The organism is Rossellomorea orangium (assembly GCF_019334305.1).
Lineage (GTDB): Bacteria > Bacillota > Bacilli > Bacillales > Bacillaceae_B > Rossellomorea.
On the sequence record NZ_JAHWGH010000005.1, the window covers coordinates 14,882 to 107,586 of the forward strand.

At 43.1% G+C, this 92,705-nt stretch carries 93 protein-coding genes and 1 riboswitch; of the genes, 27 read left to right on the forward strand and 66 right to left on the reverse strand.

All coding sequences use genetic code 11. The features are described from left to right. Positions 1–196: 196 nt before the first annotated feature. The 3 genes from KYJ26_RS01950 to KYJ26_RS01960 form a co-directional block, all read right to left on the reverse strand. Positions 197–292 (reverse strand): YjcZ family sporulation protein, encoded by a 96-nt coding sequence (locus KYJ26_RS01950; protein WP_079534381.1) that lies wholly within the window; start codon positions 290–292, stop codon positions 197–199. 128 nt (positions 293–420) lie between these two features. Then, positions 421–504, reverse strand: a complete 84-nt coding sequence (locus KYJ26_RS01955; protein WP_032089274.1) for a YjcZ family sporulation protein — start codon at positions 502–504, stop codon at positions 421–423. A gap of 86 nt (positions 505–590) precedes the next feature. Beyond that, positions 591–677 carry a YjcZ family sporulation protein gene (locus KYJ26_RS01960; protein ID WP_034763301.1) on the reverse strand — a complete coding sequence of 29 codons (87 nt, stop codon included), beginning with the start codon at positions 675–677 and terminating at the stop codon, positions 591–593. Positions 678–864: 187 nt separating this feature from the next. Between KYJ26_RS01960 and KYJ26_RS01965 the strand changes: the two genes are divergently transcribed. Then, a complete protein-coding gene (locus KYJ26_RS01965) occupies positions 865–1,818 on the forward strand; it encodes a peptidylprolyl isomerase (RefSeq protein WP_219165676.1) in 954 nt (317 codons plus the stop codon). 51 nt (positions 1,819–1,869) lie between these two features. On the opposite strand, the gene KYJ26_RS01970 is transcribed toward KYJ26_RS01965, so the two are convergent. The 7 genes from KYJ26_RS01970 to KYJ26_RS02000 form a co-directional block, all read right to left on the reverse strand. Beyond that, entirely contained in the window at positions 1,870–2,049 is a 180-nt protein-coding gene (locus KYJ26_RS01970) for a sporulation YhaL family protein (RefSeq protein ID WP_219165677.1), read from the reverse strand. 118 nt (positions 2,050–2,167) lie between these two features. After that, entirely contained in the window at positions 2,168–3,109 is a 942-nt protein-coding gene (yhaM, locus tag KYJ26_RS01975; protein WP_219165678.1) for a 3'-5' exoribonuclease YhaM, read from the reverse strand. A 200-nt stretch (positions 3,110–3,309) separates the two neighbouring features. Further along, positions 3,310–4,539 carry an MFS transporter gene (locus KYJ26_RS01980; RefSeq protein WP_374939746.1) on the reverse strand — a complete coding sequence of 410 codons (1,230 nt, stop codon included), beginning with the start codon at positions 4,537–4,539 and terminating at the stop codon, positions 3,310–3,312. Between the two features lie 112 nt (positions 4,540–4,651). Continuing rightward, positions 4,652–7,621 carry an ATP-binding protein gene (locus tag KYJ26_RS01985; protein ID WP_219165680.1) on the reverse strand — a complete coding sequence of 990 codons (2,970 nt, stop codon included), beginning with the start codon at positions 7,619–7,621 and terminating at the stop codon, positions 4,652–4,654. Next, positions 7,618–8,826 carry a metallophosphoesterase family protein gene (locus tag KYJ26_RS01990; protein WP_219165681.1) on the reverse strand — a complete coding sequence of 403 codons (1,209 nt, stop codon included), beginning with the start codon at positions 8,824–8,826 and terminating at the stop codon, positions 7,618–7,620. The genes KYJ26_RS01985 and KYJ26_RS01990 overlap by 4 nt, the downstream gene beginning before the upstream one ends. Before the next feature lie 141 nt (positions 8,827–8,967). Further along, entirely contained in the window at positions 8,968–10,218 is a 1,251-nt protein-coding gene (locus KYJ26_RS01995) for an ABC transporter permease (protein WP_219165682.1), read from the reverse strand. Further along, positions 10,211–11,110, reverse strand: a complete 900-nt coding sequence (locus KYJ26_RS02000; protein WP_219165683.1) for an ABC transporter ATP-binding protein — start codon at positions 11,108–11,110, stop codon at positions 10,211–10,213. The genes KYJ26_RS01995 and KYJ26_RS02000 overlap by 8 nt, the downstream gene beginning before the upstream one ends. A gap of 173 nt (positions 11,111–11,283) precedes the next feature. Here KYJ26_RS02000 and KYJ26_RS02005 point away from each other — a divergent pair, with 173 nt between their 5' ends. Further along, on the forward strand, positions 11,284–11,469 hold the full coding sequence (locus KYJ26_RS02005) for a YhzD family protein (protein WP_219165684.1): 186 nt from the start codon (positions 11,284–11,286) through the stop codon (positions 11,467–11,469). 98 nt (positions 11,470–11,567) lie between these two features. Here KYJ26_RS02005 and KYJ26_RS02010 read toward each other — a convergent pair whose 3' ends face one another. From KYJ26_RS02010 to KYJ26_RS02035, 6 genes are all read right to left on the reverse strand, one after another. Next, the gene (locus KYJ26_RS02010; protein ID WP_219165685.1) at positions 11,568–12,362 is read right to left on the reverse strand and encodes an enoyl-CoA hydratase; all 795 of its coding nucleotides are present in this window, start codon (positions 12,360–12,362) and stop codon (positions 11,568–11,570) included. A gap of 118 nt (positions 12,363–12,480) precedes the next feature. Next, positions 12,481–14,094 carry a long-chain fatty acid--CoA ligase gene (locus tag KYJ26_RS02015; RefSeq protein WP_219165686.1) on the reverse strand — a complete coding sequence of 538 codons (1,614 nt, stop codon included), beginning with the start codon at positions 14,092–14,094 and terminating at the stop codon, positions 12,481–12,483. A gap of 188 nt (positions 14,095–14,282) precedes the next feature. Further along, a complete protein-coding gene (locus tag KYJ26_RS02020) occupies positions 14,283–15,779 on the reverse strand; it encodes a coproporphyrinogen III oxidase (protein WP_219165687.1) in 1,497 nt (498 codons plus the stop codon). Positions 15,780–15,904: 125 nt separating this feature from the next. Next, positions 15,905–16,774 carry a Cof-type HAD-IIB family hydrolase gene (locus tag KYJ26_RS02025; RefSeq protein WP_219165688.1) on the reverse strand — a complete coding sequence of 290 codons (870 nt, stop codon included), beginning with the start codon at positions 16,772–16,774 and terminating at the stop codon, positions 15,905–15,907. Positions 16,775–17,191: 417 nt separating this feature from the next. Next, a complete protein-coding gene (locus tag KYJ26_RS02030) occupies positions 17,192–17,545 on the reverse strand; it encodes a YlbF/YmcA family competence regulator (RefSeq protein WP_034763247.1) in 354 nt (117 codons plus the stop codon). 86 nt (positions 17,546–17,631) lie between these two features. Continuing rightward, a complete protein-coding gene (locus tag KYJ26_RS02035) occupies positions 17,632–18,771 on the reverse strand; it encodes a DUF445 domain-containing protein (protein ID WP_219165689.1) in 1,140 nt (379 codons plus the stop codon). Between the two features lie 132 nt (positions 18,772–18,903). Here KYJ26_RS02035 and KYJ26_RS02040 point away from each other — a divergent pair, with 132 nt between their 5' ends. Genes KYJ26_RS02040 through KYJ26_RS02055 form a run of 4 tightly spaced genes read left to right on the forward strand, consistent with a single transcriptional unit; the run spans position 18,904 to position 23,883 of the window. Beyond that, entirely contained in the window at positions 18,904–20,217 is a 1,314-nt protein-coding gene (locus KYJ26_RS02040; protein ID WP_219165690.1) for a YheC/YheD family endospore coat-associated protein, read from the forward strand. Between the two features lie 14 nt (positions 20,218–20,231). Continuing rightward, the gene (locus tag KYJ26_RS02045) at positions 20,232–21,323 is read left to right on the forward strand and encodes a YheC/YheD family endospore coat-associated protein (protein WP_219165691.1); all 1,092 of its coding nucleotides are present in this window, start codon (positions 20,232–20,234) and stop codon (positions 21,321–21,323) included. Further along, on the forward strand, positions 21,323–22,696 hold the full coding sequence (locus tag KYJ26_RS02050) for a YheC/YheD family endospore coat-associated protein (RefSeq protein ID WP_219165692.1): 1,374 nt from the start codon (positions 21,323–21,325) through the stop codon (positions 22,694–22,696). Before KYJ26_RS02045 ends, KYJ26_RS02050 begins: the two co-directional genes overlap by 1 nt. Beyond that, positions 22,693–23,883 (forward strand): YheC/YheD family endospore coat-associated protein, encoded by a 1,191-nt coding sequence (locus tag KYJ26_RS02055; RefSeq protein WP_219165693.1) that lies wholly within the window; start codon positions 22,693–22,695, stop codon positions 23,881–23,883. Before KYJ26_RS02050 ends, KYJ26_RS02055 begins: the two co-directional genes overlap by 4 nt. Before the next feature lie 37 nt (positions 23,884–23,920). Here KYJ26_RS02055 and KYJ26_RS02060 read toward each other — a convergent pair whose 3' ends face one another. Beyond that, a complete protein-coding gene (locus tag KYJ26_RS02060; protein ID WP_060670520.1) occupies positions 23,921–24,319 on the reverse strand; it encodes a ferritin-like domain-containing protein in 399 nt (132 codons plus the stop codon). Between the two features lie 126 nt (positions 24,320–24,445). On the opposite strand from KYJ26_RS02060, the gene KYJ26_RS02065 reads away from it, so the two are divergent. Next, entirely contained in the window at positions 24,446–24,655 is a 210-nt protein-coding gene (locus tag KYJ26_RS02065) for a YheE family protein (protein ID WP_206852824.1), read from the forward strand. Between the two features lie 80 nt (positions 24,656–24,735). Beyond that, positions 24,736–24,915 carry a hypothetical protein gene (locus KYJ26_RS02070; protein WP_219165694.1) on the forward strand — a complete coding sequence of 60 codons (180 nt, stop codon included), beginning with the start codon at positions 24,736–24,738 and terminating at the stop codon, positions 24,913–24,915. Positions 24,916–25,208: 293 nt separating this feature from the next. On the opposite strand, the gene KYJ26_RS02075 is transcribed toward KYJ26_RS02070, so the two are convergent. After that, positions 25,209–25,469 (reverse strand): metal-sensitive transcriptional regulator, encoded by a 261-nt coding sequence (locus KYJ26_RS02075; RefSeq protein WP_206852827.1) that lies wholly within the window; start codon positions 25,467–25,469, stop codon positions 25,209–25,211. Positions 25,470–25,617: 148 nt separating this feature from the next. On the opposite strand from KYJ26_RS02075, the gene KYJ26_RS02080 reads away from it, so the two are divergent. Then, a complete protein-coding gene (locus KYJ26_RS02080) occupies positions 25,618–26,535 on the forward strand; it encodes a PucR family transcriptional regulator (RefSeq protein WP_219165695.1) in 918 nt (305 codons plus the stop codon). A gap of 97 nt (positions 26,536–26,632) precedes the next feature. Then, on the forward strand, positions 26,633–27,730 hold the full coding sequence (locus KYJ26_RS02085; protein WP_219165696.1) for an ABC transporter ATP-binding protein: 1,098 nt from the start codon (positions 26,633–26,635) through the stop codon (positions 27,728–27,730). 48 nt (positions 27,731–27,778) lie between these two features. On the opposite strand, the gene KYJ26_RS02090 is transcribed toward KYJ26_RS02085, so the two are convergent. Continuing rightward, positions 27,779–28,030 (reverse strand): hypothetical protein, encoded by a 252-nt coding sequence (locus tag KYJ26_RS02090; protein ID WP_219165697.1) that lies wholly within the window; start codon positions 28,028–28,030, stop codon positions 27,779–27,781. Between the two features lie 292 nt (positions 28,031–28,322). Here KYJ26_RS02090 and KYJ26_RS02095 point away from each other — a divergent pair, with 292 nt between their 5' ends. Further along, complete coding sequence (locus KYJ26_RS02095; RefSeq protein ID WP_034763234.1) at positions 28,323–28,541, forward strand: alpha/beta-type small acid-soluble spore protein; 219 nt, start codon at positions 28,323–28,325, stop codon at positions 28,539–28,541. 99 nt (positions 28,542–28,640) lie between these two features. Here KYJ26_RS02095 and fumC read toward each other — a convergent pair whose 3' ends face one another. The 4 genes from fumC to KYJ26_RS02115 all read right to left on the reverse strand — a co-directional run bounded on the left by fumC (position 28,641) and on the right by KYJ26_RS02115 (position 32,803). Continuing rightward, positions 28,641–30,026 (reverse strand): class II fumarate hydratase, encoded by a 1,386-nt coding sequence (gene fumC / locus KYJ26_RS02100; protein ID WP_219165698.1) that lies wholly within the window; start codon positions 30,024–30,026, stop codon positions 28,641–28,643. Between the two features lie 523 nt (positions 30,027–30,549). After that, entirely contained in the window at positions 30,550–31,284 is a 735-nt protein-coding gene (locus tag KYJ26_RS02105) for an amino acid ABC transporter ATP-binding protein (RefSeq protein ID WP_219165699.1), read from the reverse strand. Positions 31,285–31,302: 18 nt separating this feature from the next. Then, a complete protein-coding gene (locus tag KYJ26_RS02110; RefSeq protein ID WP_219165700.1) occupies positions 31,303–31,998 on the reverse strand; it encodes an amino acid ABC transporter permease in 696 nt (231 codons plus the stop codon). Continuing rightward, entirely contained in the window at positions 31,982–32,803 is an 822-nt protein-coding gene (locus KYJ26_RS02115) for an amino acid ABC transporter substrate-binding protein (RefSeq protein WP_219165701.1), read from the reverse strand. The genes KYJ26_RS02110 and KYJ26_RS02115 overlap by 17 nt, the downstream gene beginning before the upstream one ends. A 202-nt stretch (positions 32,804–33,005) precedes the next feature. Here KYJ26_RS02115 and KYJ26_RS02120 point away from each other — a divergent pair, with 202 nt between their 5' ends. Continuing rightward, entirely contained in the window at positions 33,006–33,614 is a 609-nt protein-coding gene (locus KYJ26_RS02120) for an NAD(P)-dependent oxidoreductase (protein WP_219165702.1), read from the forward strand. A 40-nt stretch (positions 33,615–33,654) separates the two neighbouring features. Here KYJ26_RS02120 and KYJ26_RS02125 read toward each other — a convergent pair whose 3' ends face one another. From KYJ26_RS02125 to yfcC, 11 genes are all read right to left on the reverse strand, one after another. After that, complete coding sequence (locus KYJ26_RS02125) at positions 33,655–34,149, reverse strand: endolytic transglycosylase MltG (RefSeq protein WP_257474849.1); 495 nt, start codon at positions 34,147–34,149, stop codon at positions 33,655–33,657. Then, positions 34,146–34,526, reverse strand: a complete 381-nt coding sequence (locus KYJ26_RS02130) for a hypothetical protein (RefSeq protein WP_257474850.1) — start codon at positions 34,524–34,526, stop codon at positions 34,146–34,148. Before KYJ26_RS02130 ends, KYJ26_RS02125 begins: the two co-directional genes overlap by 4 nt. Positions 34,527–34,743: 217 nt before the next feature. Next, positions 34,744–36,762 (reverse strand): ABC transporter ATP-binding protein, encoded by a 2,019-nt coding sequence (locus tag KYJ26_RS02135; protein WP_219165703.1) that lies wholly within the window; start codon positions 36,760–36,762, stop codon positions 34,744–34,746. Then, complete coding sequence (locus KYJ26_RS02140; RefSeq protein WP_219165704.1) at positions 36,759–38,516, reverse strand: ABC transporter ATP-binding protein; 1,758 nt, start codon at positions 38,514–38,516, stop codon at positions 36,759–36,761. Before KYJ26_RS02140 ends, KYJ26_RS02135 begins: the two co-directional genes overlap by 4 nt. Before the next feature lie 555 nt (positions 38,517–39,071). After that, positions 39,072–39,386 carry a YbjQ family protein gene (locus tag KYJ26_RS02145; RefSeq protein WP_219165705.1) on the reverse strand — a complete coding sequence of 105 codons (315 nt, stop codon included), beginning with the start codon at positions 39,384–39,386 and terminating at the stop codon, positions 39,072–39,074. Continuing rightward, positions 39,383–39,589, reverse strand: a complete 207-nt coding sequence (locus KYJ26_RS02150; RefSeq protein WP_219165706.1) for a sigmaY antisigma factor component — start codon at positions 39,587–39,589, stop codon at positions 39,383–39,385. Before KYJ26_RS02150 ends, KYJ26_RS02145 begins: the two co-directional genes overlap by 4 nt. Further along, a complete protein-coding gene (locus tag KYJ26_RS02155) occupies positions 39,586–39,903 on the reverse strand; it encodes a DUF5345 family protein (protein ID WP_219165707.1) in 318 nt (105 codons plus the stop codon). The genes KYJ26_RS02150 and KYJ26_RS02155 overlap by 4 nt, the downstream gene beginning before the upstream one ends. Next, the gene (gene sigY, locus KYJ26_RS02160) at positions 39,887–40,420 is read right to left on the reverse strand and encodes an RNA polymerase sigma factor SigY (protein WP_219165708.1); all 534 of its coding nucleotides are present in this window, start codon (positions 40,418–40,420) and stop codon (positions 39,887–39,889) included. Before sigY ends, KYJ26_RS02155 begins: the two co-directional genes overlap by 17 nt. Positions 40,421–40,953: 533 nt before the next feature. Continuing rightward, complete coding sequence (locus KYJ26_RS02165) at positions 40,954–42,222, reverse strand: MFS transporter (RefSeq protein WP_219165709.1); 1,269 nt, start codon at positions 42,220–42,222, stop codon at positions 40,954–40,956. A gap of 265 nt (positions 42,223–42,487) precedes the next feature. Then, the gene (iadA, locus tag KYJ26_RS02170) at positions 42,488–43,663 is read right to left on the reverse strand and encodes a beta-aspartyl-peptidase (RefSeq protein WP_219165710.1); all 1,176 of its coding nucleotides are present in this window, start codon (positions 43,661–43,663) and stop codon (positions 42,488–42,490) included. Between the two features lie 61 nt (positions 43,664–43,724). After that, positions 43,725–45,227, reverse strand: coding sequence for a putative basic amino acid antiporter YfcC (gene yfcC / locus KYJ26_RS02175; RefSeq protein WP_219165711.1), 1,503 nt, complete (start codon positions 45,225–45,227; stop codon positions 43,725–43,727). A gap of 165 nt (positions 45,228–45,392) precedes the next feature. On the opposite strand from yfcC, the gene KYJ26_RS02180 reads away from it, so the two are divergent. Both KYJ26_RS02180 and KYJ26_RS02185 read left to right on the forward strand, forming a co-directional pair. Continuing rightward, on the forward strand, positions 45,393–47,450 hold the full coding sequence (locus tag KYJ26_RS02180) for a sigma-54 interaction domain-containing protein (protein WP_219165712.1): 2,058 nt from the start codon (positions 45,393–45,395) through the stop codon (positions 47,448–47,450). Between the two features lie 348 nt (positions 47,451–47,798). After that, complete coding sequence (locus tag KYJ26_RS02185) at positions 47,799–48,323, forward strand: universal stress protein (protein ID WP_219165713.1); 525 nt, start codon at positions 47,799–47,801, stop codon at positions 48,321–48,323. A gap of 47 nt (positions 48,324–48,370) precedes the next feature. Here KYJ26_RS02185 and KYJ26_RS02190 read toward each other — a convergent pair whose 3' ends face one another. Further along, a complete protein-coding gene (locus tag KYJ26_RS02190) occupies positions 48,371–48,823 on the reverse strand; it encodes a helix-turn-helix transcriptional regulator (protein WP_219165714.1) in 453 nt (150 codons plus the stop codon). Between the two features lie 233 nt (positions 48,824–49,056). Between KYJ26_RS02190 and KYJ26_RS02195 the strand changes: the two genes are divergently transcribed. Further along, positions 49,057–50,463 carry a cryptochrome/photolyase family protein gene (locus tag KYJ26_RS02195; protein WP_219165715.1) on the forward strand — a complete coding sequence of 469 codons (1,407 nt, stop codon included), beginning with the start codon at positions 49,057–49,059 and terminating at the stop codon, positions 50,461–50,463. Positions 50,464–50,522: 59 nt separating this feature from the next. Here KYJ26_RS02195 and putP read toward each other — a convergent pair whose 3' ends face one another. The 3 genes from putP to KYJ26_RS02210 form a co-directional block, all read right to left on the reverse strand. Beyond that, entirely contained in the window at positions 50,523–51,992 is a 1,470-nt protein-coding gene (gene putP / locus KYJ26_RS02200) for a sodium/proline symporter PutP (RefSeq protein ID WP_257474851.1), read from the reverse strand. 376 nt (positions 51,993–52,368) lie between these two features. Further along, the gene (locus KYJ26_RS02205) at positions 52,369–52,932 is read right to left on the reverse strand and encodes an NAD(P)H oxidoreductase (RefSeq protein ID WP_219165716.1); all 564 of its coding nucleotides are present in this window, start codon (positions 52,930–52,932) and stop codon (positions 52,369–52,371) included. A 213-nt stretch (positions 52,933–53,145) separates the two neighbouring features. Beyond that, positions 53,146–54,390: a dicarboxylate/amino acid:cation symporter gene (locus KYJ26_RS02210; RefSeq protein ID WP_219165717.1), complete on the reverse strand. Its 1,245-nt coding sequence runs from the start codon at positions 54,388–54,390 to the stop codon at positions 53,146–53,148. A gap of 360 nt (positions 54,391–54,750) precedes the next feature. Here KYJ26_RS02210 and KYJ26_RS02215 point away from each other — a divergent pair, with 360 nt between their 5' ends. Continuing rightward, the gene (locus tag KYJ26_RS02215; protein WP_219165718.1) at positions 54,751–55,179 is read left to right on the forward strand and encodes a low molecular weight phosphatase family protein; all 429 of its coding nucleotides are present in this window, start codon (positions 54,751–54,753) and stop codon (positions 55,177–55,179) included. Positions 55,180–55,224: 45 nt separating this feature from the next. Here KYJ26_RS02215 and splB read toward each other — a convergent pair whose 3' ends face one another. The 8 genes from splB to KYJ26_RS02255 all read right to left on the reverse strand — a co-directional run bounded on the left by splB (position 55,225) and on the right by KYJ26_RS02255 (position 61,425). Beyond that, entirely contained in the window at positions 55,225–56,253 is a 1,029-nt protein-coding gene (splB, locus tag KYJ26_RS02220; RefSeq protein WP_219165719.1) for a spore photoproduct lyase, read from the reverse strand. A gap of 12 nt (positions 56,254–56,265) precedes the next feature. Further along, positions 56,266–56,511, reverse strand: a complete 246-nt coding sequence (locus tag KYJ26_RS02225; protein WP_219165720.1) for a transcriptional regulator SplA domain-containing protein — start codon at positions 56,509–56,511, stop codon at positions 56,266–56,268. Between the two features lie 138 nt (positions 56,512–56,649). Then, positions 56,650–57,429 carry a TatD family hydrolase gene (locus KYJ26_RS02230; protein WP_219165721.1) on the reverse strand — a complete coding sequence of 260 codons (780 nt, stop codon included), beginning with the start codon at positions 57,427–57,429 and terminating at the stop codon, positions 56,650–56,652. Beyond that, positions 57,422–58,159 carry an ABC transporter ATP-binding protein gene (locus KYJ26_RS02235; RefSeq protein ID WP_219165722.1) on the reverse strand — a complete coding sequence of 246 codons (738 nt, stop codon included), beginning with the start codon at positions 58,157–58,159 and terminating at the stop codon, positions 57,422–57,424. Before KYJ26_RS02235 ends, KYJ26_RS02230 begins: the two co-directional genes overlap by 8 nt. Position 58,160: 1 nt before the next feature. Further along, complete coding sequence (locus tag KYJ26_RS02240; protein WP_219165759.1) at positions 58,161–58,922, reverse strand: ABC transporter permease; 762 nt, start codon at positions 58,920–58,922, stop codon at positions 58,161–58,163. Then, the gene (locus tag KYJ26_RS02245) at positions 58,922–59,212 is read right to left on the reverse strand and encodes a thiamine-binding protein (RefSeq protein WP_219165723.1); all 291 of its coding nucleotides are present in this window, start codon (positions 59,210–59,212) and stop codon (positions 58,922–58,924) included. Before KYJ26_RS02245 ends, KYJ26_RS02240 begins: the two co-directional genes overlap by 1 nt. A gap of 12 nt (positions 59,213–59,224) precedes the next feature. Then, positions 59,225–60,211 (reverse strand): ABC transporter substrate-binding protein, encoded by a 987-nt coding sequence (locus KYJ26_RS02250; protein WP_219165760.1) that lies wholly within the window; start codon positions 60,209–60,211, stop codon positions 59,225–59,227. A 131-nt stretch (positions 60,212–60,342) separates the two neighbouring features. Beyond that, positions 60,343–60,452, reverse strand: a riboswitch (TPP riboswitch). A gap of 91 nt (positions 60,453–60,543) precedes the next feature. Continuing rightward, a complete protein-coding gene (locus KYJ26_RS02255; RefSeq protein ID WP_219165724.1) occupies positions 60,544–61,425 on the reverse strand; it encodes a phosphotransferase enzyme family protein in 882 nt (293 codons plus the stop codon). 87 nt (positions 61,426–61,512) lie between these two features. Here KYJ26_RS02255 and KYJ26_RS02260 point away from each other — a divergent pair, with 87 nt between their 5' ends. After that, on the forward strand, positions 61,513–62,415 hold the full coding sequence (locus tag KYJ26_RS02260) for an aldo/keto reductase (RefSeq protein WP_219165725.1): 903 nt from the start codon (positions 61,513–61,515) through the stop codon (positions 62,413–62,415). 50 nt (positions 62,416–62,465) lie between these two features. Here the strand turns inward: KYJ26_RS02260 and KYJ26_RS02265 are convergent, their stop codons facing one another. The 5 genes from KYJ26_RS02265 to KYJ26_RS02285 form a co-directional block, all read right to left on the reverse strand. Continuing rightward, positions 62,466–62,651: a Fur-regulated basic protein FbpA gene (locus KYJ26_RS02265; protein ID WP_219165726.1), complete on the reverse strand. Its 186-nt coding sequence runs from the start codon at positions 62,649–62,651 to the stop codon at positions 62,466–62,468. A gap of 172 nt (positions 62,652–62,823) precedes the next feature. Further along, positions 62,824–63,738: a cation diffusion facilitator family transporter gene (locus KYJ26_RS02270; protein ID WP_257474852.1), complete on the reverse strand. Its 915-nt coding sequence runs from the start codon at positions 63,736–63,738 to the stop codon at positions 62,824–62,826. Further along, positions 63,728–65,839, reverse strand: a complete 2,112-nt coding sequence (locus KYJ26_RS02275) for a heavy metal translocating P-type ATPase (RefSeq protein WP_219165761.1) — start codon at positions 65,837–65,839, stop codon at positions 63,728–63,730. Before KYJ26_RS02275 ends, KYJ26_RS02270 begins: the two co-directional genes overlap by 11 nt. Then, on the reverse strand, positions 65,829–66,197 hold the full coding sequence (locus KYJ26_RS02280) for an ArsR/SmtB family transcription factor (protein ID WP_219165728.1): 369 nt from the start codon (positions 66,195–66,197) through the stop codon (positions 65,829–65,831). Before KYJ26_RS02280 ends, KYJ26_RS02275 begins: the two co-directional genes overlap by 11 nt. A gap of 187 nt (positions 66,198–66,384) precedes the next feature. Beyond that, positions 66,385–66,714 carry a hypothetical protein gene (locus KYJ26_RS02285; RefSeq protein WP_219165729.1) on the reverse strand — a complete coding sequence of 110 codons (330 nt, stop codon included), beginning with the start codon at positions 66,712–66,714 and terminating at the stop codon, positions 66,385–66,387. Between the two features lie 284 nt (positions 66,715–66,998). On the opposite strand from KYJ26_RS02285, the gene KYJ26_RS02290 reads away from it, so the two are divergent. From KYJ26_RS02290 to KYJ26_RS02310, 5 genes are all read left to right on the forward strand, one after another. Then, positions 66,999–68,354 carry a hemolysin family protein gene (locus tag KYJ26_RS02290; RefSeq protein WP_219165730.1) on the forward strand — a complete coding sequence of 452 codons (1,356 nt, stop codon included), beginning with the start codon at positions 66,999–67,001 and terminating at the stop codon, positions 68,352–68,354. A gap of 261 nt (positions 68,355–68,615) precedes the next feature. Further along, positions 68,616–70,025 (forward strand): ABC transporter permease, encoded by a 1,410-nt coding sequence (locus KYJ26_RS02295; RefSeq protein WP_219165731.1) that lies wholly within the window; start codon positions 68,616–68,618, stop codon positions 70,023–70,025. 11 nt (positions 70,026–70,036) lie between these two features. Further along, positions 70,037–70,735: an ABC transporter ATP-binding protein gene (locus tag KYJ26_RS02300; RefSeq protein ID WP_219165732.1), complete on the forward strand. Its 699-nt coding sequence runs from the start codon at positions 70,037–70,039 to the stop codon at positions 70,733–70,735. 158 nt (positions 70,736–70,893) lie between these two features. Beyond that, positions 70,894–72,180, forward strand: a complete 1,287-nt coding sequence (locus KYJ26_RS02305) for a GntP family permease (RefSeq protein WP_219165733.1) — start codon at positions 70,894–70,896, stop codon at positions 72,178–72,180. A gap of 19 nt (positions 72,181–72,199) precedes the next feature. Then, complete coding sequence (locus tag KYJ26_RS02310; protein ID WP_219165734.1) at positions 72,200–72,976, forward strand: 3-hydroxybutyrate dehydrogenase; 777 nt, start codon at positions 72,200–72,202, stop codon at positions 72,974–72,976. A 42-nt stretch (positions 72,977–73,018) separates the two neighbouring features. Here KYJ26_RS02310 and KYJ26_RS02315 read toward each other — a convergent pair whose 3' ends face one another. Next, entirely contained in the window at positions 73,019–74,614 is a 1,596-nt protein-coding gene (locus tag KYJ26_RS02315) for a DASS family sodium-coupled anion symporter (protein ID WP_219165762.1), read from the reverse strand. Between the two features lie 204 nt (positions 74,615–74,818). On the opposite strand from KYJ26_RS02315, the gene KYJ26_RS02320 reads away from it, so the two are divergent. Further along, entirely contained in the window at positions 74,819–75,448 is a 630-nt protein-coding gene (locus tag KYJ26_RS02320) for a YczE/YyaS/YitT family protein (protein ID WP_219165735.1), read from the forward strand. Between the two features lie 68 nt (positions 75,449–75,516). On the opposite strand, the gene KYJ26_RS02325 is transcribed toward KYJ26_RS02320, so the two are convergent. The 5 genes from KYJ26_RS02325 to KYJ26_RS02340 all read right to left on the reverse strand — a co-directional run bounded on the left by KYJ26_RS02325 (position 75,517) and on the right by KYJ26_RS02340 (position 79,687). Further along, positions 75,517–75,861, reverse strand: a complete 345-nt coding sequence (locus KYJ26_RS02325) for a hypothetical protein (RefSeq protein ID WP_219165736.1) — start codon at positions 75,859–75,861, stop codon at positions 75,517–75,519. Positions 75,862–75,970: 109 nt separating this feature from the next. Continuing rightward, the gene (locus KYJ26_RS02330; RefSeq protein WP_219165737.1) at positions 75,971–77,383 is read right to left on the reverse strand and encodes a SpoVR family protein; all 1,413 of its coding nucleotides are present in this window, start codon (positions 77,381–77,383) and stop codon (positions 75,971–75,973) included. 404 nt (positions 77,384–77,787) lie between these two features. Next, positions 77,788–78,978: an MFS transporter gene (locus KYJ26_RS02335; protein WP_219165738.1), complete on the reverse strand. Its 1,191-nt coding sequence runs from the start codon at positions 78,976–78,978 to the stop codon at positions 77,788–77,790. A 215-nt stretch (positions 78,979–79,193) separates the two neighbouring features. Beyond that, the gene (locus KYJ26_RS23850) at positions 79,194–79,322 is read right to left on the reverse strand and encodes a hypothetical protein (RefSeq protein WP_257474853.1); all 129 of its coding nucleotides are present in this window, start codon (positions 79,320–79,322) and stop codon (positions 79,194–79,196) included. Positions 79,323–79,384: 62 nt separating this feature from the next. Continuing rightward, positions 79,385–79,687 (reverse strand): DUF3889 domain-containing protein, encoded by a 303-nt coding sequence (locus KYJ26_RS02340; RefSeq protein WP_219165739.1) that lies wholly within the window; start codon positions 79,685–79,687, stop codon positions 79,385–79,387. A gap of 169 nt (positions 79,688–79,856) precedes the next feature. Here KYJ26_RS02340 and KYJ26_RS02345 point away from each other — a divergent pair, with 169 nt between their 5' ends. Further along, positions 79,857–80,111, forward strand: a complete 255-nt coding sequence (locus KYJ26_RS02345) for a YhdB family protein (protein ID WP_034763164.1) — start codon at positions 79,857–79,859, stop codon at positions 80,109–80,111. Between the two features lie 114 nt (positions 80,112–80,225). On the opposite strand, the gene KYJ26_RS02350 is transcribed toward KYJ26_RS02345, so the two are convergent. The 6 genes from KYJ26_RS02350 to KYJ26_RS02375 all read right to left on the reverse strand — a co-directional run bounded on the left by KYJ26_RS02350 (position 80,226) and on the right by KYJ26_RS02375 (position 88,202). After that, positions 80,226–80,768, reverse strand: a complete 543-nt coding sequence (locus tag KYJ26_RS02350) for an NADPH-dependent FMN reductase (protein WP_219165740.1) — start codon at positions 80,766–80,768, stop codon at positions 80,226–80,228. A 21-nt stretch (positions 80,769–80,789) separates the two neighbouring features. Further along, a complete protein-coding gene (locus KYJ26_RS02355) occupies positions 80,790–81,425 on the reverse strand; it encodes a response regulator (protein ID WP_219165741.1) in 636 nt (211 codons plus the stop codon). Between the two features lie 13 nt (positions 81,426–81,438). Further along, positions 81,439–82,554 (reverse strand): GAF domain-containing sensor histidine kinase, encoded by a 1,116-nt coding sequence (locus tag KYJ26_RS02360; protein WP_219165742.1) that lies wholly within the window; start codon positions 82,552–82,554, stop codon positions 81,439–81,441. 173 nt (positions 82,555–82,727) lie between these two features. Continuing rightward, a complete protein-coding gene (locus KYJ26_RS02365; RefSeq protein WP_219165743.1) occupies positions 82,728–84,479 on the reverse strand; it encodes a phospho-sugar mutase in 1,752 nt (583 codons plus the stop codon). 323 nt (positions 84,480–84,802) lie between these two features. Further along, positions 84,803–86,344, reverse strand: a complete 1,542-nt coding sequence (locus KYJ26_RS02370) for a bifunctional GNAT family N-acetyltransferase/carbon-nitrogen hydrolase family protein (RefSeq protein WP_219165744.1) — start codon at positions 86,342–86,344, stop codon at positions 84,803–84,805. A 184-nt stretch (positions 86,345–86,528) separates the two neighbouring features. After that, complete coding sequence (locus KYJ26_RS02375) at positions 86,529–88,202, reverse strand: glycoside hydrolase family 13 protein (RefSeq protein WP_219165745.1); 1,674 nt, start codon at positions 88,200–88,202, stop codon at positions 86,529–86,531. Positions 88,203–88,369: 167 nt separating this feature from the next. Here KYJ26_RS02375 and KYJ26_RS02380 point away from each other — a divergent pair, with 167 nt between their 5' ends. After that, complete coding sequence (locus KYJ26_RS02380; protein WP_219165746.1) at positions 88,370–88,795, forward strand: disulfide oxidoreductase; 426 nt, start codon at positions 88,370–88,372, stop codon at positions 88,793–88,795. A gap of 1 nt (position 88,796) precedes the next feature. Further along, a complete protein-coding gene (locus KYJ26_RS02385) occupies positions 88,797–89,270 on the forward strand; it encodes a thioredoxin family protein (protein ID WP_219165747.1) in 474 nt (157 codons plus the stop codon). Between the two features lie 179 nt (positions 89,271–89,449). Here the strand turns inward: KYJ26_RS02385 and KYJ26_RS02390 are convergent, their stop codons facing one another. Further along, positions 89,450–89,845 (reverse strand): YhcU family protein, encoded by a 396-nt coding sequence (locus tag KYJ26_RS02390; protein ID WP_219165748.1) that lies wholly within the window; start codon positions 89,843–89,845, stop codon positions 89,450–89,452. Positions 89,846–90,022: 177 nt separating this feature from the next. Between KYJ26_RS02390 and KYJ26_RS02395 the strand changes: the two genes are divergently transcribed. Then, positions 90,023–90,907 carry an RluA family pseudouridine synthase gene (locus KYJ26_RS02395; protein WP_219165749.1) on the forward strand — a complete coding sequence of 295 codons (885 nt, stop codon included), beginning with the start codon at positions 90,023–90,025 and terminating at the stop codon, positions 90,905–90,907. A 54-nt stretch (positions 90,908–90,961) separates the two neighbouring features. On the opposite strand, the gene wrbA is transcribed toward KYJ26_RS02395, so the two are convergent. Together wrbA and KYJ26_RS02405 are read right to left on the reverse strand one after the other, a co-directional pair. Then, positions 90,962–91,576 carry an NAD(P)H:quinone oxidoreductase gene (gene wrbA / locus KYJ26_RS02400; protein WP_219165750.1) on the reverse strand — a complete coding sequence of 205 codons (615 nt, stop codon included), beginning with the start codon at positions 91,574–91,576 and terminating at the stop codon, positions 90,962–90,964. Positions 91,577–91,652: 76 nt separating this feature from the next. Next, on the reverse strand, positions 91,653–92,063 hold the full coding sequence (locus tag KYJ26_RS02405; protein ID WP_219165751.1) for a DoxX family protein: 411 nt from the start codon (positions 92,061–92,063) through the stop codon (positions 91,653–91,655). Between the last annotated feature and the right edge of the window lie 642 nt (positions 92,064–92,705).

Below are 92,705 nucleotides of genomic sequence, written 5' to 3' on the forward strand. Positions count from 1 at the left end.
GGAGGCGGCTCGTTTAGAGGCGACAAGCATAAGGTGACCCTACCGGAAAGGCGCTCTTTGCCTTTTTGGTAGGGTTAACTTATGACCTCGAGCCTCTAGCCGCCGGAGCTGGACAATCAAAAGCAGAGGCGGCTAGCCCCGAAAATGTAAAAGCAGATCCGAAAAAATTCGGATCTGCTTTTTTTATCTATTCAAATTAGCAAACGTATGCTGCACCAATGATGATTAACAAAATGAATAAAACTACGATTAACGCGAAACCTCCGCCGTACCCGCCGCAAGCACCTGACATATGCGCTTCCTCCTTTCATGTATGAAAAGCATCTACAGATGAATATGAAGCAAAAGGGGCCAGCCTTTCGTTAGGTATTGCCCCCTCTTACAGTCTGTATCCGGTAAAGTTAAACTCTGAGGCTAAAATTATAGCCATGCTGCACCCACAATGATTAATAGGATGAACAATACTACGATTAACGCGAAACCTCCGCCGTATGCATTACCCATAACTTTCCACCTCCTTTGAAGCGCTACTTTATCTTATTCAAGTTAGCTGCCATTTGTTTTAGGCTAATGTCATAAATTTAAATTTTTTAGTAAATATATGCGGCACCAACGATGATTAATAAGATGAACAGCACTACGATTAACGCGAATCCGGAATTGTATCCACAGCTCATATTTATTACCTCCTTTTCTCTCTTCGCTCTTATCATATGAAGGAACCTAGGAAATGGGTGTGTAAAATGCCCATTTTTCTGAAGATTAGTTTGGAAAATATTTTTTTTCATGGAAAAAGTGTGTTATAGTATGTTTTGTAGAAATTTGACAAGCCACCAAACGAATATAGTGTAGGAGTTGGTCACCATGAAAAAATGGATCATTTCAGTATCACTGGCTGCCGGAGTGGTAGGACTCGCAGGATGCAGCGGTGACGGTGCTGATGGAAACAGTGACGTTGTTGCAACAACCAAAGCCGGAGACGTAACAAAAGATGAACTTTACAAATCAATGAAGCAAAAATTCACTCCACAAATGGAACAGGCCCTTCAGGAACTGGTTTATACAAAAGTCCTTGAAGAGAAGTATGATGTGTCAAAAGAGGAAGTTGATGAAAAGCTGAACGAAGCGAAAGATCAATTGGGGCCTCAATTCGATATGTTCTTACAACAATATAACCTGGACGAGAAGTCGTTCAAGCAATACTTAAAACTTCAACTTCTTCAAGAAAAAGCCGCTATTTCCGATGTGAAAGTAACGGATAAAGAAGTAAAGGAATACTACGAGAAATGGAAGCCGGATATTAAAGTTCGCCATATCCTTGTAGAAGATGAAAAAACAGCCAAAGAGGTTAAACAGAAGCTGGCTGATGGTGCAAAATTCGAAGATCTTGCCAAAGAATACTCAACAGATCCGGGTTCTGCTGAAAATGGCGGAAGTTTAGGATGGGTAGACTATGCTGGCCGTCAAAACTTTGTTCCTGAATTCTCAAAAGCTCTGGACACTCTTGAAAAAGGCAAAGTGAGCGAGCAGATCAAGACAGAATATGGCTACCATATCATTGAAGTGACAGATAAAAAAGAAAAGAAATCCTTTGACGAAATGAAAAAGGAAATCGAAAAAGAACTGAAGCTTTCCAAAGTGGATCCTCAAAAAATCCAGGAAGCCATGAAAGCAGAGATTGAAAAAGCTGATCTGAACATCAAGGATAAAGATCTGAAAAAGTCATTCGACCAGGTATTGAATCCTCCAGCAGCACCTGAAGGCGGCGAAACACCTGCACCTGAAGGCGAAGCTCCTGCAACAGACAAAGCTGAATAATCAAAAAGGACGGAAGGCTACGCAAGCCTTCCGTCCTTTTTAATGATGACATTATGATGTCAGTTGACGTCTCTTTTCTTTTTCCTCTTCCATCCGGTGTATATAAACTTCTCCCTCTTTTTCAATCCACTCATCTTCCAGCGTCTTCTCTTCCTTGGCCGATTTTATCGTCATAAAGGCACTACCGAAAATCCCTGCTACAACCAGATACATCCAAATAGGCAATGTCATTTGCTTCATCTCCTTATAGGTTTGTCCTCTTTAATGAACATTATATGAGGACAAGGGAGAAAACATGACCGCAAGATGGAAAAAAGAACCCGATCATAGGACCGGATTCTTGAAATCTTTATTTATGAAACGTGGGTTTATAGAATGAACGATTATCAAGTGCGAATACTCTTTCCGTGTACTCTCCAGGCTTCACCCGTTGGAGTGCACGATCGAGCATATTCATCTTCGCATCTACATTATCGATATAGTGAAGAACCTCCGCTTCACGGATAAGCGGCGGCTTCGGACTTCCCCACTCGGCCTTTCCATGATGGCTAAGGACGAGATGTTGAAGGATCATGACCTCTTCTCCTTCAATGCCCAGTTCATCTGCCGCTTTACCTATTTCATTCACCATGATGGAGATGTGTCCGATCAAATTCCCTTCAATCGTGTACGTTGTGGAAGTTGGTCCTGACAGTTCAATGACTTTCCCAAGATCATGCAGGATCACCCCTGCATACAGAAGATCCGAATCAAGGGAAGGATATAGTCCTGCAATGGCCTTGGATAAATCAAGCATGGATACAACGTGATACGCAAGACCCGAAACGAACTCATGATGGTTCTTTGTAGCTGCCGGATATTCGAGGAAAGGCTTCTGATATTTTTTAATCAGGTGTCTCGTGATGCGTTGAATATTCGGGTTTCTCATTTCAAAGATATACTGTGTGATCTTACTCGTCATTTCATCTATGCTCACAGGAGCGGTTTCAAGGAAGTCTGAAATGGCATATCCATCCGCTGGTGAAGCCGGTCGGATCTGCTTGATTTTAAGCTGATTCTTTCCACGGTAACTATGAATATCACCAACGACCCTTACGATCGTTTCAGGCTGATAAGCCTTCTCATCCTGCTCGGAAGCGTCCCAAAGCTTTGCTTCCATGTCTCCGCTTTTATCTTGCAGGATCAACGTTAAAAACGGCTTTCCTGTATTTGTCGTGCCTTTTGTCATTTGCTTGATTAAAAGTGGTAAATCGATGGTCTCACCGACACTGAATTGTGTGATTCCTGTCATATCTTCTCCTCCGTCCAACTATAATAGTAGTTCCAGTATATCATATTTTAATGTGTAAGAAGCGTGGAAAGGGCTAGTGGTCATGTCAAAATTGGTTGTCCCAGGTTTCGGCGCCGAGTCATAGAATGACGCCAACCATTAAAGGTCCGTCCCTCGCATGATTACAAAAAAGCCGCCTCAACTGATGAGGCGGCTTTATGTTAGTTCACTAATTCTCTTTTTTGTTTTTTACTGATCCAGACTTTGGTGGCTAGAAGGCCAACCAGCATGATGAATGCACCAAAGTAGTAAGGGATATGGATATCCCATTCAAATAATGTGCCTGCAAGCAATGGGCCAGCTACGTTCCCTAAACTGAGAAACGAGTTATTCAGCCCCATCACGGTACCCTGCCTTTTTCCGGCCAACTTAGAAATCAGGGAATTCAGAGAAGGCCGGAGCATGGAGTTTCCGATAAAGAAGACCGCCGTCGTTAAGAGGACACCGGTAAAATCAGTGGCAAAGTTCATGATGATAAACCCTACTGCACTCAAAAGTAATGACCAGGTCACTACTTTTTCTTCTCCGAACCGTTTTGTCGCCCTCCCCACGCCGACTCCCTGGACGAGGGTACCTATGATACCGATTATTAGTATGATGATCCCGACCTGCTGTGGCCCATACCCGTACCGCTCCAATGCATAGTAGCTGAAGATCGATTGAAAGTTGGCAAGTCCGAAGCTCATGATGAACACGAGGATCAATAGGAAGCCAACCGGACTCATCACGGCATTCTTCATGACAACGAATCGATTTTCCCGTTTCTCATCCGGATCATATGTCCTTTTTTCCTTCGGATAGGATTCCGGTAAAATGATGACCGAAACGATGGCTGCTATCGATGCCGCCACACCAGCAAAGATGAATGGATAAGAGAGATTGATCTCTGCCAGCCATCCTCCGATTCCTGGTCCTATAACGATACCGAGCCCCATGGCGGCTCCAAGTATACCCATTCCCCGGCCACGATTATCTTCATCCGTGACATCGGACACATAGGCCATGGCAGTCGGCATTAATGCTGAACCAAAGACCCCGGCCAGGATCCTTGATAGAAAGAGCATCCATAATCCCACGGCAAAAGCGAAAATGAATTCAGCGATGGCAAAGCCGATCAGGCCGATGGTAATTAAAGGTTTCCGTCCGATCCGGTCGGATAAACGACCCCAAACTGGTGCAAATAGGAACTGCATAAAAGCAAATACAGCCACCAAAGCTCCGAGGGTCTGGGCATCGGCATTGAATTTTTCTACGTAGAATGGCAGGATCGGAATGACGAGGCCGATTCCAACCATAACGATGAAAAGGTTAAAACTAAGTAACGCAAGTGGACCTCGATTCCGTTTCCACCCTTTTGATTTTGTCATTGATGTATTCCTTCTTTCTGGCACTCATTTCTCTCAACACTCAGATGTATGGTTATAACGGATTGGATGCCCAAAACAAACTCCTTGTATATTGTAACCAATAAAGGATACTAATGCTAATGGAAATCCATTTGATTCATGTAGTCCTGATGGATTCGGTACGCTCTAATTTGATCACCTCATCCTCAAGGAACGACTGTTTAATATGAGGGTGGCAGGTGAAAAATAACACCTGGTGGTCCGTTGCCACTTTTCTCAGGAGTCTAAGAAATGCCTGTGTTCTGTTCAGATCAAAGTTGACTACTCCATCATCAATCAGAACAGGCAAAGAATATTTGTCACCCATTGTTTGAATAAGAGCGAAGCGGATCGATATGAATAGCTGCTCTTTCGTTCCCTGACTGAGCTCGACTGCATGAAAGACGATCCCATCCGTCCTCTCAACTTTGACCATTTCATCTTCCAATAAGAAAACACGGTGATAGTGCCCTTCCGTCATTTCTTTGAAGTTTTCTTCTGCAAGCTGCATGACTTTTGGCATTTTGGTTTTCTGATACAGGTCCATGGTTTTCTTTAAGGAGGCCCCAGCCAATGTATATTTGGACCATTCAAGGGCAAGTTCCTGAAGCTCGGCTTTTTTGCTTTGGAATTCTTGAAGGATAGCAGAAAAGCTCTTTCCTTCCTCTAATGTTTTGATTTCATATGAAAGGGAGGCAAGCTCTTTTTGACTTGCAGACAGGTTGCTCGAGAGACTTTCAATGGATTGTACGACTCTGGTCAATTCCTTCCTGCTTTCTTCCATTGATTCAAACTCCATGAACGAGTCGAGGGTCCTCTGGGGCAATCTTGTTTTCAGCCCCTTATATTGAGAACAGAGCTCGGTGAGTTCCTCTACCCGGAGGGCCATCTCCCGGAATTCCACTTCACCGGTACAGCCTGCTTCCTTGATAAGGACCAGAATGTCATCTTGAATCTTTCTGACTTCATTAGTAAGCTTGTCGATTTCCAAGGACAAAGGTTCTAATTCCGCGGCAATATTTTCAGTTACGAGCTGACGTTTCTCTAAATCCTGTATGATTCTTTCCATTTGAATCAAGGCTTCGTCCATTGTTGTGAACGGGAGTGAGCGGCGGTGGAACCATTTCCGGCACTCTTCTTTGTATTCATCCAACTTCCTTGCAGTATAAGCCTCTTCTTCAGATAAATGGATAAACGTTTCATAGTTGGAGACTAATTCTTTCATTTTCGCAAAAGCATCACGGAGCCACTTCCAATGGAAATCCGCAGGCAGGCATAACTCCCTTTTCAGGTGAGTCAGCCTTTCTTCTCCCAGGGCGATTGCCTTCTCATTCTCTTCCTTCCTCTCATGCACTTTCTGCATTTTCCTTTCCTGCTCTTCTAATGAAAGGATGCGCTGTTTCCATTCGTTTCGGTATTCCATTTGTTCTTTGAAGCTTTGTTCCGCCAACTCATGAGATACATACTCCGTCTCTCCTTCCGGTTGGAGCTCTTTTGCCTTAGTCTTAAGTTTATTGATGGTGAGGGATTCATTGTGGAGGTTCCTCCGTGACTGTAAGCCTGTTACTCCTACTGCAATCAGAAACAGTAAGCTCATCCCTGTCACAATCCAACTCCCCGACAAGATCCCCCACGCACCCAGTCCTAATAAAATCAGAAGTAATCCACCGCTTATTAGCATCTGATAAGAGAAAGAAGCTTTTTTTCTACGATAATTTTCTTCTGACTCTTTGACTTGCATGTTCATCCACTTCATCTGTTCCCATGTGGATTGCTTTCCAGAGTCTGCTTTGACCTTCCGTTGTAACTCTTGAAATTCGTCTTCTTCCATCAACTGGTTTTCCAGAAGTTCGCATTTTTTTTCGATAGCTTGAAGCTCTTCTGCTTCATCGTCTTGAAGTTTATACAAACTCTCACGCTCATGAAGGAGTTTCGATTGGCGCTCCAATGCTTGATGGATGTTCTCAGACATCATAAGGCTTGTATTCAGTGCAGGGATTTCTTCCATCTCGATATGCAGTCCCAATTCCCTGATCGTGTCCTTGATTTGGCTTTGCACCATTTTCAGTTCTCTGCCTCGCTCACTGATTTCTTCTCTCCATTTTAGGTAAAAAGTTTGCTCTGATAATACTTTTTCTATAAATGGAATATCCTCTCTCAAGCTCAGATCGAGATCTTCCTCTTCTAATTTCTGTTTGAGTTTTGCTTGTTTTTTTATAAGGGTTTCAAGGTAAGCGGACGTTTGTCTTTCCTCCACTTTCATCTTGTTCAGTCTCTCTAAACCTTTAGCAGGGAATTCAATGCCTTCTAACTGTGAAATGCGTTCTTCCACTTCTTTGAACTGAATAAGGGTATCCCAATTTTCACTAACGGAAACCAGATTCCCCCTTTTTTCAGAGAGGATCTCCTTTTCCTTTTCCATGGAGGAAATGTCCGACTCCAATGATCGGCGTCTGGCTATGAGGGGCATGTACTGATCATTTTTCTCCTTTTCTTCCCTTACCTGCTTTTCAAGCGCCTTTAATTCGGATAATGCCTGATTGATCTTTGGTTTTCTGCCTGATTTCTTAAACAGCTGCTCTCTTTCTTTCTGCCAATCCTGAGCAAGCTTCAATAGGAGATCCGTCCCTGATGAGCCTGCTGTGAAGAGATACCGGTTCAGTTCTTCCTTTTTGAGGCGCTGGATGTTTTGAAGGCCATCCAAGTTGAAGGAAAATATGTTTTGATAGGTGGTCCGGTCCATTTTACCGAGCAAATGTTGGAGGGATTCTTCTCCTTCCATTCTCCCGTCTTCAAATTGGACGGTAACGTCACCAGAAGCCTTCCCTTTGATACGCTCGATGCTTACCATTCCCTGACCCTCGATTTGACATAGGATTTTCCCGCCATACTCTGTCGATGATTTCGGAACGTATCTCAATAAGGTTTGCTGTTTCGTTGGAAAACCGAATAGAATGCTGTGAATGAATGACATGATTGTCGATTTTCCTGCTTCGTTTTCTCCGTAGAATAATTGAAGATCGCTTAGCGAATAATGCTTGTTTACTATTTTTCCATATCCGTAAATATGAAGTTCTATCAATTTCAATTTCGATCACCACCGCTCAGTAAGTGCTTCGCTTCCCGTTTTAAGGAACTCTTTTCATCTTCTTCCAAGGGGGACAGAAAGCGATAGATGGACGGATGCTCATACAGTTCTGCCATGGCTTCCTTCCATTCTTCTCCTTCCATGCTTTCAAGGGTTAAGATCACTTCCTGTATAAATGGATCCTGTTCCCTGAGACCCGATGTACGAGAAGACAGGCGAATGGAGTGAACCCATCTCAATACCCCATGGCTTTCAAAATCGGACTGAATCGCCTCAAGAAGCTCGCCATTCTCGATCCTGTTCCTCATCTCCCAGGGCAGTGAATCTTCATCTGTAACAACGATTTCAATTAAACTTTCACCACTAAGAGATTCCATTGCCTGTTGAATCCGCTGAAACACCTCACCAAACCGCTTGATACCTTGTAGGGAGACAGTACATGTTTCCCATAACAAGTCGTGGGTAGCTATAAACGACAGCTCTGTATGATGCCCATCCAATACGACTTCATAACAGCCTTTATCACCCTTTTCCTTGCGGTGCCTTCCCTGAATGTTTCCGGGATAGACGATAAAAGGTTCTTCATGTAAGATACGCCGTTCATGAATATGCCCAAGTGCCCAGTAATGGTAGTTCTTCTCCACCAGTTCACCTATCGTAAAAGGGGCGTACGTCTCATGAGACGAATCGATGCTCCCTTCACTTCCATGAAGGACTCCTATCGTGTAACGCCCGGCAACCGCTTTGGGGTATTCCCCGATTCTTCTTTCTCTAATATGCCTTGACCCATAGCTGAAGCCTACTATATCCACTGTTTCACCATTCTTGGTGATGAACTGTTTCACTTCTGTATTTTCGTGAAATATATGTATATTATCCGGCATATCAAGCTCTAAGCGATGGCTTCCCAGGTGATCATGGTTCCCGTGCACGACATAAACAGGAATATCATTTGAATCCAGCAGATGAAATTGTTTCAATAATTTTGCCTGAGCCCTTATGCTCCTGTCTTCTTCATCAAACAAATCCCCGCTGATGATCATAAAGTCGATTTGCCTTTCAATTGCTTCTTTCACTACTTTTTCAAAAGAAGCAAAGGTGCTATTATGTATTCGTTCAAACACTTCTTTGGGTAAATGTTTCAGTCCCATAAACGGACTGTCTAAATGTAAATCTGCTACATGAAAAAATCGGATACTCCCCATGAAGCTCCCTCCCTGCACTACGAATATACGTTCTTATATTCCTCCATTATATCCTAAAACCGGTGAACATTTCAGTATGTATTCACAATTTAGCGTTTAAAGGAAAAAAGGCTGCTCCTTATGAAGGAGTCAGCCTTTATCTTATTTCTTCGATGTAAGATCGATCGCTTTCTTAATATCTTTATACGAATTGGATTTACCGTACAGAAGGACCCCACCTCGATAAACGCGTGCACCGAAAACACCCAACAGGACGATGGTCAAAAGAAGGAGCACAATCCCGATGATTGGTTCATACAACGGCAGATTCAACATACCGACCCGGAGGAACATGACCATCGGTGTGAAGAAGGGGATATAAGACGTTACCGTGACAAAGCCTGATTCCGGATTCCCGAGGCCAAACATCGAAATGAAGAATCCGATCATGATCAGGAAAGTCATCGGCATGATCATCTGCTGGACATCTTCGATTCGGCTCACAAGTGATCCCAATAAGGCTGCAAGGGTTGCATACAGGAAGTACCCCAGCAAAAAGAAGACAACGGCATAAATGATGACACTTACTGATAAGGATTCAAATCCAAATCCATCAAAGAATCCTCCTACCAGTTCATCCTTCTTGCGGATCAGGGTAAAGTAGCCTACACCAAGGATAACTCCCAATTGAGTCAAACCTGCCAGACCGATCCCGATGATCTTCGCAAACATTTGTTTCACTGGTGACACACTTGAAATGAGGATTTCCATGACCCTTGAACTTTTCTCCGTCGCGACTTCCATAGCCGTCATATTGGCATAAGCTATGACAGAGAAATAAATGAAGAATAATAGCACATAAACAATGCCTCTTGCCTGACTCAATTCTTCCTCCGATTTGGCACCTTCAACGAGGGCTTCTTTCTCGAATTCAACCGGGCCGCTTAACAGCGAGAGCTCTTCACCTGAAAGTTCCAGCTTACTTGCGGCTTGGGCGGATTTAATATTCTGCAAGGCGATCTGCAATTCTCCCGTTACTGCAGACTCCGATAATGAATTGGATTTGTACAGCGCTTTCGGCAGTCCGTCCCCATTTTCGCTTAATAACAGTAAACCTTTCAGCTCTTCTGACTCAATCTTCTTCTCCAATTCTTCCGTTGACCCAGAGGAAGGTACTAACTGAATCTCACTATCCATTGTCTCCAACTGCTGAACGAGTGGGTCATATAGCTTACCCGTTTCGTCCTGAACCGCTATCTTGCTTCCTTCATCATCGGTGAAGCTTGAGATCACACTGTCGAAATTGGCCAGCAGTACAAGGGCTGCGGCAATGATGACCGTTGAAATGATAAAGGATTTAGCCTTAAGTTTTGACATATACGAGTGACCCAGGATCAAGAAGAAATTATTCATAAGAGGTTCCCACCTTTTCTATAAAAATATCATTCAAGGACGGTTCCTCTAATTCGAATTTACGCAGGAAACCTTTTTGTACGACATCGTGGAAAACTCCTTGTGCTGCTGTCTCCGATTCCACCTGCAGAAGGACTCCTTCGGTTGTTTCTTTAAGCTTCGTCACGCCATGGAGGTCTTTTAGATACGTCAGGTCAAAATCTGCATGGATCACTACATTCTTCTTTCCAAAGGAACGTTTAATTTCCTTCAGACCACCATGCACAACCGGACGTCCTTTATGCATGATACACAGACTCTCACAAAGTTCCTCCACATGCTCCATCCGATGACTTGAAAATACGATCGTTGTCCCGCTTTTCTTGATCTCCCTGACGGCGTCCTTCAATAACTCAACATTCACCGGATCAAGACCGCTGAATGGTTCGTCCAGTATTAAGAGTTTCGGCTTGTGGATGACCGAGGCGATGAATTGTATTTTCTGCTGATTTCCTTTGGACAGCTCCTCGACTTTCTTGTTAAGGTACTGAGGAACATTGAACCGCTCCAGCCAAATGGTTAACTCCTTCAGGATCTCTCTTTTCTCCATTCCCCGAAGACGTGCCAGATAGACGATTTGATCGCTCACCTTCATCTTAGGGTAGAGTCCTCTTTCTTCCGGTAGATATCCGATTTCAGGACTGGTGGAATAATCAATCCCTTTCCCGTTCCACGTAATCCTGCCTTCTGTTGCATCCAACAATCCCAACACCATTCGAAAGGTCGTCGTTTTCCCGGCGCCATTCGCTCCGAGGAATCCAAACATCTCACTCGGGGGGATCTCAAGTGACAGCTCATCTACCGCTGTAAAATTCCCAAACCTTTTGGTTACCTGTTGTATTTTTAAACTCATGTTTCGCTTCTCCCTCCTGTTGCGTCATCCTTTTCTCTAGTACTCTACGATTTCATCTAGAAAAGGTTTCATTTTCCACCCTTTTTCATTATCAAACAATTTAGACTTCCCAAAAAAAAGATAGTATGAAAAAATATAGTAGTACATTATTTTAATACAAAGGGGTATTAACAATGAAAGTATACAAATTGACAGTATTTGAGAGTGACGGAAAAAAAATACTGGATGAATCATTCGAAGCTTCATCTGACAGCGACGCAAAGAAAATGGGCGAATCGATGCTCGAGGAAAAAGGATACAGCGAGCACACACATCGCTGCACATCCCCCCTCGGGAAACTGTTATTGTTTCACGTATAAGATCTTTTTTGCATTACAGGCGTTTTTGTCTGTGATGCATTTTTTTATTGTGTATTACGAAAAAAGGAACCTACCATTCAGGCAGGTTCACATGTATTTCATTCACCCTTGAATTGGGGTCTTCTTTTTTCCACGAAAGCTTGAATGCCTTCTTTATGGTCGGATGTTTGGCGCATGAGCCACTGACCTTCCTTCTCCAGATCCAGTGCATGCTGCAACCTTTCTTTGTTCAGGGCTACATACACTTCTTTCGTTTTCAACATGGCTTTCGTCGGCGCACTTAATACCTGTTTGGTATATCGCGCTATCCCTTCCTCCAATTTACCTGAAGGAATGGCTTCATCGACAAGGCCTTTCATCAAGGCTTCCTGCCCTTCAAATACTTTGCCGTTCCATATCAACCGTTTTGCTTTATGTGCTCCCAGGCGCTCTTCCAGAAGGAAATGACTGCCCCCATCAGGGATCAAGGCAATTCCGATAAAGTTCATGGCAAGCTTGCTGTCTTCTTCACACAGAATATAATCCGAAGCCAGTGCGAGACTCAGTCCAAGCCCCGCAGCCGCTCCGTGGATGCCTGTCAGGACCACTTTCGGCATTGAGTATAAAGTCATCACCAGTTCACTAATTGTATCCATAATTCCTGAGAACTGCTCCTCGCCACTTAATTGGAGCATGGACTTAATATCTCCCCCGGAAGAAAACCCCTTTCCTTCCCCCGTCAGGATCAACAAAGAAATCGATGGATCACTTTTCACCTCTTTAAGGGCTGCCAGCAGCTCTTCCATAAGACGAGCGTCCAATGCATTCAGGGACTGAGGCCGATTCAACAATAGCCTCGCCACTTTCCCCTCTTTATGTAATTTTACTGTTTCATATTGATTTGACACTGTCAAAATAATCCCTCCCCTTTCTATTATCATAGCGCATGTCTCTCATTACAGGAATGTTTTTTTAGAAAAGTGCAATAATTCAAAAGAGAGACCGGCATTCAGCCGACCTCCCCCCGAATACTCAAATTTGCTTTATTTGATCTTGAACCTGATCCCGGAGAGCTCTCTTTAAAAATTTCCCCACTGACGTCTTTGGAATTTCTTCAAGGAACAGAATCTCATCCGGCAGCCACCATTTCGCAAACTGCGGTTTCAGGAAATCCATGACGTCTTCCTTTGTCACCATTCCTTTTCCGGATTCCTTTAGGACAACACAGGCAACCGGCCGTTCCTGCCATTCTTCGTGCGGCACCGCAACGACAGCAGCTTCAAAAATATGCTCATGGGCCATGAGGGCATTCTCTAGATCCACAGAAGAGATCCATTCCCCACCAGATTTGATGAGGTCCTTTGTCCGATCCACAATCTTGATGTATCCCTCTTCATCTATGGTAACGACATCTCCCGTGTACAGCCAGCCATCCCGGAATGCATCCTTTGTTCTTTCATCCTCATAATATTCCGAGGCAATCCACGGTCCTCTTAATGCCAGTTCCCCCATTTCGACACCATCCCAGGCTACCTCACCGTCTTTGCCGACGATTTTCATATCCAACCCCGGTACAAGGATTCCCTGCTTTGCTTTCAGTTCGAGCTTATCTTCAGCTGAAAGATCATCATGATAGCTTTTGGAAGAAGCAATGACAGCAAGCGGGCTTGTCTCGGTCATTCCATATGCATGCATGAACGGAATGCCGAACTTCTCTTCAAATGTTCGAATCATGCCTTTAGGCGCAGCTGATCCCCCACATAAAATCGAGCGGAGACTGGAAAGATCGTATTCATTCTTTTCCAATTCATTAAGAAGCCCAAGCCAAATCGTTGGAACGCCTGCTGAAATGGTCACTTTTTCATCCTGCATGAGCTCTGCAAGAAGTCCCGGGGTGAAATATGGTCCGGGAAGAACCTGCTTCGTGCCGAACCACACCGATGCGAAAGGCATTCCCCATGCATTCACATGGAACATCGGTACCACAGGCAGGGCAACATCTCTTTCACTGACTCCCGTCGTATCAGCGAGGCCAAGAGCCATTGCGTGCAACACAATCCCTCTATGAGAATAAATGACTCCTTTAGGATTACCGGTCGTAGCTGAGGTGTAACACATCCCTGCAGGAGAATTCTCATCAATGTCTGTACGGAATGGGAAAGTCGGGTCCTCCTCTTCCAATAATCGTTCATAATGATATACGGGCTCCAGAGTCGTCTCGGGCAAATCCCCATCGGTCATGACAATGAATGCTTTGACTGTCGGGATCTGGTCTTTGATTTTTTCAATGAGTGGAACGACATCAGGGTCTATGAGCAATACTTGATCCCCGGCATGGTTGATGATGTAAGAGATGTGCTGTGGCGATAAGCGGATGTTGATCGTATGTAGGACAGCTCCGCTGCACGGAATGGCAAAGTACGCTTCCAGGTGACGGTGATGATTCCAGGCAAGCGTCCCTACTTTATCCCCTTCTTCGATTCCTAGTTTTGACAAGGAACTTGCGAGTCTTCTCGTCCGTTCAGCCCACTGTTTGTATGTAAGGCGGGTTATGCCGGACTCTGTACGGGAAACGATTTCTTTCTTAGGAAAATACTTTTCAGCTCGTTCAATCATTTGTGTCAAAAGCAGAGGTGTTTGCATCATACTCAATCTCTCCCCTCAATATAGTAAGCGCTTCCAATAAGTGTTTGATTTTCTATGTCTATCTAACTAATTCTCCCCTTCCTTTAATTATTCCTTTTAGTATTATCGAAAAATTCGGGTAATGACCGAGTAGGTTGTATAAAAAAAAGGGTGTCCCTTTAGCATAAGCTATCAGGGCACCCTCTTTGTTATGAGAATAAGTCATTTAATATCTTAATTTTCTTTTCAGTATACTCCTTGAATCCAAGATTATAGGCATTCGGTTCTTTCGGATTGGCAAAATGCGTGATCTTACCAGTCTTCGGATCAATGAATTTACTTGCCGCCCCGCAGCCGATGCCGATGATCGTTTGGACTTCTTCCATGATCATGATGTTATAGATGCTATCCTGTCCGGGAAGGGCATAACCTACGTTCTCTAAGTTACCAAGGATATTTTTTTGGCGGTATAAATAGTAAGGTTCATAGCCGTGTTCCTTTGTCCACTCTTCAGCAAGGTTCATCATCTTACCAATTTCATGCCGGTCAGCTACTTTGTATTTGTCTTTGTTCTTCGTCATTTCAGACGCTCTTTTAAAGGACAGAGTATGAACTGTCAACGATTCCGGCATGAGCTTCTCGGTTTCATCCAATGAGTGCTGAAGTTCGGGAAGCTCTTCACCGGGAAGTCCGATGATCAAATCCATATTGATATTGTTCATTCCCATACTGCGGGATAAATGAAACTTATCAATGGTTTCTTCTACTGTGTGATGACGGCCGATCGCTTTTAACGTTTCCTGGGTGTACGATTGAGGGTTGATGGAAATCCGGTCGATATTCCACTTGTTGAGCACCTCTAATTTATCCTCGGAAATCGTATCGGGTCTTCCTGCCTCGACTGTCACTTCCCTTACTTTATCGACATCAGGGAAGGATCGGTACATCTCTTCATACAGAGCATCCATTTCTTCTGCCGTGATGGAGGTTGGAGTACCGCCGCCATAATAAATGGTCGTTATTTTAATATTTTTTTCCTTCATCCAGCGTCCCATTTCCTGGATTTCGTAGTGAAGTCCTGCAAGGAACGAATCGACACGACCTTGTTTACCCAGTATCGCGTATGCAGGAAAAGTACAGTAAGCACATTTGGTCGGGCAGAACGGGATACCAATATAAATACTCACTTCATGCTGAAGATCATAAAGATCCGGCACGACAGAAAGCTGACGATCGACGATGTTTTGCATAAGATCGATCTTTTCATCTGTAATGAGGTATTCTTTTTTCAATTTTTCATGGATCTCCTCTTTTGGGACCCCGAGCTGTGTCTGCTTATGCAAGAGCTTCGTCGGCCGGATACCCGTTAAAATCCCCCACTTCTGCCTGATTTCAGTCAGATCTTGAAGAACATTTAAATAAACATGGGAAACGGCGGTTTTCAGTTGTTTAAAGCGCTCTTTCTCATTTTCATACGGAGTCCACTCATGTTCATAATGGGCACTGTACGATTGTACTTTTGAGGATTCCGTTAATACGGCTGCCGCTTCTATTTTTTCAGCTGTAGAAAGTTCTATATGGACTTGAAGGTCAGCATTGTCACATGAACCGAAATGAACCTGAGTCTCTTCAAAGAATAAATTGGCTATCAATCGCAGGGGGCGTTCAAAACGCTCATCCTCGATTCCTTTTATCAAAACATTCACGTTGTAATCACCTTTCACAAAACTAATAAGCTTTTATAAGTGTACAGAAAGGGGTGGAAATGGTCAATGGTCGGTACTTTGGCATTATAAAAACAAACCCCCGCATTAAATGCGGGGGCCTTTCATTACGATTTTATGATATTCATTTTTTTCAGGAATGGGATGGGATGCTGTTTTCGAAACAGCTCAGTCACAAAGTACGGAATCCCTTTTTCAACCTGGCTGCGGGTGATCCAGTTTGCCGCAGCCCGCACTTGGGGAGGGGAATCTCCCATAGCGACGCCAAGCCCTGAGCATGTCATGCAATCGATATCATCTATACCTGAACCGACCATCACGATTTGATCCTTCTTCACGCCGAGCCTTTCAGAAAGATACATCAATCCACGGAGCTTGGATACACCCTTCGGCACGATATCCAATTTATAATCAGATGTCGGAATGGCATCCACTTCTTCATACATACCTTTTAAAGAAGCGACAACATCCCATACATCCTCCCTATGTTCCATGACTACGGAGATTTTTGGTACAGACATCGGATTCTCCAGAAGATGATCGCTTACACGGTCCACAAACTGTTTACTGTAAAGTAGTTTCGATTCCCGCTGCCATGAAACCTTTGCCATCTCCCTGGCCTGTGTATTGGCTTTTCCTACGATGGAACGCTTTTCATGGGAAAGGTGTATCTGGCTTGAGAAGCCTTCCAGAAATTGAACAATTTCATACGTAATATCCTCGGCAATCTTTTTCACATACATCGGCTTTTCAAGCTCTCCAGCGATATAAGCTCCACTATGTGTCACGATCGGACTGTCAAGCTTCAGGGCTTTGGCAACTTTTTTTGCGGATGCAAAGCTCCTGCTGGTGACCAATGTGACCGGAACCCCTTTATCTTGAACGTACTCAATTGCTTCCTTCGTTTCCTTCGCAATTTTTCCGTTTTCATTCACGATGGTGCCATCAATATTCAAAGCCATCATTCGATAGATCATCTTTGGTGTCCCCCCTATATGTTGTCTACTCCCTTTCTTTACTTTTATGAAGGAGGATAGACAAATATGACAAGGAGCGGGATAGGAAATGATGCCCCCGTCATGAATGGAGGCTTGGATCGTTGAACAGCTTAGAAAAAAAGGGTTGAAACTGGGGTTAAGGGAAATTCCATTACGATATTTCTTATATCGGGACGTTTGGAGAATGTATATGTGTTTGACGGGACGTTAATTGCGTCATTTTATTATTAATTGCGTCATTTTCAACTTAATTGCGTCATTTTTTATTTTAATGCGTCATTTCCGACCTTAATTGCGTATTTTTAACAAATATCGGAAAAACAATCACCAGAACCAGACAACAACCAATAAAAAAACCGACTCCCCATCAGGAAGTCGGTCCCTATTCAACACTTATTATTTTTGCATAGAACCGTAAAGCTCTTCAAGCGGCTTCATGATGACTTTGTTTAAGTCATTGATGACCATGCTCATGCGTTGCTCAGCTTCCATTAGCTTCGCGATTTTCTCATGCTGTTGAACAAGTTGAGCTGTCTTTTGAGCCTGCTCCACTTCTTCCTGAGAGATTTCTTCACCGCTCATTTGTTTTTGTTGAAGTGTCATTTGAATGTTTCTGAAGTTTTCAAACATCTTGTTAGCAGATTCGTCATTGTTTACTTCATCATACATTTTTTTCAGTTGTAGAAATTCATCGCTTTGACGCAATGCACTTTCTAATTCGTTTGCTTGATCGTATAAGTTAATAGCCAAAATACGTACCTCCTATAATTTCACTCTCCCTCACTATAACAAACAATAGTGAGGATTTCTAGGAAGGACCCTTAAACGAGCGTAAATCAGGATATCAATAGAGCGATAATACCTTGGATAATCCCGATCACTCCCCCGAGCAATGCCCCGAGATATGTGATCATCTTGAATTCTCTACGTGAAATGCCAAGTACAAGTTCTTCCAACCTGCCTACTGAGAAGGATTCTACCTGCTCCTGCACGATTTGCTGAAGATGCATCTTCTCCATCAGGTTCGGAATCTTCCTGGATAAGAGGTCCGTCCCTCTATCCACCCATTTAGGGAGCTGGGTTTGGAAGAAGGCTTGCTTGTGCGGCTCGAGCCAGTGGCCGAGCGGCTTGGATAGATGTTCTTCGATGTTGACGAGTTTGACAATGGAGGTTTGGGCCGTCATGATCAAGTCTTCTTCAGGCAATCGGTCGATGAATTCTTCCAGTTTCATCTGTTTCAGCTTCGACCACTCTTTCGTCAAGAGGTTAAACAGGATTTCCTGTGTTCCTTCATGCTTGATGAACTTCACGATTTCAGGTTGTACTTTATCCGCAACCGACGTGTTGCCTAAGAACATTCCAAGCATATTCCCCAGCATACCGCGTTCCTTCAGGAAATCGTCGATCATGATTTTCACTTTCATCTTTCCTTCCGGGCTCGTGAAATAAGTTTCCGCCCGGCCTGCGATGAAGTCAACCAGTCTTGGAATATTCTCTGCCACTTTTTCCTGCCACTTTTCAGGGAGAGCTTCTTCAAGGGTCTGGGATGTATAGGATGCTTTTGCATCCTTGATTTTGACAGCGATCCACTCCTCAAGCCATACGTTTAACCGCTCAGAAGATACGGGGACTTGCAGGATGTCCATCCATTCGTTCACCGTTTTATCCGATGTGAATACCGGTTGCAATTCTTCTGATAGCCAACGAGTCACATCTTTTTGAAAATCGTCATTCATCACTTTTTTCTGAAGACTTTCCGGTGTGATTAAATGGTCCACCACCATTTTCCCAAGCTGTTCCGCCAATTCCCCCCGGCGCTTCGGGATCAGCCCAGGTGTGAAGGGAACTTTAAATTTCCCGATATAGTATGCCCGATACGGCCTAAATAACATTTTTATCGCCAATGAATTGGTGACTCCTCCAATGAGGGCACCGACAATGACCATGAATAATATGAGGATGAAAGCATCCAGCATGAGTGCACCTTCCTTTTCTACTTCTTTCGTTTGAACATTTTGCCCATGTTTACATAGTATGCTATATCAACATTAGCCCAATAAATCATTATAGAATCAATCTTAAGGGTTATGCAAACGGGGAATGCTCTGATGAAAATAAAATGTTCATTTATTTCGCGTCAGAATTCAAGTGGCCATCATCATTTATATGTACCTGAAAAAATGATGGATCGCCTATCACTTAAACGGCACATGACGTTGAAATGCGGAAATTCCATGCTCGGAATAACATGTTTAGAAACAAAAGCCGATTCATTACAGATTATATTGGATACGGCCGATACATTATTCGCATCTCTACCTAATATAGAAAATATATGGATATCCATTGATGTAAGGAAAGCCATCATTCATGTGGGACCGGTTGTCGCCCTCTTAATCAATCAATCCATTCAATCACACTCTTTAAAAGAATATTTTACAGAGTGTCAGAGCTGGTTTCAACGAAAAGGTGGATTTTTCTACCTGCTTCCCCTTTCCTCATTCGTGGAGAATGGCGCGGAAGGTTACATTCAAAATGGGAATGAATGGGTGTCGTCAAAGGTCCCTCTTCCCCATGTAATTTACAATCGATGTCATTCAAGAAAAATAGAGAGGTCCCCTTCCTTTCGAAGTGCTCTTTCACGCTCTCTGGACCAGGATATACAGTTGTTCAATTCACGCTTTTTGGCAAAAGATGAAGTCTACAATGTTTTAAAGAACAGCCCTGTCCTCAATCCTCATTTACCTAAAACCGTGCAGGGTTTGAATTCACTGGAGGAAATGCTTACAGAATATCAAGATGTATTCGTAAAAGGGGTTCATGGAAGCAAGGGTCGTTACATTATGCGCATCAAGAAAATAGACACTGGTTTCCTCATGAGGCAAAACTCATTTTCATCAGATACGATGATCACATTCCCATCCTACTCAGCTCTTTACAAACAACTCCGTTCCTGGTGCAAGAGTGCCTATTTGGTTCAGGAAACAATCCCCTTTCTGACAGTTGAAGAACAGCCATTAGACTTTCGCTTCCTATGTCACATGAATGGAAACGGTGAGTGGGTTCTGGTTTCGTCTGTGTCGCGGATCGCTGCACACGGACAATTCGTTGCAAATGTGGACCAGGGGGGCCGTATTGAAAAACCCCACATAGCATTACAGCGTTTTTTTTCGCCACAGAAAAGCAGGGAGATCCTGAAAGAGATGAAGGGATTATGTATCAGTGCCTCAAAACTATTAGCAGATAGCGTCGAAGGGCATTTCGGAGAATTCGGTATCGATGTGGGTATAGATGAAAGCGGAAAGCCATGGTTGATTGAAATCAATTCTAAGCCTTCTAAACGACCTTACTTAGAGAGCGATCGAATCCGTCCGTCTGTTAAAGCTCTCTATGAATATGGTTTCGCCAAATGGACTGAATAAGGAGGATACTCTCGATGAATCACTCACTGGGCATCATGACCCTTGTACCACAGGTAACGAACGAATATTTCCTTGAGATCGCAAACCACTCACTTTCCTATCCAATTGACCTTTATTTGTTTTCCCCACAGGGAATATCTCCTTTAACCGAAACGGTGGAAGGACATCATTTCGACAGGGTGGCGGGAAAATGGGAAAAAGACGTCTTTGATATTCCCGATTTCATCTATGATCGGACGTATTATCAGCATGATTTAAGGTCCCGCCAGGCGAGAGCCGTCGTACAATGGATGAAGAATCAGAAGCATATCCGGTTCCTCGGATATGGATTACCAAATAAATGGCATTTATATGAAAAGCTAAGTCAAACGTCCCTTTCTCCTTATATTCCTGAAACCTTTTTAGTATCCGATGGACCGGAGTTACTTAATCTCCTGTCAGAACGCAAAGATATCATCATTAAACCAGTGGACGGTGCTCACGGATTCGCCGTTTACCATCTTGAGGCTGGCTTAGATGAAATCAAAGTCCGGACAACTAAGAAGCACGGAATCATCGAACAATCTTTCCAGAGCGACGAACTTTTTCTAAAATGGGCAGAGCACATCCTCAAACAGCATACCTTCATTTGTCAGAACAGGCTTCTAAACCATACAAAGGAAGGATCTCCATTCGATATGCGCATCCTCTTGAATAAAGATGGGAACGGGGAATGGAGGGAATTTCAGCGGGCGGTCCGTGTTGGCGAAGCAAACGGAATTCTGACGAATATCAGTCGGGGTGCTTCCTATCTTTCCTGCAGTGACTGGAAGTCTACCCATGATTCGGTTTCATGGGACTTTATCGAACAGGAACTACTGTCAATTTTAGAGCATATTCCGATTCTCCTTGAAGAACAGTTTTCTCCCCTGTTTGAAATTGGTGTCGATCTGATCATCGCACAGGATCAGTCCCTTTGGATTCTGGATATGAACTCTAAACCGGGACATAAAGTAGTGAATAGCCTTCAACCTGATAAGCTTTCAGATTTATACAGAGCACCTTTGGAATATTGCACATTTCTATCTTCACAATCTCTTTCATCCTTAAGACGAGGTGATTTCTAATGCTTCATACGTTCAAAGTTGAACAGTTTCAAGATGAAGAATGCATTTTCTACCTCCCTTCCGGCTTCAGACTCGACGAAGATACCTTGCCCCATACAGTGATACTTGGGACTAAAAGGCAATCCGCCAAATGCAAACGCCATCCGAATGGCCGTAATGTGATCGGGATCAGCACAGCTTTGGCTAAGAACATACACCTTCCATCAAAAGTGGATTCTCTCTCCCTGTTCTGTAAGGACGAATGTGTATATGCGGGGGTACTGATCGGCATATTCACGGCTGGATTTACAAGTTTCCGATTAAGTCCTATCGGCCAACGCTCACAGTTCTTTCAAAAGTTGCTATCCGTACAATCTTCATTAGGGGTTATCCCTTTTGTGTTTGGAGAAAAACATATTGACTGGGAAAACGGACTGGTAAAAGGGTTCTTCCATTTTGGAGAAGGATGGGAAATCGAAGAAATCCCGTTTCCCAACGTGATATATGACAGACTTCCGAACAGGAGAAGTGAAAAAAGAAAAACCTACCAGAGTCTGAAGGAAAGGTTGCAGAGAGAGTATGGGATCCCTTGGTATAATCCCGGATTTTTCAATAAACTCGATCTTTTCGAGAGATTGGAAAATGATCAGACCGTGCACAACTTCCTTCCCGAGACCATGTCTTTCCAAACATTAGATGACATAGAGCGGATGCTCTCTGACTATCATCATATTTATCTTAAACCCAAAAATGGAAGTCTCGGCAACGGAATTCACAAAATTACGTATAGCCGCTCATCCGAAGAATATTATTGTCGCTTTAGAGATCACGATCATAAGAACCGATTACTTAAGTTTGATAGCCTTGAGCGTCTCTCCAATACGGTATTCAAAAACAGAAACCTTGAAAACTTCATCGTCCAACAGGGAATTTCCTTACTGAAAGAGAATGGGAGGCCGATCGATTTCAGGGTCCATACGAATAAGGACGAAGAAGGCAACTGGCAGGTCAGCGCAATGGCCGGGAAAGTTGCTGGATCAGGAAGTGTGACGACACATGCCAATAATGGTGGCGTAGTGAAGGTTCTTTCAGAGCTTTTCCCTGATGAAAGAGAAAGGCAGATCATTGAAGATGGATTAATAGATGCCGCTTTATTGTTATCACATGCAATCGAGGAAAATCTGGAAGGATATATTGGAGAAATCGGATTCGATTTCGGCGTGGATGACAACCATCATATATGGATGTTTGAAGCAAATTCAAAGCCTGGCAGATCGATATTTTCACATCCTGAATTAAAGCGTCATGATTTATTAACAAGAAAGCTTGCCTTATCATTTGGGATCTTTCTTACTCAACAAACCGTGCATCATCCCGAGGAAATGATTCAATGAAAATCCTTTATGATCGATCAAAGAGGACCTTTTTCCACGCGCAGGAAGCCATTACGACATATGGATTTGCAAAGAATTCCTTTCTGCTTTCTTCTAAAGATTCTGATCAATGCTATACATTTGAAGTCTCAATCGGTAAGAATACTACGGCAATCCCCTTAATCGGCATTGTCTCGAGTAAAGAAGGCAGCAGCAAATACAGGGGAAACTTTGAATTATTCCGATCGATTCAACAAGACGTGGAAAAAGCCGGCGGAATCTGTTTCGTCTTTTCACCGCAGGATGTCTTTGGGGATACTATATGGGGAATTGTATATCATCACTCTCTGCACAAATGGGTCAGATGCCTGTTTCCGGTTCCGAACGTCATATATAACAGGGTCCCGTCACGGCATACAGAACAAAACCAGTCTTATGAAAAACTTCTCCATTTCATTAAAAAGCATGACATTCCTTTCTTCAACCCCCATTTCTTTAATAAATGGGAGATACATGAGATCCTTTCTAAAAATGAAGGGCTAAAGTCGTATCTGCCGGAAACCAAACTGGTCAGGGACGAAGAAGCCTTTTCGGACTTCCTGACAACCCACAAAAAAGTGTATGTGAAACATTCCCTATCTTCACAAGGAAAAGGGATCAGGCTAATCGAAATCGATCAAAAGGGACGGATACTATGTAAAAGTGTAAAGAAATTGGAGAGATTTGCATCACTTTCACGTCTGCATCAAACATATCAGGAATGGTTTACAGATAATCTTTGGATCATGCAGGAAGCCATTCCTTGTAAAACGCTCCATGATCATCGATTTGATTTTCGCATACTAGTCCTCCATACCGGGGAAGCTTTCAGGTTGATCGGCATCGGTGTCCGCATGTCACAACGTCAGGAAGTGACGACTCATGTGCCTGCCGGGGGAAAGATCATTTCATTGAAAGATGTGGCAGATGCAGAAACAAAAAAAGAAATTTCCCGACTCGTTCATATTTGCGGAGAAGAGCTCGCCAAAACATTCGGCTATGTCGGGGAATTTTCCATCGACTTGGCTCCGAGGGAACAGGGTGGCTTCGTTTTATTTGAAATCAATTCAAAGCCCATGAGCTTTGATGAGATAGAAATCGAAACGAACAGGAGGAAGCAGCTTGTCCGGACGTTCCTCACTCTCAGCGCGAAAAACACGAAAGGTTGAATCATCGTGGAGGACACAAGGTTCAACCTTTTTCTAATTACCGTAATGAGTTATAGATGGTTGAAAATCTGGTGGCATGTTCCTGTTCATCGGTCATAGCAATAAAGAGAGGTTTATATGCCTGCTGATTCGGAATCTCAAGGAGCATATCCCGGTAAAACTCCGCCCCTTCGAGTTCATCCTTCAGTGCACGGAGCACCCCTTCTTTAAAGGTGGTAAAACCCACCTTTTCTTTCTTATGTTCATAATACTCACCCGTTAATAGATAATGGAGGTATTGAAACATTTCATAATGCTCTTTTTCGTCCTTTTGTGCATGTTCAATAAACTCAACATATAATGGGTTATTCGTACGGGCTTTTAACTCTTTATAAAAATAATAACCTGTCCATTCATCACTTATCGCCTTCTCTAAATCACGGATAAACGAATTCATCCTTCGTCCCTCCCCTCTCTCTTCAGTAAATTCTATTAGAGGAGCCATCCAATTATGATACATTTCACGGTATGTCCTACACAGCAATCGGTAAAACGTTTACAATATGGATGGAGGTGAAGAACGATGATCCAACATTTTCAATATCAGAACATGTTCGAGAATAAGCAGCTTCCCGGCTGGACATTTTCCTTTTACTTCAGCGGGACGAAATACACAGGGGCCTACCATAAGGACGGAAGAATCGAATGGACTGGACACATTCCCCCGGGTGAACATGAAGATACACTTAAGAAGCAGCTCCATGAACTGATGCTTTTCCATGTATATGAATAATAACCCTACATAGATTTTCAATTCTTCTTATGTATAACTTCGGCTTCCTTTCTAAAACTAAAGAAAGGAGGCTGATGAACATGAAAAAAGACGATCAATTCCTTCCGGATACCAATTATGAAGGAAGAGAAAAAGCATTCCTCGATGTCGACCGCTTCATCAACGAAGGCATGTCCGGAGGTTCCGTCCACATGAGGGAAAACACCACCAATATCGAGGAAGCGATCGAAATCACGGACTACGAAGAACCACCGAAGTAGAAAAGCGGAAGGGGTTCGCCCTGAGGCGACAAGCATAAGGCGAACTAACCGGAAAGGCGCTTTTGCCTTTTTGGTTAGTTTGACTTATGACCTCGAGCCTCAAGCCCCTGGAGCTGGACAAGTAGAAAAGCGGAGGCGGCTTGGGCAGGCCCGACAAGCATAAGACGAGCCAACCGGAAAGGCGCTCTTTGCCTTTTTGGTTGGCTTGACTTATGACCTCGAGGGACTAGCCGCCGGAGTTGGACAAAAAAGCTGCCCATCGGGAACTCATCCCTTAAGGCAGCTTTTTACATTTATCGGCTTCTGACCAGCATATTGACAGCTTCTTGAATCGCATCTTCGGCTTTGATACCTTCTTCTTCTGATTCACGTATGCAGGCTTCCAGGTTTTTCGCCACTATCAGCCCGATCGTACGGTCAACGGCAGTGCGAACAGCGGATAATTGAGTCACAACATCCTTACAATGTTTTTCATCCTCCATCATTTTCAAGACACCCCGTACTTGACCTTCAAGACGTTTCATTCGATTTGTAACTTCTTTCGTATATTCCATTCAGGACACCCCATAAGAATTTATTCATTCTACAATAGTATTAAATAAAGTGTATTTTTGCAATGATGCATACTTTGATTAGTTGAGCTATTTCAGTACAATATCATTATAACCTTTTTTACTATAATAATGAACAAAGAGGGATCACATGTTTACACATTTACGTAAAAAATACCCCGGTATCATTATCCAGCACCATTATCCTACTAGCCTTGAATCCAATAAGGTTTGGTTTACGGACGAGCGAGAGGATGAATATGCAGGAATTGATAAATCAGAGATCTCACAGGGGGAACTGGATTTATTAAATTGCCTGTTCCGAGAGGTGGAAGCCCCATCTGTCAATGTGAATGATTCTTCCGAGTCCATAGAGTGGTATAACTATTTACTGAAGAATGGGCCGATGCCTTCTACATATAGCGGAGATTTTCGCGTCATTCAATTCAGTATGAAGGAAACTCAGAATCAATTCGAGCTGAAAGAAGCGTTTCAGCATTTATTCCCCCACGGGACCATCCTTGTTTTTCATGCCGATCGCATGGGACTGATCATTGAAGAGAAAAGCGAATGGGTATTGGATGAGGAGCAGCTGCTGTCGATATCCCATGTGATTGAAGCGGACTTTTTCGTCAGCCCTTCTTTTTATATCGGACAATTTCACGAATTGAATGCTGGATTCCCTGCTTTCTTCGCCCATGAACGGGAACTGTTTTCATTTTCCAAAACGATCCAGAAGCAGGCATTCATTCAAACATCGGTAACGGTCCTGCCTGAGTTCGCCCTCCATCACCTTCCAAAGGAATGGGAGGAGCATCTGTTTAAAAAGGTCGTTGACACCTTTAGGGAAGACTCCGAACTGATCCATACCGTGAAGGTTTTCCTTGAAAATCAATCCAATATCAGCCAGACCGCAAAGAAATTATTCATGCATCGAAATAGCGTCCAATACCGGATTGATAAATTCATTGAAAAAACGAATATTGATATAAAAAGTTTTCAAGGTGGGATTCTCGCTTATTTTGCCTGTTTGAGCTTCCAATCTGACAACTTGCCCAATAACGATTAAGCAACTTTGTGCAGGTTGACCATATTCTTTTGAATCCGCTTTCTCTACAATGAACACATAGATGAAAACGATTGCAATTTGAGGAGGAGAATATAATATGGCTGAATTAAAACTTGAACATATTCACAAAATTTATGATAGTAAGGTAACGGCTGTAAATGATTTTAACCTGCACATTCAAGATAAAGAGTTTATCGTATTTGTAGGGCCATCAGGTTGTGGGAAATCCACTACCCTGCGGATGATTGCGGGACTTGAAGAAATTTCAAAAGGGGATTTCTCCATTGACGGTAAGCGCGTGAACGATGTTGCTCCAAAAGATCGTGACATCGCCATGGTTTTCCAGAACTACGCCCTTTACCCACATATGAGCGTATATGATAATATGGCATTCGGCCTTAAATTACGTAAGTTCGATAAACAGGAAATTGATCGCCGAGTACAGGAAGCAGCTAAAATCCTCGGTCTTGAAGCATTACTGGACCGTAAACCGAAAGCATTATCAGGTGGTCAGCGTCAGCGTGTGGCCCTTGGCCGTGCGATCGTACGTGATGCGAAAGTATTCTTGATGGATGAGCCTTTATCCAATCTTGACGCAAAGCTTCGTGTACAGATGCGTGCGGAAATCGCTAAGCTGCACCAACGCCTCCAAACAACGACGATTTACGTTACACATGATCAGACAGAAGCGATGACAATGGCTACACGCATCGTTGTCATGAAAGATGGAGTCATCCAGCAAGTGGGATCACCTAAAGAAGTATATGATAAGCCGGAGAACGTTTTCGTTGGTGGTTTCATCGGTTCCCCTGCCATGAACTTCTTCCACGGTTCCCTTGAAGATGGGAAGTTCGTTATCGGAAAGACGAAAGTCTCTGTACCTGAAGGGAAAATGAAAGTGCTTCGCGAACAAGGTCATGTAGGCAAGAGCATCATTCTTGGTGTGCGCCCTGAAGATATTCATGATGAGCCACTCTTCCTGGATACGGCTGAAGGTGCGAAAATCACTGCTAAAATCGAAGTATCCGAATTAACAGGTGCTGAAACGATGCTTTACTCTCAATTAGAAGGACAAGAGTTTGTCGCACGTGTTGACTCTCGTACTGATATCGTTGCAGGTCAAACGATTGATCTTGCATTCGATATGAACAAAGCTCATTTCTTTGATTCAGAATCTGAGTCAAGAATCCGATAAATAAATAAGAAAATGGCGCACCCCTAAGAAAGGGATGCGCCATTTTTATTAAAACTCCGTCAGATCTATACTTTTCCCCTCTTCTTCCCCACACCTGATGCATGTAAAGAGGTGAAGACAGGTATCAGAACAGCTGCTATTCGGAATGCCGTCGGCTAACTGTACATGCTGTATATCCATATACGCACTGTACTCATCATAAAAATCATAATATCTTCCCTGATCAATTGTAGAGTCCCCGCACTTCTTGCAAAGCCCTTTATATTCAACGATCCCGTTACATAATGCGCAAGCTTTCATGCTGTGTCACCATACTTTCAATCTAATTCATTGTATAGTGTTATCCTTTTTACATTCACGATGATTTATGTAGAAAACTTGCAGGGATTTAAAAGGAATAAATTCCCTGTGACCACCCTGAATATAATTCTTAGGAAAAACCATAATACCTAGTAACAAGGCAGCAACAAGCCTTCTCTAAACCTCGCTGGGTTACGCCATATATAGATGGTCGCTCATGGAATAGCGGGCTGGTGCAACTCCAGCTGACCCAACCAAAAAAATCTTACACATTTTAAGGAGATGACAGATTATGCAACAGCAACAATCTCGCAGCAATTCATCTAACCAACTAGTAGCTCCAGGAGCTCAACAAGCAATCGACCAAATGAAGTACGAAATCGCTTCTGAATTTGGCGTACAATTAGGACCAGATGCAACAGCTCGTGCTAACGGTTCTGTAGGTGGAGAAATCACAAAACGCCTAGTTCAAATGGCTGAACAACAAATCGGTGGCGGGTACCAAAAATAATTAGCAATTTCATATGAATGGATTAAGCCCCCGGTCATCTTTCCGGGGGCTTTCATGTTGACTGGCTAGGAATTGACTACTAGACATCAGTTCTTACAGTCACGTATTATTGACCATATTTGCAGGGTTGATCCATTGATCATATTGTTCTTCCGTGAGGTAACCTGATTCAATGGCTGCTTCTTTTAAGGTGGATCCATTTAGGTGGGCCTTTTTCGCAATCTCGGCTGCCTTTTCATATCCGATGTGTGGATTTAAAGCCGTCACAAGCATCAATGATCGTTGCACAAAGTCTTCAATCACCTCAGTATTAGCTTCAAGCCCCTTCACACATTTATCATTAAAGGATTTGATTCCATCGGTGAGAAGGCGGACGGATTGAAGCATATTATAAATGATAACCGGTTTGAACACATTCAATTCAAAGTTTCCCTGGCTGGCTGCAAATCCGATTGCTGCATCGTTTCCGAAGACCTGCGTCGCAACCATCGTCACGGCCTCACTTTGTGTAGGATTCACTTTCCCGGGCATGATGGAACTTCCCGGTTCATTAGCAGGGATCGAGAGTTCTCCGATACCGCTTCGGGGACCGCTAGAAAGCCACCTGACATCGTTGGCCACTTTCATTAAATCTGCGGCTAACGCCTTAACCGCACCATGTACGTACACCATTTCATCATGGGATGTCAGGGCGTGAAACTTATTGTCAGAGGAAACGAACTTGATCCCAGTCTGGACTTCCAATTGTTTCGCAACCTTGTCACCGAACGTGGGATCTGCATTGATACCTGTTCCTACGGCTGTTCCTCCGATGGCCAAGTTGACTAGACGCTGTACCCCTTCTCTAGTCATACTATAGGATTTTTCCATCATGGAGCGCCATCCGCTGATTTCCTGACCCAGTGTCAAAGGAGTGGCATCCTGAAGATGCGTGCGTCCGATCTTTATTATGTCCTTGAATACATGTTCTTTATCTTTCAGTGTTGCAATGAATTCCTGAAGTACAGGAAACAGCTTTGACTCGATTTCCTGAAAAGCCGCAATGTGCATAGCAGTCGGAAACGTATCATTGGAACTTTGGGACATGTTTACATCATCATTAGGGTGGACCAACTCACCTGAACCATTCTCGGCCAGAATTTCATTGGCACGATAGGCAACCACTTCATTTACATTCATATTGGATTGTGTTCCGCTCCCCGTTTGCCAGACAACCAAAGGGAAATGTGTGTCCCACGTCCCATCAAGGATTTCGTCGCAAGCCTGCCCGATTGCCTTCATTTTGTCTTCAGACAGCTTTCCGAGTGAATGATTGACCACTGCAGCCGCTTTCTTCAGCTGTGCGAAGGCATATGTAACTTCGATGGGCATCTTTTCAGTTCCAATTTGGAAATTCTCTTTGCTACGCTGGGTCTGGGCACCCCAATATTTTTCTTTCGGCACCTTCATTTCTCCTATTGTGTCACGCTCTATACGATATTCCATGCTCATTCCTCCCTTAAAAAGTATTGTCTACTTCCATATTTCCACTAAATCGTTTCATCTAACCTTTTTCTGAAAAGTTTATTAGCTACATTTGACTTTATTCACAACTAAATTAACTAATTCAACTGTTAGGGAACTTGGAATCTGCCTTTTGAATGGCAGTGAGAAAGAATGAGCGTACGTATTAACATGGAATAAAGAAAATTCGACACCACGGCACGATTATCCGAGATCTCGCATGAAAAACTTACTTCTCGCACGATTATATCTAGTCTCGCACGATCCCCCTAAAATCCCGCATGATTATCATGAAGATGGTGTTCAAATGTTAAAATCTACTCTACTCTTGACCCTGTACTCCTTTCAAACATGCTTATCCAGCTAAAACAGACAAACTAAAGGGCAAATCGCTTGAATGGTGAGAAATATAAAAGCTAGTGTACCTTTCCTTCGCTTTATTGATAATGAGTTCCAGCATATAAAAAAGATGAATGGGCACATTCCCCATCCATCTCTATCAAGACTACTGTATTAAGTTCAAGAATTGTTTCGTCCGTTCATTCTTCGGGTTCTCGAAAACTTGTTCAGGTGAACCTTCTTCCACGATGTAGCCGCCATCCATAAAGATCACTTTATCGGCTGCTTCTTTCGCGAATCTCATTTCGTGAGTGACAACCACCATGGTCATCCCTTCTTCGGCAAGATCTTTCATTACCTTGAGGACCTCTCCCACAAGTTCGGGATCGAGTGCGGACGTCGGCTCATCGAAGAGCATCACTTCAGGCTCGATGGCAAGGGCTCTTGCTATCCCCACCCTTTGCTGTTGACCACCTGAAAGTTGGAATGGATAATAATCAATCTTATCACCAAGACCGACTTTTTCGAGCAGTTTGATGGCCTTTTCGCGTATCTCTGATTTTTTTCGTTTCTGTACAACGGTCGGTCCTTCCATGACGTTTTCGAGTGCAGTCATGTGAGGGAACAGATTATAGTTCTGAAATACCATCCCTGTTTTTCTTCTTAGTGAGATAAGCTCCTGCTTGGATACCTTATTATTGAAATCAACGGTGGAACCACCTATCGAAACAGTACCGTCATTCGGGATTTCAAGGGCATTTAAGCAGCGGAGGAACGTTGTCTTTCCTGAACCAGAAGGACCGATCAGGACGATGACCTGTCCTTTTTCGACTTCTACATTCATTCCTTTTAATACTTCTAACTGATCAAATCGTTTTGTTAATCCTTTAATGGAAATCATGTTCAATCTCCTTTTATTTTACTTGGCAATGTACCGATCCAGTCGGTTCTCTATACGACCTTGTATAATGGATAAAATAAAGCAGATGACCCAGTAAAGCAGCGCTGCTTCCATGTACATAAGTAAAAACTCATAGTTGGTAGCCGCAATTTCCTGTGCCTTCCTGAACATTTCCGTCACTAGAATCAAGGAAGCAAGTGACGTATCCTTCACCAGACTGATGAAAGAATTTGATAACGGAGGAATGGATACCCTTGTTGCCTGCGGCAGGATGATTCTCTTTAAGGCTTGAGAATACGTCATGCCGATGGAATAGCCGGCTTCCCATTGTCCTTTCGGAATCGATTGAATCGCGGCACGGACGATTTCTGACGAATAAGCACCTTTATTTAATGTGAAAGCGATGATGGCAGAAGGGAACGGATCAAACTTGATCCCCAGAGTAGGTAACCCATAGAAAATGATAAATAACTGAACGAGTAAAGGGGTTCCTCTTATAGCAGAAACATAAAACCTTGCAATCCCCCGTAAAATTGAAATATTCGACAGGCGGGCAAGGGCAGTCAGAACAGCCAGGATCATCCCTAAAGCAAATGAAATGAGCGTTAGAGGTATAGAATAATACAAAGCCCCCTCTAACATTGGAAGCAGGGAGCTCTGTAAAATATCAATCATTGCTTGAGGATCCTGGTAAATACTACTTAGGAGATACATCTTCTCCGAACCACTTATCAGAGATCTCTTTGTACGTACCGTCTTCCATCATTTCCTCTAACGCTTTATTCACTTCTTCTACCAGCTTGTCGTTGCCTTTACGGAACATCAAACCACTTTGACCGGCGTCTTCAGCTTCTGCGGCAATTTTTACATTTGCATTCGGCTGTTTCTTCAGGTAATCAAGGATTGAAATCTTATCGTTCACTGTTACATCCACTCGGCCTTGCTCAAGTAATTGGATGGATTGTGATAGACCTTCCACCCCTTGAATTTTCGCACCATTTTTTTCAGCGATATCGCGGTAGTTACTAGTCAGGGATTGGGCAGATGTCAATCCTTTGATGTCCTCAAATGAAGTAACATCTTTGTTATCTTTTGATACAACAACTACTGCACTTGATTCAATATATGGTTTAGAGAAATCATATTTCTTCTCGCGGTCTTCACGGATCCCTACCTGGTTTGCAATCATATCAAAGCGTTTGGAGTTCAACCCTTCAAACATTGCATCCCATTGTGTTTCCTGGAATTTCGCTTCCACACCAAGGCGCTTCGCTACCTCACGAGCAATTTCCACGTCAAAACCTGTCAGCTTTCCAGCTTCGTCATGGAATGTGAAAGGAGGGTATGTACCTTCCGTCCCGACGAGTAATTCGCCGTCTTCCTTCACTTTATCGTAAAGAGATGTTTTCCCATCATTCGAATCACCGTTAGATTCTTCTTTATCTTTAGATTGACCACATGCAGCTAATACCATGGATAAGGCGATTAGCATGATGATGGATAATTTCCACTTTTTCATCGTAAAACCCCCACTATTCTTATCGGATTTAAATTTGTTACGATTGTCATCATAAAACGTTATGGGAAATAAGTCAATATAAAAGTTTCATTTCGAGATTTTTTCATCTCGTTATCTAGTATGTAACTCTGAATCCATTATCATGTAAAATCCCTCAATATAAGATACACTATCTTTTAGAAGGAAACGGGAGGTCATGATGATGAAAATTGCGTTATTCGGGAGTACGGGCCGGGTTGGTTCCGTAGTCCTTCAACAAGCATTGGCTAAGCATGATATAAATCGTTTAGTCCGGAAGAACAGTTTGGAACACGTGAAAGGAATACAAATGATAGGGGATGTACTGAACGAAGAAGACGTGATGAGGACCGTAGAAGGAACGGATGCTGTGATCAGCTGCCTGAATACAGATAAAAATGATACGCTTTCAAGAAGTATGCCGATTCTATTAAAAGCCATGAGGCATCATGGCTTAAAACGGATCATTACTTGTGGTACAGCAGGTATCCTCCAGTCTCGATACGATTCAACCCTTTACCGCTTTCAATCAAGTGAATCAAAAAGGAGGAGCACAGTTGCTGCAGAGGACCACCTGAGAGCCTTTTTAATGCTGCAGGCATCAGAGATGGATTGGACGGTCGTTTGTCCCACCTATTTACCAGATGGTGTGAGACTGGGGAATTACAGGACGGAAAAGGACGTTCTGCCTGAAGGCGGCAAAAGCATTTCCATGTTCGACACAGGAGATTTCATCTTTAAACAACTTGAGGACGACTCCTATATTAGGAGCCGGGTCGGTATCTCATATTGAACACTAAAAAACGGGACTGAAAATCAGTCCCGTTTCTCCGTTATTTGAATATGGTAGAAATGATCTCGTCCGTGGTCATCCCACTTTCGACTTCGAATGTACCTGGGCGCAAGTCGTTTTCAACACCCCGGTTTTCGACTTCTTTGTAAAAATCCAAACCGCTCTTAATGATGTTCGCCTTCTCCAGGGCATTTCCGACATCGATGCTTGTCATACCTGTAGAAACCGTTAGCATCGTTTTGTATATCACCTTACCGTCGGTGTTATCTTCTTTCTTCTCTGCTGTCTTGTCTTCCTTCTTTTCGTTCATGGCTTGAAGCTGCTTCTTCCACTGATCTTCTGTATGTATGACATAGCCCTTTGAAGTCAAATTCTTTACCATGTCGTCCTCTGACAGCTTTTCTACTTTGGCAGATTCAACTTTGCCTGTACTTTTTGCTTCTGATGGACCGAACAGATAAACAGCCCCGATCAAAGAGGTTGATATTAAGATCCCTGCAGCAAAACTTCGCAATGTATTCGATGTCACTGTCATTGTGCCACTAAGCCCCTTTCACCTTTTTGAACCGTGAAAGGCAAGAGCATTTGCTCAACTTCTATGGGCTTAAGCTTTGTTTTACCTGCTATACTTTCAATGGAGTAGCCTCTCTTATACAAATCAAGCATTTCACGAAGCATCTCACGTTCTTCTGATTCAGCAGGTACAGCCCCTGCCTGCTGAGCAGTGATTTCTGCATCCAGTTGAATATTTCTTAATTGCATTTCCAGTTCATGCACCTCATTCAAAACATTGATTGATACATGCTCTATCTGTTGCTCAAGCTTTGAGTTTGTTTGTGTCGTTTTAATAAACGATAAAATGAGCAGCACAACTGCTGACCCAAATAAAATGGCGATTGCCCATCCCATCATAGGATCCTCCCTTTATGAAACTTTTTTATCAATTAAATTATACATTGATAACGGCGAAATTTCGATTTAAAACGACAAAATACCACGAAAGTCCTGTTTTCTTAACAGGAAATTGTATTTATGGTGGAATGACAGAGTCCATTTGGTTCGTTTAAGGATCTATTTCAAACCAAAAAAGAAAAGCATCCGACTCCCATCGTCAGATGCCTTCCCTCTATTATCCAGCCAGATCCCCTTTCGACCCCTGCTGGAGCTGGTACATTTGATAATAGCGTCCCATCCGCTTCATCAATTCGTCATGATTGCCTCGCTCCACAATTTCACCACGATCCAATACAAGGATTTGATCGGCCTCTTTAATCGTAGAGAGTCTGTGAGCAATGATGAAGGTCGTTCTGCCTTTCTTCAAAACCTCCATCGCTTCCTGAATGATCGCTTCGGTCTCTGTATCGATGCTCGAAGTGGCTTCATCCAGGATCAGGATAGCCGGATTAAACGCAAGTGCCCTGGCGAAAGATATCAGCTGACGTTGACCGGATGATAGCGTACTGCCTTTCTCGATCACCGGCTCATCATACCCGTTCTCCAGATTCTTGAAGACTTTTTCAGCTCCTACGGCATTGAGTGCCGCCTCCACCTGCTCCCTTGAAATCCTGGGATCGTCTAAACTGACGTTCGAGGCGATCGTCCCCGTGAACAAGTAAGGATCCTGAAGGACGATTCCCATATGCTCACGAATCGTCTGATAGGGAATGTCGACGATGTCATTTCCATCGATCAGTATTTTCCCTTCATTGCTATCATAGAAGCGGAATAAAAGATTCATGATCGAGCTTTTCCCTGAACCAGTGTGTCCCACCAAGGCAACGGTTTCCCCTCTGTTTGCTGTAAACGAAATATCTTTCAGCACATATTCATTTTCCTTATATCCAAAGAAAACATGCTGGAAGCTTACATTTCCTTCGTACCTGCTCATTTTCTCATCTTCCACTGGAGTTCCAGTCTCTTCCAACAGTTTGAAAACCCGTTCTCCAGCCACCAGTGCCTGTTCGAGGTTTGCAAGCTGATTCACTATACCCGTCACAGGCTGGAACAATCGGTTGATGTAATCGACAAAGGCATATAGTACGCCGAGCGTGACCACAGACCCCACTCCGATAGATGCGCCTCCGAAATACCATATAAATGCCACGAAGGTAATATTCCTTAAAACCCCCACCAGATTATGAGAGGTCATTGAATTTAAGCTTAGTAATTTATTTTGATATTTGAAGTGTGTTTCATTCAAGTCTTCAAATTCTTCGTTTGTTTTCTTTTCCCTGCTGAATGCCTGAATGATGTTCATACCCTGTATGGATTCATTGATCATGGCATTGATATCACTCACTTTCGATCTGATGATGTGATTGTATTTAGACGCATAAATGCGATATAGATACGTCCACAGTACCAGTATCGGAATGAGGATCAAGCAGAGTGCAGCCAATTTCACATCAAGGATAAATAAAGCAATGTATATCCCGATAATGTAAATCGTACTGGAAAAGAAGGTCGACAGCACTGTCACATACAATTCCCTGATTGCCTCAGTGTCATTCGTGATCCTGGCGACGACCTTCCCCGCCGGAAGATTATCAAAATAGCGGATCGGCAGCTTCTGGATGTGTTGAAATACATCATTTCGCATTTTTTGAATGACACGGTTAGCCGCCTTCTGTAAATAGAAGCGCTGACCATATTGGAAAAAGGAAGAGACGACAAGCAACCCAAAATAAAAGGCGATCAATTTAATGATCTTTGGGATTTCAGGATTGAAAAATTTTAATAGCTCATCTCCAGTCAGCTTCTCGGCAGGGTAGGTGGCAGTCTTTTCACCTTTCGCAACCGTCATCTTATCTGATTTAACCGTACGTTCACCATCAAAGGATACGGTGGCCGGAACGAAATAGAACGATCTGCCTACCTGAAGGATGCGGACGTCTTCTCCTTTCGTCTCTCCTTCCATGAAATATTGTTCACGTTTATACCATTTCCCGTTATAAGGTACAGCATCTTTCCCCTCTACAGTCTCATACCAGGTGGATTCAATGCCGAGAATATGGTTGTCGATCAATTTTTTTGCAATGAATGGTCCTGCAAGCTCTGCGGCAACTGATACAGTGAGCATCAAAAGGGCAGCGATAATGATTTTTTTATACATAAGGGCATATTCGGTTAGTTTTCTTCCGACTTTCATGCGCCCACCTCCTCCAGTGAGGAATCTTCAACTTGTTGACGGTCGAATTGTTCTTTATACCAGCCGCCATTTTCAAGGAGTCGTTCATGAACTCCTTCTTCTACTACTTTCCCATCTTCGAATACGATGATCCAATCCGCATGCTGTACAGCCGATAGACGGTGAGTGGTAATGATCGTTGTTTTTCCTTCACGTTCTGTTCGAATATTGTCTATGATCTTGGCTTCTGTCTTTGCATCGACAGCTGATAACGAGTCATCCAGAATCAGGATTTCCGGGTTCTTGATGAGTGCCCTTGCAATGGATATCCGCTGTTTCTGGCCACCTGAAAGAGCTACCCCTTTTTCTCCTACTAGTGTCTTTAATCCATCAGGGAGCATTTCAAGGTCTTTCTTGAAGTCAGCCAGCTCAATGGCTCTTTCGAGATCACTCTCTTTAGCATCATGTCGTCCGAACAGAATATTCTCTCTTACGGTCCTGGAAAAAAGAACATGATCCTGCGGGACATAACCTATCCAATCCCGTACCTGTTGAATACTCAACTCACTGATTGGAACCCCCCCGATGGAGAGGGTTCCTTTCCCCGCCGGATATTCTCTCAGAAGCTGCTTAATGAACGTCGTTTTCCCGCTTCCGGTCTTTCCGACTATTCCAAGGGTACCACCCTTGGCGATATTCACATTGATATCGGTCAGATTCAGAACCTGTGAAGAAGGGTACTTAAAGTCCACTTCCTTAAATCCGATCTGTTCAGGCGAGTCCATCCATTTTGGGTCTTCTGAATCCCGTACATCCTGCACATAATCAAGTGTCTCCTGAACCCGGTCAAGCGAGGCATTCCCCCGTTGCATGACATTGATCAATTCTCCGATCGCAAACATCGGCCAGATCAGCATCCCGAGATACACATTGAACGAGACCAGCTCACCCAGGGTGATCGTCTGATGGAAGACAAGATAAGCGCCGTAGCCAAGGCCGATTAAATAACTCAATCCTACCAGGACTTTGATGGTCGGTTCGAAAAGAGAATCGATCCTTGCCACCGCTATATTTTTGTTGAACACGTCTTCCGTCATATCGGAGAACCGCTTCTCATCAGCCCTTTCCTGTACATACGCCCGGATCACCCGCACACCTGCAATCGACTCGAGAACTTTGTCATTCAAGTCCCCGAATGAATCCTGGGCATCTGTGAACCGTTTATGAATCCTGGCCCCATATACCTTCATTAACAACGCCATGATCGGCAAAGGTATAATGGCTGCTATCGTAAGTTTCCAACTAATCAGGAACCCCATAGTAAACAGGATCGTTAACATAAACACGCTTGAATCGATCAAGGTCAGAACCCCGAAGCCCGCCGTAACGGAGATGGCCTTCAAATCATTGGTTGCCCTCGCCATTAAATCCCCTGTACGATTCTTCTCGAAGAATGTAGGCGTCATTTTCAACAGATGTCCCATGAACTTGCTGCGAAGTTTCCTCTCTACAAGGAAGGCGCCACCAAATAGTTGATACATCCATACATAGGTCATTCCGTAAGATATCAGGGCGATGCCTGCTATCATCCAGAGATACTTGCCCACCACACTCCAAGTCATGTCACCGAGGTGTATGTCATCGATGGCATTGCCCACAAGCTTTGGAGGCATAACATCCAGGATTCCGACAATCGTCAATAGGACGATCGCCACTGTATACCTCTTCCAATTTTCAATAAAAAACCATGATAATTTCTTAAAAATACTAAACATTTCAGCCTACCTCCCCCATATTGTTTTCTTTACTATCCGCCTTCTGTCTCCACAGCAGACATCATTTTCTTCAATTGAACCATTACCATCATCTTTTCCTCCCCTTAAAAATGGATATTATATGTGATCAAGGATTCCCTTGGGTCCACCGTACAGTAGAAAAACATAAAAAAGACGGACGTCAAATGGCGGTCAGAATCAACATTCCCCTTATAGGGGGTATGCGAATCTGTCGTGCCTTATAGACGTCCGTCTTCAATATTGGACATAAAAAAGCACAGATTATATACATAACCTGCGCTCATGGATTCAGATAAAATCGTTTAGGAGTTAACGGTCATGTGATGATATGAAATTGATTTGAAAAGCCGCTTGCGCTCCTTGAGATCTATACACATTCATCATCACAAACCCTCCATTCGTTTCGTTGTTTATTCCATTAATAACCATACTATAGGAACTGAATTGTGTCAATATTATTTTTATTGATAATTTTCTATACACTATATGCTTTCCTACCGTATTCCTGAACCACTTTTCAACATTTATCCTTCATCATTCCACAGTGACTGCCGTTCCATAGGCAATGATTTCAGAAGCGTTCTGCATGACGGAGGACGTCTCGAGTCGCACGGCCACCACTGCGTTCGCTCCTAATTGAGAGGCTTCCACTTTCATTCGGTCAATTGCCTGCTTTCTTGCTTCCTCCATCAATTCGCTGTATTCACTGATTTCGCCGCCGATGATGGTCTTTAAGCCTGCAATGATGTCCTTTCCGATATGCTTTGCCTGCACGGTGCTTCCCCTGACGAATCCCTTTAGCTCCTTGATTTCCTTACCTGGTACATAATCCGTCGTTACGATGATCATGATTTCCTCTCCCCTTTTCTACTAAAAACTTTCTTAGCGAATATGAAATAAAAAATGATGGGCATCGGGCACTGAATCAGCCCCCAAATTCCCCAGAACCAATGGTGAGGTCCATTCTTGCGTGCATCGATGAATAAATAAATGCTTTGGGCCAACAGAATGGGAATGACGATGGGCAGGATATAAAGCTCTTCTCTTGTCATATCCTTTTCACCTTTTTTGTATAAGTCACACCAATGAACACCAACGCTCCTGCGAATATGAGACCCTGAAGGAGAAGAAATAGAAGCGGCATCTGAAATAAGGTAAGGGAGAATACAGTCAGCAGGCAGCAAGCGAGAAAAAGAAAGAGTATCATATCTCGTTTAAACCTTGCTTTTAGCTGTTCCTGCTGAACCTCGACCAATTGCTCAAACCATTGAAGAGAGGGGGTACTTTCGTCTACTCCACGATCAATGGAACGAAAACCCTCATCTATCAATTCCTTTAGTTCATCATGTTCATGTCTGTTTTTCATCTATTTTCAACTCCTTTCTCATCTTGGTAATCCCGTGATGAACCCTGGATTTTACGGTTCCAGGCGGCAGGTCCGTCATTTGGCCGATTTCATCATATGAGTATCCGTAATAATGTTTTAAAATGATAGGAAGCCTCACCTCTTCTGAAAGTCGTCCAAGCGCAGATAATACATCATTCCACTCTTCATTTCTGGATTCCATTTCCCACTTCAGCTTCCTTATTTTCATTTCTTCCCTTTGCCAATCCTTTTCTCTATTACTTTTGCGCTGAAGATCGATATACCGATTAGTGGCGATCGTAATCAACCAGGAGGAAAACTTTGATTTCCCGTTGTATTGATGGATTTTCTCCACACATTTAGCCATCGTGTCCTGAGCAATCTCCTCTGCCAGATCACGGTTCATGGTTACTTTGATCAAGTATTTCACTAGAAAGGGATAATGTTCTTTAAATAGAAGAGCAAAAGCTTCATGATTCCCTTTTTTCGCTTGCTTAATCCATTTCTTCTCTTCCATTATTTACTGTCCTTTCTATCCCCCGGCAGGTGAGTACATTGATAAGACGTACTTGAGGAAAAATCGTTCATAAAATAATTATATTTTTTTATTATTTTTTCATTCATACCTGAAATGGTAAGCAGAATAATTTCATAGTGCATAGATTACGACTGCAACGCTCTGTCAACCGAGTGTGTCCTAGAGGGTGAGGCGAACTGCTCCGCTTTCCGCGGACGTCCGGACGAGCCTCCTCAGCAAAATGCGCTTCCGGGGTCTCGTCTCGCCCGTTTTCCGCAGGAGTCTCCGCAGTTCCCCTCACCCTCTATAAAAGTTTGCCGTGACAGAGCTAAATATTGGTTGATAACAGTCGAGATTAATCTTTCAATCATGGAATGTAAATTAATAATTGCCACTATACCTAAAATAATCATAGCAGTTGAATCTCGCTACAATCACACCTACTCACTTCTTCAAAGACAGCAAAATTTTCAAAAAGAGCAAATAAAAAACCCCTACTGAATCATCTTGCCCAATTCAGCAGGGATGTTTCTTTAACTATTTAAAACGGCAGAATGTGGTTCTTCTTCCTTAACGTATTTAGGCAGGATGATGGTGTAGAATATGGCTACGATGAGTAAACAGCCTCCAACGAGCCAGTAGAGCATTTCAACCGTGATCACAGAAGGGAATGTCATGGCGATGACTCCAAGGGTGATTGATTGTGACAACATCATAAGGGGATTGATCCACCCCTGCACCCTCCCCATCATCTTGGGGTCAATGATACTCGGCATCCATCCCCCAATTGCAATGTTCACAAGTGGCAATCCCAGTGCCGCAATAAAAATGATCATCAGGAAAAGCCAGGTGGTCGGGGCAAACGATGCTGCGATGATAAAGGTACCCGATATCACGAGACCTGTCACGATCAATACATGAAACTTGAATTTCTGTGTAAGCATGGATGAGAAGATACTTCCGATCAGCACTCCTGCACCGAAGGCGATTCCTAATAGAATCGAATATTCTTCGTAGGAGCCTGGAGCCAATTTATATTTCAATATAAAGATGGGAATAACTGCAAATCCACCGTTCACAATTCCAAAAACGACAAAGCCTCCAATCAATGATAGGAGCAGCTTATGATTAAGAATATATTTCATCCCTTCCGTAAAGTCTTTACTGACAGATTGAATGTTCAAATCTTTCCAGGAATGCTTCCCATTTGGGAGCCTGACTTCTTCCGGAATGACACATTTCTTAATCAAGATGGCAGAGATCACAAAGGTAACGAAATCAACCGCGATGGCTCCGTAAATCCCTGTCGTCCAATAAACAAAGATGGCAACGGCATTTCCGAGCAGCATAAACAGACTCATCACCATTTGATTAAGTCCGGCAGCAGTAGAATAATCATCCTTTGAGAGGACCCCTTGAAGGATTCCCTGTTCTGCCGGGAAGAAAAATTTCTGTACACCACTTCTCAGGAAGAGAACTGTAAAGATAAGAGGAAGCCAGCCTATGAAGATGGCAACGAATAATAATAGTGTGAGAAAAGCACTGATCGTATCACAGTGATAGGCAATTTTTTGGCGATCCATTCTGTCAGCCAACACACCAACAAGGAAAAACACGACAAGAGTCGGAAGCGAATACATCATCTCCGTAACCGACGCATACATAGGCTGCTCTGAAAAGCGATCCAGCAGGTAAAACATAAACGCTGTCAAGCCAATAACACTTCCCATATGCGAAGTGAAATTAGCAAAAAATAATTTTAAAAATATCGGATTCTTAAAAATTTCAATCATTTTTTTCATAACATCCGTCCCCCATCAATAAGTAACTATCTTTATCATATAGAGATTTGCTTATGGGGAGGAGGGTCAATTGGTGGTTTTTTCCTCCGCCTCGGGTCGGATAAGGATTAGGCGCATCTGCGGAAATGGGAATGGTTTTTCGTTTCGGTGACATATTCGGGATTTCCCTGATAAATTAAAGATTTCACATGTGCCGCTCTAATAGTTCATTTATATTCAAAAAAAAAGCCGGAAGCGCAAGGCCCCGGGCTTTCCTTCTTTTCAATCACAGTTCAAATGTCCCTTTCACAAGAGCTTCCCCATTCTCCACCATCATTTTCCCCCTGGCGAATACCGTATTCACTTTAAGGGTATCTTCTTCCAATAGTATGAGATCAGCATCCCTCTCCACTTCCACATGACCTTTTTGTTTTAGTTTCAGGATTTTAGCAGGATTCGAGGTAATGACCCTGATCGCTGTTTCCAATGGGATTCCTTCCTTCAGAACGGCATCCTTCACTTCATCATAGAGGCTTGCAACCTGACCGATCTGCAGTCCGATCAATTCTCCATCAGCATCAAAGTTCGGCAGACTTGCTTGTCCATCGGAAGTGTAGGTGATTTGTTCCACCGGTACGCCCGCATCAAGCATGCGTTTAAGCGCCATACTGCATTTGACTTCACCGTCTTCCAGAAATTGAGGGATGGTACTCGTTGTAAAGTCTACATATCCACCTTTAAGGGCATATTGAATCCCCGCTTCAAAGAGATGTGCATTCCGGTTGATATGAGTCGGATAGAACTGCTTGATTGGAATATCCGTTGTCTCGACAATCTCTTCCAACAGGTTCAGGTGATCATAACTATCCCCGACATGGACATTGACAATTCCGGCTTTCCCCGACAACATCCCACCGATCCTTGCCGCTGAAGCAATTTTCGCTAACTCGTTTACCGTCGGCTGGGATGAGCGGTGATCGGCAATCGCCACCTCACCCACACCAATGATTCTATCCACTAAGATGATATCATCTTCAATCTTTCCGGTAAGTGTTTTCAAAGGTACCTGGTATGAACCAGTTTGCACATAACAGGTAATCCCTTCTTCTTCAAGCCCCTTCGCTTTGGCTATGAGGCTTGCCATCGTCCTCGTCGTCCCGTCGGTGCCGATGACACCGACAAGAGTGGTGATTCCCGATAGAGTGGCCTGAGTCAATTGGATTTCAGGAGTTCTTGTACGGAAGCTTCCTTCTCCCCCACCGCCCATAATATGAACATGCGAGTCGATGAATCCGGGTACAACATATTTCCCAGTTGCATCCACCACTTTAATATCCACAAATGGACCCGGAAGCTCAATCTTATCTTCAATGAACCCTATTTTATCACCTACCAGAAGGATATCCTTTTTTCCTAGATATGCTGGAGCATAAACTTCCCCGTTTTGTATAAGTGTTAGCATGATGTTTGTTCGCTCCTTTCACTATGTCTTCATAATCGAGCCTGGCCCGAAGTATGGCTAATTAAAATCCAATGAGCGTTGCCGTAATCACAAAGATGGATGATAGGACGAATAGAATAAGCATGAATTTAAAGATGAATTTAGCCCACACTCCCCAGTCGACCCGTGCTGCTCCCAATGTACCCATAAGGGCGGCGGATGTTGGAACCAGGATATTCGTTAATCCATCCCCCAATTGGAAAGCCAGTACCGATACTTGGCGGGTGACGCCCGCAATATCGGAAAGCGGGGCCATCAATGGCATCGTGAGTGCTGCTTGACCAGAACCGGAAACCACGAAGAAGTTGAAGATAGATTGGAATAAATACATACACCATGCAGAGATGGCTTCCGGGAAATCACCTACTACTTGCCCTGCACCATATAATACCGTGTTCAATACAGATGGGGCGTCCGGCGCGTCTCCACCAAGGATGATGACGATCCCCTTTGCCATCCCCACCACCAATGCTGCAGGCAGAAGATCTTTCGCACCGTCGATGAAGCCGTTCGCTACATCATCCCAACTCATTCCATTTAATTTAAACAGAACCCCGATAATCCCTGCAACTAAGCCTATTGTGAAGAATTGGCTTGCAATTTCAGGAATGTAGTATGCGTGCTCCACTACTCCCCAAATGATCCAGGCAATCCCCACTACTACTGTAAGGATGACAAGTGAGTGTCCCCATGTAAATTTCGCATTTAAATGTTCCACTTTACCTTCTTTCCGGAAGTACTCATCCGTTGTGTAGGAAAGGCTTCGTTTAGGATCCTTCTTGATCGTATTGGCATATCTCCAAGTATAAACGATTCCGACAAGAGTGAAGACTATCCACATTACAATCCGGAAGCCGGCTCCTGATAGAACCGGAACACCGGAAACCCCTTGAGCGATCGCTACCCCGAATGGATTCATCCACGATGTGGCAAATCCGATCTGAGTTGCAACATACGTGATCATGATACCCGTAATAGCATCATATCCTATGGCAATCATAATTGGAACGAGGATCATGGCAAAGGCGATGGCCTCTTCCCCCATACCAAAAACAGCTCCACCCAATGAAAATAAGAAGAACATGATCGGAATGATGAGGGACTCCTTCCCCTTGGTCCGATCGATTACTTTGAGGATCCCTTCTTCGATCGCTCTTGTTTTCATGATGATTCCAAAGGCTCCCCCGATAATGAGGATAAAGGCCACCACCCCAACGGCTGATCCCCATTTATCCCCTGATACAAGGCCTTCAAATACATAATTCAGGAAACCTATCCCTCCACCAGGTTCAAATAGGCTTGTTCCTTCCCTGATCAGATTTCCATCCTCATCTTTTAAATAACTAAACGAATCCGGATTCAAGACTGTTTTTGTTTGTTCTTCCCCATCCTGCATATACGTGATCTCTTCTGTTGCAAATTGCCCCTTAGGTATGACATACGTTAAAATGGCAGCAGCAAGTACGACGAAAAACACAATGATAAAAGTATGCGGCACCTTCCAAGCTTTTTGTTCTCTCTCCATTTCTTATCCCCCCGTTTGATAGATTAATATCCTTCATTTTCTTACATGCAAGTTCCGTGCCAACCCTCTATTATCTGAAAATACAAACTTTAATTCCGCTAATGGTTGAAATAGGTTAGAATATAGTTAACCAAAAACCTTTTATTAACCATAAGGAGGATTCAAATGAAACGTGAATTAATTCTATTAGCCGGCACAAAGGAAACAGAGAGAGCCCTGAAGGAGCAGTTACAGTCCGTTTTTGGTGAACTGATCCATATTACCAGTTATGCCTGTGATGAGGGGATTCCCACTTTTTTCACAAATAAGCTGATTGTATATTCTTCAGCGCTGATCGAGCCTGAAGTACAGGAATATATCGATTTCGATTCCTGTACCATTATGAAAGCCCGACGCACGGTGAACTACGAATACATAGATCGTATATTTGAATTGCCTCCGGGAAAGAAGATCCTTTATGTGAATGACTTCATCGAGACTGCCCAAGAAGCCGTCGCCACGTTAAAACGACTTGGGATTGATCATGTTGACTATATTCCTTACTCCCCTTCAGGAGTATATCCCAGACACATCGACATTGCCATTTCACCTGGAGAGATGTTGAGCATCCCCCCTACCATACCCGAAAAAATAGATATCGGCGTAAGATTGATTGATTTGAATACCATCATGAAAATTATCTATCACTTTCAGTTATCGGAACGATTGACCTTCGATATTACTGACCGATACACCCGAAAGATCATTGAACTCAGTCAAAAACTCGGAGCCATCAATAGACGGGCGAAAACCTTGAATAAATTCCTGAACAAAGTGGTTGATGGAGTCAACGACGGAATCCTGGCCTTTCAGGAAGATGGTGAAATCACTGTTTTCAATGAAGTCCTCGAGAGGATGGTGGGAATAACGGCCACCCATGCAATCGGGAAAAAGTTGAACAGGGTCTTTAAGAATATCGAGTTGAATCACTTCCTGACTTCCCGCCAGGATGAGGATCAAGAATATTTCACACTCAGACAACAGAATGTGATGGTCTATCGCTTCCGCTTGGAGGCTGAAGGTGTCATTGTGGCGACATTCAAAGATATGGAAGAAACCATAGAAATGGAGAAAGTACGTAAACGCGAACTTCAAAAGAGGGGATACATCGCCAAATATACGTTTGATAGTATATTAGGAAATAGCAGACTCATCAATGAGACGAAATTGATTGCGGGGAAACTTGCCCAAAGTGAACTTCCCGTTTTGATCTATGGTGAAACTGGAACAGGGAAAGAATTGTTCTCTGGTGCCATACATAATAGTTCCTCCCGCAAGAACAGCCCTTACCTTGCCGTGAACTGCAGTGCATTACCGGAAGATTTGTTAGAAAGTGAACTATTCGGTTATGAGGATGGTGCCTTTACCGGAGCTAAAAAAGGGGGAAAAAAGGGCTTGTTCGAACAAGCCGACGGCGGCACTCTGTTCCTCGATGAAATTGGGGATATCAGTTTAAAGTTGCAGGCCAGGTTGTTGAGGGTCCTTCAGGAAATGGAAATCAGGAGAATTGGAGGAAACAAGAATATCCCGGTAGATGTAAGGATCATCGCAGCCACCAACAAAGACCTTCAATCCCTAATTACAGAAGGAACATTCCGGGAAGATCTATACCACCGCTTGAAAGTCTTATCACTGCAGCTGCCAAGCCTGAGGGAAAGAAGCGGGGATATTCCCATCCTCATCGAAAATTTTCTCCGCACGGAACAAAGCAAGATCACAACAATCGACAGTGCCGTATTGGAAGCCATGCAGAACGCCCGGTGGAGTGGAAATGTCAGGGAACTTAAAAATACGCTCCTTTATATGATGACTGTCGCGGAACACAACCGATTAACGATAAATGAATTACCGAGAAATGATGATAATTTCCAAGACAACGGGGAAACTAGAAATGCCCACATTCATCCGGAAATAACCATGTCAAAATCCGAGGAGTATGTCAGTATCCTATCAGTATTATTGAGCTTCTACAATGAGGGGACAAGGGCAAGCAGAGAGAAGATTCATTCATCCCTGGAAGATAGCCCGACACCTCTATCCGTTCAACAGATCAGAACAAGATTGAACGAACTAAAAGATTTAGGATACGTCATTATCCAAAGAGGAAGGACAGGAACTGAAATTACGCCGGCAGGAATACAGTGGTTAAACAATCAGAAAGAGAATGTTTTAACCATTAGATAACGGGGTATCTTAATTTTAACCGGTTATAACTAGTAAATATTCTTCACGATACAATAAGTCGAGGTGATTTTTCATGGTACGTACAATCTTAATGGTCATTGGTGCAATTGTTGTTATTGGCTGGATTATCAGCATGCTTTAAGAGGTCAAACACTATTCATGCTATTATTTGAGTTATATTATTGAAAATAGAAAGAGCAGAGTGGATCTTCCCCCACTCTGCTCTTTCTATTTTCATTCCGGGAAATCCTTTTCCCTTTTATGTTAATTCTTTCAGAAATAACTGAAAAAGATTAACTTTTCTCCAAACGGGTAAACAACTTATATTCCAATACAGAGGTGATTGACATGTATAGACATATTCTATTAGCTTATGATGAAACAGACGGCAGCAAAAAAGCATTAGATGAAGTAACAAAATTAATGAAAAGTTCTATAGACTCAAAACTAACGGTACTCCATATTTCAGACGAGAAAACAGCAAACGAACCGCGTGACAATTACACACCGACTCACGCTATAGCCGACACGTCACCAGGCTTCGATCATCAATATATGGGGAATCTATCCGTTTCTCCGGATAACAAAGTGCGAGAAACAGAAGAAGAACATCATGAAATCAAGACACCATCATCTACCCATCCTTTTTTAGTCAATGCCCGCGAGAAGCTTTCTCCCCATGGAGTAGATGCTAATTATATTCACCTGTCAGGCTCTGAAGCGAAACGCATATGCGAATATGCGAAAGAAATACAGGCAGATCTGGTTGTCATTGGCAACAGCGGAAAATCCGGCATAAAAAAATGGGTACTCGGAAGCGTCAGCGAAAAAGTCGCCCATGACTGCGAATCAAGCGTACTGGTTGTAAAATAAGATAAAATAGAGGGACGGACCTTTAAAGGTCCGTCCCTCTATTTTGCTTATTCCCCTGTTAATTCATCAAATCGTTTATGGCTGCTTTCTTCATCGAAGCTGCTATAGATCCGATAATCCTCAGCGTCCAGTATGCGATAATGCTTACTGAAAAGATTTTGTTGCAGGATGTAATCATCGGTTTTTTTCAAATCTTTCCACCAAATTTTTCCACCAAGGGTTTTTTCTTTTCGATAATCAATCCCTTCCCGGGCAATGATTTCAATGACTTCAAGGGGTTCCCCCCCCAAACTAACCGTTAAGGTTTCACTATCTTTAAACAACGCACAGATAGCTACGGCAGCTGTCCAGCTCGCCATGACTCTTCCCTTCTCAATCTGCACCAGGGTCTTTTTCGATAGCCCTATGACTGTCGCCATCTTATCCTGGGTATAGCCCGCTTCGGTTCGTATCAGCCTTAACTTTTCAGAGATGATTAATATGATTTCTTCTTTTGTCATGGTTTCACACCTTATTTGTTTATAGTGTAATATTACACCTAAAGCACCACTGTTTTCAATCTTATTGGAATATTTATTGTCAAACCCATTGATTTTTGTATCGATTCCATCGATTTATTATACTTTTAGATAGGCTGGAACGGGTAAAAAACGCTTCAGTCCTATTAACAAACACAATTTAAACCTAATGGACATTTGATCATAAGCCACATCTCATACGAGGAGGAATCAAAATGGATAAATCAATCATCGTTTTGTTTAGGGAAGATCTGAGGATCCATGATAACCCCGCACTCTATTCGGCTTGCCAGGAAGGCAACGTGATCCCTCTTTATATTTGGGATGAGGAAACTTCCCATTCCACCAGCGGCGAGGCAAAGAAATGGTGGCTGCATCGCAATATCGATTCTTTTCAGAGCACAATCCGTTCAATTGGCGGCCGACTCTTTCTTGATGCAGGAAAAATCGAAGAAATCCTTCCGAAATGGGTGGAGAAAACAAATGCCCAAGCAGTATATTGGAATCGCGCGTATGAGCCTAAAGTATATGAACGGGACCTGAAATTGGCACATTCATTGTCCTCTCAAGGTATAGAGGTCAAAACGTACGAAGGATCCCTTCTTTTACCACCGTGGAAAATTAAAAAGGATGACGACAGTCCTTATAAAGTATACTCGGCTTTCTACAGGTCAATCAGGAAAGAACACATCCCGGAGCCATTTCCTTCCCCTGAACACCTGGAGATTCCAACATTCAAGAAGGAAGGGATGTCCCTTGAGGATTTAGGTCTTTTACCATCCATCCCCTGGTATCACGTCATGGAAAGCATATGGGAACCGGGCGAAGAAGCAGCATTTACAAGATTAAACTCATTTCTGGAGAGTAGCCTGCATGACTATTCAGAAGGAAGAGATTTTCCCAGTGTAGGACATCATTCCACCCTGTCTCCATATTTAGCCCTCGGGGTGATATCTGTCAGGAAGATTTTCCATACATTGATTGAAATGAAAAACAAACCTGTGGAACCTTTTATCAAGCAACTTATATGGAGAGAATTCTCATATACAGTACTCCTTCACCATCCCGAGTCCACCACTCGGCCACTCAATGAAAAATTCGGAAAGTTTGAGTGGCAACCAAATGAAGATGAATGGGAGAAGTGGACAAAAGGTCAAACCGGCTATCCGATTGTGGATGCCGGAATGAGGGAATTGTGGGCAACCGGATTCATGCACAATCGGGTTCGGATGATTGTCTCTTCCTTCCTCACAAAGCATTTGCTCATTCCATGGCAAAGAGGAGCGGAATGGTTCCTCAATACCCTTATCGATGCAGACCTGGCAAATAATTCGATGGGATGGCAATGGGTAGCGGGTTCAGGGCTCGATTCAGCCCCTTACTTCCGCATCTTCAATCCCACACTGCAGAGTAAAAAATTTGATGAAGACGGCACCTACATCCGAATGTGGGTGCCTGAACTAAATAACCTTCCCAACAAATATATTCACAAGCCATCGGACACACCCGCTGATGTATTGGAACAGTCCGATATCACGCTGGGAAAGGATTATCCTTGTCCGATCGTCGATCACAAAGCAGCGCGCGAAAGGGCTTTGGAGCGGTACGAAGAGATAAAATAAATAGACTACGCATGACAAAAGGACCCAATAGCGATTATTGGGTCCTTTCCGTTACAGCCTTAATCTTTCAGGCGTAATTTAACCGTATCGAATTCTTCCTGCACTTCTTTTGAAGGCGGGTTGCCAACTAAGCTGAAGATGAATATTGCAATGGTAGCAAAGATGAATCCTGGAAGAAGTTCGTACACATCGAATAGTCCTCCAGACAACTGCTTCCATACAATAACTGTTACTGCACCTGTAATCATACCTGCAAGGGCACCGTTACGAGTCATTCGCTTCCAGAATAAGCTTAGGATGACAACCGGTCCAAAGGCTGCACCAAATCCTGCCCAAGCATAACTGACAAGTTCCAATACCTTACTATCACGATCATAGCCAAGGAAGATTGCGAGGATTGCGATGACCACTACAGAAATTCGACCAACCAAGACTTCTTCCTTTTGGCTTGCTTCTTTCCTGAATATCGCTTTATAGAAATCCTGAGCCAGGGCACTGGAAGAAACAAGTAGCTGAGAATCCACTGTGCTCATGATCGCTGACAGAATCGCCGCCAGTAAGAAACCGGCTACCCAAGGATTAAATAATACTTGGGAGAACATGATGAATACCGTTTCTGAATTTTCTAACGGTGAATCGGCGAAATACGCAATACCTGAGAATCCGATGAAGATTGCCCCAAACAAGGAAACAATCATCCATACCATACCAATCAGGCGGGCTTTCGGAATTTCTTTCGTAGATTTAATTCCCATAAATCGAACAATGATATGAGGCTGTCCGAAATAACCCAAGCCCCATGCGAGAAGCGATACGACCGATACAAATGTCGCTCCTGTGTAAACATTCAAGTAAGATGGATCAATGCTTGATACGGCACTTACCGTCGCATCCCATCCGCCGATCTCAGAGATGGCTACTATTGGAATAATGATCAATGCCAAGAACATCAGGATACCCTGAATGAAATCTGTCCAGCTGGCCGCAAGGAATCCACCAAAGAACGTATATGAAAGGATAACACCTGCTCCAACCCATAAAGCTAACCGATAATCCATATTGAATGATTCTTCAAGTAAGATTGCTCCACCGACTAAACTTGATGAAGTATAGAACGTAAAGAAGATCAGGATGATGATAGCAGAGAACACTCGAAGAATTTTGCTTGAATCGTGGAAACGATTCTCAAAGAAATCCGGTACTGTAATGGAATCATTGGCAACTTCCGTATATACACGGAATGGTTTTGCAACAAATTGCCAGTTCAGGTACGCACCTACCGAAAGACCGATTGCCAACCAGATTGACCCCATACCACTTGCATAAATGGCACCAGGCAACCCAAGCATCAACCAACCGCTCATGTCGGATGATCCCGCACTGAGGGCGGCTACACCGGCAGTTAATCGTCTTCCTCCTAAAACATAGTCGGATAAGTTACTGGTTAACTTCGCTGCCATGTAACCAATAACACCCATTCCAATTAAATATATGATGATCGATGTTAACGTCTGAATATTAATATCCATAATCTACTCCTTTGTTTGTTCTGTGAAAAAAGTGATGATTGATAAAATGATCAATGTCGGCATTGGAATTAATAGCCATAACCAGGTTCCCATTGTTAATCCTTCACCCAATTTCAAACCCCTCCTTCTTATGCAATTAAGTGTATTTTTTATACACTTTCTTTTTAAATGTTATTTTCCCGGCTGTTGTAGACACAAGATTTATCATACCATAATACAGATTTTTTTAAAGTCATACGCCTTACAACAAGAGAAAGTCATGAATAAAAATACAGTAATATTCGATATTTTTGTTTTATATCAGCTATTCCTCTATATTTATTCACAAAAAATTATTTAAATTTATTCAAAAAACAGTACTTTTTTCACACTTCTGTCAAAATAACGTACCCAGCAGATACGCTTTATTCATAGTTTTTTCATAATCAAATTTTTTATCCCTGTCCATTGTGTCAAAAAAGATCTCTACTTCTTTATCAATGACCCCCATCCTTTCTGAAATTCCCGATATTAATTGGTGTCGCAACGCTTCATTATGACCATTTGAGAGAAACTCCTCTTTTGTTTCACCTGCAAGCCCCACCCAAAGAACCTTCTGATGACTGATTTGAGTAAAAGCCGGATATGTAAAGACTCGATCAATATACCCTTTCATGATGGCAGGCAAACCATACCACCATATCGGAAATACGAAGATCAGGGCATCATATCGCTTTAATTTCTTTCTCTCCTTATCGACAATATATGAAGGCTTCCCTTTCAGGGGGGTATCCCATTCTTCTTCGCCTTTGTCATCTAACACCGGATGGAATTCCTCCCTGTATAAATCCAGTATCGATGTTTTATATTCTTTCTCGTGAAGGCCTTTCTGAATATGCTTTGTGATGGAAAATGTAAGGGAGTTCGTTCGGGGATGGGCAACAATCATAAGTACTTTCAAGAATACCAACTCCTTAAATGAACTTTCGTGATTACTGTGTTTAACTCTCTGTTCAGGATAACATACTGAATTTCCTATCAAGTCGGCTTCCTTGTAATTTGCCAAATCAGAGCAGGCAACATACAGGAAAACCTCCCCTTTCCAAAAAAAAGAAGGTGAAATCAACATGATCTCACCTTCCGTTTGTTTTACAATATGGTGGCTGTCACTTGGTTACGCTTCGCCTCTTTGTATCTTTATGGTGCGCTTTTTTTCAGTCTCTGATACAAATAGGGCGCATGCAGCATCACCTGAAATATTGATGGATGTTCGAGCCATATCAAGAAGGCGGTCTATCCCTAAAATCAAGCCGATCCCTTCAACAGGAAGATTGACACTGCTTAGAACCATGGCAAGAAGGATTAGACCTACTCCTGGTACTCCCGCCGTACCGATACTCGCCAATACAGCTGTCAGAACGACCGTTATCAGCTGTTCCATCGATAGATCGACATTATACACCTGAGAGATGAATACAGTCGCAACACCTTGCATGATGGCAGTACCATCCATGTTGATCGTCGCTCCTAATGGTTGAACGAAGGAACTCACAGATTTAGAAACACCCAATCTCTGCTGGGCAACATCCATGGAAATCGGAAGAGTCGCATTACTGCTTGAAGTACTGAATCCAACGCTCATGGCAGGGCTGAAATTCTTAAAGAACCAAAGCGGATTCTTCTTAGCAAGCAGGAGAATCGTTCCACCATACGTAATGAATGCGTGAACGATGAGAGCCGCCAATACAACGACAAAATAAAGCCACATTGCTTTTAAAGCACTGGCACCCTGACTACCGATTGCAGAAGCAATCAACCCGAATGTTCCGTATGGAGCGAATTTCATAACAAGGGTGACGAGATACATCATCAGGTCATTCCCTTGCTCCACAAGTTTCAGGATGCCTTTTGTCTTCTCCCCTAAAGCTGTTAATCCAAACCCGATGAAGATGGCAAAGGCGATGATCTGGAGCATATTGCCTTCCGTCATGGCAGTTAGCGGATTTTTAGGAATAATGTTCATTAGTGTCTCCCCAACCGGAGGAGCTTCTTCTGTTTTAAAACCTTCTGATTGGGAAGTATCAATCCCTTCCACAAGTCCAGGATCAATAATATAAGCAAGAGTCAAACCGATTACGATGGCAATACACGTTGTCACTAAGAAGTAGACAATGGTCTTCAACCCTATTCTCCCTAGCTTCTTCGGATCCCCAAGCCCTGCCGATCCAAGAACAATGGAAAGGAAGACAATCGGTACCACAAGCATGCTGATAAGATTAAGGAATATTTTCCCTAGTGGAGTGAAGAGATATGGATCTAATATATCGAATAAATCTTTTGCAAAAATATTAAGTAATAAACCAACTACCGCACCAAGTATCAAAGCGGTAATAATCTTCGTTGTTAAGTTAAATTTCATAGATGTACCTCCCTATAATTTTCCAAATAATATAAAGGTATTTACCCCCATATCTTTTTTATAAAACCAAAATTTTTGAACTTTTAGCAAGCTGATCCTCCCTGCTGCTTTATTCGTTTAGAGCGCTGCATTCTCTTTCTACTATTATACTGATTTTTTTAATAATTAAAGAAGAATAAGGGTGAATCACATCCATTTTCCTATAATTATATACCTTCACTTCATAATTTAAGGCAGTTCATTGAATCCATTCTACTAAAAAGTTTCTACCAAAAATTTCTTTTCTTCATTCAGGGGTTAAACAATACGTGATTGGGTAAATAGTAATAACAGCATGAAAATAGAAAGGAACATACTTTTATGAATAAAACAGTCTATTTTCTTTCAAGTAGTCAACAGCGCAGCTTGATAGCTGAAGGGTGGGCCGAGAAGCTCAATGTGTCAGACTGGTCCTTTAAAAGTGCCGGATGGGTTGCTGAAAGCCGTGCTGAATTCAGCGTCTTAGCAATGAAAGAATTATGTATTGATATTAGTTCTTTTCCTCTTTCACGCATTGAAATGAAAGAACTCGGTGACGCCTCGGTAATCGTTGCGATTCAGGATACAGAATATGACGATAAGATCGAACTCCCATCTGAATTAGAAGACAGGGTCATTTATTGGAATTTACCTAACCCCCGAAAACGTTCGACAACCTTGATTGAAGAATGGGTCCATTACCAGGAAATCTGTGATGAAATTGCCATACGAGTGAAAGATTTAGAGAATATCCTTCCACAATTACATTAAATGGACTGATTACAACCAATATTTCCATGTAATCAGTCCTTTTTTTTAGGTGAAATATTCAAGCTTTGCTTTCGGGAAATGCTTCTCCATATACGCGTATAGATGATCTTTGATTTCCTGCTCTTCATCCTTTTGATAAATATACTTTCCTATTCCATATTTACCCCATTTATAGCGGCGTTCTTCTTCATTTAATTCAAGTTTCGTCATCGGATAATTCTTCTCGATCACCCTCTTGGCAGGCTTTGTGAAGCGATGCTGGATAAATTCGAAGGTTAGATCCTTTTTGGCTTCTTCAGGCAAATGGGCTTCCAGATGTTCGAACATTTCCTTATATCCCTCTTGCCACCCTTCATGGATATAGATCGGGGCCACGATAAATCCTAACGGATAGCCGGCTCTCGCAACCTTCCCTGCTGCTTCCAATCGTTTATCCAAAGGCGAAGTTCCCGGTTCAAAATTCTTAATGACATAGTCTGCATTGATACTGAAACGGAACCTCGTCTTTCCGTTATGCTTCGCATCCAGCAGATGATCTACATGATGGAATTTGGTAACGAAGCGTAATTTTCCATACTCCGATTCACCAAAATGCTCAATCGCCCGTTTAAGTGTATGAGTCAAATGGTCCACACCGACAATATCGGACGTACACGCAGCTTCGAAGCGCGTGAACTCAGGTGCCCTTTCCTCGATATACTTATCTGCCGCCTCAAATATTTCATCCACATTCACATAAGTACGGATATAAGGTTTGCTCCCCATCGTAGTCTGGAGATAGCAATAATGACAGTGACCCATGCATCCGGTCGCAAACGGGATGGCATATTCCGCTGACGGCTTGGATGTATCAAACTTCAGGGTTTTCCGGACCCCCACAACCAATGTGGATTTTGCGATTCGATATTTTTGAAAATGATTTTCCCCAGGTAGATTTCGAACCTGATTATGGGACGTTGTATAACGGATTTCCACATCCATTTTTTCAAACTTTTCCTTTAATTGCTGCCCTAGTGGATAATCAAGTGCATTCGGTTCAAAATAGACCAATTGAGGCATGAACGGTTTCACCATATTAATCCCCTCCTAAAGGTCTCCAAATGATTGTGTGTAAGCCTGTTCTGCTTCTGCTTCTGTACTGTAGACAGCAACTTCATGGGATAAAGGATAATAAGTCTCATATAGAAATAATGCCAGCCCATCCGGATTTTCCGGATCGTGTACAACGGCGGCTTCCTGTACATTGGCCACACTTTGAGTATGCGGGTTTCTGTAAATTACATATACAACATCCCCGGCTTGATAGGGAGTATAGTGATTATTCAATTCCATTTTCCTCACCTTTTTCATCATGTCATTGTTATCATTTTCTGTTAAGAAGAGAAGAAATATGATGGTAAAAGATGTTTAAATATTTTCAGGAAGAAAAAAATGGCTCCCCATGCAAAATTCACAGGAGGAGCCTAGCTTCTATATTTTATAGAATTCCTTGGTATTTCTGAATAATTGTTTATATACAGTTGATTCTGATAACCCTTTTATTTCGGCGATTTTCTCAACTGAGCGGTGCATCAAACCGGGATGAGTCATTCTCTTAAGAAAGACTCCTTCAAATCGCCATGGTCCGTCCGTTTCCACCATTAACCCTTCTATGGGATATATTCTTACGAGTTCTTGAATTTCCTCTTCATACAGGACATCAGGTGTAATAGAAACCATATATCCATTATCAATCATGCGTTCTGTCGTATCATTATCCCCTTTAAACCAATGAAAGTGCGCTTTTTCTATTGAATGTTTCTCCAATAGATCACAGATAATGGGAGCATGCTCATAGATTCCATGAAGAATGATGGGTTTATCAAGTTGCTTTGATTGAATGATGAAGCGTTCCAGTAATTCCACATAAGGCGCAAGAGGAAGTGAAGGATTTTCTTTTATTTTATAATAAGGCAATCCTACTTCCCCGATTGCCACAAGCTCTTGATGATGTTCCTCAATGAAATCCATGAGTAGTTGGATATCCTTCTCTCCAGGAAGATCTTGTTCGGGATGAAAGCCAGCTGCAGGTCTCACCCGTGCGTCCTCCCTTGCAATCAATATATTATGCTGTGATGATTGGAGATGGAACGATACGGATATAATGGATTTCACAGCATACAACTCAAGCTCCCGAAGGATTTTTTCACGTTCCGCCAGGTTATATAAGTCTAGGTGGACGTGTGAATCAATGAGTGAGGATTTAGACATACTGAGATAACTCCTCAAAGATATCCGTTTTCCATTTAAGGAACTCCTCCGTCAATAAGATCTCTTTGTCACGGGGACGGGGAAAAGGCACCTTGAATTCCTTCTGTACCCTCGCAGGCCTTGTTGATAGGACAATGATACGGTCAGACAAGAAGAGGGCCTCATCAATATTATGGGTGACAAAAAGAACAGAACTTAAATCCTCTTCCCATATGGATAGAAGCCATTTCTGCATATCCAGTCGTGTAAATTCATCCAGCGCAGAAAAGGGCTCATCCAGGCACAAGAAGGATTGAGGACTTACAAGCGCACGGATAAATGCCACCCGCTGTTTCATCCCTCCAGAAAGATCATCAGGATAGGCTTCCTCATATCCCTTTAAACCCGCCCGATGAATCATTCTGATTGCCATGTCCCTGTCTCTTTTCCCATGCAGCTCCTGACCAAGCATCACATTCTCAATGACAGTGCGCCACGGCAGGAGGGAAGGACTTTGAGGCATATAGCTGATGGAGCCCCGCTGGCCACTTATGGACTGACCATCCAGCAGGATATCCCCTGTGTCAGGGGTGAATAAACCACCAATCACATGAAACAATGTACTCTTCCCACTTCCTGAAGGACCGAGTATTGAAACAAACTCACCTTCTCCGACCGTAATGGATAGATCATCAAGAATAAGCTCTCCATCAAAGGACTTGGACATATTTTCTATTGATAAGGTCGTCATATTACTTGTCCTCCTTTCGATTCCACTTCACCATGAATTTCTCCAGTAAAAGGATGATACCGAAAAACACCAGACTGAGGAGCATGATCATGAAGATCGCTACAAAAACCCGGTCGGTCCTGAATGAAGACGATGCGAGTGTCATATAAACACCAATGCCTTTTTGGGCACCCAGCCATTCAGAGATGACCGCTCCCATTACACTGTAAGTAGCTGAGATTTTCAATCCCGAGAAGATGGACGGCAGTGCGTGTGGCCACTCCACTTTCCTGAAGATCTGCCCTTTTGATGCTCCCGACATTTTCATATATAGGATGTATTCTGCATTTGTCTGTCTGAATCCATCGAGTGCAGAGACCGCCACTGGAAAGAAGCAGATCAACGTAATGACGATGATTTTCGGCAATAGTCCAAACCCAAACCAAATGACAAGAAGTGGCGCAAGGACGATAATGGGTATATTCTGGGACAGAATCATCAGTGGATAGATTGCTTCCTTTACCTTTGGAAGGAGATGGAGTCCGACCGCTGTCCCGATTCCAATCGAACAGCCAATCACAAACCCTGCAATCGTAAGAGTCGTCGTCGAAGCAAGATGTCCCTTGAACACAGGCCACGAAGCAATACCTTCTGCCCAAATGTCTGAAGGTGGAGGCATCAGCCAAGCAGGTACTTCGAATACTCTGATGGATACTTCCCAAATGATGAATAAAAGGATGAGGACCAAGAAGGGTCTCCATCCTTTTGAAATCCATGTTCTCATCATCTAAACTTCTCCGTTAATTGATTCATTTCAATACCGTCGGGCTGATACAGTACTTTGATTTGTGAGATCACGTTTTTGCTACCTATTTCAATCATCCGTTCATTCATTTGTTCAATCACCTTAAATAGGTCAGATAGATTTCCCTCCATCGTCGTTTCCAAGGGATGTACTTCATATCGGACACCCGATTTTTCAATGATGGCAATTGCCTCATCAACATATGGAATGACGTCTTCCCCGTTATTTGTCTTCGGAATGATTTGTATGCTTACGAGTGAGTTCCCCATTTTGTTCACCTCTTATTTCGGTAAGAATTCGTTCGTGAATGCTTTCTTGCTTTCCAGCTTCTTATCTAATAAATCATTATCATACATCCATGATGCATAGTTTTCCCATACTTCAAGCTTCTGCTCTCCCCATCTTTCAGCGTCATCTTTGTACTTTGGTGCTAACCATTCCTGACTCTTCATGACTAGTTCTTTATCAAGATCAGGTGCTGCTTTCAGAAGAATGTCACCAGCTTCTTTCGGGTTATCGATGCTGTACTCGTACCCCTTGGAAGTAGCTGCCAGGAACGCTTTGACCGTATCAGGGTCTGATTCGATCATTTTTTCATTTGTGGTGAGGACCGGTGTGTAATAATCCAATTTATCCGAATAGTCCTTTACATACATCATGTTCAGATCCTCACCGCGAAGCTCTGCCTCGATACCCGTCCAACCATAGTAGATCCAGGCGAAATCAACATCCCGTTTTACGGCAGTAAAGAAATCGGTATCTCCCATGTTGATGAAATTCACTTTTTCCACATCGGCATTTTCCTGTTTCATGATCGAATCCATAACGGCTTTTTCAACAGGAGATCCCCATCCGCCATAGCTTTTCCCTTCGAAATCCTTAGGTTCTGTTATACCCTTGCTCTTAGGTGAAGCAAACCCTGAAGTATTATGCTGAATAACCGCAGCAATAGATACGAGCGGTACATCCTGGACTCGTGCTTGTGTGACACTTTCCTGGTATCCTACCCCGAATTGTGCCTTTCCTGAAGCAACGAGTTGGTCCGCACCCGCTTCTCCGGGTAAGATGATTTCAACATCGAGTCCCTGGTCTTTGAAGTAGCCTTTTTCTTTCGCTACATATAAACCGGTATGATTGGTGTTCGGTGTCCAGTCGAGTACGACCGAAACCTTTTTAAGACTTTCTTTCTTCTCATCAGTTGTATCTTCCCCAGCGCTGCAGGCAGTTAATAGAAATACAGAACAGATGATGAACATCCATTTTTTCATCATGTTTCCTCCTTACATCTTATACAATATCAACGTCTATTCAATTATTCTTCGCACATGAGGGTGAATGAATGTAAAATAAAAAAGCGCCCCGGGCTGTAGCCTAGGACGCATCGTTAAACATAATATGTATCGTTTAATAGAATGTTTCCTACGCTGGTATCAGCCAGTTCAGGTTCAAAGGGTCAGCATCTACAGGATACAATCTCAACCGGCCATTCCGGTCCCCCTACACATTGAATATGAAATTAAACGTGATCTTCTTTCCTACTGTGCCATAGAACGGATCGTTAATCAAGTATTTACTTTTCATTTTGATAAAATCCATATATTTAAACCCGGTTCAGGATCTCATCAATCAGGGAAACACAGAAGAGGCCCTTTTCTGCATATCCCTTTTGGTCATATAAAAAGGCATATTGCAAAAGGAAGAGAATGATCACTATAGGCAGCATCCTTTTCTCCAAGTTGGTCAAATGTCTTTCAGCCCCATATCCACCGACAAATAATTGTTTAGACCTGAAATAATTCTCCCTATCAACCTTTTCATTATCCTTCAGTAAACCTGCCAGAAAGTAAGCGATGTCTGTAATGCGTGGTGCCGTTCTGATCCTGGCAAAATCAATGATCCCACTGACATCATTCCCCTTCATCAATATATTCCCCCGATGATAATCACTATGGACAAGCTGAACAGGCAACTGGTCATAGTACGATTCCCAACCTTCCATTCTTGATAGTAAGTCCTTCCCTCGCTTCCCAATCCTTGTAGTTTCAAGCTCACTCATCCATTCCTTCACATGACGTGCTATATCCCAAGCCCTTATTTCATATGTGCTGCGATATTCTTTCAGGAGGCGGTGAAGGATTGAAAGGTTTGCTCCTGCACTTCCAAAGGAAGTGAAAGAACATTTCGTTAATGGCGTTCCAACAAGTTCTTCATAGAGTGAATAGATTTGCTTTCCCTCTTTCACAAAGGGTCTCTGTGATGAAGTTAAGATTGGGGATTCAACATGGAGGCCATTATTCAGTAGATATGAGGACAAATGGTACTCTTCCAAGCAATTCTCAATAGATGAATCCTCTCTCTTCTTTAGATAATAGGTTCTCTTACCATCCATCACCCTCATGACATGGGGATGAAGGTGGAGCATCTTCACGCCAGTCGCATCCACATCCCACTGACGTAATATATCCCAATGAGGTCCAATCATTTCTATTTCCTTTCAAAACGTAGTAATATACTTACTAGTATGACTTTGAAAGAATGTCTACATACCAAATGAAGAGAGGTTACATCTATGCAACGAATACAAATGACTGAAGACTTATCGTTCTCCAGGATCATTCATGGTTTGTGGAGGCTTGCAGATTGGAATCAATCGAAGGAAGATACACTATCCCTTATTCAACATAATATTGAAAACGGAATCACAACCTTTGACCATGCCGACATTTATGGTTCATACACATGTGAAGCTTTATTCGGTGAAGCTCTAGCCCTTGACCCTTCCTTGCGGGAAAAGATGGAGATTGTGACGAAATGCGGTATCGTTCTGCCTTCGGATCATCGACCTGAACATAAAACACATCATTACAACACTAGTAAGAAGCACATTCTCACATCCGTCGAGAATTCTCTTCAAAATTTAAAAACGGACTATATCGACTTATTATTAATTCACCGACCAGATCCATTCATGAATGGTGAGGAAGTGGCCGAAGCCTTCACTCAGTTAAAGGAAGAGGGAAAAGTACGCCATTTCGGTGTTTCAAATTTCAAAGATCATCAATGGAATATGCTTCAATCTTATTTACCGTTCCCATTGATTACAAACCAAATTGAACTATCTGCTTATCACTTAGAGAACTTTGAAGATGGCACTTTAAATCTATGTCAGGAAAAACGAGTGGCACCGATGGCATGGTCGCCACTCGCAGGAGGGGCAATCTTTAAAGGTGAAGATGAGAAAGCTCTCCGACTTCAACACACATTAAAGAACATCCAAGAGGAAACGGGTGCAAAGGGAATTGACGAAGTTTTATATGCATGGCTTCTCAATCATCCAGCTAATATTATGCCGATTGTCGGTTCAGGTAAGAAAGACAGGATTCAAAACGCAATCGATTCCCTTTCCATTACATTGAATCATGATCAGTGGTTTGAGATCCTTCAAACATCCATGGGGCATGATGTGCCATAATATCTTCACACATAATAAAAGACGATCCTTTTTCTAAAGGGTCGTCTTTTTTAACGCAGTATATCTCCACCAACATAGTACTCAAGATAAACGTCCTGTAATTCATTCATCGACAGTTCATAAAGCTGCTTGTCGAAAGATTTATAGACGCCAATCCTCAATAATTGCTGTATATAGAAATCCTTTTTTATTTCGGGTGTTTTTTTTATTTGTGATTTGGTTTCTTGATGTAGCATGTTCATCCCTCCAGTTGAGGATATACCCCATTTTCGGAGGGAATTAAACATCCTTATGATTATTTCATAAAATCACCATAGCTCTGTTCATGCTGAATTCAAATCCCCTGTAAAGACAGTCATTATTGGGGATGATGCAGCCGAAATACTCCATGGCCTGGCACATGATTGATCATGTACAACAGTGATGATGTCCTTCAAGGACATGTTTCCCTTCCACTTGAAGAGTGGCATGATGAATGTCATATTCATCTTCAAGGAACCGAGAAAGCTGCTGTATGATTTCATCTCTGTCGACTCCATCTCCCACCACTACATGACAGCTTAGTGCCGTAAATTCCGAAGTGATGCACCATACATGAAGATCATGCACTTCTATTACTCCCTGTACTGTAGACATACCTTTTTTCACTTGATCTGTATCCACGTTCCTAGGGGACCCTTCCATTAAAATGTGAATGGAGTCCTTCGTCACCCTCCATCCGGAGATGATGATAAGAATCGCCACGATAATAGAAGCAATCGGATCAGCTAGATTCCAACCGAAGAAATAGATAAGAAGACCGGCTATGATGGCGCCGACTGAGCCCAACATATCACCCAGCACATGAAGGAAAGCACTCCGGACATTCAGGTTATGCTCTGTATCTCCCCTCATGAGGATCCAGGCTACCAGGATATTCACCACTAATCCAATGACGGCGATGATCATCATATTGGCTGAAACATCAGGTGTGTCGATAAAGCGGCGGTATGCTTCCCAGAAGATATAAAGGGATACAAGAATCAGGGTGATCCCATTCAGAAAAGCAGCTAGGATTTCAAATCGCCTGTAGCCGTATGTCTTCCCTTTGTTGGACGCCTTCTCTCCTATATAAAAAGCAGCAAGGCTCAGCCCAAGTGCCGCAGCATCGCTGAGCATATGTCCTGCATCTGAAAGAAGTGCCAGGCTATTTGTCACGATTCCCCCGATCACTTCAACGATCATAAAGGTGAATATGAATAGAAAACTGATTAATAATGCTTTTTTATTTTGTGAGTGGCCATGACTGTGATCGTGACCCATTGCATATCCCTCACTTTCCATCTCTTATTTTGAGTAATCTGAGACCATTCAATGTTACAAGTAGTGTCGCTCCCATATCGGCAAAGATGGCAATCCATAATGTAAGCATTCCTGGGATGACAAGCAATAAAGCAAGAAGCTTAATTCCGATAGCGAAAGAAATATTTTGTTTAATGACGGTAAGCGTTCTCCGGCTTAGGCGGATGATATAGGGCAATTTTTTCAAGTCATCATTCATTAATGCAATGTCTGCTGTTTCTAATGCGGTGTCTGTTCCTGCCCCGCCCATGGCAATGCCGACGTTTGAAGCGGCAAGTGCTGGAGCATCATTGATTCCATCTCCAATCATGGCGACTTTGCCATAGGTATTCATATATCCCTTAACGAAACTCAGTTTTTCTTCAGGAAGAAGGCCGGCTTTTGTCTCCTTGACCCCTACCCGGTTCCCAATCGATCTAGCCGTATTTTCATGATCCCCTGTCAGCATCACGGTATGCTCTATCCCTATCTCGTGAAGAAGACTAATCACTTCCTTACTCGTTTCCCTCACTTCATCCGCGACGGCTACAAGTGCTAAAGGGGTATCTGCCGTTCCGAACAGCATGACGGTTTTCCCTTCCCTTTGAAGTTCTTTAATTTCAGCATACGATCCGTGAAAGAGACTCTCAGAACCAAGATAATACCTTTCACCCTCAATGAGACCACTGATTCCTTTACCCGTATGGGATTGAAACTCAAACACTTCATAACTTCTATAATCTATGTTACGTTCCTCCGCTTCTTTAATGAACGCGTGTGCGAGAGGATGTTGAGAGTGAAATTCAAGAGCGGACATCCATTTCCATAATTGATTCTCTTCCACATTTGACAATGGTATCATATCCGTAACCTCTGGCTCACCCTTGGTAAGAGTCCCGGTCTTATCAAATGCAATGGCCTTCAAACGACCTAATTCCTCAAGATATACCCCACCTTTGATGAGGATGCCATTTTTGGCTGCATTTCCGATTGCTGTGACAATGGCCACGGGAGTAGAAATCACCAATGCACATGGACAACCGACAACCAGCACCGAAAGCCCCTGATACACCCAAGTGGACCAATCTCCATCCAATAAGAGAGGTGGTATTACTGCTACAAGGAACGCAACGACCATGATGATCGGCGTATAATATTTTGCAAACATATCGACAAATGCCTGTGAGGGGGCTTTTTCACCCTGCGCTTCTTCTACCAGGTGGATGATCTTGGCAAGTGTCGTATCTTCTATCCGCTTTGTAACCAATACTTTAAGGTAGCCTTCCTCATTTAACGTACCGGCAAATACGGCATTCCCTTGGACTTTCTCAACCGGTACAGACTCACCTGTAATCGCTGCCTGGTTGACGTATGAAGAACCTTCGATAATGTCCCCATCCATGGCTATTTTCTGCCCGGGCTTCACCAGCATGATGTCACCGATTTCGATTTCCTCTGCATCAACCATCATCTCTGATCCATTTCGAATGATGAGTGCCTGCGGAGGAGCTATATCCATAAGTGAACGGATCGATTCCCTTGCCTTATCCATTGAATAAGCTTCCAGTACCTCACTGATGGCAAAAAGGATGACAACAATCGCCCCTTCACCCCACTCGCCAATGAACGCTGCACCGATAATGGCAATGGTCATAAGCGTCCTCATATCGAACTCAAGTTTAATCAGGTTTTTAAAACCCGTCTCAAACAGGCGATATCCACCGGTCACAATGGCTACGGCAAAAGAAAGATTAGAATAAAATTCACTATTATCCCAACCGGTCAATGGTAATGAGTAGGCTAACAGAATGAAAAACAAGGAAAGAAAAAGATGCTTATGTTTCCTATGAAAAGGTTCTTTCTCTTCCTGGACCTTCCTCAAACCGTCTTCTGTTAAGCGAAGCCCTTCGAATGCCCCCGCTTTTTCTACCGATTCCTTTGATGTATCTCCGTAGACAGTAATCTTGGCAGCACCGAAGTTCACCTTAGCGTCTACCACTCCTTCGAGATGCTGGACATTTTTTTCGAACTTGGCTGCACAACCTGCACACGTAAACCCTTCAACCCGGTACGTTTGTTTATGGGCTGGTTTACTAGTCACGATCCTCCACCTCCAACTGATGGGTCACTGCAATTTCAATCAACTGTTTCACATGATGATCATCCAGGGAATAATAGACAAGCTTGCCTTTTTTTCTGAATTTAGCCAGCCCCTGCTTCTTCAATAAACGCAAATGGTGGGACGCGGTTGCTGTGGAAGAGCCTACAATATTGGCCACATCACATACACAAAGTTCGTCTTCTATCGTAAGTGCATACGCTATTTTCATTCTCGTTTGATCAGAAAGTGCTTTAAAGATTTCTGCCACTTTAGACGTATTTTGTGTTAAAACCATCGATTTTAAGCGGTTGACCTTTTCATCCTCTACACAGGTCACTTCGCATACATCTGTTTCTTTCATATTGACACCTCTCCTCATTCAAACACCCTTTTGAATATAGTATAAAAGAATACATGAAAATGTTCAAACATTCTTTTGAATGTTTTGTATTTCTCTCTAAGCTATTCAGAAAAACCGTTGTCCGGTTGGGTTTTTTCTCTAAAAGCACAAAAAAAACTCCGAAATCGGAGCTTTTTTAGAAACCATATTAATTTTGCTGAAGCTTTTTACGACTGCGCTTCATGGAGAGGTCGATTGTGATCCAAAACACCACTGATATAATGGCGAAGATGGCGATTGCAAAGTAGATGTCTTCTGTTTTCCAGTCTAACCGCGGAATAATGAGGCCCAATACGCCTGATACTATGTAGTAGCCTCCAATCAATTGAAGGTATAACCGTCCTGTAGGGGACTGGAGATTTTCCAGATAACCTTTTCCTGCTTTCCCAAAGAAAATGGCTATTCCCCTTACAATGATATACGCCGAAAAGGCAATGATAAGGGCTACTACAAATTCTTGATTGAATACGTCTGCCATAATCGTTCTCCTTTCCAACTATCGTAGGATGACGAATCCAAAATAATTGTATTGTTCATTCTTTTTCTCTATGATGAAATCATGAAACGTCCTGATAAATCATTATATTTTAGGATAACCGAATGATGGTCACATTGCAATTGCAAACCACATTAGAAGATCGTGATGAAATTGCCTGATTAAAACAAATATACTCATCGAAGGATGATTCTTGTCTCAATCCTTCATCCATGATGGTATATCTACTCTTTCAAACAGGAGGTGAGTGAAGCAGAAGAAAGGAAATGAACCCCTTTCTTTTTGACTTCTATCCATTGGACATTTTATTTAATTTATTCCTTGTTGCCCTACTAATAGGGCTGACTGCATTCTTCGTGGCTTCTGAATTTGCCATCGTCAAAGTGAGGAGTTCGAGAATTGATCAGTTGGTCTCTGAAGGAAATCAAACCGCCGTTGCGGCGAAAAGAGTCATTTCCCATCTGGACGAATACCTGTCAGCCTGTCAGCTGGGTATTACCATCACCTCCCTTGGACTTGGGTGGTTAGGAGAACCTACCATAGAAACCCTGCTTCACCCTGTGTTCAAAAAATTTGATTTAAATCCGTCCATTGCCAGCATCATATCATTCGCATTGGCTTTTTCTGTCATTACCTTTTTGCATGTGGTTATTGGAGAATTGGCTCCGAAGACATTTGCCATCCAAAAAGCAGAAAGAATCACATTACTATTTGCCAAGCCGCTGATCTGGTTTTACAGGATTGCTTATCCATTCATTTGGACTTTAAACAGTTCAGCCCGCGTGTTTACCGGGATGTTCGGTTTAAAACCGGCTTCTGAGCATGAAATCGCGCATTCCGAAGAAGAGCTCAGAATCATTCTTTCCGACAGCTACAAAAGCGGTGAAATCAATTCATCCGAATTCAAGTATGTGAATAAGATATTTGAATTTGACGAGCGTATCGCGAAGGAAATCATGGTGCCCCGGACAAACATCGTGACTTTATCCGCAGAATCGACCATTGACGAAGTACTTTCGGTCATTAAAGAAGAACGGTACACGAGATACCCTGTCGTGGATGGTGATAAAGACAATATCCTCGGGATTGTGAATGTCAAGGAACTGTTGACGACACTCGTGAATCACAAAAGCGAACATGAAAATATTACTTCGTTCATCAAACCTGTCATTCGCGTGATCGAAACGATTCCCATCCAGGCACTGCTCGTCAAATTGCAAAAGGAGCGTTCCCCCATGGCGGTTCTCCTAGATGAGTATGGCGGGACAGCCGGCCTCGTTACGGTGGAAGACATCATTGAAGAAATTGTCGGCGAAATCCGGGATGAATTTGATATCGACGAAATACCTGAAGTCCAAAAGGTAAAAGATGATCACTATATCTTCGATGCCGTCATGCTCATCGAGGATGTGAATGACCTTCTTGGGATCTCAATCGAAGAAGAAGAAGTCGATACCATCGGGGGCTGGTTCCTTACCCAGAAATATGAAGTCAAGCCGGAAGATAAGATTGAGGAACAAGGCTATTGCTTTAAGGTGAAGGAAATCGATGGACATCATATCCAATATCTGGAAGTGACAAAAATGAATAGCACCAAAAATAAAACGAACGGGTCAGATTAACGGCCCGTTCGTTTTTCTATGAGCTGATATATCCCTTGGCTTCTGTTTTCTCTTATCCATTAAAGATTAACATTTCTTGCTCTGCCACATTTAAACTTTCGGACATTTTTCGTTCATATTTTGGCCATATTTGGTGGATAAGCTATTTCTGTAGCCCGGTTTAAACCATGTACACCACGGGGCTTTACAGGAAGTAAGGAAGCAGTGGGTCGAAAAAAAACACGCCCTCATAATCATTTGAATGGATAGGAGTAGAGGAGAATGAATTTTATTAAACGTGCCTTTTGGAGTGTGAAAGCACGAATGGGTAAGAGCATCTTATTACTGATTGTCCTGACGGTCATATCCGTATTGGTGCTGTCAGGATTAACGATCCAGACAGCTGCGGATCAATCCAGCATCTTAGCACGTGAGAAATTAGGTGGCGAGGTAACATTGACCGTGGACCGGGAAAAGCTGATGGAACAGCAGCAAGGAGAGAATCAAGGTGGCGGAAGGCAAAGATTCCAATCATTTCCCGTCCCCATCGAATCTGCTGAAGAACTTATCGATTCAAATTATATAAAAGGCTACAATTACTATTCAACCACTTCTGCCCTTGCGAAAGATTTTACTGCTGTAGGCAGTGATGACACAGCGGATAGCAGTGATCAAGGGGGATTTGGCGGCGGCAGAATGATGGCCGGGGATGTATCAGTTGAAGGAATTGTATTCTCGGATTCAACAAGTTCTTTCATAAATGGCGATGCATCCATAGTAGAAGGTCGGCATCTGACTAAAGAGGATGTAAACAAAGATGTAACGCTTATTGAAGAAAACCTGGCCTCAGAAAATGACTTGAAAGTCGGGGACGTCATCACCATATCCAATAGTGATGGGACAGAGTCCACCCTTGAGATTGTGGGAGTTTATGAAACGACCACAGAAATGGATGAAAGAGCGCAGGATTTCACCTTCCTGAATCCATATAATCAGCTGCTTGTCCCTTATACCGTTGCAAATACATTAAAAGGTACAACGGGTTCGATCGATCGAGCCGTCTATTATATGAAGGATCCAGCTGACATTCAAAGCTTTATCGCGGATGCAGAAAAATCTGCTATTGATTTTGATCAATTTAAGTTGGATGCAAATGACCAATTGTATCAACAAATGATGGGACCGATTGAAAATGTAGCTTCATTTTCTAATAATGTGGTACTTCTGGTCACCATTGCTGGTGCCATCATTTTAGCGCTCATTGTCATGATGACGATAAGAGAGAGAAAATACGAAATGGGTGTACTCCTTGCCATTGGTGAAAAAAAAGGGAAACTTGTCAGTCAATTTCTCGTTGAAATTTTGATTGTGACCGTTTTGGCGATGGGGATCTCTACTTTATCCGGAAATCTGGTTGCCAATCAATTAGGGGAACAACTCCTTCAGCAGGAAATCTCTCAGTCTGACGGAACAGCGGAAACACCTGCTTCTTTTAACTCACGCCGTATGCCGTTTCAACCTTCAAACGTCCAGGATGTGGACACGATGAATGAATTATCCATTCATACAACAGGTGAAGATTTGATGAAATTGTTCGGAATCGGGATGATTGTCGTTTTACTGTCAACTCTGATTCCATCACTGACAGTTCTAAGACTCAACCCTAAAGCAATCTTAACGAAACAGGATTAAGGAGGATTATGATGAGCACCCTTTTACAATTTGATAATGTCAGTTACAGCTATAAACAAGAGTCTAACAAACATCATATATTAAAGAATGTTACCGCTGCATTCAAACGGGGCACCTTCTATACTTGTGTCGGTCCATCAGGTTCCGGTAAAACTACTTTTCTTTCCCTGGCAAGCGCATTGGATTCACCTACCGAGGGACAAGTCCTATTCGAAGGAAAGAATATACGCAAAATCGGGTTATCTACATTTCGGAATAAATATGTTTCCATCGTTTTTCAATCTTACAATCTACTACCCTATATGACAGCTCTACAAAATGTAATGACTGCCATGGAGATTACAAAGACACAGGCTAAAAACAAAAAAGGATTTGCCCTGGAAATGCTCCATAAGGTGGGAATCTCTGAGGAACAGTCGCGCCAAAGGGTGCTCACTCTCAGTGGCGGCCAACAGCAGAGAGTTTCGATTGCGAGAGCACTTTCGTGTCAATCAGAACTTATTCTTGCAGATGAACCGACAGGGAACCTTGATGAAGATACCGCCAGTGGGATCGTTGATTTGTTCAGAAATCTCGCCCATAAAGAAAATAAATGTGTCATTGTCGTAACCCATGATCAAGGGCTAGCCCAGAAATCAGACACCATCATCACCCTTTCAAAAGGCAACCTCATCTTCAAGGATATAAGGAAAGTGGAACAACTCATTTGAGTGTAATACCGATCGAAAGGCAGCCGCAAAGTCAATCGCGGCTGCCTTTTCATTTACTCCCGTTCCACACACTGCTACATAGGATTTAACCCTACCACAAAGAATAAATCCCTTCATTATTGGAAAAATAACTGAAAACATATATGAAGAGGTGAATTATGACTAGTATCATCATTGGATTAATCCTGCTAATGGTATTAGCGTATCTCGGCTGGTCGATCATATGGATCGCTCCTTTAGTTGCAGGTTTAGTAGCGATAATGAGTGGTCTCGACCTGCTCCCGGCCTATACAGAAACGTATATGACCGGATTTGTAAACTTTGCAAAGGAATGGTTCCCTGTCTTCCTCTTCGGGGCCATATTCGGGAAATTGATGGAGGATGTAGGAGCCGCTCAGTCCGTCGCATATAAAATAACCAATCTCATCGGAAAAGACAGGGCCATCCTCGGTGTTCTCATCGCGGCAGCTGTGTTGACTTATGGAGGTGTAAGCTTATTCGTAGTGGTATTTGCCATCTATCCACTGGCGATCGCCATGTTCAGAGAGGCAGACATCACTAGAAAACTGCTTCCGCCAACCTTTGTGTTAGGTGCCTTTACCTTTACGATGACAGCCATTCCGGGAACACCCCAGATCCAGAACTTGATTCCCATCGAGTATTTCAAAACATCCCCAACCGCCGCTCCGATCATCGGGACCGTAGCTGGATTAATCATGGCGGTTGGCGGGTACTTTTACTTAAGATGGCGTCAAAAGCAATTTACGAGTAAGGACGATCGGTTCACTGAGCCGAAAGGCGGTAATGACGTGAAGGAGATCAAAGAATCTGAACTTCCTAACTTCTATCTATCGTTTCTCCCCCTTGTCATTGTTGTCGTCACATTAAATGTTTTTAAGTGGAACATCTTGACGTCTCTGCTTGTTGGGATCCTTTCGATTCTAGTCATAAACTTCAAGCACTTCAAGAAATTCATACCAGCCATTAATGGAGGGGCAAAAGGGTCCGTAATGGCCGTAATCAACACCAGTGCCGCAGTAGGATTCGGAGCAGTCGTTACGGCCGCTCCCGGTTTCAAAACCTTAACGAAACTGATACTTGGGATCAAGGGGAATCCTGTCATCTCCGAAGCAATTGCTGTACAGACGTTAGCCGCCATTACAGGTTCGGCATCTGGAGGAATGGGCATTGCCCTGGAAGCGTTGGGTGATAAGTATTATGAATTATCCCAAACTAGCGGAATCAGTGCCGAGGCATTCCACAGAATTGCTTCCGTCTCTTCCGGAGCATCCATCCTTCCTCATAATGGGGCTCTCCTGACACTGTTTGCGGTAACAGGTCTCACTCACAAGGATTCATATTTAGATGTCGCCGTTGTCGGACTCCTGATTCCGACGGTTGCAGAAGTCGTCTCAATCATTCTAGCCAACATGGGAATTTATTAATTCGAGGAGGAAATGAAAAATGGTCAATGACAAAGTGGTTTTTATAACAGGTGCTGCAAGAGGGATCGGATATGAAATCGGGGAACATTTCGCTCAAAACGGTGCAAAGGTCGTCCTCTCTGATATCAACCAGGAAGGACTGGATGAAGCGGTGGACGAACTAAAAAGCCGGGGGTTCGATTGCCTTGGTGTTAAATGTGACGTAACCAGTGAAGATGAAGTAAAGGCAGGAATCGATAAAACGGTTGAACATTACGGGAGAATCGATGTTCTTATCAACAATGCCGGACTTCAACACGTTGCTCCGATAGAAGATTTCCCTATAGAAAAATTCGAACTATTAATCAAAATTATGCTGACCGCTCCATTCATCGCAACAAAATTTGCTTTTCCACATATGAAAAAACAAAAATTCGGGCGTATCATCAATATGGCCTCCATCAACGGGTTGATCGGTTTTGCAGGAAAAGCTGCTTACAATAGTGCCAAACACGGAGTCATCGGATTAACAAAGGTCTCTGCCCTTGAAGGTGCTGAACACGGCATCACGGTAAATGCCATGTGTCCTGGATACGTGGATACCCCCCTTGTCCGTAACCAGTTGAAGGATATTTCGACTACCCGCGGAGTAGAACTTGAAAAAGTATTGGAGGACGTCATTTACCCTCTCGTACCTCAAAAGCGATTACTCTCAGTGGAAGAAATTGCGGATTACACCATCTTCCTTTCCAGTGACAAAGCGAAAGGTGTAACTGGTCAAGCCGTTGTCCTGGATGGAGGGTATACGGCTCAATAAAAACCACAAAAAATCGGATCAGAATCCTGATCCGATTTTTATTTATTTCATGTTTTCAGGAAATCCTCCCAGGTCCACTCCCCATACAATTGGCATGACAAAATAAATCAAGAGAGTGATAAACACAATACTGATAAGATTCAACCAGACACCTGCTTTCACCATATCCCCCATCTTTATATAACCCGATCCGAATACCACCGCATTCGGCGGTGTCGCAACCGGCAGCATGAATGCACAGGATGCAGCAAGACCGGCGGCTACCATCAGACTGTACGGATGAACATCCAAGGCAGCAGCAAGGGCTGCCATAATCGGAAACATCATAGTGGCTGTGGCCGTATTGGACGTGATTTCTGTCAAGAAAATAACAAAAGCCGTAACGGCAACAAGGATGATGATAAACGATATTCCGTCAAGTACCGTCAATTGCTTTCCTATCCATTCTGCAAGGCCCGTCTCCTTGAACCCTTTGGCAATGGCAAGGCCTCCGCCAAATAGAAGCAGGATACCCCAGGGTAGCTTTTTGGCATCATCCCAATTCATCAATCTCGACTGCTTTCTCCCAGGAAGCAGGAAAAGGACGAGTGCACCTGTAATGGCAATGATTGTATCATCCAGAGATGGAATCCATTCATTCAGTAGAAACGAGCGTGTGATCCAGCAAAGGGCCGTGGCAACAAAGACTGTCAAAACAAGCTTTTCTTCGAAAGATATCCTTCCAAGAGAGTAATTTTCCTTCTCCACGATCTCCCTGCCCCCAGGAAGTTCCTTTATTTTCAGCGGGAAGGCTACTTTGATGAGATACCACCATGTAACCATAAGAAGGATGGCAGCAAGAGGGACCCCGAAGAGCATCCACTTGGCAAAAGAAAAATCAATTCCATACAGTTGTTTGATCACTGCAGCAAATATCGTGTTGGGAGGCGTCCCGATTAAGGTTCCCAATCCTCCGATCGATGCACTATAGGCAATTCCCAGCATGATGACTTTACTGAAATGCCCCGTCCTTTTTGCTCCTTTCTTCTGTAAACTTTCATTTACTTGATAAACCACGGCGGTTCCGATCGGCAGCATCATCATGGCCGTTGCCGTGTTGGAAATCCACATGGAAAGAAATCCTGTAGCGAGCATAAACCCAAGGACAATCCGTTCTGTGCTTGTGCCGATCAATAAGATGATATTCATCGCGATTCGCTTATGTAAATTCCACTTTTCCATGGCGATGGCAATAATGAACCCACCCATAAATAAGAAGATCGTGCCATCTCCATACGCAGACGTCACTTCTCCGGACTGGAGAGCGCCGGTAACCGGGAACAAAATAATTGGCAGAAGCGATGTAGCCGGTATCGGTATTGCCTCCGTAATCCACCACACCGCTATCCATACTGTTCCTGCGAGGACCGCCACGGCTTCCTTGGAGAGTCCCTCTGGGGAAAAAAACAAGAGTATGAGCATAAATAACAACGGGCCTAGTACAAACCCGATTGTTTGTCGTGGATTCGCAGTAGGTTCAGGCTTTCGATCGATTTCCATCGTGCCATTCACCGGCGTGCTTCCTGAGGTGAAGAATTGAAGCGTCTCCTTTACATCACGATTCCAGCTCCAGAGTGTCCCCCACGCTCTTTTTACCATTTGCATAAACCATTCCCCCCTTATAATTCATACTAGACCATACCCCTTTACGAAAGCGTCATAAACAAAACAAACCATATTTTGTAAGAATCCCATCTTTATTCCCATCCCATTCCGAGAACGAAAAAAGGACCATTTTATCATAGAACGTTTCGTTGTAAAATAATGTTAGATAGATACAACGTTTTTACAAAAGGAGAAGCGATGAAAATTCACTGGCAAATTAGCTATTTTGTGATCGGGTTACTTATTTTCAGCTATGGGATCAGCATGTCAATAAAAGTCCAATACTTAGGCATCCATCCATGGGATGTACTGAATATAGCCATGTTCCAGAAGTTCGGTTTAACCATCGGAACATGGAATATCATCGTGGGAGCGGTGCTTGTTTCAGCTACGCTTATACTAAAGGGAAAATATGTTCAAATCGGCACCATTCTAAACGGGGTTCTGGTCGGGATGCTTGTGGACTTTTTTCTATTCTATGATCTGCTTCCCCCACAAACTGGTCTGATTACGGATATCCCGATTCTACTATCTGCCATTTTATTGATGGGGGTTGGCGGGGGATTATATTCCGCTGCGCATCTCGGGACCGGTCCACGGGATGGATTTATGCTTACCATCTCAGATTTAACCGGTCTTTCCATCAGCAGGGTCCGGATCATCTGCGAGTGCACAATACTACTGATCGGCCTTTTCCTCTCCGGGCCAGTCTTTGTGTTTACATTCATTTATACATTCATTCAAAGTCCCATCTTTCAAAGATCTTTCTTATTTTTCACAAACAGACTCCACACACGTTTCCCTAAACAGAGTAATATTAGTATGTGAAACGGAAAGCGGAAGGGATTGATCCAAAAAGGACAAACCGCCACAGACAGGCAGTTTGTCCTTTTATATTATGTCATCTCACATGCAACCAGTCCGTATTGTTGTTCCGGGTCCAGCTGTTTAATAAACTGAAATAATTGCTGTACTTGTTCATCATCCAGCTCTCTCTTGTAATAATCTTCCAGCATCGACAGCATTTCTTCCGGGAACATCAGGCAGGTATGACTCCCCCAGTCGGTCTGTCGTCCCTCCAACCTTTTATAATAAATCCCGTCCAACAGTGAGAAAAAAAGTTCATAACCCTTCGGAAAGAAAGGACTGATCCGTTTCGGGTAATTATGATTCCAGTCTCCCCCCTCATATTGAAACGACCGGTCCTTTAAATCTCCGATAAAGACTTCCACATCCGCCATCCTATCTCCTCCTCAGATTTCCTTATTATTATGTATAAACCCGTCCACCTTTTTTAGAACCTAAAAAAGAGCCCCATCAGGATTTTCTCCTAAATGCGGCTCTTTCCTGCTATAGATATTTCCGTTGCACACTTCTTCCATCATACGTAAACAGCATATCACGGTTCTCCACATGAGTTTCAATATGGACCGGTCTTCCCCAGAGCTGATGCAAGTAAGGTAATACCTTCTCCAAGTATTTTATATCCAATTCAACATCTTCGAACCAGTGCTTGAGATAGAGCTCGCCACTCTTCATATAATCCCCGTCATTCACCGTGATGTAAGGAAAACCGCCATTCACCCTCATGCCGACGAGCTGATCTCGCACATGAGTCCATTCCTTATCGACAATTTTATAATCCTTTCCTTGTTTCTGGAACAAATACATATCTTCTCTCGTCACCAGATCCTTCGTCAAATAGTTTCGTAAGAAGGAGATATCCGATTCGATTTCACGGACTTCAAACATTTTTTCACGTCCGGAATTCGGTTTCACCCCACGCCTCTTCATTTCTTCAGTCGGATTATCAAAACGATCTTCAATGTCTTCGAATATTTTCAATCCGAGGTAATATGGGTTGATCTGTGTACGGGAAGGCTGTACAACACCGGCATTCAGCTTTGCGAATTCGATGGATTCACCGCTCGTCAAATCCATTTCCCGTATGATCCGCTGGTGCCAGTACGAAGCCCACCCCTCGTTCATGATCTTCGTTTCAAGCTGCGGCCAGAAATATAACATTTCCTCCCGCATCATAGTCAAAATATCCCGCTGCCAATCCGACAGTTCCCTGCTGTACTGTTCAATGAAGAGAAGGATATCTTTTTCCGGCTGCGGAGGAAACTTCTTCTTCACTTTTTTCTTTTCCCTGCTCTTCGGCTTTTCGTCAAGAGACCACAGATCATCATACGGGGACGCATGGCTCACTTCTTCCTCTTCCCACTCTACATCATCCATCGTCCATGAGAGCTTCGGACGCATCAGGGAAGGATCGATATGTTCATCTACGGCAAGAACCGCATCCAGAAAGTTCTCTACTTCCTGCTTCCCATGTTCGATCTCATACATACGTACCCGTTCAGCAGTCGCTGCCATGCTTTCCACCATATCCCGTTTCGTATTCTGGAAACGTACATTATTCTTAAAGAAATCACAATGAGCCAGCACGTGAGCCACGATCAGCTTATTTTGAATAAGCGAATTTGAATCCAGCAAAAACGCATAACAAGGATCGGAATTGATCACGAGCTCATAAATCTTACTCAACCCCAGATCATATTGAAGTTTCATCTTATGGAACTGCTTTCCAAAACTCCAATGAGAAAACCGGGTCGGCATCCCATAAGCACCAAATGTATAAATAATGTCAGCAGGACAAATTTCATATCGCATAGGATAAAAATCAAGTCCAAAACCGGCTGCAATCTCCGTAATTTCCCCTATCGCATTCTGTAACTGCTTCTGTTCCTCTAAATTCATTTTCATCCCCCTCTTTATACTCTTATCTAAATGTATGAAGAGAAAATGGATTTGATGAGAAGAAAAGCGGAAGGGCTTTGCCAGAGGCGACAAGCATAAGTCAAGGTGGAATGAAGGTGTGCCCTTTCACCTTCTTGACAGCTTGACTTATGACCTCGAGCCTCTAAGCCCTGGAGCTGGACATAAAGAAAAGCGGAGCCGGGTTGGGCAGGCCCGACAAGCATATGGCGAATCCACATAAAAGGCGCTTTTTGCCTTTTTTGTGGATTTGACTTATGACCTCGAGGGACTACCCGGCGGAGCTGGACAAGAAGAAAAGCGGAAGGGCTTTGCCAGAGGCGACAAGCATAAAGCAGGACATACAAAAAGGGCAGTTCCCTCTTTAAGGAACAACCCTTTCAGTATTACGACTTTAAATCCTTTTGCAGAAACCACACAGGAATAAGTGTACCTAGCAGCAACAGGGCAGACAGCGTGAATATCATGGAAATACTCAGCACTTCAAGGAGCAGCCCTACTCCAACCGATGATAAGCCGAACAACAGCGTGGTCAATGCTCCTTGTGCCGCATAAATCTTTCCCAGTTCTTCAGGAGGGGCACTCTCCTGCAAAAATGTCTGAAGCACAACATTTTTAATCTGATCAAACAACCCAAACACAAAGGACAGGGCAAGTGCCACGAGGGCCATCTTGTTCCAAGCAAAGACAACGGTAACCCCTGAAGTGACAATCATACAGAAAGGAAGCCACTTATACCGATGCTTTGAGAAGATACCATGAAGCTTAAATATGGCATAGGAGGCAAGAACGAGCCCGACAAAAAAGCTGGCGTTTATGAACCCCCACCATTGTTCCCCGCGCTGAAGCATGATATCCACATACAAATAAAGAACGGCCGCTATCCAGACAGTTCCCGAAATTGACTCCAGCCCGTAAATCCAAAAAACGGGAACCAGTCCTTTACGTCCTTTCACTTCTGACCATCCCTCCCCAAGCTGTTCCCACCAAACCTTGCGAACTTCCAAAGTGGTAGTCGGAATAACCGGAAGCTTCAGCATAAAAAAGGTACTAGCCAAAAACAAGACAATCACAACGATAAAAACATTCTTATCACCAAGTATCGCTAATAGAATTCCTCCCAATACCCAGCTTGAAAACTGAATTGTCTGGTCGACGGTTGAAAGAAACCCGTTCGCCCCCATCAACTCTTCCCGCTTCACAAGAAATGGCACATAGGAATTTCGGGCAGGCAGGGCCCATCCATCCAAAAAGGAAATGATACTCGCACACGCAAGATAGAACCACACATTTCCCATTTGGAGAACCATTAACAATAGGAAGACACACAGGAAAAAGGTCTTTCCCATTTGAGAGTACGCGATCAAACTCCTCATCTGAGTCCGGTTCAACAGTAATGGTGCCGCCATACTGCTGATAAACCTGGAAAACGTAATGACTAAAGGAACGGCCGTCATATACACGGCGGATCCTGTCAGAGTGTAGACAATGGAGATCAGTCCTACGATATAGAACACATCCCCCATATTGGCCAATGCCTGGCCGAACCATAGATTTCTAAATGCATTGGAATGCATATCTCTTCCTCCCTTTATTCAGTTCGTATAGGTAAGAAAAGAACGGCATCACATTGGAAAAAGGTCCCCTTTCAGAATCGCAAACGATTTATGTATAGTGTTATTTTAGCAAACCGAAGCTTATTATGCAGGTACTACTTTAACTAATCATAATATTTATGTGAGGAAGTCAGATTCCATATCCCAACTCTCTATACTCCATTGTTTATTTACCATTAAACTTGTGCCACTTTCAGTCCAACTTGTGCAACATTGAACGTAACTCGTTCCACTTCAGGAAGAACTTGTGCCAAAGCATGTTGATCCAACGGGATCCAGGTCATAATACCCTCCATCAGCCACACTACTGCCAGCCTCCCCCAAAACAAAAAAAGCCTTCATTTATAGAAGACTTTATCTGCTTACGTTATTCCTTCACAGAAATATTCAGTACCTTTTCATTGTCCAGATCATGCACAACGATGACTACGACTTTTTTCTCAGCATCATTTTCCTGAACCGTAAATTCAAATGCATCGGACACTTTGTTCTCTGACATTTTTTTACGACCCTGATACTGATAATCCTTTACAGGCTGGCCAGGATAGTCTTCTTTGATCACCGCTGTCGCAATGCGTCCGAACTTCTTATAGTCGCCCTGCTCTGCATTGACCTGACTTGAAAACAGTAGAAAAAATACAGTTGATAAGATTACGATTACTTTCTTCATTTTTTATCACCTCTGTTAACGTTACATTACATAGGATGAATAAAATGAATGTTTTTATTCACCCAATACAAGGAAAACCAGCGTTTGCAACAGTACCAACTTTTTCAGAGAAATAATTGCGGTTTTCTCGTGCACAATAGGAGTACCCCTTCAGAAGGAGGGAAACCAAGTGAACAAAGTCGATTACGACCGGGCCTTGTATTACACTCACCGATCAGAATGGGATAATCTCTTGATCCTCATGGTGAGAACGAAGGATGACCTTCTTTCGAAAAGAATTGAACATTTCTTACACGCGTATCACTTTTCAAACGATTACACGGTTGTAGAGCGTAATCTCTATACGCTTTTACGATATATTGAACATGCAAATTTCACCTATAGTGTCGAGCAACCACTTCAGGAAACCTTTGCAGAGATGTAACACAAAAGAGAATTCCACCTATGGCTGATCCAATTAGCATGCGCTATTGGATCAGCTTTTATGTGATTTGAAGGTACAATCAAAAAAAAACCGGCCCAATGCCAGTTTTTTTATTTAAGAAGAAGATATTTCACTTTTGACAAGCGCCGCAGCCTTCATATAGACTTTCAATTCATTCATCAAACCTTCGACAAGTTTCGCAGGTTCTTCCAGAAGTCCGTCTCCCTCATAGTCGAAACAATGTGGATCAAGGACCAGCTGCTTCGGAATGACATTTGCATATACTCCGCGACCGACGATGCGAAGATTGTTCAAGCAGTTGATGCCGCCTTTTCCTCCACCTGCACAAGCGAGTAGGGCTACAGGTTTGTGTGCGAATTGTTCACTGCTCAAGAAATCCAATGCGTTTTTGATGGCCCCGCTCATACCACTGTGATATTCAGGGGAAGCTAAAATGACGGCATCTGCTTCCTTCACTTTTTGTTTGAGTGATTGAACGGCCTGAAGCTCCGCCTGATCTTGTTCTCCCGTATACAATGGAAGGGTTCCATCACTTAAGTCAATGAGTTCACAGTCGTACTTACGCGCAATGAATCTTGCAGCAATTCCCGTACGACCATGTTTCCTGGGGCTTCCGTTAATAATGACGATATTCATGATATAAAATCCTTTCTCCATTTAATTTATTGTCAACTTATGCTTTACGGCATACAAAGCCGCCTGTGTCCGATCCGATACTTCCAGCTTGGAAAAGATGTTCGAAATATGGGTTTTTACCGTTTTCTCCGTTATATAGAGGCTAGAAGCTATCTCTTTATTACTCTTCCCCTTGGTAAGCTCAATCAAAACATCCTTCTCCCGTTTGGTCAGTTCATGGATTTTGTGGGGGGGTTCCTGTTTCGATATCCTTGTCAGTAAATGATTGGTAGCTTTCGGGTGAAGAGAATTTTCACCCGATAAAAGCTTTCGGATGCTGAGTACTAATTCATCGGGTTCAATGTCCTTTAACTGGTACCCTGCCGCACCTGCTTCGATAGCAGGAATGACGTGATTCTGATCAGAGAAGCTCGTCAGCATCAGAATTTGTATGTGGGGATGATTCTTTTTTATCTCCCTGGTCGCCTGTATACCGTCCATGACGGGCATCATCAGATCCATTAGTATAATGTCGGGATTTACGTCTGCCGCCATTCGAACCGCTTCCGCTCCATCCTTTGCTTCTCCTACAATATCCAGGTCCTTCTGGGTTTTCAAAAAGAAGACCAATCCCCTGCGCACAACGTGATGATCGTCTGCTATCAATACTCTAATCATTGTCCGGCACCTCCTAATACGGTATTTGAACTGATATGATCGTTCCTCTTCCAAGCTGGCTGTCGATGGTAAATGTACCCCCGATGCTTTTCACACGTTCCCTCATGCTTTGAATCCCCACTGAAGGCAGGGACTGCTTCCTGTCATAATGAAATCCGTTGCCTCTATCTTCAATCGTTAAAAGAATGGATTGTGCATTGCTTTTCATGGTATAGAGAATCGTTTTCTCCCCGGAATGTTTTTTGCAGTTATTCAATGCTTCCTGACTGACACGCCACAACACTTCTTCTATTTTAGAGCTTAAGGAAATGACCCCCACCACTTTCGTTTCCAAGGTCAACCCAAGCATTTCTGCATAACCTTTGGCCGCTTCCACCACTCCATTTTCCAGGCCATGAGGTCTCAATTGCCAAATGAGGGCCCTCATTTCCGATAATGCCTCCTGTGCAAGACCTTGAATTATTTTGAAGGTATCCTTTACATCTTCCTCCCTGGTCATTTCTGCCCCTCCCCTGGCCGTTAACGTAAGGGAAAACAACAACTGATTGACCGAATCATGAAGGTCTCTTGCCAACCGGTTCCTCTCTCCGATCAACGCGACTTCCTGCTCTTTTTTCGTCAATAATATGCGTTTAATCGCAGAACCGATTTGAAAGGCAACCGATTCAAGAAGAGCCAGTTCATCAGTGGAAAAGTGGGTCTTGTTCGGCGCGGCGACATTCAATAACCCAAATGACTCATTCCCTGACTGAAGGGGAACTGTTGCATGATATGTAATATCATCCGTTTCTCCCCTGTTCTCTTCGATCGCCTGCTCAATCCGCTGGCATTCAATAATATTGGAGGCTTTGGTGAGCTTACCTTTACGGAAACGATTTACGCACCAGCACCCTCCCTTATTCATCAGCTCGCACTTACGGTCCGATAGGGATTCTGGCAGATTTTCATAAGAAACCAGTTCGTGACTTCCTTCCTTTTCAATGAAAAAGATCCAGCCTGTCGTGAAACTTGAGCCCCTGATCAGTTTCTTTAATGCACCTGAAAGCATGGAAGCAAGCTCTGTTTCATTATTCAGCAATTCGGCTATCTCTTTCAAAAGCCCGATATTTGAAAGGGATTCCTGATTCATGTTCATCGTCCTCTCCGATCCTACACTACTAGTATATAGAATTTACACAAAACCGGTATTATCAAAAAGAATGAAACGTTCTACGACCTTTGACCGAAAACACATGTTCTCCTTATAATTCAAAAAACAAGAGATGCAGGAACACATCTCTTGTTTCAACATACGAAAAGGGTTTACACCTCTCCTACAGATGAACTGATCATCGTCTCCACTTTTGCCATGATGGCATTCTCGAGAGCTTGTAATTTATCATCACTATCTCTTTGTGTCTCACCGATGACGCTGAAGTAAAATTTGATTTTCGGTTCAGTTCCAGATGGACGCAGGCAAATCCATGACCCGTCTTCCAGATGATATTTCAACACATTGGAAGATGGAAGATGGATGGATGTTTCCTCACCAGATACTAAATCCACTTTTTTACTTACCTTATAGTCTTCTGATGAGACAACACGTAAACCGGCCACCTCTTTCAACGGTTCATCCCTGAAGTCCTTCAGGATCCCCTGAATTTGTTCAGCTCCTTCTTTTCCTTTCAGAGTTAGACTTTTCAGCCCTTCCTGATAGAAGCCGTGCTTCTCAAATAGTTCATTCAATACATGATAAAGCGTTTTGCCTTCTTTTTTATAATATGCAGCCGCTTCCGCTGCCATCAACACAGCTTGAATCGCATCTTTATCACGTGCGAAATCGCCGATCAAGTAACCATAGCTTTCTTCATAGCCGAATAAAAATGAATATTCACCGGATTCTTCATACTTCTTGATTTTTTCACCAATGAATTTAAAGCCAGTCAGCACATCCTCGACTGAAGCTCCATAATGTTCAGCAACTTTGCGTCCCAATTCAGATGTAACGATGGTTTTGAATACTCGTCCGTTTTCAGGAATACTGTTCTTTTCCTGTTTGCGGGCAAGGATATAATCAAGCAGAATGGCACCAGTCTGGTTTCCGGTTAGGAGTATATACTCGCCTGTTTCCCCTTTTACGGCTACACCTAATCGGTCGGCATCGGGATCTGTCGCAATCAGGATATCTGCGTCGATTTCCTTCCCGTCACGTATGGCGTATTCAAATGCTGCTTTATCTTCCGGGTTAGGAGACTTTACAGTCGTGAACTCAGGATCCGGCACTGCCTGTTCCCTTACGATATGAACTTGCTCATATCCTAATGCTTTCAGTCCTTTTTCAGCCATCTTCAAGGCTGTACCATGCAGTGGTGAAAATACGATTTTCAGATCCGATTCCTTGGCGATCTGAGGCTTTTCAGAAATTGAAATCAGGTGCTCCAGGTAGGATCGGTCGATCTCTTCCCCGACCATTTTGATCAGGCCGGATGATTTTAATTCTTCTTCAGTCTTAACATGGATTTCCAATTCGTTTTCAACGGCATTCACTTTCCCGATCACTGCATCGGCAACATGTGGAGGGAGTTGTGCTCCATCTTCTCCATATACTTTATAACCATTATATTCGGGCGGGTTATGACTTGCCGTTACCACGATGCCTGAGAAAGCATTTAACTGTCGGAGGGCAAAAGAAAGCTCAGGTGTCGGCTTCAATTCATCGAAGACATACGTTTGGATACCATGGGTTGCCAGGGTTTTCGCTGACTCCATGGCGAATTCAGGTGATTTATAACGGGAATCGTAAGCGATTACAACACCGCGATTTTTAGCCTCCTGGCCTTGTTCTTCTATGTATCGTGCCAATCCTTCAGAGGCTTTTCTGACTGTATAAATGTTCATCCGATTGGTTCCGGGACCGATTTCTCCCCTCATCCCACCAGTACCGAATTCAAGGTTTTTGTAGAATGCGTCTTCTAAGGACTTTTCGTCGTCTTTCATTGACACTAACAGTTCATTGACTTCTTCATCCAGATTTGAAAAGCTGCTCCATTTTTCCCAAGATGTTTTCCAACTCAAAACGATCCCCTCCTAATGTTGTATAATAATGAATTCTATCATATATTGTAGAATTCCTTCTAAAACAATCCGTCAGTTGTCGACAGGATTCGCTCAGTCCTTATTTTAGCATAATTTTTCTTCAGACCTTTTGCCTTTTTCTCAAAAGCTGTTTTCCTTCTTTAAGTTGCAAGTGGTGGTTGATTTCTTTGTGACTAATATACTCTATCCATTTTAGTAGTTAACCGAGCCGTGACATTTTTCAATATATAGAAATTAACTTAAATAAAATATACACAATAAATACCCCGCTGAACGATTCAGCGGGGTCATTTTTATTTCCCTTATTTTTTATAATTCACTCCATATACATCATGTCTCCGGTCTTTGAGCTGACGTACTGTCCCTGATTGACGTTGTCGGCGAAGGACTTCAAGGTCGACGTCGCCGATCATGACCATTTCGATGTTCGGGTTGGTTTCCCCGACGATTCCGTCACGGGCAAACTCAAAGTCAGATGGAGCAAAGATGCCTGATTGAGCGTACTGAATATCCATATTTTCGGTTTGCGGAAGGTTTCCGACCGTACCGGAGATGACCGTATAGATCTGGTTTTCAACAGCGCGTGCCTGTGCACAATATCTTACTCGAAGGTAGCCTTGTCGGTCCTCTGTACAGAATGGGGTGAAGATGATTTTTGCGCCCTTGTCTGTAGCAATGCGAGCAAGTTCAGGAAATTCAATGTCATAGCAGATCTGGATCGCGATTTTTCCGCAATCCGTATCGAATACCCTGACAGAATCCCCAGGGCTGATCCCCCACCACTTCCGTTCATTTGGTGTGATATGGACTTTGTATTGCTTTTCTATCGTTCCATCACGGCGGAACAGGTAAGCAATATTGTAAATTTCATCATTCTCTTCTTTAACGAAGTGCGAACCTCCGATAATGTTGACATTGTATCGAACCGCAAGATCTGTGAACAATTCAATATAGTCTTCTGTGAAATCTGTCAACCTTCTAACGGCAAGGCTCGGTGATTGGATATTCAGGAAAGACATCAGCTGCGTTGTAAAGATTTCAGGAAATACGACGAAATCCGATTTTGCATCAGAAGCAACATCCGTGAAGTATTCAACCTGATTCGCAAACTCCTCAAAGGAGTTGATTTTACGCATCATATATTGTACGACGCAGATCCTGACGGGATAGCTCGTCTTGAAGTGACGTTTGCTCGACGGTCGGTAGTCGACGTTATTCCATTCCATCAGTGTCGCATATTTATGGGAGCGCTTGTCGTCGGGTAAGTAGTTCGGGTTGATCCGCATCAGGGTGAATCCATTCAGTAGCTGGAATGAAAGCACTGGATCATAAATCTTATGTCGCCCAACTGAATCCACGTACTCTCTTGGGGACATTTCTTCAGAATGCTTATAGTAATTCGGGATCCTTCCCCCGATGATGATACTCTTTAAATTCCACTGTCTCGCGAGATCTTTCCTTGCCTCGTATAGTCGGTGCCCTACTTTCATGCGCCGGTATTCAGGGTGCACCATTACCTCGATTCCATATAAATTATAACCATCTGGATTATGATTCGTTATGTAACCATTATCCGTTACATCATCCCACGTATGACGGTCGTCATATTCATCGAAGTTGATGATCAGGCTGGAACAGGAACCGATGATTTCACCGTCTAATTCCGCCACGAGCTGTCCTTCTTGGAATACTTCCAGGTGACTTTCCAGATGCTCCACTTTCCATGGATCCATCCCTGGAAAACAGACAGACTGCATATTGATAATATCTTGAATGTCCTTATGTTCCATTGGACGGATGATCATTTTCTTTTCAAACTGTGATAAGTCTAGTTTTTCTGCCATCTATGATCGACTCCTTCATCAAATACGTGAATTATATACCCTTATAGTGCACTGTTGAAACGAAGTTCATGACAGTGCATTTCTTTTATTTTAGCAAAGGGGCATGGATGATTTGAAGAAATTTGATTTATCAGTCGTTCGGATTTTTCTTTATCTGAAACCCTTTTGTCCCAGACTCCTTTCTTTATCCTTTAATATAGTAAGCTGTTGCCTCCCATGGCATTAAAGTAAAGACATCTTTACTATGCTGTTCTTCGTTCGTGATTAAAATCTCTGCCTTTGTGATGTCAAAGGAATCAACCCTTTCGATGACCTGCTGTTCACCTGAAACATTACAAAGGACCAGGACCTTCTCGTTACCGTATGCCCGGGTGTACGCATATACGGAAGGATGATCGGCATAATGGAGTTCAAATGATCCGTGCGGAATGATTTCATGCTCTTTCCGTAATGAGATCAATTTTTGATAGTGGTAAAAAACTGATCCTGGATCTTTTAATGCTTCTTCAGCGTTGATCTCTATATGGTTCGGATTGCTCCTGATCCATGGTTCCCCTTCACTGAACCCGCCATGTTCACCGCTGGTCCACTGCATAGGGGTTCTGGCATTGTCTCTTCCCTTTACATAGATGGACTCCATAATTTCCTTAGGATCCTTCCCTTGTGACAGCTTTTCACGGTACATGTTCAGTGTTTCGATATCCTTGTACTCATCAATGGAAGAGAATCGGACATTGGTCATCCCGAGCTCTTCTCCCTGATAAATGTAAGGAGTCCCCTGCATCAGGTGAAGAAGGGTAGCGAGCATTTTCGCCGACTTCACGCGATGTTCCCCATCGTCACCGAGTCTTGACACAATTCTCGGCTGATCATGGTTGTTCCAATAAAGACTGTTCCAGCCCTTACCATGAAGTTCCGTTTGCCACTTCGTCAAGATTGTTTTCAATTTAACCAGGTCAAATGGAATCACATCCCATTTCCCACCGGGGCCTGAGTCCACGTCCATATGTTCGAATTGGAATACCATATTCACTTCATCCCGGTCCTCGCCCGTATAAAGGACAGCTTCATCCGGTGTAACACCAGGCATTTCCCCGACTGTCATAATGTCATAGTGAGAAAGGACTTCCTGGTTCATCTCTTTAAGAAATTCGTGGATGCGTGGACCGTTCATAAAGAATTCATGACCAGAAGCAAACCTTCTCCCCTCCGGATTTGGTGCATCAGGAAGGCCGGGAACTTTTGAAATAAAGTTGATAACGTCCATCCGGAAACCATCGATTCCTTTATCCAGCCAGAATTTCATCATGTCATAGATTTCCTCACGGAGTGTTGGATTCTCCCAGTTCAGATCGGGCTGTTTTTTGGAAAAGATATGAAGGAAATATTCTCCTGTTGTATCATCATACTCCCAGGCAGAACCGCTGAAAACAGACTCCCAGTTATTCGGCTCTTTTCCGTCTTTCCCTTCCCGCCAAATATAATAATCACGGTATGGATTATCCTTTGATGACCTTGATTCCATAAACCAGCCATGCTCATCCGAAGAATGATTCACCACTAAATCCATGACAAGCTTCATATCACGGTCGTGCATTTCCTGTAGCATCTCTTCCCAATCGGCCATTGTCCCGAATTCATCCAGGACCTTTTTATAATTGCTTATATCATAACCATTATCGTCATTAGGGGATTCATAAACAGGAGATAACCAGACCACGTCAATCCCCAGTTTCTTTAAATAATCCAATTTAGAAATAATTCCTTGAATATCACCAATACCATCACCGTTGGAATCCATAAAGCTGCGAGGGTAAATTTGATAGACGACCGATTCTTTCCACCATTGTTTTGTCATATGTGCTTTCCTCCTGTAAGATCCGTTGGAATCAAGCAAGCGGTTTCTGCAACCGCTTGCACAAATCGTTAAAAAAATATCATATTTCTTCATAAAGTTTTCTTATTTTACTTTTATAATAATAACATACTATAATTTGATAGAATATACGAAGAAAGGAATTCTCTATGAATAAAAAAGCAGATTCTCTGTTATTCCTTGCATGGGCTTCCTCCCTTATCGCAACTCTCGGGAGCTTATATTTCTCTGAAATTTTGAAATACGAGCCTTGCGAATTATGCTGGTATCAGCGTATTTTAATGTATCCGATGGTCATTCTATTAGGAGTTGCTTATGTACGAAAAGATTTTCAGGCGGCATTATATTCTACCATCCTATCCGGTATCGGGCTTATCGTTTCAATGTATCATTATTCCATCCAGAAGGTTTCGTTCTTATCAGAAAGCGCACCTGCCTGCGGACGAGTCCCGTGTACAGGCGAATATATCAACCTGTTTGGTTTTGTTACGATCCCGTTTTTAGCCCTGACCGGTTTCATTATCATTTTCATCTCAAGCGTAATGGTTTTAAAAGCAATAAAGGAGGACAAATAGATTGAAGAAAATCATCATATTCCTGGTGGCGATTGTCGGATTATTTGCAGCCATCGCCATTGTCACAAGTATCCAGAACAATCAGAAAGCGGAAGGAAATAAGTTCAAGAAAGCGAAATTGAATCCGGCAACCGTTGAACTTCTGGACGATCCAAACTACCAGAATGTCATTCTTCCGGAGGAGTTGGAAGAGAAGATAAAGAACAAAGAAGACGCTACCGTATATTTCTACAGTTCTACTTGCATTCATTGTAAAAGGACGACACCTACACTGGCACCTCTTGCCGAAGACATGGGAGTCGATATGGAACAGTACAATCTGCTTGAATTCGAACAAGGCTGGGATCAATACGGCATTGAAGCTACTCCCACCCTCGTTCATTATGAAGATGGGAAAGAAATGGCAAGGATCGTAGGAGAGCATCCTGAAGAGGACTTCAAGAGATTTTTTGAAGAGAATGTGAAATCAGAATAAAAAAAAGAGGGGCTGACCTTTCCACAGGTCAGCCCCTTTCAAGTGAGGAGGAATTTCAAGATGAAGATACATTGTATCTTCGAGATTAACTTATTAAAAAGTATTTTCCCCACAAAAGAATCTTCTAAACATATTTATCAGAATTTCACAAAATATCTAACTTCTTCGCTCGTGTCGCGTTACACAAGCAGTTGATTATCTGCTCTGGAATAAATGCTTAAATTATGCTTGCAGTCAGATTCCTCACTGAATTGTTCATACGATAAAGGAAAGAACATGCCGAAACTTTGGAGGATCCCAGCATTGTGATAAAACATATCTTCATATACTTCTTCACTTGAGCCGCTTTCAACGATTGAAATTAATGTTTGTAAACTTGAAATCACTTGGAAGGCTTCCTTCAGGGTTCCAAAATATTCAAAGTTTCTCGTCGTCGTATGTAATACTTGCATATCATCGAATTGTTCGATTTCTTCATCTGTAAAATAATCAGGGAAAATAGTACAATACATATACTGTATGAGCTCCTGAATTTTATCTTCCTGTTCATGTGTTGATGCTAGTAACACTTTCACCATCATAACCCACCTTTGTAATGGTTGTAATCTCTCTGTAATAGATATATTAAGGATAACATAGAAGTAGAACCAACTGCGTGGTAATTATACCCATGAATTGGTTCGAAAAGGGGTTGCGGTAGGAATTAATACCCATATAAGTATAAGATATTTGTCATTTAAAGGAGTTTTTTGATGAAAACATGGAGAAAAGGCGAAGAATTCGACCTAGTCATTCCAAATAAATGGAAAAATGTAACGATTGAAACAATTCTTAGAAAACATTGGGAAGCACCGAAGAAACTGGTTCATTCCATGAGGATGTCCGGTGATATTAAAGTAAACGGACAGATGATTACCTGGACTGAACCCCTTTCTCCGGGTGATGTGATGCAGATTCATTTGTTTAAGAAAACAGCCTATGATGTCCCTCCGGCCTATGGTGAAATCGATGTATTGTATGAAGATGATCACTTGATTGTCGTGAATAAACCTGCAGGGATCGATACTCATCCGAATTCCCCCGATGATGAGGATACCTTGGCCAACTACGTCGCTTTCCATTATCAGGCAAAGGGTGAAAGCTGCAGGGTCATGCATATCCATCGCTTGGACCGTGATACATCAGGGGCGATCATCTTTGCTAAGCATCCTCTGAGTAAAGCGATACTTGACCGGCTACTTACCGAACGAAAAATTAAGCGCACCTATTTCGCCCTTGCCCACGGACATTTGAAAAAGAAAAAAGGTACCATTTCTGAACCGATTGGGAGGGACCGGCACCATAATTCAAGAAGAAGGGTGTCGCTGAACGGTCAAAGTGCCGTCACCCATTATAGAGTAGTGGAATATCGGGGAACGACTACATTTGTGGAAGTTGAATTAGATACGGGGCGAACTCATCAAATTCGTGTACATATGAGCCATATCGGCCACCCTCTTGTGGGAGACCGCCTTTATGGTGGAAAACCGCTACTTAAGCGCCAGGCATTGCATGCAGCCCGTATTGCATTCCCGCATCCGCTGACGGAAGAACCAGTCGAATGCGAGGCGAAGTGCACCGATGATATTGGTCTTTGAAAAAAAAATGAGTCACGCTTGGATGAGCGTGACTCATTTTTTTATACAGATGGATTACTTCAATCCGTTTTTCACTGCTTCAGCGATCTGAATGGTACGGCGTGTCTGGTGTTTTACTGCTGGCTCCACCGATTCCACCATATTGCCTTCCTGGTCCACTGTCACACTCGTTCCGTAAGGATTCCCGCCGGTAGTAAAGCTTGACTGATCTGTATATCCCGGAGCGGCGATAATGGCACCCCAGTGCATCATGGTTGTGTAAAGGGCCAGTACCGTCTGCTCCTGTCCACCATGTGAGTTACTTGCAGATGAGGTGGCGCTCACAACTTTGTTTGCAAGTTTCCCGTTGAACCAAAGTCCACCGGTCGTATCCAGAAAGGCTTTAACTTGAGAAGGCACGTTTCCGAAACGGGTCGGGACATTGAAGAGATAAGCATCTGCCCATTCAAGGTCATCAAGGGTTGCTACGGGTACGATATCTTTTGTTTCATTATAATGCTTTTCCCATGCCGGATTTGAAGCGATCGCTCCTTCTGGTGCTGTCTCTTCAAAACGAAGCAGCTTCACTTCTGCACCTGCTTCCTTCGCAGCTTCTTCTGCCCATTTTGCCATTTGATAGTTGGTTCCTGTTGAACTGTAGTACATGATTGCCAATTTTACGTTCGTCATAAATAAAATCTCTCCTTTTTTCATTCATTTCTATATTAAATGGGTGAAACACAATTTCAGGTGGCGGCCAGGTCAATCAAGTGAATAACAAGGCATCCAGTGAATAAGATCCTGCTCCGATGAGGGCTACCCCTAAAGCAACAACGATAAGCATCACATTATATTCTGTACCGTTTTGGGTCACCCAATAACCGTTTGCTCCATGTACCTTTACGATTGCCACAATCATTGTGCCGATAATGAGCAAAGCAGCCAGTGGTGTAAGAAAACCTGCAGCGAACAGTACTCCTCCCGCCACTTCAGAAATCCCAGCGAGAAGCGCCATCGTCCTTCCAGGCTTGATTCCTATAGACTCGAAGAAACCTCCTGTTCCCTCTAGTCCGTGACCCCCGAACCACCCAAATAATTTCTGAGTTCCATGGGCAGCGAACGTCAATCCCACTACTAAACGAATAACCAATAAACCTAACGCAGCTAATGCGGTCATTTCTATTCCTCCTTATGTTTTCCCATCGAGATTTAGGTCTAAACAATTCAACTTCAATTATTTTTACATCAATTATCTTGAATTTGAGATATATGATTAAAAAAAGAGACAAGTTATCTCGAATGTGATTATTTTGATTTCGAGATAATTGTATAATACTCTTCTCATCTCTGTCAATGACTTTTTTCATTTTTTTACATAGCTTTTTTCGCAAAGATTGTTGCTATTAGCTATTCATATACAGATGAAGATTTGCGAATACTCTGTCATATAGGGTGTGGTGCAGGAGGGTGAGGGGAACAGTCCCGCTTTCCACGGACGTTCGGCCGAGCCTCCTCAGCCAAAACCGCTTCCGGGGTCTCGGCATGCCCGTTTTCCGTAGGAGTCTACGCAGTTCCCTTCACCCTCTAACGTAGTAAGTAGTTGACAGAGCAAAATGGTTTGTGACCATCAATTTAAAAAGAGTAAAGGATATTAAATAAAATCAGTCACGGCAACGAATGAAAAAGCAGTGGCATACGCAATTTCCACATTTCCTTTCCTTTGTGATAGTCAAACTTTTCGTCAGTTGATTGGAGCGGAAGGTGCTCGACTCCTGCGGGAAACGCTGGACAGGTGAGACCCCGCAGGCGTAGCCGAGGA

What these genes read in the sequence shown, in the direction of transcription:
- splB (WP_219165719.1), bottom strand. Translation starts at nt 56,253, where the DNA reads ATGGTGAAACCGTTCATGCCTCAATTGGTCTATTTTGAACCGAATGCA.
- putP (WP_257474851.1), bottom strand. Translation starts at nt 51,992, where the DNA reads ATGGATATTAATATTCAGACGTTAACATCGATCATCATATATTTAATT.
- KYJ26_RS02015 (WP_219165686.1), bottom strand. Translation starts at nt 14,094, where the DNA reads ATGATGCAAACACCTCTGCTTTTGACACAAATGATTGAACGAGCTGAA.
- KYJ26_RS02140 (WP_219165704.1), bottom strand. Translation starts at nt 38,516, where the DNA reads ATGTTTAGTATTTTTAAGAAATTATCATGGTTTTTTATTGAAAATTGG.
- KYJ26_RS02340 (WP_219165739.1), bottom strand. Translation starts at nt 79,687, where the DNA reads ATGAAGAAAGTAATCGTAATCTTATCAACTGTATTTTTTCTACTGTTT.
- KYJ26_RS02320 (WP_219165735.1), top strand. Translation starts at nt 74,819, where the DNA reads ATGAAAATTCACTGGCAAATTAGCTATTTTGTGATCGGGTTACTTATT.
- KYJ26_RS02370 (WP_219165744.1), bottom strand. Translation starts at nt 86,344, where the DNA reads ATGGCAGAAAAACTAGACTTATCACAGTTTGAAAAGAAAATGATCATC.
- KYJ26_RS02215 (WP_219165718.1), top strand. Translation starts at nt 54,751, where the DNA reads ATGAATAAAACAGTCTATTTTCTTTCAAGTAGTCAACAGCGCAGCTTG.
- KYJ26_RS02230 (WP_219165721.1), bottom strand. Translation starts at nt 57,429, where the DNA reads ATGTCTAAATCCTCACTCATTGATTCACACGTCCACCTAGACTTATAT.
- KYJ26_RS02355 (WP_219165741.1), bottom strand. Translation starts at nt 81,425, where the DNA reads ATGATTAGAGTATTGATAGCAGACGATCATCACGTTGTGCGCAGGGGA.
- KYJ26_RS02285 (WP_219165729.1), bottom strand. Translation starts at nt 66,714, where the DNA reads ATGGCAGACGTATTCAATCAAGAATTTGTAGTAGCCCTTATCATTGCC.
- KYJ26_RS02325 (WP_219165736.1), bottom strand. Translation starts at nt 75,861, where the DNA reads ATGGCGGATGTGGAAGTCTTTATCGGAGATTTAAAGGACCGGTCGTTT.
- KYJ26_RS02305 (WP_219165733.1), top strand. Translation starts at nt 70,894, where the DNA reads ATGACTAGTATCATCATTGGATTAATCCTGCTAATGGTATTAGCGTAT.
- KYJ26_RS01995 (WP_219165682.1), bottom strand. Translation starts at nt 10,218, where the DNA reads ATGAATAATTTCTTCTTGATCCTGGGTCACTCGTATATGTCAAAACTT.
- KYJ26_RS02050 (WP_219165692.1), top strand. Translation starts at nt 21,323, where the DNA reads ATGCTTCATACGTTCAAAGTTGAACAGTTTCAAGATGAAGAATGCATT.
- KYJ26_RS02290 (WP_219165730.1), top strand. Translation starts at nt 66,999, where the DNA reads ATGAACCCCTTTCTTTTTGACTTCTATCCATTGGACATTTTATTTAAT.
- fumC (WP_219165698.1), bottom strand. Translation starts at nt 30,026, where the DNA reads ATGGAATATCGTATAGAGCGTGACACAATAGGAGAAATGAAGGTGCCG.
- KYJ26_RS02405 (WP_219165751.1), bottom strand. Translation starts at nt 92,063, where the DNA reads ATGACCGCATTAGCTGCGTTAGGTTTATTGGTTATTCGTTTAGTAGTG.
- KYJ26_RS02075 (WP_206852827.1), bottom strand. Translation starts at nt 25,469, where the DNA reads ATGGAATATACGAAAGAAGTTACAAATCGAATGAAACGTCTTGAAGGT.
- KYJ26_RS01955 (WP_032089274.1), bottom strand. Translation starts at nt 504, where the DNA reads ATGGGTAATGCATACGGCGGAGGTTTCGCGTTAATCGTAGTATTGTTC.
- KYJ26_RS02195 (WP_219165715.1), top strand. Translation starts at nt 49,057, where the DNA reads ATGGATAAATCAATCATCGTTTTGTTTAGGGAAGATCTGAGGATCCAT.
- yhaM (WP_219165678.1), bottom strand. Translation starts at nt 3,109, where the DNA reads ATGACAGGAATCACACAATTCAGTGTCGGTGAGACCATCGATTTACCA.
- KYJ26_RS02280 (WP_219165728.1), bottom strand. Translation starts at nt 66,197, where the DNA reads ATGAAAGAAACAGATGTATGCGAAGTGACCTGTGTAGAGGATGAAAAG.
- KYJ26_RS02035 (WP_219165689.1), bottom strand. Translation starts at nt 18,771, where the DNA reads ATGCTGGATGCTTTCATCCTCATATTATTCATGGTCATTGTCGGTGCC.
- KYJ26_RS02330 (WP_219165737.1), bottom strand. Translation starts at nt 77,383, where the DNA reads ATGAATTTAGAGGAACAGAAGCAGTTACAGAATGCGATAGGGGAAATT.
- KYJ26_RS02130 (WP_257474850.1), bottom strand. Translation starts at nt 34,526, where the DNA reads ATGATGGGATGGGCAATCGCCATTTTATTTGGGTCAGCAGTTGTGCTG.
- KYJ26_RS02270 (WP_257474852.1), bottom strand. Translation starts at nt 63,738, where the DNA reads ATGGAAAGTGAGGGATATGCAATGGGTCACGATCACAGTCATGGCCAC.
- KYJ26_RS02190 (WP_219165714.1), bottom strand. Translation starts at nt 48,823, where the DNA reads ATGACAAAAGAAGAAATCATATTAATCATCTCTGAAAAGTTAAGGCTG.
- KYJ26_RS01965 (WP_219165676.1), top strand. Translation starts at nt 865, where the DNA reads ATGAAAAAATGGATCATTTCAGTATCACTGGCTGCCGGAGTGGTAGGA.
- KYJ26_RS02235 (WP_219165722.1), bottom strand. Translation starts at nt 58,159, where the DNA reads ATGACGACCTTATCAATAGAAAATATGTCCAAGTCCTTTGATGGAGAG.
- KYJ26_RS02360 (WP_219165742.1), bottom strand. Translation starts at nt 82,554, where the DNA reads ATGAATCAGGAATCCCTTTCAAATATCGGGCTTTTGAAAGAGATAGCC.
- KYJ26_RS01990 (WP_219165681.1), bottom strand. Translation starts at nt 8,826, where the DNA reads ATGGGGAGTATCCGATTTTTTCATGTAGCAGATTTACATTTAGACAGT.
- KYJ26_RS02350 (WP_219165740.1), bottom strand. Translation starts at nt 80,768, where the DNA reads ATGAATATCGTCATTATTAACGGAAGCCCCAGGAAACATGGTCGTACG.
- KYJ26_RS02255 (WP_219165724.1), bottom strand. Translation starts at nt 61,425, where the DNA reads ATGATTGGACCTCATTGGGATATATTACGTCAGTGGGATGTGGATGCG.
- KYJ26_RS02165 (WP_219165709.1), bottom strand. Translation starts at nt 42,222, where the DNA reads ATGAAAAAAATGATTGAAATTTTTAAGAATCCGATATTTTTAAAATTA.
- KYJ26_RS02375 (WP_219165745.1), bottom strand. Translation starts at nt 88,202, where the DNA reads ATGACAAAACAATGGTGGAAAGAATCGGTCGTCTATCAAATTTACCCT.
- KYJ26_RS02210 (WP_219165717.1), bottom strand. Translation starts at nt 54,390, where the DNA reads ATGAAATTTAACTTAACAACGAAGATTATTACCGCTTTGATACTTGGT.
- KYJ26_RS02110 (WP_219165700.1), bottom strand. Translation starts at nt 31,998, where the DNA reads ATGTATCTCCTAAGTAGTATTTACCAGGATCCTCAAGCAATGATTGAT.
- sigY (WP_219165708.1), bottom strand. Translation starts at nt 40,420, where the DNA reads ATGGAAGAGAAGAAATGGATTAAGCAAGCGAAAAAAGGGAATCATGAA.
- KYJ26_RS02005 (WP_219165684.1), top strand. Translation starts at nt 11,284, where the DNA reads ATGAAAGTATACAAATTGACAGTATTTGAGAGTGACGGAAAAAAAATA.
- iadA (WP_219165710.1), bottom strand. Translation starts at nt 43,663, where the DNA reads ATGCTAACACTTATACAAAACGGGGAAGTTTATGCTCCAGCATATCTA.
- KYJ26_RS02090 (WP_219165697.1), bottom strand. Translation starts at nt 28,030, where the DNA reads ATGAAAGCTTGCGCATTATGTAACGGGATCGTTGAATATAAAGGGCTT.
- KYJ26_RS02335 (WP_219165738.1), bottom strand. Translation starts at nt 78,978, where the DNA reads ATGCATTCCAATGCATTTAGAAATCTATGGTTCGGCCAGGCATTGGCC.
- KYJ26_RS02265 (WP_219165726.1), bottom strand. Translation starts at nt 62,651, where the DNA reads ATGCTACATCAAGAAACCAAATCACAAATAAAAAAAACACCCGAAATA.
- KYJ26_RS02395 (WP_219165749.1), top strand. Translation starts at nt 90,023, where the DNA reads ATGAAAACATGGAGAAAAGGCGAAGAATTCGACCTAGTCATTCCAAAT.
- KYJ26_RS02145 (WP_219165705.1), bottom strand. Translation starts at nt 39,386, where the DNA reads ATGATCATCGTAACGACGGATTATGTACCAGGTAAGGAAATCAAGGAG.
- wrbA (WP_219165750.1), bottom strand. Translation starts at nt 91,576, where the DNA reads ATGACGAACGTAAAATTGGCAATCATGTACTACAGTTCAACAGGAACC.
- KYJ26_RS02240 (WP_219165759.1), bottom strand. Translation starts at nt 58,922, where the DNA reads ATGAGAACATGGATTTCAAAAGGATGGAGACCCTTCTTGGTCCTCATC.
- KYJ26_RS02250 (WP_219165760.1), bottom strand. Translation starts at nt 60,211, where the DNA reads ATGAAAAAATGGATGTTCATCATCTGTTCTGTATTTCTATTAACTGCC.
- KYJ26_RS02115 (WP_219165701.1), bottom strand. Translation starts at nt 32,803, where the DNA reads ATGAAAAAGTGGAAATTATCCATCATCATGCTAATCGCCTTATCCATG.
- KYJ26_RS01960 (WP_034763301.1), bottom strand. Translation starts at nt 677, where the DNA reads ATGAGCTGTGGATACAATTCCGGATTCGCGTTAATCGTAGTGCTGTTC.
- KYJ26_RS02080 (WP_219165695.1), top strand. Translation starts at nt 25,618, where the DNA reads ATGTTTACACATTTACGTAAAAAATACCCCGGTATCATTATCCAGCAC.
- KYJ26_RS01950 (WP_079534381.1), bottom strand. Translation starts at nt 292, where the DNA reads ATGTCAGGTGCTTGCGGCGGGTACGGCGGAGGTTTCGCGTTAATCGTA.
- KYJ26_RS02135 (WP_219165703.1), bottom strand. Translation starts at nt 36,762, where the DNA reads ATGAAAGTCGGAAGAAAACTAACCGAATATGCCCTTATGTATAAAAAA.
- KYJ26_RS02310 (WP_219165734.1), top strand. Translation starts at nt 72,200, where the DNA reads ATGGTCAATGACAAAGTGGTTTTTATAACAGGTGCTGCAAGAGGGATC.
- KYJ26_RS02260 (WP_219165725.1), top strand. Translation starts at nt 61,513, where the DNA reads ATGCAACGAATACAAATGACTGAAGACTTATCGTTCTCCAGGATCATT.
- KYJ26_RS02295 (WP_219165731.1), top strand. Translation starts at nt 68,616, where the DNA reads ATGAATTTTATTAAACGTGCCTTTTGGAGTGTGAAAGCACGAATGGGT.
- KYJ26_RS02180 (WP_219165712.1), top strand. Translation starts at nt 45,393, where the DNA reads ATGAAACGTGAATTAATTCTATTAGCCGGCACAAAGGAAACAGAGAGA.
- KYJ26_RS01970 (WP_219165677.1), bottom strand. Translation starts at nt 2,049, where the DNA reads ATGACATTGCCTATTTGGATGTATCTGGTTGTAGCAGGGATTTTCGGT.
- KYJ26_RS02245 (WP_219165723.1), bottom strand. Translation starts at nt 59,212, where the DNA reads ATGGGGAACTCACTCGTAAGCATACAAATCATTCCGAAGACAAATAAC.
- KYJ26_RS02055 (WP_219165693.1), top strand. Translation starts at nt 22,693, where the DNA reads ATGAAAATCCTTTATGATCGATCAAAGAGGACCTTTTTCCACGCGCAG.
- KYJ26_RS02315 (WP_219165762.1), bottom strand. Translation starts at nt 74,614, where the DNA reads ATGGTAAAAAGAGCGTGGGGGACACTCTGGAGCTGGAATCGTGATGTA.
- KYJ26_RS02065 (WP_206852824.1), top strand. Translation starts at nt 24,446, where the DNA reads ATGATCCAACATTTTCAATATCAGAACATGTTCGAGAATAAGCAGCTT.
- KYJ26_RS02150 (WP_219165706.1), bottom strand. Translation starts at nt 39,589, where the DNA reads ATGACAAGAGAAGAGCTTTATATCCTGCCCATCGTCATTCCCATTCTG.
- KYJ26_RS02380 (WP_219165746.1), top strand. Translation starts at nt 88,370, where the DNA reads ATGAATAAAAAAGCAGATTCTCTGTTATTCCTTGCATGGGCTTCCTCC.
- KYJ26_RS02040 (WP_219165690.1), top strand. Translation starts at nt 18,904, where the DNA reads ATGAAAATAAAATGTTCATTTATTTCGCGTCAGAATTCAAGTGGCCAT.
- KYJ26_RS02070 (WP_219165694.1), top strand. Translation starts at nt 24,736, where the DNA reads ATGAAAAAAGACGATCAATTCCTTCCGGATACCAATTATGAAGGAAGA.
- KYJ26_RS02185 (WP_219165713.1), top strand. Translation starts at nt 47,799, where the DNA reads ATGTATAGACATATTCTATTAGCTTATGATGAAACAGACGGCAGCAAA.
- KYJ26_RS02125 (WP_257474849.1), bottom strand. Translation starts at nt 34,149, where the DNA reads ATGACAGTGACATCGAATACATTGCGAAGTTTTGCTGCAGGGATCTTA.
- yfcC (WP_219165711.1), bottom strand. Translation starts at nt 45,227, where the DNA reads ATGGAGAGAGAACAAAAAGCTTGGAAGGTGCCGCATACTTTTATCATT.
- KYJ26_RS02300 (WP_219165732.1), top strand. Translation starts at nt 70,037, where the DNA reads ATGAGCACCCTTTTACAATTTGATAATGTCAGTTACAGCTATAAACAA.
- KYJ26_RS02025 (WP_219165688.1), bottom strand. Translation starts at nt 16,774, where the DNA reads ATGATCTATCGAATGATGGCTTTGAATATTGATGGCACCATCGTGAAT.
- KYJ26_RS02095 (WP_034763234.1), top strand. Translation starts at nt 28,323, where the DNA reads ATGCAACAGCAACAATCTCGCAGCAATTCATCTAACCAACTAGTAGCT.
- KYJ26_RS02085 (WP_219165696.1), top strand. Translation starts at nt 26,633, where the DNA reads ATGGCTGAATTAAAACTTGAACATATTCACAAAATTTATGATAGTAAG.
- KYJ26_RS02060 (WP_060670520.1), bottom strand. Translation starts at nt 24,319, where the DNA reads ATGAATTCGTTTATCCGTGATTTAGAGAAGGCGATAAGTGATGAATGG.
- KYJ26_RS02155 (WP_219165707.1), bottom strand. Translation starts at nt 39,903, where the DNA reads ATGAAAAACAGACATGAACATGATGAACTAAAGGAATTGATAGATGAG.
- KYJ26_RS02120 (WP_219165702.1), top strand. Translation starts at nt 33,006, where the DNA reads ATGAAAATTGCGTTATTCGGGAGTACGGGCCGGGTTGGTTCCGTAGTC.
- KYJ26_RS02000 (WP_219165683.1), bottom strand. Translation starts at nt 11,110, where the DNA reads ATGAGTTTAAAAATACAACAGGTAACCAAAAGGTTTGGGAATTTTACA.
- KYJ26_RS02225 (WP_219165720.1), bottom strand. Translation starts at nt 56,511, where the DNA reads ATGGAATTGAATAATCACTATACTCCCTATCAAGCCGGGGATGTTGTA.
- KYJ26_RS02105 (WP_219165699.1), bottom strand. Translation starts at nt 31,284, where the DNA reads ATGATTTCCATTAAAGGATTAACAAAACGATTTGATCAGTTAGAAGTA.
- KYJ26_RS02045 (WP_219165691.1), top strand. Translation starts at nt 20,232, where the DNA reads ATGAATCACTCACTGGGCATCATGACCCTTGTACCACAGGTAACGAAC.